Source organism: Pseudoxanthomonas sp. LARHCG66 (assembly GCF_052871755.1).
The window spans coordinates 1-115,343 of the sequence record NZ_JBIXJW010000005.1; the positions used below are offsets into that span (position 1 = coordinate 1).

A 115,343-nucleotide genomic window follows, 5' to 3' on the forward strand; every position below is an offset into this window, starting at 1 on the left:
CGACTTCGACAGCGCCACGGTGGCCGGCTTCCTGAAGGAGCACGGGCTGGAGAAGGACTTCAAGCTCAACATCGAAGCCAACCACGCCACGCTGTCGGGCCATACCTTCGAGCACGACCTGCAGGTGACCAGCGACCACGGCCTGCTGGGCAGCATCGATGCCAACCGTGGCAACGCGCAGAACGGCTGGGACACCGACCAGTTCCCCACTGACCTGTACGACACCGTCGGCGCCATGCTGGTGGTACTGCGCCAGGGCGGGCTGGAAGGTGGCCTGAATTTCGATGCCAAGGTGCGCCGCGAATCGACCGACCTGGAAGACCTGTTCATCGCCCACATCGGCGGCATGGACGCGTTCGCGCGCGGTCTTGAAGTCGCCCACGCGCTGCTGACCGACTCGCCGTGGGAGCAGTGGCGCAAGGAACGCTATGCCAGCTTCGACAGCGGCAAGGGCAAGGACTTCGAGAACGGCACGCTGGGCCTGGCCGATCTGGCCGCGCTGGCGGCCGGGCAGGGCGAACCCAAGCAAATCAGCGGCAAGCAGGAACGCTACGAGAACCTGCTCAACCAGTACCTGCTGCGCTGAGCGCGTGATGACGGCTTCCGCCCGCGGGGTTCGGGCGGAGGCATGGGCAGCAGGTCGATTCGAAGCCTGGAGGGGCGCAACGAATGAACAGCACCACGCTTGAGGGTGGCAACATCGCCAGTGGCGAAAACACCCGCTTCATCATCCTGATCAGCTGCGTGGCCACCATTGGTGGCTTCCTGTTCGGCTTCGATAGTGGTGTGATCAATGGCACCGTGGACGGGTTGCAGGCGGCGTTCGACTCCGACTCGGTCGGAACCGGATTCAACGTCGCCTCGATGTTGTTGGGCTGCGCGGTCGGCGCCTTTTTTGCCGGCCGTCTTGCGGACATGTACGGCCGGCGCAACGTGCTGGTCGTGGCCGCCATCTTCTTCATCGTCTCCGCGTGGGGGTCTGGCATTGCCATCGGGTCCCTGGAGTTCGTGATCTATCGCGTACTGGGCGGGTTCGCCGTGGGCGCCGCCAGCGTGATGTCGCCGGCATACATCAGCGAAGTCTCCTCGGCGCGCTATCGCGGGCGGTTGGCCACGGTGCAGCAGATCGCGATCATCGGCGGGCTGTTCGCCGCCTTCCTGAGCAATTATCTGCTCGCGAAGGTAGCAGGCGGGTCGGTGAGCCCGTACTGGCTGGGGTATGAAGCCTGGCGCTGGATGTTCTGGGTGGAGATCCTGCCGGCGGGCCTGTTCCTGGTGGCGTTGCTGTTCATTCCCGAGAGTCCGCGCTATCTGGTGGTGAAGGGCAGGCACGAGGAAGCGCTGGGTGTATTGCAGAAGCTCTACGGCAGCGACGAAGGGCGGCGGAAGCTCGCGGAAATCCAGGGCAGCCTGGCGTCGGACCACCATCGTCCACGCCTGTCGGATCTCATCAGCAAGGCGACGGGCAAGGTGCGTCCCATCGTGTGGGTGGGCATCGGCCTGGCCACGTTCCAGCAACTGGTGGGCATCAACGTGGTGTTCTACTACGGCGCGGTGCTGTGGCAGGCGGTGGGTTTCTCGGAGAACGACGCGCTGCTGATCAACGTGCTGTCCGGCGCACTGAGCATCGGCGCCTGCATCGTCACCGTGCTGCTGATCGACCGGATCGGCCGCAAGCCACTGCTGTGGACAGGCTCGGTCGGCATGGCGGTCTCACTGGCTGCAGTGGTGGTGGCGTTCGCCAGTGGCTCGCTGGATGCGGCTGGCAAGCTGCAGTTGTCCGGCAGCATGGGTGTGCTGGCGCTGGTGGCCGCGAACCTGTACGTGGTGTTCTTCAACATCTCCTGGGGCCCGGTGATGTGGGTGATGCTGGGCGAGATGTTCCCCAACCAGATCCGCGGTTCGGGACTGGCTGTCGCGGGCCTGTTCCAGTGGAGTGCGAACTTCCTCGTCACGATGACCTTCCCGATGCTTCTGGCCGGCATCGGGCTGGCGGCTACCTATGGCCTCTACACGCTGGCTGCCATCGTTTCCGTCTTCTTCGTACTCAGGTTCGTCCACGAGACGAAGGGCAGGGAACTCGAGCAGATGGAAGGCTAGGAACGGAGCATGCCTTCCGTGGTGCGCTACCCCGGTTGTCCTATCGCGCTATCCGCACGGCGGGCCCGTGGCGTTTCAGCGGCGTCTGACCTTGGGCGGAACCGAGACCGAATCGCGTACGACCAGGCGGTGTGCCGCCACGTGGTCGGCGAGCACGCGGGTCGTGCCTTCCTGGCGGCGGATGCTGCGCAGCAGGACGTCGATGGCATCGTTGGCCATCGACGCGATCGGCTGGTGGATGGTGGTGAGTTCCGGCCATACCGTCGTGGCGGCCGAGGTGTCATCGAATCCCACCACCGAAAGATCACGCGGCACATCCAGTCCGCGCCGGTGCGCTACCGAGATGACCGCGGCCGCCATGTCATCGTTGCTGGCGATGATGGCGCTGGGCATGCGGCGCAGCGACAGCAGCTTTTCCGCGGCCTTCAGCCCCGCGCGATACGTGTAGTCGCCGGGCTGCACCAGGCCGGGCTCCAGCGCCAGTCCCGCTTCATGCAGGGCCGCCTGGAAGCCTTCGAAGCGTCGCGCACTGGCGCTGAGGTCGGACCGGCCCTTGATGAATCCGATGTGGGTATGGCCGTGCTCGATGAGGTGCTCGGCCATCTCCTTGCCTGCGCGGAAGTCGTCGATGCGCACGCAAGAGATCTCGTCGCTGAATCGTCCCGACGCGATGGCGACCACCGGGACGCCGGCGCGTACCAGTTCGCTTACCGCCGCGCGGGATTCGCACAGGGGCGGCGGCAGGATGACGCCATCGACACGCTTGGCCAGTTCGCGCGCCGCCTTGCGCTCGGACTCGGCATCCAGGTCGTCCCAGTATTCGCTCACCAGCTGGATGGTCGTGCGCGAAGCCACGCGCAGCAGGCCGAGCAGCAACTCGCGAAGATAGGCGCCGGTGGGATTGGTATAGATCAGCGCGATGCGGGTGTGCTGCGCGGCCGCCAGCGAGCTGGCCGCCAGGTTGGGCGTGTAGCCGAGCTTGCGGACGGCGCGCATGACCCGTTCGCGCGTCGCATCCTTGACCTTGGACTTGCCGTTGATCACGCGCGACACGGTCATCGGAGAAACGCCCGCGAGTGCGGCCACTTCGTCGATGGTGATGCCGCGGCTCTTGCGTCGCACGGCTCTTGTCGGCTTTTCCAAAACGCGTTCCTTTCAGGGGACGGAAGGCGGTCGACCCATGGCCGCTCCCCCCGGCAGCAGCAGCCCACGCGGGGACGGTCATGAAATGCGCGCTCTGGCCCGCTTTCCTGTCGCGCCTCATGGTATCGCCAACCCGGCGGGGCGACGAGGGGCGCAGCTTCCTGCACAGCTTCCACATGCTGGTGCTGGGCGTTCTGATGTGCGTACAGGCAGCCGGCGTGCGGGCCGAGGACGGTTACGACCTCTGGTTGCGCTACGCCCCCGCCGCACCCGCAGCGGCGGAGCAATACCGGTCACGCACCACGCAGCTGGTGATGCCGGTGCGGTCCGCCACGCTAGCCGCCGCGCATGCGGAGCTGCTGCGCGGCCTGGCGGGCCTGACCGGGCGCGCACCGGAGGCCGTGGCGGCGATCACGCGCGAGGGGGCGGTGGTGGCCGGCACGGCCGCTTCTTCTCCGGTCGTGGCCGGCCTGCGGCTGGACACCCGCCCGCTAGGAAACGAGGGCTACCTGATCCGCAGCGTGCGCGTGGGTGGGCATGCGGCCACGGTGATCACGGCCAACACGGATGTCGGCGTGCTCTACGGAAGCTTCCATTTCCTTCGCTTGCTGCAGATGGGGCAGGTGATCGATGCGATGGACGTGCGCGAATCGCCGCGGGTGAAACTGCGCGTGCTGAACCATTGGGACAATCTCGACGGGTATGTGGAGCGCGGCTACGCCGGTGCATCGATCTGGGACTGGCATACGTTGCCTGACTACCTGGATCCGCGCTACACCGACTACGCCCGTGCCAATGCATCGCTGGGCATCAACGGCACGGTGCTCAACAACGTCAACTCTCATGCACTGAGCCTGACGCCCATGTACCTGGACAAGACCCGGGCGCTGGCATCCGTGTTGCGTCCGTACGGCATCCGCGTCTACCTGAGCGCCCGCTTCAGCGCGCCGATGGAGATCGGGGGACTGCAGACGGCCGACCCGTTGGACCCGGCCGTGCGGCGCTGGTGGAAGGACAAGGCCGACGAGATCTATCGCGCGATTCCGGATTTCGGCGGCTTCCTGGTGAAGGCGAACTCCGAAGGCCAGCCGGGTCCACAGGACTACGGAAGAACCCACGCCGATGGGGCGAACATGCTGGCGGAGGCGCTGGCGCCGCACGGCGGCACGGTGATGTGGCGTGCGTTCGTCTACTCGCATGAGGAACCCGATGATCGCGCGAAGCAGGCATATACGGAGTTCGTGCCCTACGACGGCAAGTTCCGCGACAACGTCCTGGTCCAGGTGAAAAACGGCCCCGTCGATTTCCAGCCGCGCGAGCCGTTCCATCCACTGTTCGGCGCCATGCCGCGTACGCCGTTGATGCTGGAACTGCAGATCACCAAGGAATACCTGGGTTTCGCCACCCATCTGGTCTACCTGGGGCCGATGTACGAAGAGGTACTCGCCGCGGATACGCATGCGCGCGGCACGGGTTCCACGGTCAGGAAAGTCATCGACGGCACGCTCGAGGGGCACGCGCTCACCGGCATGGCCGGCGTGGCGAACACCGGCGCGGACCGCAACTGGAGCGGGTCGCACTTCGACCAGGCCAACTGGTACGTGTACGGCCGGCTTGCCTGGAATCCGTCTCTGACCGCGCGGGGCATCGCCGACGAGTGGGTACGCATGACCTTCGCCAACGACGATGGCCTGGTGGCACCCGTCGTGGAGATGATGATGGGTTCGCGCCAGGCCGCCGTGGACTACATGACGCCGCTGGGCCTGCACCACCTGATGGGGCGCGGTCATCACTACGGCCCGGGGCCATGGGTGCAGGGCGGTCCGCGCGCCGACTGGACATCGGTGTACTACCACCGGGCCGACCAGGACGGCATCGGCTTCGACCGTTCCGCGACGGGGAGCAACGCCGTGGCCCAGTATTTCCCGCCGGTGGCACGGCAGTTCGGCGATGTCGCACGCGTGCCGGAGGAATTCCTCCTGTGGTTCCACCACGTGCCCTGGGATCATCCGATGGCGTCGGGCCGGCCGTTGTGGGATGAACTGGTGATGCGCTACGCCCGCGGCGTGGACTACGTGCGCGGCATGCGGTCCACGTGGGACGGGGTGTCGTCGCATGTCGATGCGCCGCGGCACGCGCAGGTGGCGGCCTTCCTGGGCATCCAGGAAAAGGAAGCGCAGTGGTGGCGTGACGCCAGCATCGCGTACTTCCAGACGTTCGCGCGTCGCCCGCTACCGGAGGGCCAGGCGGCGCCGCCGCACCCGTTGGCGTATTACGAAGCGCTGCAGTTCCCGTATGCCCCGGGGGACGGCCGATGAAGGCTCCCTGCATCACCGGGTTCGTGCTGTCAGTCGCCATGCTCGTGATGGGTGCACCCGTCGCCCATGCCGGGGAATCCGAAGGCGGACTGCTGCATGCGCTGTTCCAGGACCACATGGTGCTGCAGCGCGACGCGGCCATCCGCGTCTGGGGCCACGCCCGGCCGGCTGAAGACGTCAGCGTGATGCTGGACGGCACGAAGGCGCGTGCGCGTGCGGCGGCCGATGGCACCTGGGAAGCGACACTGCCGGCGCGCGCCGCCGGCGGACCCTACGATCTGGTGGTGCAAGCCGGCACGGGCGTGCAGACGGTGCGCGACGTGTACGTGGGCGACGTCTGGCTTTGCGCGGGGCAGTCGAACATGGAGTTGCCGGTCTGGCGGGCGCTGGATGCGAGCTCGGAGATCGCATCCGCGGCGCATCCACGGATCCGGCTGTTCACGGTGCCGCAGGCAGGTGCCGTCACGCCGCAGTCCCGCTTCCAGGGCGATGCCCGCTGGCAGGTGGCGTCGCCGGATTCGGCGCGGGATTTCTCCGCCGCCTGTTTCTACTTCGCACGGGAACTGCAGAAGACGGTCGATGTGCCGATGGGCCTGATCCAGGCGGCCTGGGGCGGCTCGCGGATCGAAGCCTGGACCAGCGCCACCGCACTGCGTGCCGGTGGGGAAAGCGATGAAGCGCTCGACGTGCTGGCGCTCTACGCCACGGATACACCTGCCGCGCTCGCGCGATGGGGACGTCACTGGGAGCGCTGGTGGACCACGCGCGAAGGTGCCACGGGCGACGCCCCCTGGCGTGCGGATGTGCGCGACACCGGCTGGCGCACGGCGCCCGCAACGCTGGGCGCATGGGAGCGCTGGGGCGTACCGGCGCTCGAGGACTACAACGGCATGGTGTGGTATCGCACGCAGGTGACGTTGACGGCGGCGCAGGCGGCCCGTGGCGCAACGCTGGAGCTCGGGCCCGCGGACGAGACCGACATGACCTGGGTGAACGGTACCGCCGTGGGCAGCCGCTACGGCGCCGGTGAGCCGCGTCGCTACCCGCTGCCGTCCGGACTGTTGAAGGCGGGCATCAACACGGTCGTGGTCAACGTGCTGGACACCTATCGCGACGGCGGGCTGGCCGGTCCGGCCAGTGCACACGCGCTGACCTTCGACGATGGCTCACGCGTCGTGCTGGACAACCGCTGGCGCTACCGGCCCGAGCCCGGCGCCGACGAGCCGCCGCGTGCGCCCTGGCAGGCGGCGGCCGGTCTGTCGACGTTGTACAACGGGATGATCGCGCCGCTCGGGCATCCCGGCCTGCGCGGCATGCTCTGGTACCAGGGCGAATCCAATACTGGCGACGGCGCTGCCTATGCCGCGCGGCTGCGTGTGCTGCGCGAGGACTGGCGGCAGCGTTTCGGCGCGCAGGTGCCGTGGCTGGTGGTGCAGCTGGCCGGCTATGGCATGCCGCCGTCGGCGCCGGTGGAAAGCGGCTGGGCGCAGGTGCGCGAGGCGCAGCGGCGTGTCGTCGCGGAAGATCCGCACTCCGGGCTGGTGGTCGCCATCGACATCGGTGACGCCTACGACATCCATCCGCCGAACAAGCAGGAACTCGGTCGCCGCCTCGCACGCGTGGCGCGCCACACCATCTACGGCGAGCGTGCGCTGCCACCGACCGGCCCGACGGCACGCGACGCAGCGCGCACGCCGGACGGCGTGAGGGTGGCGTTCGACGATGTCACCGGCGCCCTGCTGACGGCCGGCGCGAACGGCCCCATCGGCTTCGAGCTTTGCGATGCAGCGAAGCGCTGCGACTACGCGGATGCGGCCCTTGACGGCCGATACGTCGTGCTGCGCGGCCCGCGCGCCGCCAACGCCATGTACGTGCGCTACTGCTGGGCGGATGGCCCGGTCTGCACGCTTCGCGACACCGCCGGGTTGCCGGTCGGTCCCTTCGAACTTTCCCTCCCTGCCGTCGAGGTGCCCCGATGAAGCTGTTCTCCCTGCGTCGCCACCAGGACGACCGCCGACACGCCGATAGACGGGGGCCAACGCGCAACGCCGCACGTGGTGTGCTGGCCGCCGCGCTGCTGTTGCTGACGGCCACCGGCAACGCCCAGTCGAAGGAGCAGGCGCCGCCGGTCTACTTCGACTGGTTCGAATACACCGGTCGCGACGTGGCATTCGAACCGCCGCTGCCGTCCGGCCACTACCGCAATCCCATCCTGGCCGGTTTCCATGCCGACCCCAGCATCGTCAGCGCGAACGGCAAGTTCTACCTGGTCAATTCCAGCTTCACCTTCTTCCCGGGCATCCCGGTGTTCGAGAGCACGGACCTGGTGCACTGGAAGCAGATCGGCAACGTCATCGACCGGCCCTCGCAGCTGGACTTCGACGGCCTGAGCGTGTCGCGGGGCATCTTCGCGCCCGCCATCGAATTCCACGACGGCATGTTCTACCTGGTGACCACGGCCACGGACAGTGGTGGCAACTTCATCGCCACCGCCCGTGATCCGGCGGGCCCGTGGTCGGACCCGCACTGGCTGCCGACCATCGGGGGCATCGACCCGTCGCTGTTCTTCGACACCGATGGCAAGGTCTACCTGCTCAACAACGACGAGCCGCCCGGACCGGCGCGCTATGACGGCCACCGCGCCATCTGGATGCAACAGATCGACATCGCCCGCTTCCAGCCGATCGGCCCGCGCAAGGTGCTGATCGATGGTGGCATGGAACCCGAGAAGAATCCGATCTGGATCGAAGGGCCGCACATCTACAAGCGCGACGGCTGGTACTACCTGTCCGATGCCGAAGGCGGCACGGGGCCGCAGCATTCGCAGGTGGTGCTGCGCAGCCGCGATGTCTGGGGACCGTATGCGCCGTATGAAGGCAATCCGATCCTGACCCAGCGCGATCTGCCGCCGGATCGGCGCCTGCCGATCACCAATGCCGGCCACGCCGATCTGGTCGAAGGCCCCGACGGGACGTGGTGGGCGGTGTTCCTGGCCAGCCGCAACTACCAGCAGCGCCACTACAACACCGGGCGCGAAACCTATCTGTTGCCGGTGCAGTGGCGCGATGGCTGGCCGGTGATCCTGCCGGCGGGGCAGACCATCCCCTACATCGCCGCCGCGCCTGCATGGATGCGCGGGGAGGGCACGCAGGCGCCCTTCACCGGCAACTTCGTGCATCGCGACGAGTTCGACGGCACCACGCTGCGGCCCGAGTGGCTGCGTGTGCGCGTGCCCAAGCAGGCGTGGGCCGACCTGGCCGCGCGCCCCGGCGCGCTCGCCGTGCATCCACTGCCGGAAGGCCTGGAGACGCTGCGCAACCCGGCGTTCCTCGGCCGCCGCCAGCAGCATTTGCGCTTCGAGGCCAGCACGGCGATGACGCGGCCCGCGCCCGGTATCGCGGCGGGCCTGGCCGCCTTCCAGAGCGAGGCGTACTGGTATTTCCTCGGCGTGCGGCCCGCGGGCGATGGGCGCGTGGCCATCTTCCTCGAAGGCCGCGACGGTGGCGGCACCACGCGCACACTCGCCACGCGCGAGGTCGAGGGCAGCGACACGTTGCGGCTGAAGATCGAAGGCGATGAAGGTGCCTACGGCTTCGCGTTCGACACCGGCGATGGCCGGGGCTGGCAATCGCTGGCGCGCGATGTCGATGGCACCGTGTTGAGCACCGATCGCGCCGGCGGCTTCGTCGGCACGCTGCTGGGCCCGTTTGCACGCGATGAACGTCCCTTGAGGAGCGAATGATGAAGACCGTGAGCCGTCCCCTTCCTGCCTACCGGCGTGCCCGCCCCGGCCTGCGTGCGCTGGCGCTGTGTGTCTTCGCGCTGGTGGCGCGGCCCGGATGGGCGGCGGACGCGAAGCCCTGGCTCGATACGTCGAAGAGCTTCGAGGCACGCGCGGCTGCGCTGGTCGGGCAGATGACGCTGGAAGAAAAGGCGGCGCAGATGCAGAACGCCGCGCCTGCCATCGAGCGCCTGGGCGTGCCTGCCTACGACTGGTGGAACGAAGCGCTGCACGGCGTGGCGCGCGCGGGCCAGGCGACGGTGTTCCCGCAGGCCATCGGCCTGGCCGCGACGTTCGACGTGCCGCTGATGGGCGAAGTCGCCACCACCATCAGCGACGAGGCACGCGCCAAGCATCACCAGTTCGTGCGCGACGGCTCGCATGGCCGCTATCAGGGACTCACCTTCTGGTCGCCGAACATCAACATCTTCCGCGACCCGCGCTGGGGTCGCGGCCAGGAAACCTACGGCGAGGATCCGTACCTGACCGCGCGCATGGGGGTGGCGTTCGTACGCGGCCTGCAGGGCGACGACCCGACCTATCGCAAGCTGGATGCCACCGCCAAGCACTTCGCCGTGCACAGTGGCCCCGAGGCCGACCGCCATCACTTCGATGCCCGACCAAGCCAGCGCGATCTGCATGACACCTATCTGCCTGCCTTCGAGGCGCTGGTGAAGGAAGGCGACGTGGACGCGGTGATGGGCGCCTACAACCGCGTCTATGGCGAATCCGCCAGTGCCAGCCGTTTCCTGCTGCGCGACGTCCTGCGCCGCGACTGGGGCTTCAAGGGGTACGTGGTATCCGACTGCTGGGCCATCGTCGACATCTGGAAGCACCACAAGATCGTCGCCACGCGTGAAGAAGCGGCGGCGTTGGCCGTCAAGAACGGCACCGAGCTGGAGTGCGGCGAGGAATACGCCACGCTGCCCGCCGCCGTCCGTCAGGGCCTGATCAGCGAAGCCGAGATCGACGATGCGGTGACCCGGCTGTTCGCGGCGCGGATGCGGCTGGGCATGTTCGACCCGCCGGAGCGCGTGCGCTGGGCGCGCATTCCGTACTCGACCAACCAGGCCCCGGCGCATGATGCGCTGGCGCTGAAAGCGGCACAGGCGTCGCTGGTGCTGCTGAAGAACGACGGCACGCTGCCATTGCCGCGCACCCTCAAGCGCATCGCGGTGATCGGCCCGACCGCCGACGACACCATGGCGCTGCTCGGCAACTACTACGGTACGCCGGCCGCACCCGTGACCGTGCTGCAGGGCATCCGTGACGCGGCGAAGGGCATCGAGGTGACGTACGCGCGCGGCGTGGACCTGGTGGAAGGGCGCGACGATCCCGCGGCAACGCCGCTGATCGAAGCGGCCTTCCTGCGGCCCGCGGCCGGCTCCCCGGAACGCGGGCTGCGCGGCGAGTACTTCCGCACGCCGGATCTCTCCGGCGCGCCGGCCCTGGTGCGCACCGATGCGCAGATCGGTTTCCGTTGGGATCGTGGTTCGCCGACCGACAACCTGCTGGCGCGCGGCGAGGCGGCGCCGGGGCAGGGCATTCCGAACGATGGGTTCAGCATCCGCTGGAGTGGCCAGCTGTTGCCGCCGGTATCCGGCCGCTACCGGATCGAAGCGGCCGCGGACGACGGCTACCGCCTGTACGTGGACGGCAAGCGCGTGCTCGACCACTGGACGAACAGCGACCGCCTGCGCAGCGATGGTGTGGAACTGGACCTGCAGGCCGGCCGAGCCTACGACCTGCGCCTGGAGTATTACGACGCCGAGCGCGATGCGGGCGTGCGCCTGGCCTGGCGCATGCCGGGCGCGAGGCCGCCGTTCGAGGAAGCGCTGGACGTGGCACGCAAGGCGGACGTGGTGGTGTTCGTCGGTGGCCTGACCGGCGACGTGGAAGGCGAGGAAATGACGGTCAACTATCCCGGGTTCGCCGGGGGCGACCGTACCGACATGCGCCTGCCGTCGCCGCAACGCGCATTGCTGGAAGCGCTGCATGCCACCGGCAAGCCGGTGGTGCTGGTGCTGACCGGCGGCTCCGCGCTCGCCGTGGATTGGCCGCAGGCGAACCTGCCCGCGATCCTGATGAGCTGGTATCCCGGGCAGCGTGGCGGAACCGCCGTGGCGGACGCGCTGTTCGGCGACACGAACCCCGCGGGCCGCCTGCCGGTGACGTTCTACAAGGCGAACGAAACCATGCCGGCGTTCGACGACTATGCGATGGAGGGCCGGACGTACCGGTACTTCCGCGGCACGCCGCTGTACCCGTTCGGCCATGGCCTGTCCTACACGCGGTTCGACTACAGCGACCTGCAGCTGGACAAGCGTGTCGTGGCGCCTGATGGGAGCATGACCGTGCAGGTACAGGTGGCCAACACCGGCACCCGTGCCGGCGAGGAGGTCGTGCAGCTGTACGTGCGTCCATTGCAGAACACGCCGGGCGGCGCGCAGCAGGAACTGCGCGGTTTCCAGCGCATCCACCTGAAGCCGGGCGAGCGGCGCACGGTGTCGTTCGTGCTCGCGGCCGATGCCGCACTGCGGCGCTACGACGAAGCCCGCAAGGCCTATGCCGTGGCACCGGGGCGTTACGAGGTGCGGGTGGGCGCGTCCAGCGCCGACCTGCGCGTCAGCGACCAGTTCGACGTGCAGGCGGCTGGCCGATGACATTCCTTTCCCATCGTGCCCGCGCAGCCGCACGCGCACGCCATCGCGCATTCCTGGAAGAACCGCATGTCCACGCTTGAACAACCGTTGTCGGTCCGGGAGAAACTCGGGTACAGCCTGGGTGATCTGGCGGCGAACCTGATCTTCCAGACGCTCATCACCTACCTGGCGTTCTTCTACACCGACGTCTACCAGCTGCCCCCGGCCACCGCGGCCACCATCATCTTCGTGGTGGGCCTGCTGGGGGCGTTCGTGTTCACGCCGATCATCGGCATCGCCGCCGACCGCACCCGCACCCGCTGGGGCAAGTTCCGTCCGTGGATCCTGTGGACGGCGGTCCCGTTCGGCATCCTGGCCCTGCTCGCCTTCAGCACGCCTGATCTCGGCGAGCGCGGGAAGATCATCTATGCGCTGACGACCTACAGCCTGCTGGTACTTGTGTACGCGGCCAACAACCTGCCGTATTCCGCGCTGAGTGGCGTGCTGACCGGCAACATGGCCCAGCGCAACAGCCTGTCGGCGTACCGCTTCGTGGCGGTGATGGTGGCGCAGTTCGTCATCCAGGTACTGCTGCTGCCGCTGGTGCTGATCCTGGGCGACGGTGACAAGGTGAAGGGGTTCGAGAGCGTGATGACCCTGTTCGCGGTCGTCGGCACCGTGTTCTTCCTGATCACCTTCTTCACCACGCGCGAGCGCGTCGTTCCCATCGCCGCGCAATCCTCCGGCGTGATGCAGGACCTGGCGGACCTGGTACGCAACCGGCCGTGGCAGGTCATGCTGGCGCTCACCATCCTGGTGTTCATCAACCTGGCGCTGAAGGGCGGTACGTATGTCTATTACTTCCAGTATTACCTCAGCGGTCCGGCACTGGCGGCATTCCTGCAGGACATCGGGTTCAACGGCTTCATCGGCGCGCTCAACGCCACGCTGACCCGTGCGGGCCTGACGGAATTCCAGTGGCCCAAGGATGCGGCCACCTCGGCATTCAGCCTGTTCAACGCCAGCGGCATCATCTGCATGATCCTGGGCATCGGGCTGTCGCGGCCGCTGGCCGACCGCTTCGGCAAGCGCGATGTGTTCGGCGGTGCGCTGTTCGTGTCCACGCTGTTCCTGCTGGTGTTCTACGTCTACCCGCCGACGGCGATTCCTGCCGTGTTCGTGTCCTTCATGCTGCACGGATTCTGCTACGGCATCACCATTCCGCTGCTCTGGGCGATGATCGCCGACGTCGCCGATTACTCGGAGTGGAGGAACAACCGGCGCGCCACCGCCATCATCTTCTCCGCCATGCTGTGCGGCCTGAAGATCGGTTTGAGCATCGGCGGTGCACTGGTCGCCGGCATCCTGGCGCACTACGGCTACCAGGCGGGTATGGCCAGCCAGCCCGATGCAGTCGTCGACGGCATCCGGCTGACCGTCAGCGTCTATTGCTCGATTCCGTTCCTGGTCGCGGTGGCGCTGCTCTTCATCTACCAGATCGACAAGCGGATGGAGACACGCATCGAACACGACCTCGACCAGCGTCGCCGCGCAGCAGGCGCAGCCACGTGACCCACACCTCCCCGACCATGAACGACACCCCGATCCACGACGACACCATGGCGCGCGAAGGCGAGCTCGAGCAGCTGGCGGAACGCGCGATCTCCAAACCGCTGGTGACCCATATCTACACGGCCGATCCCTCCGCGCACGTGTTCGAGGGCCGTCTCTACATCTATCCCTCGCACGACATCGATGGCGGTGGTGCCTTCGACGACGAGGGAGGCCACTTCGGCATGGAGGACTACCACGTGCTGCGGATGGACGCGCCGGACGGCGAAGCCATCGACTGTGGCATGGCCTTGCACGTGCGCGATGTGCCGTGGGCCGACAAGCAGATGTGGGCGCCGGATGCCGCATGCCGCGATGGTCGCTACTACCTCTATTTTCCTGCCAAGGACGGCGGTGGTCTGTTCCGTATCGGCGTGGCGGTTGCCGAGAGACCGGAAGGCCCGTTCACTGCCGAGCCGAAGCCGATCGAGGGCGCATACTCGATCGATCCTGCCGTCTTCGAGGACGATGACGGAACGCACTACCTGTACTTCGGCGGCATCTGGGGCGGCCAGCTGCAGAAGTACCGCGACAACCTCTACGACGTCGCGCACGAGGAGCCGGTGGGCGACGCGCCCGCGCTGGGGCCGCGCGTCGGCCGGTTGGACACGGACATGACCTCGCTCGCCGAAGCCGCGCGTGAGATCGTGATCCTGGACGAGCACGGGCAGCCGCTGCGCGCCGACGACCACGCGCGCCGGTTCTTCGAAGGTCCCTGGTTACACAAGTACGAAGGCCGGTATTACCTGTCGTACTCCACCGGCAACACGCACCTGCTGTGCTATGCCGTCAGCGACAGTCCGTATGGCCCGTTCACTTACGGTGGCGTGATCCTGAAGCCGGTCGTCGGCTGGACCACCCACCATTCCATCTGTGCCTTCGGTGGGCAGTGGTACCTGTTCTACCACGATGCGTTGATGTCGGGCGGCGTGACGCACCTGCGTTCCGCCAAGTGCACCATGCTGCACCACGAAGCGGATGGGCGCATCCGCACCATCGATCCCTATGGCGGCTGATCGGCTGTCGCCTTGCGACGATGCGCTCGCACCGATGCCGGCCGGTCCGTTGCACTGGTTGCGCGCCGGTCGGCTGCAGGTCGCGCTGGCGCCGGACGCCGGCGGCCGCCTCGCGCAGATCCGTTTCGATGGAATGGACTGGCTGGTGGGACCGGACGACGGCTGGCCCGCGACCATCGCCTGGGGCTGCTATCCGATGGTGCCCTGGGCAGGACGTCTGCGCGGCGGACACTTCGATCTCGACGGCACGGCCCATGCCGTGCCGGTGAACTTCGGTGGTCATGCGATCCATGGCACCGGATTCTCGCGGCCCTGGCAGATGGATGTCCTCGATGCGGACCAGGCGGAGATGTCGCTCGCGCTTCCGGAAGACGACTACTGGCCCTTCGGTGGCACCGCGACGCAATCGGTGCACCTGGAAGGGGATCGGCTGTTCCTGCAACTCGCTGTGCAGGCGGGGAAGCAGGCGATGCCCGCCGTGCTGGGTTGGCACCCGTGGTTCCGCAAACCCGATCGGCTCGTCTTCGAACCCGACGCCATGTATCCGCGCGACGCCGACGGTATCGCCACGCTGCCGCGCATACCACCCGGCCCAGGCCCGTGGGACGACTGTTTCGTGGCGGGCGGCGAGATCGCCCTGCATCGGGCCGACCAGGTCGTGCAGCTGCGGGCCGACACCGATCACTGGGTGGTGTACGACGGTGCCGCGCATGCGACCTGCGTCGAACCCCAGACCGGCCCACCCGATGCATTCACGCTTGCCCCGCGCGTGTTGTTGCCCGGCCAGCGCCTGCGCCTGGCATTCGAACTCGCCTGGCGGGCGGGCGAGGGGAGGGCGGCATGACGCCGCGCCTGCGGTGGCTTTCTCGCATCAATCCGTTTGCATGCGGTGCTGGCACCGATGTCGTCCGCCGTGTCGCGCTCGCGTCATTGACGTGGATGCTGGCCACGCCTGCTCACGCGCAGATCGCAAGCCGACGACGAGCACGGGCTGGTTCGATGCGTTCGCGAGTTGGATGGCGATGCACGGCTGGTTGGCGCGGGTCGGACAGGGACGTGAACTTGGGACGAAAGAGGAAACGACGCGATGATGTTCCGTTGCTTGGCATGTGTATCGATGTTGGCGGTCCTGTTGCAGCTGCCGTTGGCATCGTGGGCGACCGGGGAGGGGACGCATGCCGCCACGCCGCGGTCGAACCCGCTGATCCGCGACAAGTTCACCGCCGATCCGGCGCCGCTCGTGGTCGGCGACCGTCTCTATCTGTACGTCGGGCACGACCAGGCGCAGCGCGACGAGATGTTCAACATGCGCGAGTGGCTGGTCTATTCGACCACGGACATGGCGACATGGGTCGATCACGGACCGATCATGAAGGTGGCCGATTTCGCCTGGGCCAAAGCGGATGCGTGGGCGTCGCAGGCCATCGAGAAGGATGGCCGCTTCTGGTTCTACGCAGCCGTCGAACATGACGAGTCGCATCCAGGCAAGGCCATCGCCGTAGCGGTGGCCGACAGCCCGACGGGCCCCTTCGTCGATGCGAAGGGCGAAGCGCTGATCACCAACCAGATGACGCCCAAGGGCACGCACAGCTGGGAGGACATCGATCCGACGGTCTTCACCGACGACGACGGCACCACCTGGATCGCATGGGGCAACCGGCAGTGCTACATCGCACGACTCAAGCCGAACATGATCGAGCTCGATGGCCCGATCACCGAGATCACGCCACCGCATTTCGAAGAGGGCCCGTGGCTGCACAAACGTGGCGACCTCTATTACCTCACGTACGCCTCGCTGGATCGTGCCACGCACCGCGACGAGAAGGTGTCCTATGCCACCGCGGCATCGCTGGCTGGCCCGTGGACGTACCGTGGCGAACTGACGGGCTCCGGCAAGTACAGCTTCACGATCCATCCGGGCATCGCCGAGTTCAAAGGCCGCTGGTATCTGTTCCTGCACAACGCCGCACTCGCCATCGGCGACCAGAATGGCGCGATCGGTCGGCGCGCGGTCACGGTCGAGTATCTGCAGTACAACCCGGACGGAACCTTGAAGCCGGTACGGCAGACGGAGGCCGGGATATCGGTGGGGCCTCCATAGTAAGCGGCTACGGGGTGGGCGGATCTGGAGAATCGCAGGTCGCGGCCATCGAGGCCTTGGGCTGCACGCCCACTGGGGCGAATTGTGGCGTCAAGCTGGTGGCTGGGGATCACGTCATCATCGCCACGCCGTGGCCTCGTGAGATTCGCGTCCGTGAGTCAGACCATACGCTGTACAACCTGAGCGGAAGCGGCGGCACTGCCGGCCTTGCGAGCGGCGCGAGTGAGGCGGGCAACGCCGACCGCGCAGGCGTAACGATCGACTACGCACCCGGTCAACACCCCGACGTGTTCCCACGCAGCCCCGGCTATACGCCCAGCCAGACCTACACCGGGCCGGTGTCGTCGCTCTAGGGCCGATTTGGCGCTATGCTCGGCCCCGGAAGCGTAGGGGTACGCCATGAAATGGATCTTTCTTGCCGCCGTGCTGGCCGTCGCGCCGGCATCGGCTCAGTCGATTTACAAATGCCGGGACGCCAAGGGTGGGGCGGTCTACCAGTCCCAGCCGTGCTCGGAAGCTGAGAAGCGCTGGGACACGCAGCCGCGCGACTATACCTGGGACGACCACTACAAGCGCCAAGCCGCCGAGGCCTCAATCCAGCGTGATCGGCGCACCGTCCAGCAGCGAAATGCCGCGCAGCAGCCGGTCGCGGTTGGAATTGGCGCTGGTGTTCGCAGAGCATCCGGCGCCTCGATTCCTAGCGTCACCACCTCATGCCAATCTGCACGCGACCGACGTGATGCCCACTACAAGCGGATTGGTAACAGCCGCACATTCGCCGGCTCGCGTGCCTTCGACCAATCGGTTTGGGACGCTTGTAAATAGGAGGACTTGTAATGCATTGGTTCGTAGAGAATCTTCTTTGGACAATCGCAGGTATTGCGATTGGACTCTCATTGAAGTTCTTCAATGCGTTAATCGCAAAGTATGCCGAGTCGGTAGTCCTCAACGTGGATGCCGCAGCCGCATCACGCCGCGCCTTCTCTGATTCGGCAGTTCGGGCTGCAGCTGCGAGGATAGATGCCTCAAGAGCCACCGAAGCCATCAGGCTCCTGACTGTCCTTGCCTTCGTCTCGTCCAAGATCTTAGAGTGGCAAATCTTTGCTTACTTTCGACGCCGAGAATTAGAGAATGGACAAGTTCTCGAAGACTTGGGTTTAGACGATGTTCGTCAAGTTCAAAAAAAGCTGGTTGAGCTTACGGAGAGTGTCGGTTCTGTTGGAGCCCTACTTGGCACTGAAGTACAGGCGGCCGTGTTTGACTGGTCCAAGTCGATCTATCCCGTCCTTTTCGATCTACGTATTGCCTACGAGACATCAAAGGAAGTTAATGCTGGCAAGCCAGCAGATTCTATCGACCGCTTCAATACCGTTAAGGACCTATTCGAACACAAGATAGCGGCTAAGTTGGACGAGCCTGCGTCCGCTGCCAGTCGCATCCGCCAGTTGGTCAACAAGCATGTCGGCTCAGATTTAGGCGGGTGAGGTGCGGCTCTTAGCCGCACGATGAAAGCGACTGGAAGGAGCGGGCTCTTACCCGGCGCGGCTTCCGAAGTGGCGGGCCTGCCAGTCGGCGAGCTCCACGACAACGACCTTGACGCATCCCTGCGAAACCTTCGCTTTGGCGTTCCGGGCCCGGGCAGTGTCCCGGCGGTCTTCGGCTTCCATTCGCCACATGATCCCGCGCATTCGCTCTGGGCTGATCCGCTGGCCGTCCGGCGCCACCAGGTATCGGCCGCGCTGCTTCCAGCCCAGCCAGTCCGCGCGCAGTTCGGTGTGGCCGTGCACAACACGGTTGTAGTGCGCTAAGGCGCAGGGATTCTGCTGCTGTCCGTCCTGCCAGCACGGGGGCTGATCCATCAACATGCAAATGCCTCCAAAGTGTCCTTTGGCGGGATCGGAACGGATGTAACATGTGACATCCATTCTCAATCAATTACTTAGCCTACGATTGCTCCGGAATGTAACAGTATTTCCGAATTTTCGGGTTCGGCAAACATGTTACTAACCGGGACGAATTCGGCATTTCTGTGACATTCCAGGCACGCTCCTAGCCCTGATTACTAGCCACGGGCAAGAAATCAGAGACCTGCCTTGACAACGCTTCATGGGCATCTTTAGCGCTCAGATACTCTTCGTGGAAGCGCCTCTCATCGAACATTGCCTCAAAGCCATACAGTGACGAATGCGCCTGCATTGCCCGCATGCAGCTTCGGCTAGCGTCTGTATCCGCCACCAGCACAATCTGGGTGGGGAAACGTGTGTTTCCCGCGGTGAAGTCTAGTTCTCGCTGTCCGTGCTTACACAAGTGCTGGACGGCGACCCTGACGCCGTTATGGAGATTGTGGGCGAGACCGGGTTGTCCCGGGTGAGATGCAACCCACTCCAGCGCACCGATTGACTTAGCAGCGCCAATACAGCTCTCAGCTAGCGTGTGGATCAAGGACGAGTTGGATAAGTCCGCACTTCTGGCGTGTGTAGAGAAGTGCCAGACCGTTTGGTGTAGTAGGGCGAGGAGTAGTAGCAGTGCCTCAGGTCGCGGCATTTCCACCAGCTTGTCAAGGGTCTGCTGCCCTGCTGCCGCCGCAGCAACCGGATCAAACTCTGTCCATGCATGCACGCATTCGGCTGACAGTAAGAGCCACCCTGATTCGCTTAATAACTCTCGCGTTAGCGCCAGGCTTTCTGCAACGTTGGCGGTCTCCTCGAAATAGCCAGATGCTTGCCGCAGTAGCCAATGACGAGATTCCGGTACGCGTTCCAGTACCCGTGAGAACAGATTGAACTTCTTCCCAGGCGAGTTCGGCTCTGTGAAATAGGCGCCATCGGGGTTGGTTCCCAACTCGTAGATGCGACCAAACATGTCAGGAATGGACTCGTCGGGAAAGGGCACGCGCGCCCATACAAACGCCTCACCGTCCTCGATCGGCTGAGCTAGCTGATAGCTCAATGCCTGATGTTCGCAATTGAACCGGTGCATGAGGTAGCAAACCCAAAGCATGGGTCCAAGGCTACTTGAGGTTGTTTGCTTCTTCTGGGCCATATCACAGGTGTTTGTTTCCAGCAAAAATGGATTGCCTTTCAATCCATGCCAGCAAGGTCCGCGCCGCTGACCTAGCATCATCTATCTCATGATGGAGCAATGATGATGCCCTAGCCACTGATCACCCCTCGGCAGGCAAAAAAATAGCCGGCTGGCCGGCCGGCTATTTTTCAAAACGAGTTGGGACCACTTCTGGTGAAATGAATCTAGCGCGCGGGTCTTCCTGTGTCAACGGGTAAGCTCGTGCCAAAGTGTTCCCCCGTCCCGCCTGCCTTTCCCACCGTCAGCGATAGGAAAGGTATGTCTAGACAAAAAAGCAGATCCCCTGCTCAGCAGGGGCGCAATCGCGTGGCTGACGCCGTTCGTAAGCGCGGGCAGAGCCCGTACAACTTGTGGCTACTGCAGCCGCCACTCCAATCCGACAGCATTCTGGTCAACTCCGACGCCAAGATGGAGTTGTTCTACTTCCTCGAAGGTGCTACTGAAGTCGAGGAAGTCGACTACACACCGCTGAAAGAAGACGAGAAATCGGGCAACTCCGTACCGGGCGGTTTCGAACACTTCGCCAACATCTTGAGCAGGGGCGTGCGGCGAAAAGTTCTGTGGACAGGTGCGTCGACCTCTGCGCTGGGTCGTCCTGAGGATCTGCAAATTGGATTCCCGGACCTGGATGCCAACAAGATGCGCATCGACAACTGGCGGCGCGTGATTCCTTGTATACGTCGCGTAAAGCTCCACGAAACGAATTCTGTAGAGCGGCAACTGAGTGAGTGGTTCCCGCGAAATGGCGCGAGTCTGCAGCAGCTGCTCGATGCGCACAGCAGCGTGCCGCAGGGAGTCCTGTTGGGGGTTGTCGGTTTGTTGGTACGCAAACGGCACTGGGTCTCAGACCTGGATTCATCGCCTTGGTCGTTGCATACCCGTCTACGAAAGAAGGAGAACGTATGAAGCGCATAACGCGCCGCAATACGCCCCTTCATGATCTGGACCTTGTGGCGTGGCCAGAGGTCTCAATCGATCATCTCGATACCGCAGCCAAGGAGAAGTTCATCGCGCTCAAGTCCGCCGTCACACGCTATGTCCAAGGGGAAAAAGTGCAGGACATCGAGGCAGACCAGGGTGTGGATCGGGAAAGCCTACTTCGCGCCTTGAACCGCTGCATGACACCCGGGCCACATCGCGGACATCTCGGTTGGGCTGGATTGCTGCCGGGAAAACGCGTGAAGGGCACGGGTCGTATCAAGCCCCTGGTTCCCAAGGGCAGGAACGGACGCGCTGGACTGACCGGCGCACTCGGATGGTTCTTCATGCGCCATCAGACGATCAAGTTGGCATTTGATGAGTACCTGCTGAGTACGGCCAAGGCAAAGGATGGGTATGAGAACAAGGTGCGTCACATCACTGCGCACGGAAAGTTCATCGGCCTTTGCAAAGACAATGGTGCAGATCCCACCCAATGGCCACTCAACATGGATAAACGGGGCAAGGGTGCAATCTACAAGTATGTCAACGAGTTTCTCGACCAGCATTTCGATGCCATCGTTGCTACCCAGTATGGGCAGAAAGCCAAGACAGCATCAGCGGCCGGAACTGGCACCTACTCCCGCTTGCGCGCAGAACGCTATCTCGATGTCGTCGAACTCGATGAGCACCTCTGCCACTTCCCCGGTGGCTGGATCGCATTTGATACGCCTGGCGGCGTGCGCTGGGTCAAAGGACCACGCCTGACACTGATCGCTCTCGTGGATCGGTTCACCGGGCTTGTGGTGGGCTTCACCGTCATCTTTCGTTCCCAAACCAATGCCGACGATGTATTGGACGCACTCTTTGATGCCAGCGAAGGCGCCAGCCTTTTGCCAGAAGCAGATCAAGCCGCAGAGCCTTGGTTGCCTCGTGATCTCGGAATTCCGTTCACATCCTGCGGGTTCAATCAACTGCTCGTAGACAACGCTCTCTCGCATCTGGCTACGCAGGTGCTAAAGCGGGTGAGCGAGCGTTTGGGCTGCGACATCAATTTTGGACCTGTTCGCAGGCCCGAGCGTCGCCCACACGTGGAAGGTCTATTCAGTCACTTGGAGCGATTCGGTTTTCATCGCTTGCGCGAAACGACCGGCTCCGGACCACAAGATCCCCTACGAGTCGAAGCACCCCCAAAATCCGAGCCTCAAATGACTGAGGCAGAGGCGATCTCACTGATTCGCCGTGCCATTCGTGCGTACAACCGACACAAGAGTAAAGGCGCATACGGGGTTCGACGGATCGAGCAGTTGCAGGGACTTATGCAGGACTCGGAGCGTGCGTGGGTGTTCCCGGTGTTGCCCCCTCGCTTGGACCTGCTTCCCGGTTTGGACATCAGCATCTTCCCCTTGAAGGTGCGGGGGAAGGAGGAGAGCGGCAAGCGACCGCACGTCTATTTCAATGAGGAAAGCTACTTCAGCCCTGAGCTTTCGGATCGATGGAAGCTGATCGGCAAATCCGTCATTGCGCACCTGGATCGACGGGATGCCAGATTCCTTCGCCTGTTCGAATCCGACGGCACTCCTCTCGGGGTGGCGCAGGTGCGCGGCCGCTGGCGTCATTCTCCACACACAGCCGACACACGTGTTCGCATCAACAAATGGATTCGCGATGGCCAGCTTCCGCTGGGACACGATGAGGACCCTATTGCGGCCCATCTGGAGCACGTCGGACAGGGCATCAGCCACGCCAAGAAGCCGACAAGAGAGCAGTCCAAGGCGATAGCCGAGCACGTTGAGAACGAGCACGCGCTGCAGAGTCGCGCTCAGAACACATCTCAGCAGGATCTCAATCGATTGCTCGATGAGGCTCGTCGCGCAGCAGCAGCGCATGAAACCAGGCCAGAAGAGGATGAGGATCTGCCGCTATATGCGTTGCCAGACCTCAAGTCCATCAATAGAGGAGGGCGCACATGAATGAGCTTATCGATGCGCGGGAGAAATGGTGGTCAGAGCACCCCATCATTCTGCGAAACGCGGTTCTTCCTACGAAGTCAATTCTGGAGTTCGTTGGCGCCGTGATGGCGGGAGCGCGCACGGCGCGCTACGCCAATGCGGCCTGGGCGGACCCTCAAACAGGAAAGTCCTCCTGTCTGGATGCAATTGATGCCCACATTGGACAAACGTTTCCTAATAGCGGCGTTATGCGCTATGAGGCCGTAGCGGACGAGCGCTCTGCGGAAGGACGTTTGCTGGAAGCTATCATTCTCGAACTTGGCTTAGGCAAAGCTTCGCATAGCCTGGCGGGAAAACGTGACCAGCTCAACAGGGCTCTGCTTGCGCTAGCTGGTCCAGACATGAGGCTGTTTCTGCTGTTCGACGAGGCGCAAGAAGTTGGAATCAATGAGTTGAGTTGGTTGAAAGCAGTCGTCAACAAGTTGGTTTCGCGCGGAGTGAAAGTGGCGACGGTCTTGATGGGTCAGCGCGAGCTTTTGGAGAAAGCGGAACTGGTCAAGCGCCTGGGTCGATCTGACCTGCACGTACGCTACTTCAAGCGAATAACCGAATTTCGTCGTTGTTCTGACTTGGAGGGATTCAACGTCATCTGCGAGGCCATGGATGAGAAGTCCGAGTTCCCGGAAGGCTCGGGGTACACCTACACACAGCTTCTATTTCCGCAGGCGTTTGCGAACAAATTTCGGTTTCAGCGACACTCAAAGATGTTATGGACGAAGCTGACGGGATCGCTGGGCGAGACTGACCTCAAGCGCGGCCTCGGGATGGACACGATCGCTGCGTATCTTGCCTACCTGTGTGAGCTGCATCGAGTACTCGATAGTCCCGAAATGCAGTTGCAAGACAAGCTTGTCGCCAGGGCCGCGCGCGAGGCCTTCAAATGACCCGCGTTCTCGTGCCATGGCGAGACGATTGCGTTCTCCCAGAAGAATCCCTTTACTCCCACGTCAGCAAGCTAGCTTGGTATCGGGCTCAGTCGCCGGTTGCATACCTTCAGCGATTCCATGAGATCGGCCAGCGTTCTCCAAAACTCAACCTTCTTGAGACTCGGTGGATCTCTGCATTGCGGCGTGTTGATACTGTGGCCCTCGTGCAAGGGAAGTCGGTTCGCGAGCACCTGGAGGATGTAGCCAGTGCTGAAGAGCAGGAGATCCCCCGTCTTGCTCGGAGTCCCTACTTGAGGGTGTGCAGCTCCTGTCTGCATGAAGGGATCCATTTGCGGGTACATCAGAACTTGTTTCTGCTACGTTGCCCTGTCCATGATGAGGCCCTGAGTCACTGGTGTCCCCACTGTGGTGGGGAGTTGAGCTTGACGATGGCCGGTAGAGCCCAGGCCTTCTCCTGTACGAAGTACCTTCTTCCACTGGCAGATAGCGATAAGTTCGGAGAGCCGAGAACCGTTGAGCAACGATCTAAGGCAAGCATCGAAACAGAGAGGATGCGAGGACCGCTGGAGTTTCTCTGCTCGTGGATGCAGCGCTCCTACTACCATCGGCTTTCAATTCATCACAGTCCTCAGGATATGGATTGGACAGATCTCTGGTTGGAAGCAGTTTGCCGCCATACCTCGGTTCCCTCAGAGGTGCGTCGGACCGAATGGCCACAGGCAAAGCTCCGGTTTCAACCCTTGTCGCCAGGGGACAAACGTGATGTGCGTGACATTTTTTCGGGAGATATGATCGACCCCCTAGTATCCTCAGTCTATCGCTGGTTTTTACGTCGCCGAGGCGATTCTCACGAGGCTTGTCTTGACGCACCTTTGCGCCTGTTCTCCGACCGATTCAACGATGATTCGCCGCATCCGGAAGACCTTCTGGCGTGCTGTCCCGTCGCAGTAGGATTCTGGATCTGGCGAAAATCAGTCCGTCAGATCTTCCCGTGGCGGATGCAAACTCGGCCCGGCGAAGGTCGACCGACATTGGCATTGCGGCGGACGGCCTACAAGGTCCTCAAGAGTCATCTTCAGTACTGTCTGTATAAGGCAAAGCATCTTCTTGCCGACGCTGGACCGCCTAGTGAGCGTGACAAGGTAATTGAGCAACTTCGAATGCTGCAGCTCCACCGTTCTGAGAATTTACTTGGTGACCGCCTGAATGACGTGGGGGCGCTGCTTGAGTTCGAGCTTAGCGAGGGCTTCTCTCGCTGGAAGTGTAAGGGTTACAAGGCCTATGAGAAGCGCTTGAAGGACAATTTGCGGTGGACGCTGGTCGTGTCCCGTCAAGGAAGCTGGTATCACGACTATTCAAGCGAGTACAAGCAGCGTCGTATCGCGCCCGGCGTTCCTTTTACTTGGATGAGAGGTGAAGGGCATCATGTGCGGGCCCTGCTACCCAATAGAGACGAGTGACTGATAACGCTTAAGTGACGGGGTAGGGCAAGCGGCTGACCTCTTGGCGGTGAGCTTGGCCCAGTCAGGATGGCAAGGTAGCCGGCGCCCGTTCAACGCGCTGGCCTACCTTCGGCACGATAGCGTGCGATACCGCGGCCTTTGCGCTTGTTGCGCGTTGGCAATGACCGATGGTGAACCTGGCGCATCGCTCACGCCGCGATGATGCGCGTGCCGGAGAGGCGCGCCCCTTGGCCGGTATCGGCACCGCGCCAGGAGTTGCGGTCAACCCATCACCGGTCCGATGCTGTGAGGGAAAGCTCATGGCGTGTGGCCAGGGCGGCCTGGAGCCCGCGCAGGACCGTGTCGGCCCGACGCGTGGACAGCGCTTGCAATTCCCCGGTGCACAACCAATGAGCAAACCCACCCTGGACTCCATCGCCACGGCTCGAGCCAAGCTTGAGGAAGAGTTGCGCAATCTGGAACGCCAAGAAGTCCAGCTGCGCCAGCAACAGGCGGCCGATGCCTATGCCGAGGTGATGAATCTGCTTGGCCAGTACAGCCCGTATTTCAGCACCAAGGAAAAGGCCGAGATCGTGGCCGCGGTGGGAGCCAGCAGCCCGGCGCGGGTCAAGAAGCCGGCCGGCAGTCAGGAGGTCGCCCCTAAGTACTGGCTGCCACACACGCAGGAGACCTGGAGCGGTCGCGGGCGTCCACTCCGGTCCTTTACTGCCTGGGAGGGCACGGCGGCCTACAAGGAGTGGAAGGCCAAGCATCCCAATGAGAAATTCCCCAAGTATCCAGGCGCCTAGCCCGAGGTCATCAGACCCGGCTGCAGGGCCTCGATGCTGGGCAAGGCGGTCCAGTAGGTCTGTCCTAGCGTGAACCACTGACACGCCAAGCCTTGCGCCAGCGCAGTGGGCGGCTGCACCGCCGCCGGAGTAAAACCACAGCGGCCATAGCGCCCGGCCGCCACCGCCGCGGCCCGTCGAAGGATCTCGCCGTACATGCCTTCGCGTACCCGGGAGGCGGGCAGGGCGCCTTGGCGGGCCAACGTGGCACCCTGGCGGACCGCCGCCCACGCGCAGTACCGCCATTGCGAAGCACTGAGCGACACACGCGACAGGCGCTGGGCAAAGGCCATGTCCTGCTGCCAGTGGGCATCGAACTGGCAACGGGCCAGTTGCTCGGCGTAGAACGCTTGGGCCTCATCGTGCACCAAGCGTTGCCACAAGGCCGCGCCCAAGGTCAGCAGCAGCTCATCGCAAGGCACTGAGGCCAAAAAATCTTCCACCGCCGGCAGGGCACTGTCGGCCTGATAGGCGCTCCAGGTCCACCGCCATGCGATGCCCTCGATGGGGGTGTGGCGCTGGCCGATCGTCCAGCCCGATCCAGCGCCCGGCAACGCCACGATCTGGTGCGAGGCCAGGACCTGCAGGGCTTCCATGGCCAGGTCTGCCGTGGGCGCCAGGGCAAGGCGATGCTGCTGGGCGTGGAGCAGGGCCCACAGGTACACGGCACCGGGCAACCCCAGGTCATCCAGCGTGTGAGGCGTCATTGGAGCCGGCCGCATTGCAGGGATACTAAGATTAACTTAGTATCCAGCGAAAGGCACTTCGGCCATCCTTTTCATCTGGATGTGACCCGGGGCCCGTGTGTCCGAATCAGCTGACAAGCGATCGAATTTCGCCAGGCGCCTCAAGCAGGCACGCTTGGGACGAGGCCTGACGCAGGCTCAGCTGGGTGTTTTGGCTGGTATGGAGCCCGACGTGGCGAGCACCCGCATCAACCAGTACGAGCGTGGTGTCCATGAGCCGCGCTCGGCCACGGCCAAGCAGCTGGCCGAGGCCTTGGGCGTTCCGGCAGCGTTTCTCTATACCGATGATGATCTACTGGCCAAGCTGCTGCTTCGGTGGGGATCACTGACCAAGCAGCAGAAGCGCGAGCTGGTCAAGCTGGTCGAGGCCACGCCCGGAAAGTAGAAGGACCATCGCATGGGCGATAGCCTTGGGGAGGTGCCCCGTCGGGCACTGACTCCGCCAGCGTGCCGCTCACTCTACCGAGCTCTGACGTCGGGTCGTCATCCGCTGATGGGGAGAAGACCAATTCGGAATAACCTCTGAGATTCTGGGCAATGAATCGGATTGAACGATTAGGGGTCGTTATCGGGGGTAGGGCGGACGGCGGCAGCCTACCCATTCAGTTAATACTTGGTGCTGTGTCGCGAGCACTAGCGATTGTCAACGGATGGACAGCATCAGCTGTCCTGTTGACCATGCGGGCAGGCCACGGCATCCACCTTGTTCATCGTCTACTCCATGTTTCCGGACAACTAGGTTTCCAGCTGCCTTTTGCTGACCGCGCCGGTGGAGCAGTGATTGAAGAAGAGATCACGCCCGAACTGATGCAGCACGTCTTCGCAACACCTTCACGCCAATCTAAACGCTGTACATATTGCACATTGCGTTCACGGGCCTGAGCGTTCTCTAGTAGCCAAGCCAACATACGGACAGGTTCCCATCCTGAAGGCTTTTCCGGTTCGGCCCTCACCCCACAAGCCGGAGTTGCATCATGAAAGCTCGCCACCTGTTCGTCCTCGCCGCCGTGTCCATCGGCGTGGTGTCCTTGTCCGCCTGTCGCGACAACCATAACGATGCTGACGTCATGGCCGAGACTTCAGACGCAGTCCCCGTCTTGAACACCGACCCCACCGATGAAACAGCCGAAGCCATGGCTGCCACCGGTCGACCCGACATCCAGCCATCCCTGGACGAGCGTAATGCTCTTGGCGTCTTGAACGCGATCAATGACCATGAAATTGCCGCCAGTAAACAGGCCCTCGCCAAAGGCGTAAAAGGACCTGTCGCAGCCTATGCGCAGATGATGATTGATCAGCATACCGAGAACCGAAAAAAGACATCCGCACTCAATCCGGAGAACGCGGCACCCGATGCAGATGGGCAACGCAAGAAGAGCGAGCGAGCGCTGGCCATGCTGAACGACAAGAGCGGCGATGTGTACTCCAAGGCTTATGTTGCTGCCATGGTGAAGGATCATACGGAAGCACTCGCGACGCTGGATGGAAAGCTGATACCCGCCGCCGGCCGTGCAGAGGTCAGGACACACTTGGCTGTGACGCGTGAGCATGTGGCCAATCACTTGGCGCAGGCCAAGCAACTGAATGGCGCGGCGAACTAGGCCAAAACTATTCAGGTCGTTCGCGTTGGCATCGTGAGTGCACGGTACCAACCGTCCACATGAGGAAGGATCAATCGGGCGTCTGCTGAAGGGATCCGACCACCAACGTCACTCCCCTGTGACGTTCCCTATGACACCCCGGTGCAAGGAACCCAGCTCAATGCAGGCAATCAAGGTCGGCTGTGCAGGCTGGTCCATTCCCCGCCAGAGCTTGGCACTGTTCGGCGAAGGCGAATCGATGCTCGCGCGCTACGCCACCCGTTTCGCAGTCGTGGAAGTGAACTCATCATTCTACCAACCCCACAAGCCGGCCACCTACGCGAGATGGGCCTCCTCGGTTCCGAGGGACTTCCGTTTCTCCGTCAAGATCCCCAAGTTGATTTCCCACGAACTCGCCCTTCGTCATTCCGCTCCGGCGTTGGACCGCTTTCTGGGCGAGACAGAAGCGCTTGGCAGCAAGCTGGGGGGCTTCCTTCTCCAGCTGCCGCCCAGCCATCTGCTCGACGCCCGTGTCGCGTCGACGTTCTTTCGCATGTTCCGCCATCGCTCGCAGGCACCGCTCGTCTGCGAACCTCGGCATGCCAGCTGGTTTTCCAGCAGCGCGGAGGCATTGCTGCAGCGGTACGGCGTCGGCCGCGTCGCCGCAGACCCGGCCCTGGTAGATGATGCCCGCCGCCCCGAAGCGGTGTCGCCTTGGCCATATTGGCGTTGGCACGGCTCGCCGCAGATGTACTACAGCGCATACACGGAGGACAGTCTGCAGCAGCTTGCCATTGCGGTCGTTTCCGCCAGATGGCCCGCCTGCCCGTGGATCATTTTCGACAATACCGCACACGGCCATGCGACTGGCAATGCGGCGCTCCTACAGGATCTGCTACGGACACTTTCATCGCCGCGGACGCCCGAAAATTCGCATGCCTGAAGGCCCATCCATCGTCATCCTGAAGGAGGCGGCCGCCCACTTCAGCGGCAAGACCGTCCGCAGGGCGTCGGGCAACAGCAAGCTCGACCTGAGCCGAATGGAAGGCGAGCGCGTTGTCGCGCTGCGCAGCTGGGGCAAACATTTCCTCATCGAGTTCCGTGATTTCAGCCTGCGTGTTCACATGCTGATGTTCGGTTCCTACCTGATCGATGAAGAAAAGCCGGCCAATCCTCGCATGTCCCTGTTGTTCGACAATGGCGTGCTGAACTTCTACGCATCTTCGCTCAAATACATCGAAGGGCTTCTGGACGATACCTATGACTGGCGCATCGACGTGATGAGCCCGGAATGGAAGCCACAGCTCGCCAGGACCAAACTTGAACTACAGCCTTCGGTACTGGTCTGCGATGCCTTGCTGGATCAAGACATCTTTGCAGGCGTTGGAAACATCATCAAGAACGAGGTGCTTTTCCGCGTCGGCGTCCATCCTGCCAGCGAGGTGGGGGCGCTCCCGCCGCGGAAGCTCGGCCAAGTGATAGTGCAGGCTCGCCAGTACAGCTTCGAGTTCCTTGAATGGAAGAAGCAGTTCGTCCTTCGCAAGCACTGGCTGGTGCATACCAAGTCCACATGCCCCCAATGCGGCCAGCGCATCACAAAAGAATACCTGGGCGTGCGCAAACGGCGATCATTTTTCTGCACGCGTTGCCAGACACTCTATTGATTGGAGGCGGGGAGAGCGCAGCTTTCGGCCTGCTAAAAAGGGCCATTTGGATGCTGCCGGTAGCCAATTGCTGAAGTGTCAGCCGTAGCTTCTAATGCAGCACTAGGCTCATCCTTTCCAGGAGATTCAAGAGCAAACTCTTTGCGTTAGCGCAGGACCGGGTCTAGACGACGATGGATGGCGGTAGCCGCGATGGCTGCATGGCCGAAGGCCACGGATATCTGGTTCAGATCCGTAGCCACATCGCCAATGGCGTAGAGATCCGGCCGCGACGTCTGCAGATGGGCATCCGTTAGGATCGCGCCGTCCTTTGCCATCGTCGCGCCGGCCATGGCTGCCAGATTGCTGCGCGCGGGCGCCCCCATAGCGGCATAAAGGGTATCAAACCGATGCGTGCCGCCCGCCACGTCGCTCGCTTCACAGGTGTCGTCCCTGCAGGAGAGATGGTGCAGTTCGGGGAGGACCTGGATGCGAAGTTCGGCCGCACGGCGCAACGCCTCTTCTCGAACCTCCGCCAGGACAGGCACGGAATCTGACAAGGGAACCACGCTGACGCGAGACGAGAAAGTGCGCAGAAAGCAGGCGTGCTGGATGCTTTGCACCAAGGGTCCCACAACCCCGATGTTCTGGTCCGTCGCCTCATATCCGTCGCAGATTGCGCACAAGCGGATCAGTCCGCGCGCTATCGCATCATCAATGGATCCGTCTTGCAGGTCAGGAACCCGATCCCGAACACCGGTGGCCAGTACGACACTTCCCGCATGCCAGGTCTGGTTTTCATCACGGACTTGCCAGCCATTGGGGCTAGCTGAGATTCCAACAACGCGTCGTTGCACGGGAGCAACGCCATAGGTAAGCGCCTGCTCTCGCAGTTTGTGGAGGAGTTTCTCACCAGAGACGCCCTGAGGGAAACCGGGACAATTGTGAGTCTCCGGGATCCAGCGGGCCCTGCTGAAACCATCATCGAAGAGCCGCACACTTCTATGGAATCGGCGCAGGTATGTGGCAGCCGTAAGTCCTGCAGGGCCGCCACCTACGATGATGCAATCAAGTCGGGCATGGCCGCCATGGTCCCCTCCCTCGGGGTCGTAGGTGGAGGCCGTCGTTTCTGCGCGTTTGAGTCTCATCCTGGCTGCCCTATATGTTGACGCGTCAAAGCGCTGTGGCCGAACCAGAGAGCGTGCTCCAAAGAGAACTGCATGGAAGCCCGTCCCGTTCCAAGCTAGCCGCGCAGTGCATTGGCTAGATGGTGCGATGTGGGGCCTTTCGAGCGCGAAACTTTCTCCGGGGTGCCTTCCGCCACGATCCGCCCCCCTTGTTCGCCGGCCCCGGGCCCGACATCGATCACCCAGTCGCTGTCGGCGACCACGCGCATGTCGTGCTCCACCAGGATGACGGTGTTGCCGGCGTCGACCAGGCTGTGCAGCTGCGTCATCAGCTTGTCCGTGTCGGCGGGATGCAGGCCCGTGGTGGGCTCGTCCAGCACGTACAGCGTGTGGCCGCGTTGGGCCCGCTGGAGTTCGCTGGCGAGCTTGATGCGCTGGGCCTCGCCGCCGGAGAGTTCGGTTGCCGGCTGGCCGAGCCGCAGATAGCCAAGCCCGATGTCCTGCAGCAGGTGCAGCGGTCGCCAGACCGAGGCTTCCTCCCGGAACAGGGCCGATGCTTCGTCGACGGTCATCGCCAGCACCTGCGCGATGTCCTTGCCGCGCCAACGGACCTGGAGCGTCTTCTCGTTGAAGCGGCTGCCATGGCAGGTAGGACATGGCGCGTAAACGCTGGGCATGAAGAGCAGCTCGACATGCACGGAGCCCTCGCCCTCGCACGTCGGGCATCGTCCCTGCGCCACATTGAAAGAGAAGCGGCCGGCACCGAACTTCCTGGCCCTGGCCGCGGGAGTGGCCGCAAACAACCGGCGGACGTGATCGAACAGGCCGGTGTACGTGGCCAGGTTGGAACGTGGTGTACGGCCGATGGGTTTCTGATCCACGTTCACCAGGCGATCGATCGCGGCCGCGCCCTCCACCAGCCTGCCGGACGCGCGGGCGGATTCCGGGGGCTGCCGCGGTTCGATGTCATGGTCTTCGGCAACGGGTTCATGGCCCAGATGGTCACTCACCAGTTCGACCAATGCCTGGCTCACCAGGCTCGACTTGCCGGAGCCCGAGATCCCCGTCACCGCGGTCAACGCGCCCAGCGGAAAACGGACGTGGATGCCATGCAGGTTGTTGCGATGGACCTCCGCAAGCCCCAACCATCCCGAAGCTTCGCGGCGGGTGCGCGGCGTCACCGCACCGGTGGGGAACAGGTAGCGTCGGGTATGGGACTCGGCCACCTGCTGCAAGCCGGCCGGCGGGCCGCTGTAGAGCACGCGTCCCCCATGTTGTCCCGCGCCCGGCCCCACGTCGACCAGCCAGTCCGCGCGACGCAGCATGTCCAGGTCGTGTTCGACCACGAACAGGGTATTTCCGGCCGCCTTCAACTGGTCGAGGGATTCATGGAGTGCATCGGCATCCGCCGGATGCAGGCCGGCGGTGGGTTCGTCCAGCACGTACACCACGCCGAAGAGCTGGGAGCGGATCTGGGTCGCCAGCCGCAGTCTCTGCAGTTCGCCGGCGGACAAGGTGGGCGTGGTGCGATCCAGCGACAGGTAGCCGAGGCCCAGGGCCTGCAATGCGGCGATCCGCCTGGTCAGGTCCTGTGCAATGCGTGCCGCCGCGATGCGCTTCTCTTCGGACAAGTCCGGCGTGCGGCGTACATCCGTGCTGCCGGCGTGGGCCAGGCCGCCTTTGGCCACGCGCTGGGCGGTATCGTGTCGGCTGGCTGCCTTGCTCCGCGTACCCGTGCGGGCGGGTCGGGAAAACTTCCCCAGCGCCGCGGGCGCCAGCGTCTGGGCGATGCGGTCCAGTGACAAGTGGGAGAGCGTTCCGATGTCCATGCCAGCGAAGGTCACCGACAAGGCTTCGCGCTTGATCCGCCGCCCCTTGCACACGGGACAGGGGGCACCGGTCATGAAGCGTGCCACGCGCTTTTTCATCTGCGCGCTCTGCGTGGTGGCAAAGGTATGCAGCACGTACTTCCGTGCGCCGATGAAGGTGCCCATGTAGCTGGGCTCGGTCTTGCGACGCAGTGCGGTGCGCGTCTCCGCCGGCGTGAAGCCGGGATAGACCGGCACGGTCGGCTGTTCGTCGGTGAACAGGATCCAGTTGCGATCCTTGCGAGGAAGCGTCCGCCAGGGCGCGTCGACGTCGTAGCCCAGGGTGACCAAGATGTCGCGCAGGTTCTGGCCATGCCAGGCGGGGGGCCACGCTGCGATCGCACGCTCGCGGATGCTCAACGAGGGGTCGGGCACCATCAGTTTCTCGGTGACATCGTAGACGTGGCCCAGGCCATGGCAATGCGGGCAGGCACCCTGCGGCGTATTGGGAGAGAAGTCCTCCGCATACAGCATCGGCTGGTTGGCGGGATAGGTGCCCGCGCGGGAGTACAGCATCCTCAGCGAACTGGAAATCGTGGTGACACTGCCCACCGTGGAACGCACGTTGGGGGTGCCGCGCTGCTGCTGCAGCGCTACCGCGGGCGGAAGTCCCTCGATGCTGTCCACGTCCGGCACGCCGGCCTGGTCGATCAGGCGGCGCGCATACGGCGACACCGATTCCAGATAGCGACGCTGCGCTTCCGCGTAGAGGGTGCCGAAGGCAAGCGATGATTTGCCGGACCCCGAAATGCCGGAGAACACGACCAGCGCATCGCGCGGCACATCGACATTGATGTCCTTGAGGTTGTGTTCGCGCGCGCCCCTGACACGGACGAAGCTGTCAGGCGGGCGACGGCCTGCTCGCTTGCGCGCAGTCATGCCGCGGCCCCTGCCAGCGTGCGGCGTGGCTTGCCGCTCCGTGCCGCTTTCGATGGCGACGGACCGAATGCTTCCAGCAGACGCGGCACCTGCGCTGGCAGTTCGCGCGCCAGGAAACCAAGGCTGCCCTGTGCTCTGGCAAGCGCCTCCCCGGCACGGCCATGCAGGTACACCCCCCAGACGGCGGCCTGTTCCGCGCTCGCGCCCCGGGCGGCCAGCCCGGTGATGATGCCGGCGAGGACGTCACCCGAACCCGATGTTCCCAGTCCGGGTCCGCCCCCGGTGTGCCGCCACAGGCGTCCATCCGGAGCGGCGATCAGCGTCTCCGGCGCCTTCAGCACGACGATCACCCGCGCATGCGCCGCGAATTCCCGTGCCAGTTCCGCAGGCCGCGCGTGCACGTCTTCGATCGGCGTGTCCAGCAAGGACGCCATCTCGCCGGCGTGCGGCGTGATGACCGGGGCAGACCGGAATCCATGCACGTGCTGAAATGCGGCGATGGCACCTGCATCGGCGACCACCACGCCCGCGGCATGCCGGGACAACCGGGCGACAAGGTTGCGCAGGGTCGGCGTGTCGTCCATGCCGGCGCCGATCAGGAGCGCGTCGGCGCCGGCGCATGCCTGCTCGAGCGCCGGCGACGAACGGCAACCGCCGCTGCGCGTCGTGGACAGCGGCGTTACCTTGGCCTCCGGAACGGCAAGTGCAAGGCCCGCTGCCACGCTGGCCGGTGTGCCGATCTGCAGCTTGCCCGCGCCGGCACGCAATGCCGCTTCGCCGGCCAGCAGCGCGGCACCCGGTACGTCCGGCGAGCCGGCAACCACCAGCACGCGGCCACGATCTTCCTTGCTGCGGATGGCGTCAGGCGCGGGAAGTGGCCAGGCACGCAGCAGCCTGGCATTGACGGGCACCGGTGCGTGGACACGCTTCATTTCGGGCCTGCGGGTGCATCTGCCGCGACCGTGACGGTGGCGTGGTCTTCCAGTTCCGGAGGCACGTAGTTTGCCCGCCGCAGGGCGAAGCGCTCGCCTTCGTGTCCCTGCACGAAGCCGTATTCGGTGATCGAGCAGTTGGGAACATCCGCCAGCCTGTCGATCTCCAGGATGGCCTTCTCGTCCATGCATTCGAGCAGGTAGCGGAAGCAGTTGACGATGACCTGGTGCGCCACGATCACGACACGGTCGCCGACGTGGTCGCGCCTGAGCACTTCCACCACGCTGCGCAGGCGCAGGATCACGTCGCACCAGCTCTCACCACCAGGGGGGCGGAAATAGAACTTGCCTACCAGTGCGCGTTGCTCGGCCAGCTCGGGAAAGGTCGCCCGGATACCCTGGCTGGTATAGCGGTCCAGGATGCCGAACTCCTTCTCGCGCAGACGCTCATCCAGCGAGATCTCATCGGCATCGATGCGCAGGCGCGTCGCGATCGCCGCACACGTCTGGTACGACCGCACGAAGGGCGAACTCATCAGGTGGGTGGGGCGCTCGTCAGCCGGCAGCGCGTCGAACCATGCGGCCAGCGCCTGCGACTGCTGTTCACCCAGTTCGGAAAGCGGTGTGTCGGCATCGCGGTGGGCGAGATCGATCAACGTGGCGCCGGCGAGTTCGGCCGCATCGCGCGCGACGTTGCCGGCACTCTGCCCGTGGCGGATCACCCAGAGGCGGGCGGGCCAATCCGTGTGCTGGAGCTTCGGCACTGCGCTTCCCTGATGCTGGATGGGAGGCTCAGCGTACCGGGAGCGGCGTGAAATCTTTGGCGACGCCCGTGCATACATCCCACAGATCCATCGTAACGATGATCCATGAGCCCTATGAGGTGACTTTCAGAGTACGCCTTGGCGATCAACAACCATCACCCGCGTCCAGAATCGCGCTTCAACGACCATGTTATGCAGCCTCATGGACCTGCATGTGCCTGAGCCGTCCGGCGGCGGGGTTGCCCACCGGTGGCGCCGTGCTCCGACTCGGGATCATTGCGCTCTTCATTCGTCCGCTTGCCCGGGTTCTCTCCTTGCACGGTAGGCGCGGTGGGCCGTCGCGGTTTCTCGAATACATTGGGCTGGTGTTGTGTGGGTCTAGAGTTCTTCATAACCATGTCTGGACTTCCGAAAGACAATCCCACGTTGCTCCCGTCGCCGTGTGCAGACCGTGAGGAAGATGACTCCGGAAACGAAAGCCGGAAACGAGTCAATGCACGATGGTGAGCGCGAGCTTGATCTTTGGGAATCCGTGGTAAACGTTGCGCGCTCGTGAGCAGAAAATTGGCTTATTTTCACGTGCACGCATAGCAGTTGCGTTCACTGTCACTCCACTGATGCCAAAGGCTTCAGTTTCCCCAATCGGTTCATTACGCTGGAGTGACATGCAATGAGCGACATCAAGAAAGACCACAACATTGGTGCGGGTACCGGCGCCGTCGGCGGTGCGATCGCGGGCGCCGTGGCGGGCACCGCCGTCGGAGGCCCCGTCGGTACGGTCGTTGGCGCAGTGGCGGGCGGTGTGCTGGGAGCGAAGGCAGGCGATTCGCTCGCAGAGTTGGTGAATCCGACCGAGTACATCGCCAACTTCGAAGGCCAGTATCGCCAGACGCCGTACTATACGGAGGGTCGAGAGTGGGATGACTACCGTCCAGCCTACAAGTACGGTTACGACACGTATGGCGAATACAGCGGCCAGAAGTTCGAAGATGTCGAAGGCGAGCTCGAACGTAAATGGGCAGCCACCCGCGATAGCTCGCGCCTGGACTGGCCACAGGCGAAAGGTGCCGTCAAGGACGGTTGGCACTATATCGAGCGCAAGCTTCCGGGCGATTTCGATCGGGACGGCCGCTGAGCTCCCTCGGTGAAAATCCGACGCGACGATGGATCAGTCGCGGACACAGGCACTTCATGCTATGGAGTGCACTCCACTGAAAGTGGCAGCCGCCACGGATGATTTCCCATGACTACTCCACGCGAACAACAGGGCAATCGCCAACTGCAACCCGGGCAGAATCCGAACGAACCGCATAAGGCACCCAGTCGCAAGGACAGGGAACCGGGCGAATAAGATGAGTGATCGAAGCCCCCGTACAACGGGGGCTTTCTCTTACACGGATTCTTCCCGTGCAAAGGAAGTCGGACAATCTCGCCGCAGGATGCCGTCTGTTCCTATTGCGGTCACCCACCCGACGAGGCAAGCAGTGGATAGGGATTGATGGCGGTTCCTTCCCACCAGCGACGCTCTGCCCCCAGCACGAAGATGGCGAAGTGCAGGTGCGGAGCGTCCGGGCTCGCATTGCCGGTGCTACCAACATATCCGATCATCTGTCCACGCTTGAGCGGCTGTTTTTCTGCAAGACCGGCCACGTACCCCTGCAAATGGGCGTAGTAGTAGGCGTACTTTCTCTGGGGATCAAACTGATAGATCGTCAAGCCGCCGCGTTCGCTGTAGAACAGCTTTTCCACATGCCCGTCCGAGACGGCGAGTACGGGGGTGCCCGCGCTCGCCATGATGTCGATGGCATCGTGCAAACGGCCCTCGCTGCGCGCATCGGTGAAAGTGTCGGCCAGGTCGGAAGCAACTTTGCCTTGCACGGGGATGAGCAATCCAGGTGACGTCTTCTCGCGCAGGGAGAACGGCGCGTTGGAGATCGGCAAGGCAGGGGGAGGCAGCATCTCGGGGACGACGGGATGCGTGGCTTCCAACGGCGTCGCGTTGACCGCCGACGAGGCATTGGCAGGCGGTACCGTGAGAGCTTGCGATGCTGCCGTCATTTCTCTATCGGGGGTGCGCGAGATGTCAATGCCGCGGTAGAGCGCCACACCCAGGATCACCGCCGCGATCAGCGCCAGCAGGTATCTCATGCCTCACTCCTGCATGACGACAACGACGTCGGGCCCGATCGCCGCCGCGACGCGTTCGACATCCCAGTTGGTGAGACGAACGCAGCCATGTGACTGGGTCTTGCCGATGCTGGCAGGCTCCGCTGTGCCATGCAGGCCGTAGTGTGGCTTGGATAGGTCGATCCAGCGCGTGCCGACCGGATTGTTCGGTCCGGCAGCCAATGTGGCTCTGGCATGTGTGGGGTCCGCATCCCAGAACAGGGCGGGATTATAGTGGAAGGTTGGATTGACCGCGGTGGCCACGATCTTCCACTCGCCTAGGGGCAGCGGATCGTGCTGGCTGCCCGAAGACACGGGGTACTGCGCGAAGGGGTTTCCTGCGGCATCAACCAGGGTAAGGGTCGAGTCGGACTTGTCCACCACCACCTTGGTTGCCTTCGCCGGAGCTGCGACCCCCACGACGTTGGGCACTTGAAGCTGCGTGCCGGCCTTGCTGAAGTCTGCCGTGGGATTGAGCTTGCGGAGTAGGGCCGGGCTGGCGTGGAAACGTTCACCCAGTGCTTCTTCGATGGATTCGAAGCCAAGAGATTTCAGCTTGCCTTGCTCCATCATGTCTTGGGGCAGCGAGGCGTAGTTCTGGCCCACGTCTTCGACCGTAAGGGCGTACGCCACCAGCACGGGGGCCATGTCCGCATTGAGTGCGGCCCAAGTGCCAGCGTCCAAGTCGCCGGTCACTGGAAGCGCCTTGGCCTGTTGGTAGCCACGAACGGCGCGCCGCTGGTTGGAGCCGGCAAACCCATCGATTTCGCCTGGCGAAAAGTGAGCGCGATCCAGCAGCACCTGGGCACGCAGCTGACCTGCGGCACCTACGGTGGTGTCGAGTTCATTGGCTGCCACGGCGAGTGGACTTTCCGCAGCGTAGGCGGTCATCGTGCTCAATAGAGCAATGACCAGCGGAAGCGACAGACAGCGGGGAATGCGCGTCATGAATGATCCAGAGGAAACAAGAGATGCTTTAAAGAATGCGCGAGAGGCATATTTGCTCCGTGAAGGCGGGTAGGGTGCGTGACACGAAGCCCGCCGAAACCTGAGGCCGCACTCAGCGCGGTACTGCGTCGTGTGCCCCCGGGTAGTCTTGTTCCGGATCGGGTTTTGGGCTGTCCCGATCCTGGAGTTGATCGTGGTCCTTCCAGCGTGCTTTCTCGTTCCTGTGCTTGTCGGGCGTGTCCGCCTTGGCGCTGTCGCTGTGAGCGTTATCGCGATGCGTGCGGGTCCGATTCATATGGGTGCCTGCATTCATTAGAGCCCGGAATGGGCGTATACGCATTGAGCATGCCCCAGCGGTTATCGCAACGTGATCATGCCGCGTGTTCGTTCACGACAAGCTCACTACCTCGGTCATAACAATCCGGAACAGCAACATTGAGGTTCGGCATGAGCAGTGAGACAGAATCGACTCCGCAGACCGGCCGGCTGGCAAGGCGCGCCACCATTCTGCAGTTCCTGTTCCGCTACCGGAAATCCGGGGTCTTCAACGGACTGGCACTGGACGCGGACCTCGAACAGGAGGACGTAGCCGAGGAAGGCAGCCCGGAACGTTTCGCCGACGAGCTGGAGGCGATGGGTCCGACCTTCGTGAAGCTTGGCCAGATGCTCTCCACGCGCCCCGACTTCGTGCCATCTGCGTACGCCGCCGCCCTGGAGAGGATGCAGGAAAACGTCGCGCCGATTCCTTACGATCTGGTGCGTGAACAAGTCGAGGATGCGCTGGGTGTGCGGATCAGCAAGGCTTTCGAAGCCTTCGATGAAACACCGTTGGGATGCGCGTCGCTAGCGCAGGTGCACCGCGCGACCTTGCGCGATGGAAGCGAGGTCGCGGTCAAGGTCCAGCGGCCGGGCGTGGCGCAGCAACTGCTTAGTGACCTGGAACTGCTGCGGGGCGTCACCGACGCCGCGGATCGCATGACCGAGCTGGGCAGGCACGTGCGCTTCTCCGAGTGGTTGGCGGAATTCTCACGTTCGCTGATGGCGGAACTGGACTACATTGCCGAGGCGGAGAACCTCGAGCGGTTCCGCCAGCACCTGCTGCCATTCAAACGGCTGTGGGTACCCGCGCCGATCTGGGACTACACGAGCAAGCGTGTGTTGACCATGGAGCTGGCCCAGGGCACGCGGGTCGACCAGATCACCGGTTTGCGCCGCACTGAGGAGTCGATGACACCCTTGGCAGAGGAGCTGCTGCGCGGCTATCTGGACCAGATCTTCGTGCATGGCGAGATCCATGCCGATCCCCATCCCGGCAACCTGCGCGTCACCGATGACGGACGCTTGGCGATCTTCGACCTGGGCATGGTGGCCAATGTCCCTCCGCGTCAGCGCGACCGCTTGTTGAAGCTGCTATTCGCCGCCGTGGACGGCAGGGGCGAGCAGGTCGCCGAAGAGAGTATCTCGCTGGGAGTCCGCCTTGATGACTACGACGAACCGCGCTACCTGCGCGAGGTAGGGCAGTTGATCTCGCGGTACAGCGCGCACCAGGCCTCGATGTCGGAGGGCCGTGTCGTCCTGGAACTGGTCCGCATCGCGACGCAGTGCGGTCTGCGTACGGCGCCGGAACTGAGCTTGCTGGGCAAGACGCTCTTGAATCTGGATACCGTGTGCCATGCATTGGCCCCCGGGCTGGACACACAGCGGCTGGTGGAAGATCAGTTGCAGCACGTGATGCGTGCGCGCCTGCGCAAGTCGCTGTCCTCGCCCAATCTGGCCAGCGAGATGATGGAGGTGCAGGCGCTGATGCGCGACGGACCGCGCAAAGTATCCGATATTCTGTCGCTCGTCGCTGAGAACCGCTTGCAGATGCGCGTCACCGGATTGGAAGAGTCGCGGTTGATGGAGAACCTGCAGAAGATCGCGAACCGCATTTCGATCGGGGTAATTACCGCAGCACTCATCATGGCCTCGTCGCTGATGATGCGTGTTTCGACCCCGCACACGGTGTGGGGATATCCCGTAGTGGCGTTGGCATTGTTCCTGGTCGGCGTAATGCTGGGCTGCGGGATCGTTATCAGCTCACTGCTGAGCGATCACCATGCGCGCAAGCGGGAAGAGGCCGGGCCACGGTAGCGCCGTCGCCATTACGATGGGCGAGGCAAGCATTTCATTCACTTCGCGGGTCAGGTAGGGGGTTCTGCGCAGGCCGGACAAAGGTCGGGGGAAAACCTGGGTGGCGTCGCGTGTCTGCGAATGGCTGCACGACCCGACCAGTGAGTCTTTCGGGATGGTGGGCTGCGGCGTCAGCGCCCTGCTGGCGTTTTCGTCGTACACAGACCCCCGGAAGATGGGGGAACTGAGGCTGCCGAGCATCTGGCCGGAGCGCGCGGACAGCCGCACCGTCCCGCTTCACATGGTCTTGCCTACGCACGCATGAAGATCAGGGCCTCAGCCGTAGCGCCCAAGGTGTTGCCATGCCACGTCCCATCTGGACCGGAACCCTGTCTTTTGGCCTGCTGAACATTCCGGTGTCGCTGATGTCGGGCGAACGGAAGGTGGACATCAGCTTCCGCATGCTGGACTCGCGCGACAGGAAGCCCATCCGGTTCGAGCGGGTGAACGCGGAGACCGGCGAGGAGGTGCCCTGGAAGGACATCGTCAAGGCCTTCGAATACGACAAGGGCAGTTACGTGGTTGTCGAGAAGGAAGACATCCAGTCTGCGGCCCCGGAGACGCACGAGTCCGTGGACGTGGAAGCCTTCGTCGATGCCGACAGCATTGGCATCCGCTTCTACGAAAAGCCCTACATCCTCGTTCCCGGCAAGAAGGCAGAGAAGGGTTACGTGCTGTTGCGGGAAACCCTGAAGAGCACGAAGAAGATCGGCGTGGCCCGCGTGGTCATCCGCACGCGCGAATACCTGTGTGCGGTCATCCCCGAAGGCGACGCGCTGGTGCTCATGATGCTCCGCTACCCGCAGGAGCTGGTGGATCCGGAAGAGTACAAGCTGCCCTCGGGCAAGGCCGCCGACTACCGCATTGCGGCCAAAGAAGTGGAAATGGCGAAGAGTCTCATCCAGTCTATGGAGGCGACCTGGGCGCCGGATTCCTACCATGACGAGTTCCGTAAGCGTCTTGAGGCGATCATCAAGAAGCGCATCAAGGCGAAGGGCGCGACCACGAAATTCATCGATGCTCCCGTCGAGCATGACGACGCGGCAACCAATGTCGTGGACTTCATGGCACTGTTGCAGAAGAGCCTGGACAGCAAGAGCAGGACGCCCGCGAAGAAGACCGCCGCACGCAAGACGCCGACAAGCAAGGCTACAAAGAAGAAGGCTCCCGCCAAGCGGACGACGAAGCGCGCGGCGGCGAAGTAGGCAGTAGTGATGCCCACAGGTGCGGAATCCGTGCGCTTTGCCCCGGCAACGATGGCCGGGAACGCCAGGTCATCGACTAGCCGTTGCCGGTTCTCGTCTCCATCACCGCTGGCGTTGCGTGGATTGTCCCGACGAATGGACGGATGCGAAAAGATCATGGCCAAGGAAACGAAGGACGGTTCGCATGAAGGTGCGTGATGTCATGAACCCGGATGCCTGCGTGGTATCCCTGGATGACACCGCGCAGCAGGCCGCCACCCTGATGGCCGAAAATGACATCGCCAGTCTGCCCGTAGTCGACGAAGGTCAGCTGGCCGGTGTGGTAAGTGATCGAGACATCGCCCTGAATGTCGTCGCTGAGGGTCGGAGTGCATCCACCTGCGTCCGTGACGTCATGACATCCAGGGCGATCTACTGCATCGACGACGAAGACGTTGATGACGTTCTCTCGCGAATGGCGATGCTGGCATCGAACCGGCTTCCCGTGGTGGACCACGGCGGAAAGCTGGTCGGCATCCTCATCCGCCGCTGACGTCGCATCATGGCTGGACGGACGATCGTCCCATTGGATGGCGTGGGCACGGGGGCGTCGGGCGGCGCGTTCCTCTACGTGTTCCCGTGCGCCTACGAGGACTACGCCAAGCTCGGCATCTCGAAGGAGCCGTTCGCTCGGCTGTCCGCCTTCGCACCCCGCTACTTTGAGTTCTTCGACCTGGAGCGTGGCTGGCTGGTGCGAGCGGACGCCGTACGCGAGGCGCGACAATGGGAAACCCGATTGCACCGGCACCTGCATGCGCACGCCGCACCCCCGCCGCTGCTCGTGCCACGTCGAGCGGCAGGCCATACCGAATGGCTGCGCGGGGCGCAGGCCGCGCTGGAAGCGGCGCGAGACGACTTCATCCGCCGAGGGTTCACCGTGCATGCGAGCCTGCGGACTTGGGCCCGGGAGCGTCTGTTCGCCGAGCGGTGGCGACTGGCGACGATGGAGCAGGCGGCGGTGGCAACATGGGGCGCGATCGAATTCTGGCCCTGGCAGGTGGAGCACACGCCATTGGCGGCCGTCCGCGACAGCCTTGATGCTTGTCGTGCGCTGGAGGTCGAGTTCTCCGGTGTCGTTTCCGCTGCGTTGCGCGATTGGCACCGGCGCAGCAGCCTGCTGCCTCCCTGAGCAGGAAGACGGCACAGGCACGCGCATGCACATCGCGTTGACGACCCGCGTCGCATAAAGGGGGCGTTGAAGGAGGCGGTGATGAGCCTGGTGGAGTATCGGCGCAAGCGCCGTTTTGACAGCACGCCCGAGCCTGCGCCGGGCAGCCGCTTGCCGCGCGGGCGCCGCCCCATCTTCGTCGTGCAGCTGCATCACGCCAGCCATCGTCATTACGATTTCCGGCTGCAGGTTGGGGACACGCTGAAGAGCTGGGCGGTCCCCAAGGGCCCCAGTCTGGATCCGGCGGTCAAGCGCCTGGCGGCGGAAGTGGAAGACCACCCCGTCGACTATGCCGATTTCCAAGGCGAAATACCGAAGGGCGAGTATGGCGGCGGTCATGTGGCGACATTCGACAAGGGTCTCTGGACCACCGAGGGAAATGCGGAGGAACAGCTTGCCAAGGGCCATCTGCGTTTCGAGATGTTCGGCGACAAGCTGAAAGGCGGTTGGCATCTCGTGCGGACGCAGAAGCCTGCACGCACGCCGCAATGGCTCCTCTTCAAGGAGCGTGACCGCTACGCCAGCAAACAGGAGGCCGACGACCTGCTGGAGGATGTCGCCCGCGCGCCGGCGAAGCCGGCGCGGCCCAAGACGGGAAAAGCAGCAAAGGTGGCAAAGACAGCAAAGGCGTCTTCGTCTTCGCGTGGGTCGCCGAAACGCTCCGACCCCTGGGGCGCACGCGCCGCCAAGCTGCAGGGTGCCAGGGCGACGAACGACCCGCCGTCATTCCGTTCGCCGCAGCTCGCCAAGCTGAGCGCCACCGTGCCCGCAGGCGACGAGTGGCTGCATGAGGCGAAATGGGATGGCTATCGCCTCATCGCGCAGATCAACCGCGGCAAGGTGCGCCTGTGGTCGCGCAACGAACTGGAGTGGACGAAGAAGGTGCCGGAGATTGTCGGCGCGCTGGAGGCGCTGGGGCTGCAGGACGCCGTGCTTGATGGCGAACTGGTGGCGGGGGCAGGGCGCCAGGAAGACTTCGGCCTGCTGCAGGCCGTGCTGTCCGGCGAGCGCAATGCCGTGCTGTCCTATCTGCTGTTCGACGTACTGCAGATCGACGGTGTGGATCTCTCGCGCAGTCCCCAGTATCAGCGCAAGGCGCTGCTGGCGGAAATCCTGAAGAAGCCGCCGCCGCACCTGATCTACAGCTCGCACATCATCGGCCGTGGCGAGCAGGCCCTGGCCATGGCCATCGAACGTGGCCTGGAAGGCATCATCTCCAAGCGCGCGGATGCGTCCTACCACGGCGGGCGTGGCGATGCCTGGCGCAAGATCAAGCAGCGCAACGCGGAGGAGTTCGCCATCGTCGGCTTCACCCCGCCCAAGGGAAGCCGCGCGGGCTTGGGCGCCCTGTTGCTTGCCACACCGGATCCCGACCATGGATGGCGCTACGTGGGTCGCGTGGGCACCGGCTTCAATGCGCAGCTGCTGGCCGACCTGCCGACCAGACTCGGCCGGGATGCGCGCGCAAAGCCCATGGTGCACGTCGCGGTGGATGATCCCGAGCTGCGCCACGCCCGGTGGGTGCGGCCGCGCCACGTGGCGGAAGTGTTCTTCCATGGCTGGGGCAGCCAGGGGCTGTTGCGGCAGTCGTCGCTCAAAGCGATCCGCGCGGACAAGACGGCAGACGATCTGCAGGAGGCTGGAATGCGCAACCCGACGGAAAAGCCGCAGCCCTCACCAACTGAAAAAAAGAAGAAGCACTCGGCTTCCGCGGTGACCTTGAGCAGTCCTGGTCGTGTGGTGTTCGCGGAAGGTGGCATCACCAAGGCGCAGGTGTTCGATTACTACCAGGCGATGCTGCCCTGGCTGCTGCCCGAGCTGGCGGGGCGGCCACTGTCGGTGGTGCGTTGCCCCCAGGGCGCGGACCGGCCGTGCTTCTTCCAGAAGCACCACACGGCCGGCATGGAGCACGTGGGCGCCGTCAGCATCGAGGAAGACAGCGGCGAGCGCGCGGACTACCTGGTGGTGGAAGAGGGAACCGGATTGCTCGAGATGGTCCAGTTCAATGCGCTGGAATTCCATCCGTGGGGTGCCACCGCGGTCTCGCCCGACAAGGCGGACTACATGGTCTTCGACCTGGACCCCGGGCCGGATGTCGCATGGCGGCAGGTGGTGGAAGCCGCGCGCCAGGTGCGCGGGCGGCTGGAAGCGATGGGACTGGATTCGTTCGTGCGGACATCAGGCGGTAAGGGCCTGCATGTGGTGGTGCCGCTGAAACCGGCGTGCCCATGGACGCAGGTGAAGCCGTTCGCGCATGCCTTCGCCGAATCGATGGCGGCATCGGAACCGCTGGCATACGTTGCGACGGCCAGCAAGAAAGTCCGCAAGGGCCGCATCTTCATCGACTACCTGCGCAACGGCCGCGGTGCCACCAGCGTCGCGTCGTTCTCGTTGCGTGCCAGACCGGGAGCGCCCGTAGCGATGCCGTTACGCTGGAGCGAACTGGGGCGGGTGAAGGCAGGCGATGCCTATGACCTGGTCTCGGCGCGTCGCCGCATGGAGCGCGTGAAGGCACATCCTTGGGAGGCTTGGACGAAGGTCAAACAAGACTTGGATGGCGCAATGCGCCTGATCGACACGATAGTCCCCAAGGCGCAAGGGAAGCAGCGCAAGAATTGATGACGCGAACATCCGGACGGGGAGGGGGATGGTCCTTACGTCAAACTGACTTTTGCAGATCGCTGGCGGTTCACGCATGTGGCCACTATCGGTCAATGACAGGTGCCAGTTGGGGCCATGCCCCGATCAATGACGAGGATCCACGTATCCCGAACAGTGCCTTGCTCTACTGTTGCCTTGCATGCCTTCTCCGAAGCACCGTCGAGCACGTGCCGCCTGCAGTGCGCTGGCAGCATCCATGAACAGGCCGGCACTCACAGCCGTGCACGCGGTGCTTACATTGTCCATTCCACTATCCGCGTGGCATGAGGCTGACAGGATGCGATGTGTCCATGCAGGAGCGGAGGAGCGCGCCGGCTGATCTCGCGCTGGTTGCCGTGTTGGTCGCGGCAGGCGCTTGGTTGTCCAACACCTGGGGCGGACGCCCAGGGGACCTGTCTGCTGTCTGGATTTCAGGAGGCATCCTCTGTGCATGGCTGTTGCTCCGGCCCAGCGCCTCATGGGTAGCGTATTGCGTGGTGGGCGGCATCGCCGATATCGCAGGCCAGTGGGCGGCCGGAACGGCACTTTCCGTGGCTATCGCCCTGTCGCTCTGCCAGGGAATCGAAGTGGTTGGCGTGGCATATTTCATCCGCCGTGAGATTCCCAACATCCGCGACCCCCGCCACTGGATACACTTGGGTGGCGTAGCGACGGTCAGTACACTGCTCGCCTGCGCGGTCTCGGGCCTCCTCGTTGCCGCACTGGCGCACCACGTCATGAAGGCAGACTTCGGCGTCGCGTTCGCCACCTGGTACGGCGCGCACGTGTTGGGCATGGTCATCGTGGGTACCGCCACCCTCGTGCTGCACGTCGAAGGCGTGCGCGCATTGGCTCCACGCGGCCGGCGCACCCGCTTTGCAGTCAGTATGGGATTGATTGCAAGCGTTGGACTGGCAGTGTTCACCCATCCGTATCCAGTGCTCTTTCTGACGTATCCGCCTTTGCTGCTGGGTGCGTTTCGTCACCGGTTTTCTGGTGTCGCCATCGGCGTGACGCTGCTTGCGGTAATCGGCATAGCGCTCACCACCACCGGCCATGGTCCCCTCGCCGGCATTTCTACCTCGCACCCCGCGGTGGGCATCGTACTGTTGCAGCTCTATCTGGCGGGTGGCTGCCTCCTGACCATCCCCGTGGTGCTGGCGATGGCGGAGCGCGATCGGTTGACCGCACGCGTGCGGGACAGCGAGCAGCGCTACCGACTGCTGGCGGATTTCTCAGGCGACCTCGTGGTGAGACTGAACCAATCGGGCGAGCGCACCTATGTGTCGCCTTCCGCAAGAGAAATGCTGGGTTGGTCCCCTGAAGAAATGCTGGGGTCCCGCTGGCACCTCATGCATCCTGATGATCGCGAAGGACAGCGGCGGGCAATGAAGGAAGTGGTTGCGTCCGGCCTTCCGCAGACGCATCGCTTCCGGATCCGGCACCGCGACGGCCAATATGTATGGGTGGAAGTGGTCATGCGATCCGTTCCCGGCGATGATCCCTCGGTGCCGGTAGACCTCATCCTCTCTGGGAGGGATATCAGCAAGCGAGTAGCCGCTGAGCGGGCCTTGGAAAAGAGCCGACTCGAACTGGAGCGCCTGAGCCTGGTGGATGCCCTGACCGGAGTGGCCAATCGACGCCAGCTGGAACGCCGGCTTGCACTGGCCATTGCACGCCTAGACAGGGGCAGTGGCGCCATCGCGCTGTTCTTCCTCGACCTGGATCACTTCAAGGAGGTGAACGATACGCACGGTCATGCGGCAGGAGACGGCGTGATCCGCTGCTTCGCGGATCGCCTGCAAGCGGTGGCGAACGAGGAGAAGGGCCTGGCGGTCCGTTTGGGTGGGGACGAGTTCGTGATCCTGCTCGATGGCAACATCACCGCAGCGGCCGTCGAGGAGGTCGCAAGACGCATATTGGCATCGGTCGATGCACCCATGTACTTCGGAGGAATTTCGCTGATGCTCACCACGAGTATCGGGATCGCATTCGCGCAATCGCCTGTAGAGGAAGATGACCTGCTGGCTACGGCGGACGAGGCGCTGTACAAAGCAAAGCAGCAGGGGCGCAATCGGTTCCATCTGACCATGGTGCGTGCATCGCGTCCGCAGCAGTCCGCCCCAAATGTGTCTGCGTAGGCACCCAACTGCCATTCCGCAGGCACCTGTGCGGCCGACCCATGGACGTGTCCGCTGGAACCGCTGTCGCGGCGCGTGCATGATCGGCGCGTCGAAGGGATGTCCAGTATGGCAGGGGTGACGACGCCATGAGAGCGGCGCTGACTCGGGTAACCGCGGCCTCCCCATCCACCGTGCGCTGGATCGGCACCTGCCTGGGCCTATTCATCAGCATTGGGCTGGTTCTGACGGTCGTGCAGGATAGGCTTGCACGCGTAGAAGCAGCGCGGCGCCAGAGCACGGCCGTGGCCATTGGTGTGGATCGCCTGCTCCATTACGAGCTCCGCAACCTCGAGCGTGCGTTGCGAGGCATGGCGGTCGAAGCGGATGGCTACGCAGAAGACTATCCCGAGCGCAGCCGGTGGGACCTGCCGGCAGCAATCCGCGGGGTAGTCTCGCGACATGTCGAACTTCAGGACATCGATCTGTACGACGCCGAGTGGCGCGCGATCCATCATGGCGTCGGTGCGCATGAACGCCCGGCTCACCCTGCATACACTCCCGGGCATGGCGGGGGGCTGGGCGTGGGGGGGCTGCAGCAGGAGGGCCATGGCGAGCCGATCATCCCCCTGGCGCTGCGCACGCCCGAAGGCAACTGGCTGGTGGCACGGCTGCGCACGTCGGAGCTGCAGCGCATGCTGGAGGGTCTGGATATAGGTAGGCGGGGCAGCGCAGGAATCCTGGACTGGAATGGCGTGGTGCTAGCGCGCCAAGGCATTAGTGGCGCCTACGTGGGCAGGCAGGTGCCGTTGCCTGCAAACCTCACGCCGGGCGCCACGGTGCAACTGGATATGGTGAGTCGACTGGATGGCATCGAGCGCTTCGCCAGTTTCACCTCGACCAGTGACTATCCTTTCGTTGTGGCAGTCGGTCTTTCGAAACAGGACGCGATGGCGCCTTGGTGGCGCTATGCGGTCATCGCAGGCTGCCTGTTGGTGCTCTATTGGCTGGGGATGTCTTACCTGATGCGGAGGATGTCGGTGTCCGAGGCTGCTCGCCGTAGAGTTCACGATGAACTACGGCGGCATGCCGACTGGCTCACGAAGGCCCAAGAAGCTTCGCATGCAGGTGTATGGGCGATGGAACTTGGCGATGACCACGTCCGCGCTTCCGCGCATGCCGCCAGCCTGTTCGGTTTCGCCCCTGTCGCGGGCATGTTGCCGCTGGCGGAGTTCTTCCAGCGCATGCATGTACTGGACAGGCAGAGGGTCGAACGCGAATTCGAACAGGCGCGGGCAAACGGGCAGCCATTCCGCTCCGAGTACCGCATTGTCATGCCGGATGGACAGTGCCGTTGGATCAGTGCGCAGGGCGCGTTGATCGAGGGTGAAGACCACAAGCCACGCATGACGGGCACGATCGTCGACATCACCGAGCGCATGGCGCGGCAGGAAGAGCTGAAGCGCGCGGAGATCCAGTTCCGCGAGTTGTTCGACCTGAATCCACTGCCATTCTGGGTATTCGATATCGAGTCTCTCCGGTTCCTGGCGGTCAATGCTGCCGCCATTTCCCGTTACGGATACTCGCGCGAAGAGTTCCTGGGGATGACTATCCTGCAGATCCGCCCGGCCGGAGAGGTCGAGGCGGTACTCGCGTCGGTCAATGACGGTGCCGAACCACGCGACGCCTCGCCTGTATGGAGTCATGTCCGCCGCGACGGAACGCCCATGCATGTCCGCGTGCACAGCAGCAGCATCATGTTCAATGGGCGTGCAGCGCGGTTGGTACTCGCCGAGGACGTGAGCGACCGGGTGGCCCACGAGAAGGATCTCGCATGGCGGGCTGCGCATGACGAGGGCACGGGCCTGCTCAATCTACGTACGTTCGTCGAACAGCTGGATGACCCGCCGGAACCGGCCGGAAACAGCGGGATCTACGCTGTCGCCTACGTGCAATTGCGCGATCTCGCATTCGTTTCGCCCACCTTCGGGCACCGTACGCGCGACGAGATGATCCGTAGCATCGCGCAACGTCTCGCCGCCGTCGCGGGTCGGCACGGGCCGCTGGCCTACGTGCCTGCCGATGCCTTCGTCGCCGTGACGCGCCATGCGGCCGACTGGAACGAACTGGTGGACGAGCTGTTGGCTGCATTCTCCGAGCCCGTCGAGTCGGGAAGTGGAAGCCAGCGCATGGAAGCATGGATAGGAATCGCCTTCCGGCAAGCTCCCGATCAGGGGGCGGAAGAGGTCGTGGCACATGCGTCGCTTGCCGCACTGCAGGCCCGCGCCGAGAACAGCAGGACGATGCACTACACCGACAGCATGGCGGACGACGCCAGTCAACGACTCGCTATGATCGATCGCCTGCGACGGGCGCTGCCGGGTGATGAGTTCGAGCTCTTCTTCCAGCCCATCCAGCGCCTGAAAGACGGTACGGTCTTTGCAGTCGAAGCGCTGTTGCGGTGGCGTACCCCCAGTGGCTACGTTGCACCGGACAGGTTCATCCCCTTGAGCGAGGAATCGGGCCTCATCGTGCCCATCGGCGATTGGGTGATCGACAAGGCGGCACAGGCATATCAGGCGGTGGCGGCGGTGGGGTTCCCGGGAATGGCCATCGCGGTGAATGTTTCCGCTGTGCAATTCATGTCCGGGACCGTTCCCCGTCTCCTCCGGAGTGTCCACGAGCGCTACGGCCTTCCGCCCGGCAGCCTGCATGTCGAGTTGACGGAGAGTGTCATGCTTCGCCGCCCGGATATGGCACGGGCGGCGATGGAGGAATTGCAACGCGATGGCGTGTTCATCTCAATCGATGACTTCGGCACCGGCTTTTCAAGCATGACGTACCTGCGCGACCTGCCGGTGGATTGTCTGAAGATCGATCGCAGTTTCATCCGTCACGTGCACCGCGATGCGAGGAACGCATCGATATGCCAGGCATTGATAGCACTTGGGCGCGGCCTCGGCCTCGGCATCGTGGCCGAGGGCGTAGAAGCCGAGGAGGAGCTGGCCTGGCTGAAGCGGCATGGCGTCGACAGTGTCCAGGGTTTCCTGATCGCACGACCCGCTCCGCTAGAAGAACTGCTCGCCTGGCTCGCGGCGCCTAAATGAGTGCTGGCATCACTAATTCACATATGTTCGGCATGCATTCATTAATGTCTGAAAGCCGGAATCTCAGTCTGATGGTGTAGTAGCGGCAGTATCGACATATCTTCTCGGGTTTTATGGCCACCTTGCTGTGGCCTAAGATCCGAGCACTTTCAGCACGGCCCGTTCTAGAAGGCGCGCTGCTCCCAAGCGGGGTAGCTGGCCAGCATGGTTTCGGCTACGTGTTCATCCATGAGCCACGCGCCGTTCGTACGCATGTGGTCTTCGATGAAGTGGTGTCTTGCGATGCCGCGCGATACAAAGGTGTAGTCGCACGGATAGGATCTCTATGGTGCGAGCCGAATGGGGCCGTGAGTTGCAGCTGCGAACTGGACGTCAGCATGGCGAGATCTAGCCTGTCTTAACCATTTAGCTCATGCTCCATCCGTTCCTGCGGGCTAGTGCGATAGCAGCGCTTTCGGCCCTATCGCGGCTAGCGTGGCGCTCAGTGGTGACCACGTCGACGCGTGCACGCCCCTCTGCAATGCGGAACATTGCGCGGCCCTGCCAATAGACCATTCCCAGCGGATCAATCTTCTCGATCGTCTGTACAGTCAGTTGGTGTCCGTTGTCCGTGATCGTCATTACGGTCATAGCTTGCCCCTCGCCATGTGGAAATCTACTTCAAGGACCTCCGACACGGCAAAGGATGCACCGGACTGCGAATCTTTGCGGCCTTCAGTGCGCTCCCTTTGGATCTTGCCCTGCACCGTGAAGTGGGCTCGTGGGAGGATGAGTTTGAGGCGAGGGAGCTGAGAGATCTGCTGCCCGCTAGCTGCGACCGGCAAGAACAGGTGATAGACTGATGTTCTTGATAATCATTCGCATTGAAAGTCCTCATGTCCCCCCAACGGTTTACGCGTGGCCTCTTGGCCACCGCCCTGTCCTTGGCCATTTTTCAGGCTCATGCCCAGGCTTCCCCCGACGCCGCACCTGCCAACCCTGATGTAACCGAACTGGATGCGGTCCAAGTCTTGGGTCGGGCCCAAACTCTGTACAAGGCCGACGATGCCGCGGTCGGTACCCGTACGGATACGCCCTTGGCTCTGGTGCCGCAGTCGGTACAGGTCATGCCCCGCGAACTGATCGATGACCAGGCCGCACGCCAGGTCACCGACCTTTATCGGAGCATCAGCGGCATCAGCTTCTTCAGCTATGCCGGCGTGACCTTGCGTGGATTCCGCCAGGAGAACGTGCTGTACGACGGGCTGCGTGGCGATCCCTATGCAGGCTTCTCCGTCCCACAATTGTTCAACATAGAACGGGTCGAAGTACTCAAAGGTCCGGCCGGCGCGCTGTATGGCGGCGGCGATGCCGGCGGTGTCATCAATTACGTTACGCGCAAGCCGCAAGCCAAGGTGCAGCGCCGGGCCGAAATCCAATTCGGCAACGAGGATTTTGTTGCCGGTTCGGTCGAGGCGACCGGTCCGCTCACCCCGTCCGGAAGGGTGCGTTATCGCCTGGGAGCCTACGGCGATGGCGAGGAGGGCGTTCGCTGGAATGCGGACAGCCAGAGCGTGATCGGTGATGCCTCGATCGCCATGGACATCGGCGAGACCGGCGAACTGACGGTGCAGTACACCGACATCACCCAGAATCTGGGGGGCAACCGGCTCCGCGGGGTGCCAGTGAACGACAACGGCGAATTCCTCACGAACCGTCGCTGGAATCACAACGAAGCCACCGACTTCCTCGACATGAATGCCAAGGTGCTGCTCGCGCAGTATCGTTTCTCGCCGGCGCAAGCATGGGACGTCGACTTTGCTGCGCGATGGTTCGAGAACAGCGAGCATCAGATCTACCACGAGCCGATGGGCTTGATCGACCGGGACGGCGATGGCACCGCGGAATGGATGACGCGCCAGCTGCGCAACCAGTACCGGGACAACGACGCCATTGCAGTGAACGGCAATGCCGTCTGGCGCTTCAGCACCGGGACTGTGGAACACAAGTTGCTGTTCGGCGCCGACTACTACCACGTGGATTCGGATTTCACGGCACAGACAGCCAATAGCGCGGACCTGGTTCGCAACGCAGGACCCGTGCCCGGCATCGACCTGTTCAATCCCGTATACGGGGTCACCTCCTACCGCGATTACAACCTCGCCGCCCTTCCGTGGCGTGACACCAGCACCCGCGGCATTCGCTACGGCGGTTACATCCAGGACGAGCTGACCCTGACACCGCGCTGGTATCTGCTGGCCGGCTTGCGCTGGGACGGCTTTGAGGATGAGGATCTGATCGGTGGAACCCGCGTGGACGGTCACGACCTCAGCTGGCGCCTGGGCAGTACCTTCGTGCTGCGTGATGGACTGAATGCGTATGCCAGCGTGGCCAGCGGCTTCGTGCCGCAAACGACCGGCAACCAGAACCCCGCGGCAGGGGGCCCTTTCGATGCCGAGCAGAGCAAGCAATGGGAAGTGGGCTTGAAGACGCTGCTGGCCGATGGCCGCCTCACGCTCAACACCGCGCTCTACCGGATCGAGCGCAGCAACATCGTGCAAGCCACGGGTGAAGTCGTGGACGGCACCAACCAGCTGGCGGCACTTGGCCTGGTACGCAGCGAAGGCTTGGAAGTCGACCTGCTGTCAGACGTGACCGACCGTTGGGTCATCAACATCGCATATGCCTACAACGATGCCCGCGTGATCGATGCCGGCAGCAACGGCATCACCAATGCATCAGGCGATCGCTTCGCCAACGCCCCGCGCAACAAGCTGGGCCTGTGGACCCGCTATGACATCCCGGCCATCGCATCCGCCATCGGTTTCGGAGCGGACTACACGGATGAGCGCATCAGCCTGGAGGGGCAGCGGGTCAAGCCGTACACGATTTTCGACCTGAGCTGGCAGACGCAATGGCGGGACTGGAAGTTCCAGGCCAACATCAAGAACCTGTTCGACAAGGTCTATGCGGTCAGCGGTTTCATCGAACGCAACGGTCATTTCCCCGGTGAACCGCGACGGCTCTACCTGCAGGCGGCCTATACGTTCTGACTGTCATGCGCCAGCCACCGCCAGCGATCTCATCTTCTTCCGTGCCGACCCAGCCCCACAGAGGGGGCGGAAGGCGCCGTTGGTTCGATCTGCACAGTTGGATCGGACTCAAGCTGTGCCTGTTCATGGGCTTTATCTGCCTGACCGGCACTCTGGCGGTGTTTGCGCAGGAAATCGATTGGCTGCTGCACGCGGAAATGCGCGTGACTCCCGGCGAGCAACGCGTCAGTTGGGGGCAGATGGTCGATGCGGTGCAGCGAGCCCATCCTGACTGGTCGCTTCAGGGCCTGGCTGCACCGCATGCATCGCGCTTCGCCGCCAAGGCCCAGGTGCGTACGGCAGATGGAAGGCTGCGGTTTGTCTGGGTCGACCCGTACACCGGCAAGGTGACGGGGGATACCCATTGGTTCAATGTCCACCGTTTCCTGCGCAACACGCATCGCCACCTCATGCTGCCCGTCAGGTACGGCGTACCGCTGGTGGCGGCGCTGTCGATCCCCTTGCTGCTGTCACTTGTCAGCAGCCTCTTCATCTACAAGCGCTGGTGGCGTGGATTCTTCAGTTGGCCACGCGGCGACCGGCCACGCCGCCTTTGGGGTGACATCCATCGGTTGCTCGGTGTCTGGAGCCTGTGGTTCGTGGCGCTGATTGCGGTTACCGGCGGGTGGTATCTGGTCGAATCACTGGGCGGCAAGGCCACGCCTCCACCGAAGATCTCGCTGCCAGGTGACGGCAAGGGCGAGAAGGCGGCACCTGCCGATCCTGTGGCCATCGACCGCGCCGTCGCGGAGTTGGCGAAGCGCTGGCCTGAGCTGAGTGTGGCAGGAGTGCTACCCAGTGCGGCTGGCCAGGGCATCCTCATCGACGGACAAGCGCAGGCATGGCTCGTACGTGATCGAGCCAATGTCGCCGGCTTCGATCTGCGCGATGGTCGTCTGCTTGAGCTTCAGGATGGGCGTGAGATGAGCGTCCATCAGCGCATCGCCGAGATGGCCGATCCGCTGCACTTTGGCTCATTCGGTGGATGGCCGGTGCGGCTGCTGTGGTTCCTGTTCGGCGCTGCGCTCACGGCGCTCAGCTTCACGGGCGTGTACCTGTATGGCCTGCGAGTGGCCGACACACTGCGCTCGGCCCGCAAGCGGGGGCGTCATGAGTCGACCTGACCCCGGCCCTTGGAGACTGGCCTGGCGCAGCATGGGACGATGGCGCTGGCTTTGGCTGGTGCTGCTGATTCTCTGGCTCGCGCTGATTCCATTGGAAGCCATGAAGTAGAGCTTGTCGCTGGCGAAGCAAAGGCGGCTTCCGACCTTGGACCAACCGCTAGCTCCCTGGCTTCTGGAAATCTCAGCTCCTGCGCATCAGGATCATCTTTTCCTGAGTCATGTCGCGCATGGTGTAGGGAATGCCGCCGGTGCCATACCCGGATTCCTTGCGACCAGCGAAAGGCATCCAGTCGGTGCGAAAGGCGGTGGGGTCGTTGATCATCACCGCCGAGGCATCCAGACGGTTGGCCGCGCGCAGGGCGATATCAATGTCTTGGGCGAAGATGCTGGCCTGGAAGGCGGTGGGCAGGGCGTTGGCGCGCGCAATCGCCTCGTCGAGATCGCTATAGCGGTAGACCGCGACCACCGGGCCGAAGATCTCTTGCAGGGATACCCGTGCGTCGACAGGGGGATCGAGCAGCACCGCAGGTTGCAGCGTCGTCTCAGAGAGGCGTGTTCCGCCGGTAGCGAGCTTGGCGCCGCCCTTGACCGCCTCCTCGATCCATTCCGCGACCCGGTCTGCCTCTCGTGGCAGAATCAGTGGGCCAACCTCGGTCTCCTTCAACGTGGGATTACCGGTACGCAATCTTTCGACTCGAGCGATAAGCCTGTGCGTGAAGTCGTCGGCAATGTCATGGTGGACGTAGATGCGCTGCGTCGATACGCAAACCTGGCCTGCATGGTAAAACCCGCCCTTCACGATCGGCTCGATGATCTTGTCGAGGTCGGCGCTGCGATCGACGATGGCCGGCGCAAGACCCCCATGCTCGAGCGCCGAGCGCGCCCCATGGGCGAGCTTGGCATGCAGCGACCAACCGACCCTGGCCGAGCCGATGAAACTCAGGAACGCGACCCGCTTGTCGGTCGCGAGCTTTTCGGCCAGTTCATTGCCTTCCGGTACGAAGCTCTGGCACCAGGGCTCGGGTAGGCCGGCTTCATGTGCCATCGCAACGAACTCGATGCAGGAGAGGGGGGTCGTGCCCGCGGGTTTGACGATGACGGGGCAGCCGACCGCGATGGCCGGCGCGACCTGGTGGACGATCAGGTTCAGCGGATGATTGAACGCCGAGATCGCCGCCACGATGCCGACGGGCTCTTTGGTGGTAAACGCCCAGCGATTCTCCGCAGCAGCCGACAGGCCCATCGGGATCTCCCGGCCAGCGAAGTTCCGCAGTTCGTCGGCGGCGTTGTGGACGCCGTCAATGGCGCGCGTTGTCTCGACGATAGCGTCAGGTAGCGGCTTGCCACCCTCGCGCGCGATCTGCATGGCGAGCTGGTCGCGCTTACCTTCCATCAGAAGGGCCAGCCTGCGCAGGATGGCAATGCGCTGATGCGGCTTGAGCCAGCCGTCACGATCCTTGAACACGCGCTCGGCGGCTTGCAGTTTGCGCTCCAGTGCCATGGCATCGTCGGTTTCTATTTCCGCGATCGGTGCACGGTCAAAGGCCTGAACGACGTTCAGCATGGTGGATTTCCTCACACGTCAGATGCTCGAGGGAGAAGCGGGGCGCCATTCTCTGCGCGGCTTTGCAAGCCGTCATTGACGACCGATGGCGTCGCGACAGATCCGCTCACGCGCACTCCAGGCCGGGTTTCCGATTGCGCAATTCGTCGACGAGCACATGCGTGTTCTCGGAATAGTCGATCGGCACGTCAATCAGATGAACCCCGCCACCGGCGAAGGCGGCTTCGAGCGTCGGCACGAGATCCTGGACTGCGGTCACCCGCGAACCCTTCGCGCCATAAGCTTGGGCATAACGCACGAAGTCGGGATTGCCGAAGCGCATGCCGAAATCCGCGAAGCCATCGACTGCCTGCTTCCAGCGGATCATGCCGTACGCACTGTCGTTCAGGATGACCACGACCAAGTTAAGTCCGAGCCGCACGGCCGTTTCCATCTCCTGCGAGTTCATCATGAAGCCGCCATCGCCGCAGACCGCCATGACGCGACGATGTGGATAGAGCATCGCCGCCATCATCGCGGAAGGCAGGCCCGCACCCATCGTGGCGAGCGCGTTGTCGAGCAGCAGCGTATTGGCGACATGGGTGCGGTAGTTGCGGGCGAACCAGATCTTGTACATGCCATTGTCGAGACAGACGATGCCATCGTCCGGCATGACTTCGCGCACATCGTGGACGAGGCGTTGGGGCGTGACCGGGAAGCGATCCTCTTCGGCGCGGTCGTTGAGGCGGGCAAGGATCTTCTGGCGCAGCGCGATCATCCCTTCGTCGGGAGACAGGCGGCCTTCGAGCCGCTCGGCGAGCGCTTCGACGGAGGCTCCAACATCGCCGATCACCTCGATATCCGGATGGTAGACCTGCTCGACCGTGGCAGATTGGTAGCCGACATGGATGACCTGCGGTCCGCCGCTGTTCTTCATGAGGAAGGGAGGTTTCTCGACCGTGTCATGGCCGATGGCGACGATCAGGTCGGCACGCTCGACGGCTTCGTGGACATAGTCGCCCTCCGAGAGCGCGGCGGTGCCCATGTAGAGGTTGGAGCCGCCAGTGACCGCACCCTTGCCCATTTGCGTGTTGAAGAAGGGGAGCCGGGTACGCATCACGAAGGTCGATAACGCCTCGGTCAGCCACGGCCGGCTGCCGGCCGCGCCGATCATCACCAGCGGGCGCTTGGCGGCGAGGATGGCCTCCACCGCCCGGTCGAGCGCGGCAGGAGGGGCGAGGGGACGCTCGATCGGGTGCACCGAAATGACGGGGGCGCTTTCGACCTCTTCGGCGGCGACGTCCTCCGGCAGCTCGAGATGCACCGGCCCCGGCCTCTCCTCCGTGGCAACGCGGAACGCATCACGCACGGTAGCGGGAATGGACGCCGCGCTGACGATCTGGCGCGTCATCTTGGTCAGTGGCTTCATCGACGCGACGATATCCACGATCTGGAAACGAGCCTGCTTGGCGCTCATCACGGCTTTCTGGCCGGTAAGAAGGATCATCGGCATGGCCCCGAGATGGGCATAGGCTGCACCGGTCGAGAAATTCAGTGCGCCCGGGCCCAACGTGGCGAGGCAGACGCCTGGCTTACCCGTGAGCCGCCCATGCGTCGCCGCCATGAAGGCGGCTGCTTGTTCATGACGCGTCAGGACGAGTTCGATGCGTGAGGTCCGGAGCGACTCCAGGAAGTCGAGATTCTCCTCCCCCGGTACGCCAAAGATACGGTCCACGCCTTCGTTCTCAAGCGCATCGACCAGCAAGGCAGAGCCCTTGCGCATAGTTCGGATCCTTATGGCAGTGAATCGGACAGAACTGGGCGGACGTAGTGCATGGGCGAGTCTAGCAAGCGATACGTTAACTGCGCGGAGCGTGGCGGGACTCGGGTACTGTGAACCGGCGAGGAAAAAAACACGCAGAAGATGATGGTTCACGACGCACCGGCGACACCCTGCGTGGCCGCCGCACGGGCGAAGGAAATCGGGCCGGCACTCGTCCTTGCCGGACGTGACGAAGAGCCGCTGCAGGCTCGCATGTTCACTCTCGATGACCTGGCCGATGTCAGGCGCGGGCTGCAGGACATCGACGTGCCGCTCAACTGCGCCGGTCCGTTCGTGCACACGGTGGAGCCGCTGATGACCGCCTGCCAGCACACTGTTTGTCATGAGTCATGCGTATGGCAAAGAGGGGCATGGCGCTGCAAACGCGCTTGCCGGCAATCGTGCTGTCGAGCTCATGCAAGGTTCGAATTGTTGTGCTCTGCAGCATGGGAATTCGTGCGTGGCGTCTTGCATCGGAGTGTTCGGCTGCTTTATGGTGCAATCGATTGCATTGAGGCGAATCTTTGAAGCTTCGCGCCGGTTGGGAGGCCGGGATATCGATGTATGTCTATTCGATCAGAACGGCATGCTGCATCTCGTCCGGTGCATGCCTCGCGATGGCAGCGATGTCTCGAACGATAGTTTCGAGCGTCCGCCGGCCGTGGCTGGATCCATGAGCGCGCAAGGCGGGGGATTCACGCGCCGGGATGCGCTGCGCGCCGCCATGTTGGGCAGCGCTGGGCTGGTCGGTGCCGGCCTGGTGTCCGGCACCGGTGCAGCGGCGCCGCTCAAAGGCACGCTGAAACATTCCGTCGCCCGCTGGACATTCCCGAAGTTGTCGATTGCCCAGTTGTGCGAGACGGTGAAGGGCATAGGTTTTGCCGCCATCGACTTGGTCGGCCCGCAGGACTGGCTGACGCTGAAAGCGCATGGCGTGTTCAGCTCGATGTGCAACGGCGCAGAGCTTGGTCTGGATAAAGGCTTCGCCGCCACCCAGTTCCACGATCAACTGGTCGAGCGCTATACCCGCCACATCGATTTGGTGGCGGACGCCGGTTATCGCAACCTCATCTGCTTCTCCGGCAATCGCAACGGCATGGATCCTGAGGAGGGCCTGGTCAACGCCGAAGCCGGCCTGAAACGGATCCTGGGCCATGCGGAGAAGCGCGGCGTCATGCTGGTCATGGAGTTGCTGAACTCGAAGGTGGATCACCCCGACTATCTGTGCGACCGCTCCGGCTGGGGCGTGGCGCTGTGCGAGCGGCTGGGCTCCGATCATTTCGGCCTGCTCTACGACATCTACCACATGCAGATCATGGAAGGCGACGTGATCGCCACGATCCGCAAGCACCACGCGTTCTTCAGGCATTACCACACCGCGGGCGTGCCTGGCCGGCACGAGATCGGCGAGGACCAGGAACTCAACTATCCAGCCATCTGCCGCGCCATCCGCGATACGGGCTTCGACGGTTACGTGGCGCAGGAGTTCATGCCCACCGCCGCCGATCCCATCGCCTCGCTGCGCGAGGCCGTGCGCCTCTGCGACATCTGAATCCGATATCCACCAGGGAAATCCCATGGCAGACAATCACTACGACGCCATCGTCGTCGGCTCGGGAATCAGCGGCGGTTGGGCTGCCAAGGAACTGACCGAGAAAGGCCTCAAAGTCCTGATGCTGGAGCGCGGCCGTAACATCGAACACGTCAAAGGCTACGTGAACGCGATGAAGGAGTCATGGGATTACCCGCATCGCAATCATCCCACCCAGGAGATGCGGGCCAGGTTCCCGGTCCGCGTGCGCGACGGCGGCCTGGGCGAGAACACGCTGGACATGTGGGCGAACGAGCAGGATTGCCCCTACACGGAAACCAAGCGCTTCGACTGGTACCGCGGCTACCACGTCGGCGGCCGATCACTGATGTGGGGCCGGCAGAGCTATCGCCTGTCGGATCTGGATTTCGAGGCAAACCTGAAAGAGGGCATCGCCACCGACTGGCCGATCCGCTATGCCGATATCGCGCCCTGGTACGACCACGTCGAGAAGTTCGCCGGCATCGCCGGTACCCGAGAAGGCCTGGACGTCCTGCCCGACGGGGAATTCCTGCCGCCCATTCCTTTGAACATCGTCGAGAAGGACGTAGCCGCGCGGATCAATCAGGCCTTCGGCGGCACGCGCCACCTCATCCACTCGCGCACCGCCAACATCACCCAGCCCAAGCCCGAACAGGGCCGGGTGAACTGCCAATACCGCAACAAGTGCGTTTTAGGTTGTCCGTTCGGCGCGTACTTTTCCACCCAGTCGGCCACGCTTCCGGCGGCGATGAAGACGGGCAATTTGACGCTGCGGCCGTTCTCGATCGTCAAGGAGGTGCTCTACGACAAGGACCGCAAGCGCGCGCGAGGGGTGGAAATCATCGACGCCGAGAACGGCCAGACCTACGCGTACACGGCCAAAGTGGTTTTCCTCAATGCGTCCTCGTTCAACTCCACCTGGCTACTGATGAATTCGGCCACCGATGTCTGGGAAGGCGGCCTGGGTTCCTCCTCGGGCGAGCTGGGACACAATGTCATGGACCATCATTTCCGTGTCGGTGCCTCGGGTCGTGTCGATGGTTACGAGGACAAGTACTACTCGGGTCGCCGTCCGTGCGGTTTCTACATCCCACGCTTCCGCAACGTCGGCAGCGACAAGCGCGCCTACATGCGAGGCTTCGGCTATCAGGGCGGCGCCAGCCGCACCGGATGGTCGCGCGAGATCGCCGAGCTCAGTATCGGTGCGGAACTGAAGGAGGCGCTGACCCAGCCGGGCGAGTGGCGCATCGGCATGACCGGGTTCGGCGAGATGCTGCCGTATCACGACAACCGGATCACCCTGGACCCCGAACGCAAGGACAAGTGGGGTTTGCCGGTGCTGGCGATGGACGTGTCCATGCGCGAGAACGAGCTCGCGATGCGCAAGGACATGGGCGCCGATGCCGCGGAGATGCTGGAAGCCGCAGGCATCAAGGACGTCCGGGTGCATGACGATGACTACGCGCCGGGCATGGGTATCCACGAAATGGGTACCGCGCGGATGGGACGGGACCGGAAAACGTCGGTACTGAACATGCACAACCAGGTATGGGATGCGCCGAACGTCTACGTCACCGATGGCGCCTGCATGACCTCAGGCGCCTGCGTGAATCCGTCGCTGACCTACATGGCGTTGACGGCGCGTGCGGCGGACCACGCCGTGCAAGAACTCAAGGCGGGGAATCTGTGATGGAACGCCGGGAACTCCTGAAGATGATCGCCGCCGCCACCGGCGCGGCCATGATCGGCATACCGGCGTTCTCCTACGCGCAGGCGCCGGTTGCCGGCGCTGCGAGCGCCTTTTCCGAAGTCGATGTGGCGCTGCTGGACGAGGTGGCCGATACCATCCTGCCGCGGACCAGGACGCCGGGGGCCAAAGATGCGGGCGCGGGCGCGTTCATGGCCCGGTACGTGGCCGACTGCTACACGCCGCAGAACCAGGCAATCTTCCGCGACGGTCTGGCCGATCTGGATCGGCGTGGCGGGCAAGGGTTCCTCTCACTGTCGCGGGACGCGCGCGCCACACTGCTGCGTGCGCTGGATGCCGAGGCCAGGGCGGGGCTGGGTACCACCGCGAAGGAGGGCGGTGTGAACCCGGGGCCGCTGACGCCGCACTACTTCACGATGCTCAAGCAGCTGGTGATCTTCAGTTTCTTCACCTCGCGCCCGGGCGCGACTGAGGCGCTGCGGTACGTGCCCGTGCCGGGCCGCTACGACGGCGAACTGGGCTACACGCCGGGCACGCCGGCATGGGCCACCGAATGAGCGGCCTGTACCGTCCGTCCACGCCCCGCGCGTTCACGAGAACCTCCATGACCCCGATGACAAGACCCATGCTGATGGCGACCTGCCTGCTGGCCCCTTGCGTGTTGGCCGCAGCGCCCGCCATCGCGCAGGCTGCCGGTGATCCGCAGCGCGACCCTGCCAAGACCGAAGTCTGGAAGCCGATCCCGGCGATGGTCGCCACGCCCCGCGATGCCGCCCCGTCCGATGCCGTGGTGCTATTCGACGGCAAGGATCTGTCGGCGTGGGAGGGCGAGCAGGGCGGCGAGGCGCGCTGGGTGGTGGCCGACGGCGCGTTCACGGTGGTGCCGGGCAGCAAGGGCATCCGCACGAAGCAGCGCTTCTGCGATATCCAGCTGCATGTGGAATGGCGCACGCCTGTCGAGACCCGGGGGCTCGATGGACAGCAGCGCGGCAACAGCGGCATTTTCCTGCAAGAGGTCTACGAACTGCAGGTGCTGGACAGCTACGAGAACCCCACGTATCCCAACGGGCAGGCCGCATCGATCTACAAGCAGGCCATTCCGCTGGTGAACGCCTCGCGCGCACCGGGCCAATGGCAGGTCTACGACATCATCTGGAAGGCGCCGCGCTTCTCCGCTGGCGGCGGTCTGGTCTCACCGGCGCGCATCACCGTGCTGCACAACGGTGTGCTGGTGCAGAACGATACGGTCGTGTCGGGCAAGACCGAATACATCGGCGCGCCCTCGTATCCGCCCCACAGCTGCGCCCCGATCTACCTGCAGGATCACGATGCCAGGGTCAGCTTCCGCAACATCTGGATGCGCGAACTCTGAGCTGCGCGCTGGACGCTCATCCGTCTTCGCTTATTGCTTGAGGAAGGCGACCAGGTCGTCGATTTCCTTTTCCGAGAGCTGGCTGAAGGGCGGCATCAGCCCGCCGCCATTCACGATCTTCTCCCTGATCTGCTTTTCGTCCAGCCGCTTGCCCACGTCAGTGAGGGCAGGGAAGGTGCCCGGAATGCCGGCACGTTCCGCGCCGTGGCAGGCCGAACACTGGGTGGCGTAGAGCCGGGCACCGGCCGCCGCATCCTGCGGGCCTCCCGAGATCGCCGGGACCGCGACGGAGGCGGCCACCACGACAGACAGGCTGGCCAACTTGACGAATTTCCCCATGGGGATCACTCCGGTATTCAGCGCGCTGCGTCCGCAGGCAGGTGCTTGTAGAGATAGTCTGCGCCGGCTTTCACCACCGCGGAAGGATCGCGCGGCTGATCGTGCTCGACGATGAACCACTGCACGCCCGCCGCCTTGGCGGCAGGAAGGATCGATCCCCAGTCCAGCACGCCCTGGCCGACGGGGGCGAACCCTCCTTCATCCTGCGCCTGGCCCGTGGCTGCGTTGTCCTTGGCATGGACCGCGAACAGGCGCCCGCGGAACTTGCCAAGCGTCGCCGCTGGATCGAGCCCGGCGCGCGCCACCCAGGCCAGATCCAGCTCCGTTTTCAATCCTGGGCCCGCCGCTTCGAATAGCAGATCCAGTCCCGTCTTGCCGGCGAAATCCACCAGTTCGAAGTCGTGATTGTGGTACGCCAGGGTCATGCCCCTGGCTTGCAGCCGTTTCGAGATGCCCGCCAGTTCCTCGCCCAGGGCCGTCCAGCCGGCCGCGTCGGTCGGCCGCTCCTGTTCGCCCAGATAGGGCACCACCAGCACGGTGTTGCCGATCGCCTGGTTGAAGGCGACCACGCCATCCAGGTCCGTGCGCAGGTCCGCCAGCTGCACATGGCTGGAGATGACCCTGATCGAATACCTGTCCAGCAACCGCTTCAGTTCGTTGGCACTGACGTTCTGCGTGCCGACGGTTTCCACCGCCCGCACGCCCGCGTCGTGCACGATCTTCAGTTGCTCATCGAGCGAGGCCACATGACGCAGTGTGTACATCTGCACGGCGATGGGCTTGGGCGGCATGGCGGCGTCCTTGGCGAAGGCGGACAGGGCGGACAGGCACAGCAGCGTGGTGGCGGCGATTTTGCGCAAGGGCGTGATGGTCATGATGCACTCCAGGTTCGAAGACCTGCAGACAGGAAGAAGCGGCGCTCGTGTCCCAGGTCGATCAAGGTATGGACGTCCAGGCGCGCGTCCTGGCCGAGGCGATGACGCGGTCGACGATCAGTGCCGAGCGCAGTCCGTCTTCGAATGTCGGCAGCCCTTCAGGTCGCTCAGCGACGATGGCGCGGTAGGTGTCGGCGACGAAGGCGTCGAAGCAGTTGCCATAGCCCTGCGCGTGACCGGGTGGCAGCACCGACAGCCGGCGTTGTTCGGCGCTTCCCGCTCCCGGACCGCGCACGAAGATCTCCTCGCGCTGGTCGGGCAGTCCGATCCAGAGCCGTTCGCTGTCTTCCTGATCGAAGGCCACGCTGGCTTGCGCACCGTCGATTTCGAACCACAGGCGGTTCCGGCGTCCGGCCGACACCTGGCTGACGGTCAACGAGGCCAGCGTGCCGTTGCCGGTCTTGAACAGCGCCGCGGCCACGTCTTCGCTGGATACCGGCTGCATCGCGCCGCCCGCCGCGGGCGTTGAGAAACTCAGCCCGGTGGCGGCGGCGCGCTGCGCGATCACCGTTTCGAAGGCGGCGCTGACGTCCACGAACCGTTCGCCACTGACCCATTCCACCAGGTCGCACCAGTGCGAGCCGATGTCGGCGAAAACGCGCGACACGCCGCCCAGCGCCGGATCCACGCGCCAGTTGTTGCTGGCCGGGTCCAGCAGCCAGTCCTGCAGGTAGCTGCCATGGATGAGCCGTAGCGGCCCCAGGTCACCGTGAGCTATCCGCGCGCGCGCTTCGCGAACGACCGGGTGATAGCGGTAGACGAACGGCACCGTCGCCACTAGGCCGGTGGAGGCCGCCAACGCGGAGAGCGCTTCGGCATCCTGCAGGGTGGTGGCGAGGGGCTTCTCGCAGATCACATGCTTGCCGGCTTCCAGCGCGGCCTGCGCCATCGCGCGGTGCAGGTGATTAGGGGTGCATACATGCACCACTTGCACCTCCGGGTCGGCGAGGGCGTCACTAATGTCGCGATAGGCGCGCGGCACGTCCCATGCTTCCGCCACTTCGGCACCACGTTCCGGAGATGACGCACTGACGCCACGCACGACCGCGCCGGCCAGCAAGGCCGCGCGACGATGCACGGCGCCGATCATTCCGGTGCCGACGATGGCGACCCCGAGCTTGCCCATGCGACGGCTCCTCAGCTGGCGGACGACGTGGAAGGCGCACCGGCGGAAACCGGCCGCTCGCGGAACAGCAGCAGGAAGGCCACCAGCACGACGAAGGCCACAGCCGCGGGAAACAGCCAGATCTTCTGCCAGTCCGGGCCCGCCGCCGTGGTGTAGTACTCAACGACCGCACCGGACAGGAAGGTGCCGATCAACATGCCCACACCATAGGTGGCCAGCGTGATGAACCCTTGCGCGCTGCTGCGCACCGACGGGCCCGCGTGGGCGTCGGTGTAGATCTGGCCGGTGACGAAGAAGAAGTCGTAGCAAATGCCGTGCAGCACGATGCCGATGACAAGCAGCGCGAACCCGCCGCCGGCGTCGCCATAGGCGAACATCCCGTAGCGCAACACCCACGCCGCCATGCCGATCGCCAGCATGGTCTTGACGCCCAGCCGCGCGAACAGGAAGGGCATGGCCAGCATCAGCAGCACCTCGGACACCTGACCCAGGGACTGCAGGCCGGCCGCACCGCGCACACCCAGGTCGTTGAGGTACGGATTGGTGAAGTTGTAGTAGAACGACAGCGGCACGCAGATGGCGATCGAGGCCAGGAAGAACACCAGGTACGAGCGCGACTTCAGCAGGCGCAGCGCGTCCAGGCCGAGGATCTGGCCCAGCGAAGCGTTGCGCTGCTGGGCGAGCGGCGGCGTGTGGGGCAGGGTGAAGGCGTACAGTCCCAGCATCAGCGAGGCAGCCGCGGCCATGCGGAAGGTGAGCTCCAGGCGGTGTGCCTGTTCCCACCCCAGCCAGCCGATCAGCACGCCGGCGACGATCCAGCCGATGCTGCCCGCGACCCGCACGGGCGGGAACTGTTTTTCGGGCGACTGCATGTGCCGCATCGCCACGCTGTTCGCCAGGGCCAGCGTCGGCATGAACAACAGCATGTAGGCCATCACATACGCGGCGAACGCGTCGAAGCTCGTAGCCGTGGACGCGAACCACATCAGCACCGCCCCGGCCAAGTGCAGCACCGCCAGGATGCGTTGCGCGGCGAAGTAGCGGTCGGCGATCAATCCGACCAGGAACGGCGCGACGATGGCGCCGATGGACTGGCTGAGGAAGGCGGTGGCGACCTGGCTTGCGCTGGCCTTCAGCGGGCCCTGCACCAGATACGTGCCCAGGGTGACGAACCACGCCCCCCAGATGAAGAACTGCAGGAACATCATCGCGCTCAGGCGCGACATGGCGAACGTCATGACTTCCCCTCCCAGGTCGGTGTTCGGTCAGAGCCCCAGCATGCCGCGCAGTGTTTCCCGACTCGCACCGCTGTCGGCGAAATCGTCGAAGGCGCGCTCGGTCACCCGGATCAGATGGTCGCGGATGAAGGCGGCGCCTTCGCGCGCGCCGTCTTCCGGATGTTTCAGACAGCACTCCCATTCCAGTACGGCCCAGCCGGGGAAATCGTACTGCGCCATCTTCGAGAAGATGGCCTTGAAATCGATCTGGCCATCGCCCAGCGAGCGGAAGCGGCCGGGACGGTCGATCCAGTTCTCGTAGCCGCCATAGACGCCGCTGCGCGCACTGGCGCGGTACTCGGCGTCCTTGACGTGGAAGATGCCGATGCGTTCGTGGTAGCGGTCGATGAAGCCAAGATAGTCCATCTGCTGCAGCAGCAGGTGGCTGGGGTCGTAGAGGATTTTGGCGCGCGGATGATGGTCCACTGCGTCGAGGAACCGTTCGAAGGTCGCACCGTCGTGCAGGTCTTCGCCGGGATGGATCTCATAGCAGAGGTCGACGCCATGGGCATCGAAGGTGTCCAGGATGGGACGCCAGCGGCGTCCGAGTTCGACGAAGGCCTCTTCCACCAGGCCCGGTGGCCGCTGCGGCCAGGGGTAGAAATAGGGCCAGGCCAATGCACCCGAGAACGTGGCATGCGCGGTCAGTCCGAGTCGCTGGCTGGCCTGCGCGGCCATTACCATCTGTCCGACCGCCCACGCCTGTCGGGCGGAAGGATCGCCGCGCCTCTCCGGCGGGGCGAAACCGTCGAACAGGCTGTCGTACGCGGGATGTACGGCGACCAGCTGGCCCTGCAGGTGGGTGGACAGTTCGGTGATGCGGATGCCATGCCGGTCCAGCATGCCGGCGATATCGTCGCAATACGCTTGGCTCTGTGCTGCCTGCGTCAGGTCGAAGATATGGGGCGCGCTGGTGGGCACTTGTACGCCAGAATAGCCGAGCCCGGCCGCCCATTCGGCCAAGGTATCCAACCGATCGAAAGGAGACTTGTCACCGATGAATTGCGCCAGGAAGAGCGCGGGACCCTTGAGTGTCTTCACGGCGATCGGCCCTGATGCAATCGATTGCATGATCCTAGCATGGGGTCCGACGCAAATGCGTTGTGCAGCGCATCGGAGACGGGGCTGACATGGCGACGATCTACGACATCGCCAGACACGTGGGCGTCTCGGCAGGGACGGTGTCTCGCGCGCTCTCGCGCCCGGAGAAGGTGCTGCCGGCGACGCGCGAGCGCATCGAGCAGGCGGCGGCCGCGCTTGGCTATGTCCCGAATACGATTGCCCGGACGCTCAAGACGCAGCGCAGCGGCAAGATTCTGGTCACCGTGCCGGACATTGCGAATCCGTTCTTCGCGCAGATACTTCAAGGCGCGGAAGAAACCGCACAGGCGGCCGATTACGCGGTGCTTCTGGGAGATACCCAGCACCAGCCGGATCGCGAAGAGCGCTATGCGCAGATGCTTCGCCGCAACGAGGCCGACGGCCTGATCGTCCTGGGGCATCGGCTGCCGCCGACGGCACGCGAGATCGTCAAACAGTTGGGTCCGCACGCGCCGGTGGTCAATGGCTGCGAATTCGATCCGGCGTTGGGCATTCCCAGCGTCCATATCGACAACGCGGCCGCCGCTCGCGCCGCGATGGAACACCTGTACGCATTGGGGCACGAGCGCATCGCGGTGGTCGGTGGCCCACCCGAGAATCCCCTGCATCAACAACGACTGGAAGGGGCGAGAACCGCAGCCAGGGCGCGCGGCCGCCTGCGCCAGCTGATACTCGTGCCGGGCGATTTCTCCGTGCAGTCCGGCTACGCGGCGGCCAGACAACTGCTGGGGCAGGGTTCCAGCACACCGACCGCAGCCTTCTGCTTCAGCGACCAGATGGCGTTGGGGGTACTGGCCGCCTGCAGGGACCTCGGCCTCAGCGTGCCACAAGACTTCTCGATCGTCGGCTTCGACGACCTGGTCTCATCCCGATACCTCAACCCGCCCCTGACCACCATCAGCCAACCCATGCGCGAAATCGGTATTCGCGCCGTGAAGATCTTGCTTGCCATTATTGATGGCGTGGACGTGCAGCACCGGCTGACGTTGGACTTTGCTTTGATGCTGCGTGGGTCTACTGCCGAACGCGTGGGGTAGGCGAGGGCTACTCCTTCTGTGCCGGAAATGGCGGTTCCATGTGGCGGAGCGCTGCTCAGATCTCTCCTACCGTCGCCAACGTGATGCCTGTCCTTCGCGGATGATCAGGGATGTTTATCGAGGGTAGGGAGCACGGCAGCTCCCGCGACCCAAAGCGGACATCAATCGGATACCAGTGAGTTCGGATATCCGGGCGCCCCGTTCAGCATCAGCAAGTGGCGGCACATGTCATCACTCAAATTGAAGACCAGCTTCTGACGGGTATGGGGTGCCTGCGTCGCGAGCAGGCACCTCAACTTTGGCTCTCAAGTATCTGCTTATCGGCGTAGGTATTCGGCTGCCTAGAGCGCTGCGTTGGCGGGACTGCATTTGTTGTCGGTGGGGCAGAACCAGTCGCGCAGCATGGCGGCCACGCCGGGCTTTCCGGGACCCACGTACTGCGCGCGCCGCACCTTGTAGGCGCTGAGGATTGCGCTCGCTCGCTCCTTGAGCCGGAGATCAGCCTCTGTAACGTCCGTCCCCTTTGGCACCGCGTACGTAAACTGTCCGGTCTCGCGCTGGAACGTAGGGATCGCACGGAAGTCACGCGTCACGAAATCGCCCGTCATGTCCTGATGGATGGAGGAGTCCACGAAGAAGCCGACGGCTTCGTCGGGGTAGCCGAACAGATACCCGTAGCCGGCGAATCGCGACGCATCGCGCGCGTACTCGACGGCCATGAGCGCCTCGATGGGATTAGAGTGCGGCGTGATCGACCAGCGGGAGAAGAATTTCTCCTTTCGCTGGATCATGTCGGTCAGGGCGGGTCGAGAGAAAATAACGCCTTCCACATGCCGGTTGCCCGCATGGGGCGTGGCGAAGTGCACGATATCCGCATGGATCTCATCGCCGCATGTCCAGGTCGAGACGATCCGCCGCAGATCATCGACCTCTCGAAGGGCAGTGAAGCGATCTGCTGCAGACTTGGCTTCGGCGAGTCGGGCCTTCTGCTCATCCGTCATCTTCGACGCGCGGCGCGATCCGAGCTCGGCCATCACTGACGTCGCTTCTTCCTCACTCATGCGGGGAATGGAGGTGGATACCCTTCGGTCGTAGAAGCCGGAACTCATGGGCTTGAGACCACCCACCAGCGTGAAGAGTGCTTCGGTGTCCAGTGCTTCGAGGAGATACTTCTCCGACTTCTGTTGGAGCTCCGCAGGGAGTCCTTCGTTGCTGAAGCATTGGTGCTTCGTGTTCGTCTGGGCCAGCGACGTCGTGCTCGCGGTGATGCCGGCGATCGCCAGAAGAACAAGAGGAGCGATCCTCAGGCGTGTCTTCGCGTAGTTCATGATCTTCCTGTCTCAGGGTGGAAAGGGTGGGACGACGGTGGCCGCGGAGCGGAATCCGGACAACGTTCAACGTCTTCGGACGTAGAACTCAACGGGCACCATCACATCGACGGGGTAGGGCGCCAGCTCGGTCGGTGGCGGCGGAACAGGGCTGGCCCGCTGAACGGTGTCGAGCGTTGCTTCGTCCAGCAGCGCGTTGCCACTGCTTCGCTCGATCCTGGCGTTGGCGACATGACCTCGTTGGTCCACTGAGAAGCGCACATGGGCCGTGCCCTCCTGGCGCAGGCGTTCGGCCTGACGGGGATAACGGCGATGCTGCTCGAGATGTCCCAGCAGGATCCCCTGCCATGTCGCGGCCATCTCTGTCCGAGCGCCTGACACCGTATGTCGCGCTGCAAGCCGCGTGCTGGGTGTGGCATCGGCGCTGGGGGGAGCCTGTGCCTGCATCGGCTCCTCAGAGGGAGGCCCTTCGGGCTCATCGAGTGCCTGGTCGGGATTCTGGACGTCAGGACTGTCGAACGTCGGCAATTCGACGCGGGGTTGCAGGCGCGGTTGCTCCGCCCGAAGCGGGCGCTCGTTCCGCGGTTGTAAGGGACTTGACGGCATGTCGGTGGGTGGCGCGGGCGGCGCCTCGGGCGTCGCGGCCAGGTCAAGCATGATGGCGTCCGCAGCAAGATCCGCTGTCGAAGGGGACGCAGCTCGCCACCACAGCACTACCGCGATGGCCGCAAGATGGACGAGGACCGCCACGGCAAAACTGGTACTCCACACGAGCGCGTGCCTGGACGCCGTCATTCCTCGGCCCGCTCCAATCCCACCAACGCGACCTTCAGGTAGCCGGCATCGCGCAGTGCATTCATTGCGCCCATCAGATCGGCGTAGGACACTGATTGATCGGCGCGAAGAAAGACGCGCGTGTCGCGATCGCCTTGCGTGGTGGCGTCGAGCGTGCTGCGCAGGCTGGTCGCCGTGACGGGTTGCTCGTTGAGGCTCCAGCTCAGGTCGGCTTGAACCGTAAGGAAGACAGGATCAGCCTCACGAGGCGTGGGCTCTGCAGCGTTGGCCGGCAGTTCCACGGGAATGTCCACCGTAGCCAGCGGCGCAGCAATCATGAAGATGATCAACAGCACCAGCATGACGTCGATGAAGGGGGTGACATTGATCTCGTGGTTCTCCGCGAGATCCTCGTCATCGCACCCGCCAGCACCCGATTTCATGACGCTTCCCTCTGCATCCTTCGATCCAGGTCCCGAGAAACCACCTGCTGGATGCCCGCGGAGAGATCGCCCAGAACGCCTCTGACGCCCGCGAGCGTTCGCGCGAAGTGGTTGTAGATGACGACGGCAGGGATGGCGGCCACCAGACCAAGCGCGGTGGCCAACAAGGCTTCGGCAATGCCGGGGGCAACCACCGCCAGATTGGTGGTGTTGGATTCGGCGATGCCAACGAAGCTGTTCATGATGCCCCAGACCGTCCCGAAGAGCCCCACGAAGGGCGCCGTCGCGCCGATGGTGGCCAGGACGCTGGCGCCTTTGCGAAGCTCGCGCAGGTGACGGGCTTCCAGTCGGTCAAGCCGGGAGGCGACACGCTCGCTGACGCCCGTCTTGTCTTCCACATCGTGCGACAGCCGAAGTTCCAGCATCGCCGCATCGAGCAGCGACCGGGGGATGTCGTGCTGCAGGGCATCTGCGCCTTCGATGTCGCTCAGCCGAGCGGCGGCGAGCACCTGGTCGCGCGCTTCGCCCAATCGGCGGCGCACACGGGAGAACTCCCAGGACTTGGCGAGCAGCACGGTCCAAGTGACCAGTGAGGCCAGCGCCAGCCCCACCATGACTGTCTGCACGATGATGTCCGCATGGACAAACATCCCCCACGCGGTCAGTGTGTCGGGAGCGCGGGCAGCCCCGGCAGTGGCGGTAAACGGCAACATGGAGGGCGTCCTGAGCAATGGTTTGGACGAAGCAGGCGACAGGGGCCGCCTGCCCGGTTCGTCGCTTAGAAGCGATAGCCAAGTTCCAGCTGGAAGTGGCGACCCAGCTCGTATTCCTCGTAGCCCCCGGCAAAATCGTCGATATGGCTGGCCACGTTGCGCCGGTTGAGCACATTGGTCACATCGAGATTGGCGAATACCGTCTCCTGCTTCACGCCCAGACGCTTTGCCCAAGCGAGACGCAGATCCCATGTCATCGCCGTGCCGAAGTCGCGCGGCTCGTAGACATCGATCTGGTCACCTTCATACTCCGCGCTTTCGCCCGTGTACCACGCAGCCTTGTAAGGGCCGCGCCAGCTCAAGAAACTTCCGACCGTCAGGTCCAGTGCCGGTATCTCGGTCTGCGTCATGATGCGCACCGTCCACGGGCGGGCGAAGTTCTCCACTGGGCGCTCGTTGTAGCGGAAGACCTGACCCCGGTACTGGATGAAGTAGTTGTAGCCATATCGGGCGCCATCCGGATCGTTGTGAGAACGCTCGATGTCGGTCCAGTTGGCGATCAGTTGCGCATGGGTGCTCGTCCCACCCCACTCGAACTCGCGCTGGGGCTGCACGGTGAGCGACACGCTGTCCGTATCGCTGTAGCCGATGTTCTCGTAGGCGTAGTGGAAGGTCTGCCGAACCGTGGGGTCAGGTACGGGCCCATCGACCCGGACCGTGATGATCTGGTCGCGCCCTTTGCGCTTGACGTACTTGAGGTCGAAGGCGGTATTCCATGCGATTTTCTGGAATCCGAGCGTCCACTCATCGTCGTACGGTACGTCCAGATCGCCCAGCACGGTGGTGTTGAGCGCCGTGGACACCGGCGTCGACCACACAAGATTCGACCCGCGTGACATGGTGAACTCCAGCGACTCGCGCCCCACGCGAAGGGCACGGTCGAAGATGTTGCGCCCGTAATAGCGGTTGATGCCCGCGATCAGGCGGCTGCTGCCGTCGGCGGCAAAGTCGTACTCAAACGCCAATCGGGGAGCGACGGTGGTCTTGTCGGTATAGTCGTCGCTGTCGATGCGCACGCCCGGGCGGAAACGAGCATTGCCGACGCGCATGTCGTCCTCTGCCCACACCGTCCAGGTGTTCTGCTCGACATCGAATCGGCCCGCCTTGTAGAGAAAGACCTGGTTGGCGTATTGACCATCACCGGGTCGGAAGCCTGAAGATGCCGGCATTCCCTCCGGGAACGTAAGCGGCGATGTCGAGCAGTGACGGTCATCGAGCACGCCGTTGGCATCGACGCAGGTCCGCGTCGGGCGAAGCGCCCCCACACCATGGTCGGTGTACTGCTGTTTGCGCTCGTACAGCGCCTCGGTGCGGGACAGCCCCACGCCGGCCGCGAAGCGATGGTCACCGCCGAACAGTTGGACCGGCGACCATTCGAACTTAGCCTGGTAGCCCACGCTCTCCTGTTCCTGGTGCAGATTGCCGAAGGTGCCGTACAAGGCCAGGCCGGTGGGGCGGCGCTCGCCCCAATTGATCTCGGGCGAATGCCGCCAACGGGCGAACCACCCCGGACCACCAGTGCGCGAATGCTCCAGCAAGGAACCACTGAGCTTATGGGTTTGCACGACACGATCCCCTTCGTAGATCAGCGTCATGCCCACATTGGCGCCGCCACCATCGATGATGAAATCGCCGTTCATCGCATTGCGGTTGAAGTGTTCACTCTGGCGCGGTTCGTAGTTGACCACTGTCTCCAGCATCACGCGGTCGGTCGGGGTCCATACCCCTTTCAGGAAGTAGTTGTCGATCTGCCGGAAGACGTTGGTGAAGGTAGGAAGGCTTGCTCCGCCCTGTTCCATAGACTCGTTGAGCATGCGCTGGTTGTAGATATCCGAACGCTTGCGGGTGAAGCTGCCGAGCAGCCCGAAGGTATCGGTAAGATGACCTTCCAGGTTCAGGCGCCACGTCGTAGTAGCGAACTCGGGCTGGTTGCGCACGTAGCCATCTGCAATGGCGGGCGTGTCATAGACCTCGTCCTTCTTCCAATCATCCAGGTGGTACTTCGCCCACGAACTCCGCGTGTGGGTGGCCGACACGCTGCCGTGGTAGTCCTTGCTCGGCATGCGCGTGACCGCATCGATCACGCCACCGTTGAAGCCACCATACTCGGCGGGAACGTTGCTGTCGTAGACGACGACGCGGTCGACCAAGCCGGTATCCAGCGCGATGCCCTGGCTGGTGTTACCGTGCAGTTCGGTCGCCGACGCATTGACGTAGGCATACTCGCGATTGGACGGATTGATGTCGTTGTTCACCGACATGCCGTCGACCATGAACAGGTTCTGCCAGAACGCCGCACCGTGGATGCTGATGTCCGCCGGCTCGAGATCGCCGGGCCGGTTGCTGCTGTTGGCACCGCCATCCAGTTGAACGGCAGGATTCATGCGCAGCAGGCTGGTGATCTGGCCATGACTGGCCGGAATCGCATTGAGTGATCGCTCGTCATACTCACTCTTTCCTTGATAGGCGCCGTCTGCGTCCCCGCTTCCCTGTACCGAAAGCGGCGCGGTGACCAGGGTCCCGGACGCATCGCCATCGGGGGAAGGCACCAGCGCATACGCTCCTCCAGGGCGGACCACCGCTTGCCATGGCGTTCCCGCCAGCAACTGTCGCAGGGCGGCGTCCGGCGTCAACGAACCCTGCACGGCCGATCCGGGCCCTGTCAGTCCTGGCGGCAGCTGCAGCGTGGCGCCCGACTGGGTCTGGAACTGCGCCAACGCCGCGTCCAGCGGTTGGGCAGGAATGTCGAACACGCGGACGTTGTATGCGCTTCCGTCGGCGGCGTGGACCTCAACTGCGACCGAGGACAGCGCCACGGAAATGGCGCTGGCAAGTACGAGGGAGGGAAACAGCCGACGACGGGCGCGAGGATGGCGCGACATAGATCAAGATTCCTGGAGAGGGGGTGGCCCGCCTGGACGGGAAAGAGAGTTAGAAGGTCAGACAAGCAAGAGGGGCGCAGTGGTCGGATCGCGCATTGACCTCAGAAGGCGTAGCGAACTCCCAAGACCGTTCTGCTGATCAGGCTGCATCTCGGTCGACCTCGTCGAGTGCGATGCGGCACACCGGTCGCATCACACAAGGGGGGCAGGGAGTTCTGGAGAATCCAGTGCCTGAAAGGAGCACTCTCAGAACCTGAAGTTCACTCCGAGCTCGAGGCTTCTACCCTCGCCGAGAAATACCTGGGTATCCCGACGTGCGGTCGTGGCATACAACTCATCGGTCAGGTTTCTGAGAAGAAGCGAGAAAGTAGTGTTTCTGCCATACGCGTAGGCGAGCGTCAGGTCAACCGTGGTGTAGGCGGGCAGCGTCACCGAGTTGGAGAACCCGATGTTGTCCGTACGGATGGACGCGACATGCCTGAACCAGGCCCCGAGACTCAGGCTTCGGTTCGGCGCATAGCTGACGCCAAAATTGGCCACGTAGTCGGGAATGGAGCTTGGCGTTACTCCAGAGTAGTCAACGCCGTTGTGGACAAAATCATCGTACTTTGAGTCGACGTAGGAAAGGTTCGCATCGATCTGCCACTCGTCGACCGGCCGTAGCCACAACGAGAGTTCAAGACCCTTCGCAGTCTGTTTTCCCACGCTCAGCAGTCCTGCTCCCGGCGTCGGGTTGCTCACCAACATGTTCTTCTTCGAGATGCGGTATGCGCTGGCCGTGAACTCCGCTGCCCCATCGAGGATAGACGTCCGCCAGCCCAATTCCTGCTGCTCCGCTTTCGTTAGATCAAGCTTCGTTTGCGCGGCGCTCACCGTAAGAAAGCTGGCGCTGGCGTCACCAGGCTCGAACGATGATGCGTAAGATGCGTAGAAGGTCGACTCCGGTGTGACATCTAACACCAGGCCCGCTCTGTACGAGAGCTTGTTGTGCTTCCTGTTGATGAACTGACTGATCGGGCTGCTTAGGCCTTGCTTGAAGTCATAATCGATGTCGTAAGCATCATGCCGCAGGCCGCCTACCAGCTTGAGGTCGTCCGTCAGACTCAGTTGATTCTCGACATAGACACCAACCTGGTTCATCTCGATGTCGACGTCGGGCTTCTTGTAGTCGTCAGTGGTCGAGGTAAAGAAATCGCTGTAGTAGAGCTTGGCCGGGTTGTAGATGGGCGTCGGGATGATCAGTCCCGCATATGTCGATTGTTGCCGGTGCAACTCCAGCCTGCTCGCATCGACGCCGACAACGAACTTGTTTTCCAGCCCCAGCAGGCTGCCAGAGCCAACGAGGTCAAGCCTGTTGCCGATGAGCGTCTGGTCCTGGCTGGAGTCATACCCCCTTCGATTGATCATGCTCGGATCGGCCGGATTCTGCACCGCTAGGTACAGCCTCCTTATGTCTGAGCTGGCCGTCTGGTAGTAGAGCTGATTCTTCAACTCCAAATTCCTGGCCAGCCGCCACTCAAGACCGCTTCGCAGCCAAAGGCTCTCCCCGGAGTCAATCCCATCTTCAAGGTTGTTGTAGTTGATCCTTCTGACACTTCTGTCCAGCACTCCATTGATCAGCGGCGTCCCTTGATAGTCATGCGTTCCGTCATCCGTGGATTTTTCCACGGACAATGATGCGAGCAGTCCGTCACTCACGTTGTAGATCATCGACGCGCTCAGAGAGTCAAGCGTTCTCTTTTCTCCGTCGTAGTCGGTTCCGATGCGCCTCGTCACGCCGTCAAGCCGATAGGCAAGCGTATCTTCGACGGCTACACCGGCGTGCCCGAAGTTGAACCTGTAGCTGTCATGGCTTCCCACCCTGAGACCAAGTTCCGTGCTCTCCTCACTGAATGTCGGCTTCTTCGTGACCAGGTTGACCGTCGCGCCAATGCTGCCTCCTCCATTCAGTACTGATGAAGCGCCTCTTATGATCTCGATCCGATCCAAGTTGGACACGTCCAGCGTTCGTTTCGAGAAAATGGTTCCGTTGAGTTTCACTCCATCCTGCAGGAGATCGATCCCCGGATAGCCTGAGAATCCCCGGACCGAGTAGTTGCCCGTCGTTCCATGCCCCGATGATCCGCCCACGATGCCCGCAGTCTTGGTGACAGCCCTGAGAATAGTGCTGTCTCCCCGTTTCTCGATGGTAGCTGCATCGATCACCTCCACGCTGGCGGGCGTTTCCCTGATGGTCAGTCCAAGCTTCGAGCCAGCCGTCGTCGTTTGATCCAGCTGACTTGTTGCCTCGCCAAGAACGGTCACTTTGTCCAATAAGACAGCGTCGCTCGCCCGCGCAGGGAAGCTCGCACATGCGAGCCCGGCAACCAATAAGAATCGTGTAGCCATATCGTGATCCTTGTTCCTCTATACAACCCAATGTGTCGGACGTTTAGCCGCAAAGACGAGCCGGCGTTTCGCTTTTTCCATGCAGTTCGAGCATCAGATGTCGCAGGCGCTTCTGTTGCGCAGCGCTATCTCGGTTTGCGCTACGACGCTGCACCCTCTCCGCGGTAGGACAACGTCGACCCGCTCTCCTGCGGGTGAGGTCAGAGTTTCAGCGTGACGCCAATGAACACTGTCCGACCCGACGACGGCGAGAACATCGGCTGCGCCTGTTCCCAGAAGAAGCTGTCGTACCAGGCGTAGACGTATTCGCGCCCGGTCGCGTTCTTTACCTGCATGTCCAGGCTCAGTCGTGGATTGATCTGGTACTTCGCGCTCAGGTCGACCACCGCGAAGCCGCCGAACTTGCCGGCCACGTTCTGCTCCTCCAGGTAGTAGTCGCCTTGCGCGCGCCCCTGCAGTCCGAAGGTCAATGCATCGGTAGCACGGAAGTCGATACCAAGATTGCTGATGTAGCGAGGCGTGGCGGCCACCTCGCGCCCTTCGAGGGAAAGGCCGGCCGCGCGACCGTCCCGTTCGATCTTCGCTTCCTGGTAGGCGTGCGAGGCCCAGACCGTCCAGCGCTCCCCTAGACGTGCATCGACCTGCATGTCGACGCCTCGGCGACGGGTCTTGCCCAGCACCACGGTGGTGCCGGTCGCGGGCATGTTGGAGACCTCGTTCTCCGCATCCTGCTGCCACAGCGCGACGCGCGCCTGGACACCATCGAACGGGCTGAACTTGATGCCTGCTTCGACGCCCGTGTTGGTCGACGGCCGCATCGAGGCTTGGCCTGGCGTCATGTAGGCCGGCGCCGTCGCGCCCGTGAGCACCTGGAACGTGCGGCCCCAGTTGGCGTACGCGTTCGTGTGGGGCGTCAATGCGTACACCACGCTGAGCTTGGGCTGTCCGATCGTGCCGTAATCCTGCAGCGGGGCACGAATGCCGCCGAGCAAGCGGGTATTGCCGTCAAACCTGTCCACGCGATACGCGGGCACGATCTTCAGCGCATCGAGGGGCTGGTAGATCGCCTGTACGTAGGCGCCCCAGTTGTCGAACGTGTGGGTATCGTCGTTCTGGATGCGCGCCGGAACGCCATCGAAGTCGGTCGGCTCGGCATAGTTGAAGCGCTCGCGCCGGTAGTGATTGTCCTGCTGCTCGTAGTTGACGCCGCCTTCCAGCGTCAGCATGTCGCTGGCGGCCCAGGTCAGCGTGGCGAGCAGGCCGGCGTGCTTCTCGTCCCACATGCGGCGCTGCCGGGGCGCATTGCCGGTGGGCAGGTCACTGAAGGTAACGCGGCGATCGTCTTCGTAACGGTTGTAGTAGAGCTTGCTGCCCAGCACCAGCCCTTCACCCAGACCAAGATCCATGTGGAGGGCGGCCTGCTGCATGTCGCGGTCGTCGCCGTCGTTACGATTGCGCAGATCCGAATTGCGGCGCTCGGCAAGCAGTTCCTCGGCCGTCATGAAGCCGGGTTCGTCGGCCTCATGGTGGTAGGCGCGGGCAGTCAGTCCGATCCGCATGCCGTCTTCCAGGCTGCCGTAGAACCATTTGCCGCCGATCGAGTACTTCTCTGAACTGCCGTGGTCGCGGTAGCCGTCCGAGGCGAGCACACCGACGAAGTAGTTCTGCGAGAAGTCCCCGTGCTCGCGCCCCATCGCCACTTGGGCCCCGCGCGTATCGAAGCTGCCATAGTTCAGCCGGATGTCGGTGTATTCGCCGCCCTGCCGCGTGCCGAAATTGATATTGCCTCCGATGTTGTGCAGTCCATAGCGGGGATCGTTGGTGCCGCGCACGACTTCGATGTAGTCGATCTCCAGCGGGAACAGCATGTCGATGAAGCGCTGGTTGCCGCTGTTGACGTTGCTCGGCACGCCGTCGATCAGCGTCTTGATGGCGTTGAGATAGCCCTCGCCATTGAACGCACGGAAGCTGACCTTGCCGGACTCGGCGCCTTGCCGCGTCTCGGTCAATTGCATGCCGGGCATCAGCCCCAGCAGTTCCCAGCTCTGGGAGACGTTCTTGTCCTCGATGTCTTCGGCGCCAAGAACGTCGACCGACGTCAGTACCTCATTCGCGGTGAGTTGACCGCGACTCGAGCGGACTTCCACCGTGCCCATGGAGGTGGTGCCGGTGGATTGGGCGTAAGCCGAGTTGGCTGCCAATGCGGACAGGAGGGAGACACTCAGGATGTGCAATTTCATGGAGACAGAGGCCTGGCAGGTCCCGCGGGGCGGTACCGGATGTGGGAGGAGGATGGAAGGCCGCGATGCGGCTTAGTCGGGCTCGAACACAGGTGCGCGGGAGTAGTCCGCCTGCCGGAACGGCTCATCCCGAAAGAGGAAGCGGTAGTAATAGACACGCAGGTCGGCGTGATAGGCGCGGATCCGGTCCTGATAGGCGAGATGCGCCTGCATGTCGGTATCCGCCAAGCGTGTGAGCGCCGCCTGCATGCCTACCGGCGGCAACAGCCAGCCCAGGTTGGAAGCCGCGACCGAGCGGTGCTCGATACCCGCACGATAGTCAGCGGCCATCTGCGCGACATCGTCGTCGCCGTTCTGGTGGAACGCGAGGTACCACTTGTAGTGGAACGCGGTCCCCAAGGGGGGTGAGTCGCTCCATTCCGGATAGCGCGCATAGAAGCGCTTCATGGTGTCTTCGCGCGGGATGTCCCATGCCCGGTTGACCGCCTCGCGCTGGGCGCGCGCAATCTCGGCTCCCTGATCCACCGGAATGGCACGCTCGATCGCCACGTGCGCCAAGGCGGGCAGTACGAGCGCGATCGCGACCCAGGACGCCGCAAGGGTCGCGGCATTGGTCGCCGAACTCCACCCGTGCCGTGTCACCAGCAAGGACAATCCGGCCCAGAACACCAGGTACGCCGTGGCCAGTCCCAGTACGCCGGCGATCTTAGACAGCGTTACGCCTTGCTGGAGCGCGACCACCATGAACGGTACGCCCACGCAGGCCAGCAACGCCAACGCACGGACCATGGCCTTGCGCAGGTACAAGCGGCCAAGGCCCATGGGCAAACTGCGCAGCATCCGCTCCCGGCCGGACTCCGTTTCGTTGGAGCGCAGGTCGTGGAAGAGCACGATCACGAAGACGGGAAGCAGAAACGTCAGCAGGAACGCGAAGTCGAAACGACCCGCCAGGGCGAGTTCCGGATTGAAGACATCGCCGTCGTGGATCTGTGCTTCCAGTCCCAGTGCTCGCACGCGCAGCATGAAGGGCGCCACGTCACGCATGCCGACAGCCGCGAAGGACAGCGCCGACGGTGGATTCCAGGTGGAATGGAAGGAGTAGTAGGCCGCCTGACCCGCGTCGGTCGACTTACCGTGGGCCGCCGCCACCGCGGCGCTGTCGGCGGCCTGCAGGGTTGCGATACGGGCGATCGCCTCGCGCTGGCTGTCGATACGCTGTACGCCGGACACGAGACTGGCGACGGTAAGCGCCGTCAGCACCAGCAGACCGATAGCCGGGATGCGTGAACGCAGTAGAAGACGCCATTCGTAACGCCAGAGGTTCATCGGGTTACCTCCAGCCGGCGTGTGCGCCAGTCCAGCGCAAACAAGGCCACCGTCAGCCAGGCCAGCAGAACCAACATGCCCGGCAACATCGCCCTCAGCAGTGCATTGGGTGGTTGAGGCGTGAATGCGAAGCGCGGAATCTCCAGCCAGTGGCTGTGGTTGACGCGCTTGCGCTGGTCGGCCCCGGCGTCGCGTGCGGTGTCGTCCGCGTAGGAGACGCCATCGACTTGCAACTGGTTGAGCTGCTGCACCATGCGGTAGCGATGGGCCTCGGCCTGCTCCAGGAAACGCAGATGCGCCGACAGATCCGTGGCGGCAGCGGCCATCGAGACTTCGCGTAGTGCGATGGACGGACTGAGGATGGAGAACCAGGAGACCAATCGGTTCTGGTCATGCTGGATGCCGGCGCTGCGCGCTGCATACTCGTCGAAGAGGCGGGACGTCAGGCGCTCGCCTTCGACTGCCAACAGCCCTTTGTAGTTGACAGGTAGGTCCTCGACGCGCGTGACGCCGTAGCGATCGAGGACGCTCTGTCGGAACTTGTTGAAGTAAGGATCGTTGGGGTCATGACTGTCGCCCATGGCCCGCAGGTCTCGCGCGATACCCACCTCGGTCTGCAGTCGGTCCGGCAGCGGCTGCACTGCGTAGGCGACGTCGGGCGCGATGCGCGGGATCAGCAACGTGGAGAGCGCCCACAGCGCCACCAGCGCAAGCAGGGCGTCGCGACGCCGCTTCATGGCGGCCGACACGAACGCGATGAGGACTGACCACAGGCCCAGGTACAGCACGTACCCCAGCATGACGGCAGACACGACTGCCGTGGATGCAGCAGGGGTGGCAGTCATGATCGCCAGGCCAACGAAGGCAGGCAGCATGAACACGCCGGCCACGACGAGCAGTGCCAGGAGCTTGCCGCCGACGATGCTTCGGGAAGACGCACCCTGCAGCATCAGTTGCCGCAAGGTCCCGCGCTCGCGCTCCTGCGACAGCACGCCGTGACCGAGAAACACCAACACCAGCGGCGCGAGCACCTGCAACACGAACGCCGGCGTGAGCTGGCCGAAGCGCGTCAGGATGGAGCCCTGCATGACATCGCCGAAGTTCGCCGTATTCTGGCGATGCCCTTCCAGGAACATGCTGCTGCCGGTGAACGGATCCACGCCGGCATCGAAGGCGGCCAGTGCGGAAGGCAGCCGGTAGACGAAGTGGCCGTAGTGGACCACGCGATGGGGATGGCGATCCGGCTGGGCCTCGAAGGCGGCCTGCGCCGCGGCCTGTTGGCGGCTGCGGTATTCAGCCGCACTGCTCATGTGGTGCAGGGAGACCACGGTTGCGACAACAGCGAGCATTGCCAGCAGCGCGATCCCGGCCAGCGCCGTGCGGTTGCGGATCATCGCGCGCAGTTCGTTGCGCATAACAGGAACGAGCGCACTCATGCGGCGTGCGCTCGTCCGGCGAAGTGCGCGTGCAGCGCCTTCAGGTCGAAGTCCGCTCGATCCGCTTCGTGCACGATCCGGCCATGTTCGAGCACGCCGATACGGTCGGCGACGTCGACCGCGCCCATCAGGTCGTGGGTGACCATCAGGACCGACGCACCGCGTGCCCTCACCGATTCCAGCAGGCCATGGAAGTCCGCGCTCGCGCCCGGATCGAGACCGGAGGTGGGCTCATCGAGCAACAGCAGCGGCACTTCGCGCATCAGCGCCGTGGCGATGGCCACCTTCTGGCGCATGCCCTTGGAGAACCCGCCCAAGCGCTGCCGCCAGGCCGACTCCTGCAGTCCCGCAGCGCGCAGGGCATCCTCGATGGCCGATGCATCGTGCCGGCGACCGGCGAGCGAGAGCAGATAGTCGACGTTCTCGATGGCGGTGAGGTGTTCGTAGAGCGCGACGTTCTCTGGCAGGTAGGCCAGCTGCGAGCGCGCCTGGTCCGGCGTCTGCCATGGGGTGAACCCACCCACACGGACCTCGCCGGAGGTCGGCTTCAAGAAGCCTAGAAGCACCGATAGCGTGGTCGACTTGCCCGTGCCATTGCCGCCGAGAAGCGCATAGATGCTGCCTCTTTCCACCTTCAGGTCGAGGCCGGATAGGACGGTCTTACCGGGAAAGGACACGGTCAAGGATTGGATGTCGACGACAGGATTAGGCGCGTTCAAGGCTGGTAGGGCTCACTGCGGGGCAGCCATTTACCATAATGTAATAACATTACATTCACAAGGGAAGGCAAGATCCCGCGGCTCTCCATCTCGACTTGTAGGCCGAAGTTGACCGGCCGCATCTCATGTAACAATATGTGTTACATGAGAAGAGACAGTCGACTTTCTGCCGTCCTCCACGCCTTGCTGCACATGGCGGAGCGCACCGATCCGATGACCTCCGAGGAACTGGCGCTGTGCCTGAGCACCAACCCGGTCGTCGTACGTCGAACGATGGGCTTGCTTCGCGAGGCAGGGCTTGTCGCCTCTGCACGAGGGCATTCGGGTGGTTGGCACATCAAAGCCGATCTATCCCATGTCAGCCTGCGCCAACTGCATGAGGCACTGGGCGAGCCGGCATTGTTCGCGATGGGGAACCGGCACGAGAACCCTGCCTGTCTGGTTGAGCAGGCCGTCAACGCCGCCCTGAATGACGCCTTCGACGAAGCCGAGGCATTACTCCTTGAGCGCTTCGCTTCGGTGTCGCTGGCCGATCTAGCGGCTGACTTTGCACGCCGGCACAAGGCACACCTTGAGAAGGAAATCCTATGAACAACTACGATGTCATCGTGGTAGGTGGCAGCTATGCGGGCATGGCGGCTGCACTACAGCTCGTGCGCGCGCGACGCAACGTGCTGGTCATTGATGCAGGCAAGCGGCGCAACAGGGCCGCCTCGCACTCACACGGATTTCTCTCCCAGGACGGCGCAGATCCTGATGTCATTGCCAGCACGGCGCGCGCACAGTTGGAGGCCTATCCAACGTTGTCATGGGTGGACGATCTTGTAGTGAAGGCATCTGGCTCACGTGATGCCTTCGTGGTCGAAAGGGCGGGAGGCGAGACTTACGGTGCTCGCCGATTGGTTCTGGCGCCAGGGGTCTCTGACACACTGCCGGACGTGAAGGGGTTGGCCGAGCGGTGGGGAATCAGTGTCTTTCACTGCCCCTACTGTCATGGGTATGAGCTGGATCAGGGACAGATCGGCGTGATCGCGGCCAACACCATGTCCATCCACCAAGCACAGCTGCTGCCGGAGTGGGGATCGGTGACTTTCCTCACCAATGACGCGGTGGAACTGGATGAGCCCACGCTGCAGGATCTCTTCGCGCGTGGCGTGATCGTGGAGACAACCCCTATCGATAGGATCGAGGGACATGCCGATGTAGTGCTCGCGGGCGGAAGGCGTCTCGGATTCGCGGGTCTGTTTACTGCCTCAAAGAACGCACCTTCGACACCCATAGCAGAGGAACTCGGTTGCGCTCTCGCTGAAACCCCGATGGGTACACAGATTCAGACCAGCGAGACAAAGGAAACAAGCGTCGCCGGGGTTTTCGCATGTGGTGATGCTGCTCGCGTACCACACTCGGTTTCTTTGGCTGTTGCGGATGGTGCATGGGCGGGAGCACAGATTCATCGCTCCCTCGTGTGGCCGGAAGGTTAGTACACGCCTTTCAAGATAGCCGTAGTTTCTCGATGCCCACTTCTGGCTGAAATCCATTAGCGGCGGGCTAGGGGATTAGGAAGATTTACCGGGGGTAGGGTAAGTCTATAGGCTCATCATCCACCCGGTGAGCGATGTCGTCGCTTCCTGGGGCGAAAATAGCTTGAGGCATTGACGGTTCTTTTATCGAGATCCAGTGTGATACTTCTAGCCTCGGAAGTGTTTAACTCAAGCATGCGCTCGAAGATGTAAGCGCCAAGCTCTTGGTGCGGCGCCGACATCTCCTGCAGTCGAAGAGAAACGGTGAGCAGGTGCTCTGTCAGGAAGTAGTGCGACGAGGTGTCGTTAAGGAAATCGTCGTCTACTGCGTCCAAAAGGGATCGCACGACGTTGGCAACGATCAGAGGTGCGGCTTCCAGCATCGAGACCAGGCACTCCCCAAAATTGTTGTCGGCAACTTGCTTGAGCAGGCTGGGGCGAGCCGCTATGTGTTCGAGCAACTGGCGGCTGGCCGCGTCCGGCTTCAGAAGTCGCCGGGCGAACACCCAAGCCGCTGCTGCCACTACCTTGTCGTCGCCCGAATCCAGCAGACGCAGCAAGTAGGGCTGGATCCGAGCGCGGAAGTCTGCCTCCTGCCACAACTCGGCGGCGGCATAGGCGATGCCGGTGCGGCATTGGACCAGGAGGGGCTCATCATCCGTGTCCTTCAAGTGTTGCCCCAGCAGTTCCTGCACGTCTGGTTCGTCGTCGCCCTTCAGAGCGAACCGCAGCATGAGGATCTCACCCACGGCCTGGGCCGCAAAAGCTGTCTGCGTTGCGTACAGTGCGTCCAGTAATGTGTTGGCAGTTGCCGCCGAGATCCAATGCTGGCTGTTTGCGAGGAGCACTATGCCGGTCTTGAAGTTGCAGAGCCCGGGATAGGATTGAAACAGCTCCAGCAAGAAGCACTGTGCGCGGTCATGATCGGCGCATACCAGCCATCTCAGGTCGTGGGCCAGGGTTCCCCAGACCTTCAGCTGTTCTTCGCGGCCGAGATGTGTCTCGAGCAGGGACAACCACGCATCCGTAAGCGGGGGTTCCTGTGAAAGACAGGCGTGGGTCAACGCCGAGAGAATGGGATAGTTGCCGCTAGGCATGATGACGAAGCCGCCCTGGCTCCACAGGATGCTGCCGGATGCATCCTTGTCTTCGGCATCGTCTTCGGTCTGGGTGCCGTCGTCGGGGTCGTCCTGCAGCCATGAGGCCAAGAGATCGAACAGGTCCTGCGGCAGTGGCGTATCGGCACTCACGATCGCGCCGGCGGCATACGCCGCATCCTTGCGGAACTCCACACCGTCAAAGCCCTTGTGGTTCAACTCCAATATGAGCGAATGCAGTGTGGTAGCGCCGTGCTTGCTTTCTCCGAGCGCTCGCAGCACGGCGCCGACCGCGATTTCGTTGTTGTCCGGATGCATTTGGCGGATGAGGCGGATGGCCTTGTCGGGTACGGCCTGGGCGAGCTCAGCCAGTTCACGGCTCGCCTGTATCACGCCGCCTCGCATGGGGTGCCTGGGATGGTCCCACTGTGTCTGATCGGTGAGTTCGGCAAACAGGCTGAGGATGTCTTCCTCCGACGCCCGTTGCATGCGCGCGGCGTCCATGGGGCTGTCGATCCTGCTGAATCCGGAAATGCGGATATCAGCGTCTTCCAGGCTCGGGAATGCCCGCTCCTCCTCGGCGACATGGCGGCGGCAGGCTGCGCTCATGCGTTCCGGCGGGATGGCCCGCAGCAGGCGCAAACGATGCTGGCGCGTCCATTGCAGGCGGTGAAGGCGCGTCTTTGCATCGTCATCGGGAAGGTAGATGTATCGGTTCCAGCCACGGATGGCCCGTTCCAGTTGCTGGATCTGCTCTTCATCGAGGTGCGGCGAGACCGCACGGATGAGGCGTTTCGTGTCGCCATGTGCATCGCGGTAGCTACCGATCACCATACGCCTGGGATCCTCTAGAAGGAACTCGAGCGCTTCGGAAGGGTACTGCGGGGCCACCCGCTGCAGGCCAAGCGCAAGCAACCGCTGGACGGGCATCAGGTCGGACTGTCGATTGAACCGCAGGAGATCAAGGAAGTCTTCGGGATGACGTTCTGCCAACAGTTTGATTCCGGCGATCACTGCGGAGATGAAAGGTTTCTCGCGACGCAGCTCTTCATCGTCGAGATCGGGAAATCTCATGTCGGCGCTTCTGTAGCCGACAACGAAATCATGCGCATCCTGCGCCAGGAGCCGGATCGACTTCAGCACCCAAGGCCAGACCGTCGCCATGAACTCTCGCGGTGCGGCTTCGGCGACAGCCCGCAGGTCGTGCAGTTCCTGCCCGTTCAATATCTCCGCCAGGCGCACCGCCTCTTCAGCGGGCTGTTGCACGTCGGCGGTCTTCTGCCGCAGCCAGGCATCGAGCAACAGTGGCGCCCGGCTCGGATCCGCGCCGCTGACGACGCTGAGCATGTGGTTGGCCTGCCAGCCCGATATCTCCGTCCTGGCAAGAATCTGCCCGCAGATGGCAATGCAGTCCGCGTCCCAGGCCGGCAGTTGCTCCAGCACGAACCAGGTCAGCGGATCCTTCTCCGAGCTGGCTTGCCAATGGTTCCGGATCAAGTCCAGTACACGGGCTTGCCGGGAAGGCAACGCCCGCCACAGCACCGGCAGCGCGACGCGGGCGTCCTCGACCGGCAGTCGCATGATCTCCACCAGGTGGTCGTTCGCCAGCCAGTCGAACCATCCCGGGCTTCCGGGAACCGTGGTGAGGATGCGGCGCCGGTACCAGCCGTCGTCCCACCTCTCCGCGACCAGGGCCGTCTCGTTGGAGTCGGGGTCCTGCAGTTGGCCGAGGAACTCGATCAGCAGCATTTTCAGGTGGGGGCGAAGATTGGCGTGCCAGAGCCGTTCGATCTCCCGAGAATAGGTGGGGCGGTCGACTGCACGCATGTAGGCGACCGAGTGCCACAGCAGCGGTCTGATCCGCAGGCTGTGCTGGCGCGCCACCACGGTATCGGTGAGCTGCCCGGGCGCGTCGACGAAGCTCCGTGCGCGGATGTACTCGTAGAGCGTTTGATGCCGGAAGCCGACGCGGCCACCCTCGCAGAGCAGGATGCCGGACCTCGAGAGTCGTTGTAGTTCGGGGTGGAAGGCATCGAACAGCGCCTCCGGCAACCAGAGGACTTCCCGCTCTGCCATGCCCGCAGTGATCTCGTACAGCGCCGTGCGCGAGCGCCCGCTCACGTCGGACAGGACCTCCTGTTTCCACAGCTCCCCGAGCATGTGCTGGTACCCGAGCAGCAGCTCTTCCTCGTCGGTAGTGTTGATCAGCTGCAGGAACAGGTTCAGGGTCTGGGGCGATCGCAGGTCTTCGCGGATCGAGGCATTCCATCCTTTGGCGTGAATGCCATATTTCCCGAGTGTCGCCTCGACGTTGTCCCACGTGGGCAGGTCGAGCGTCATCGTCTCTGCGTCGAGATTCCGCAACCGTGTGTCGTGCCGATGCTCGAATACCCGGCAGGAGGCCACGATGTGAACGTTCTGCACGCCCGAAAGCCCGCGAATCAGGTCCATGGGCGCACGCAGGCGCGTGGAGTGCTGGACGACCATATCCGCAAGCGCATCCAACTGGTCGATAAGGACGAGCACTTTCGTGGACTTGGCCAGCGCGACCACGCAATCGATCGGATCGGCGGGCAGGTTCAGATGATCGCCCAGCGAAGGCGTGTCGACGACGTCCTCGGACAGGTAATCCGCCTTGATCGCGAGGACAGGGATGCCGAGCGCGGCCTGCTCCCGCGCCAGTCTGGCGAGCAGCGCCGATTTGCCGCAGCCAGGCTCGCCGAGTACGAGCGTTAACGAGGCCGGCTCTTCGGCGATTCGTTCGCAAAGCGCGTCTAGCTCGGGCCGCTCCAGCCAGTCGTCGTTGGGCAGCGTCGTCTTCCAGTCGGCCAGGTCGGCCGACGCTGCGGCAAAGCGGTTGGACACTTGGGCCGGATCCAGCGAAATGGCGTTGCGAATGAAGCCGACACCACGCTCATCCAGCGCCTGCACGATCTGGTCGCGGTCCAGCGGTCCGGGTGGAGCCCGCAGCCCGCTCTGGTTGCCACGCGCCATTGCGGTGAGCACGTCGGCTGCGGTTTCGGGGTCATCGACCTGAAACTGTAGCGCTGAGAGGTTGACGGCTTCCCAGCCTTCGAAGTTGTGCGCGCTGCCGATTTGGGTGTGCCTGACCAGATCGAAGGCGCTATCAACGGGACAGTCCAAGACACCTTGGAGCTTGGCAAGAGCTACTTTGAGTCGGGAGCTGGCTTGCGCTTCGAATACCTCGTGGCTTGCGTAATCTCGGGCGCTCTCGACCAGAGCTGCCAAGTCGCCGAACGGCGTTTGCGAGCAGAACTCGATAATTACATCCGGCGTCTTCTGCAGTTGTCGGCGCGCCTTGACCAATTCTTCCTTCAGATCCGAATCCGATATCTGCCAGTTACGGTGATTCGGGTGATTCTTCTTTGCCTGTATGTGTCGGGTCGTGCCGCTGCTATAGGTAACGACGATGTCGTCCACATCGACGGTCTCGGACTCCCCCGGAAGAGCCACGGCGTCCACTTGTACGGAGGCGATGCTCGGGTCGGACAGCAGCCTGATTAGCCAGTGCACGGCGACAGCCAACTGGTACTCGTCTCCACGGTGGGATCTTCTGGCGGCGATGCTCATGCGTTAGACCGATAGGTAAGGCAAGGACTGTGTTCTCAACTGTCAGCCAGGTGGGAGTAGATGACAAGGATCTATTGAAGGAGTCATCACGGTTAAATTGGATCGCGCGCGTGTAGAGGCGACATGTAAGTTGAATCGCGTGGATCGCTCCGAGTCGGGTCCTCGTTGAACGAAGTAGCGTTGGAATGGTCCCTCAAACACGATGACCTCGTCGAACTCTTTTCCTTTGGCCTTGTGTATTGTCATCACCGATACGCCTTGGTGGGAGCGTCCTGTGGCCGAAAACTGATCCTCTACGACGGCTGCTCGCAGGAGCGACCTCGCGTCGACATAGGCACCGCGTGCCCGCCAGGCGTCGGCGAGGACTGCCTCAATCTGGGCGCCTCGGCGCAGCAATCGCATGTGCCGCGCTTCTTTCGCTGCGGATTGAAGTTCGGTTCTGTGGCTCGCTGCGATAGCAGCTCGCACTGCGCGCCAATCTGAGACTGGGTCGCCAGTAAGTTGGAGTTGTGCCACGTCCACTAATAGCTGGCGGACTCCTGGTCCAACGCCTGCTGCTCCGTAGCCCCTGTCGCCTAGTGTCCTGACTGCGGTCGCTAGGGTGCGCATCCGCCGGGACCTGGTGATCGCAGTAGTCGAAGCATTCTCACTGCGCCCGACCTCAAATGCCGCAAGTGCTTCCAGAACAGCGGCACCAAGTTCGATGTCGGAGGTTCTGGGTTCAAGTAGCAGCGCAATCAGCATACCGGCCAGCATCGGGCCCTCGGCCGAGACAACAATGTCGACGGGATACCTCGGAAGCCCGTGCTCTGCACCGTGCATGTAATCAAACACGGCTGCGGCTAGGGGATTCGACGGCACCAGAACGGCCAACGACCAGGTTTCCCTTCGCCTTAGTCGGTTTGCAGTTTCAAGCACCTTCTGCTTCAGAGGTCTGAGGCTGCGACCTGCGTAGCGAACCACAGAGACACCTGTGTAGGGCTGTTGGCGGAATGCCCCTTCGAGAATCCCATCCGCGAATGCAGTGATGTCCGTGCCAGCACTGCGATTGTTCTCGCTGAGGAAGTCGAACTCGGTCGGAGCAAATGCTTCAATGAAATCATTGAAGCGCCGAGGGCTCGCACCCTTGAAGTCGTAGATGCGCTGCTTTGGATCGCCCAGTGCAATAAGACGGCTGTGCTGGCCCAAGCGGGAGATCATTGCCCACTCTTGATCATTCGTGTCTTGGAATTCATCCACGATGATCGTCGGATAGGCATTGCCGAAGGCCTGAGCCAAAACGAGCGATTGTTCCAGCAACTCTGCTAGCAGAATGGGGAAAAGATCGAATGCAACCAATCCTTCCTCATCAAATAGCTGCCTCTGGCGCGCGGTGCGTGCATCGCCGGCGAGTCCCACAAGGCGTTCTCGTGCCTGGGCGGGAAGTAAAAGGGAAACTCCGGGTCTTGTGCCGAGCAAATACGCATGACTCTTCAGGACCGACCACGCGAAGCCATGGTAGGTGTTGATTTCGATGCGGCGCAGCTGATCTTTGGGAAGCGTCGCCGTAGCCTGCTCCGTGACGCGGGCAATCGTGGCACGAGCGAAGCTCAGGAATAGCGCCTTCCCCGAATTTCCTATGCGTCCGGTTGCGAGGTCTTCGCAGGCTTTGGCAAGTGCGATTGTTGTCTTGCCTGACCCAGCGCCGCCTCGAACTACGATGTGGCCATCCGTTCTAAGTAGGCGTTGTCGTTGTTCGCAGAGCACCAAAGGCATGGCGCTATGTCCCCTACTTAGATGATTGGAATAGGAAGAGGAGGCAATTGGGGCGGCGGGGGGGGAGCAGGGGGTGCCGGAGGCGGTTCAACCATCAGTCTTAGTTCGCCGAGAATTCTCATGATGGTTGCGGGAAGATGCCCAATCTCACATTGATCGAAGAAAAGAGTGAGGTAGTCATTGCCTTTCTTGTGTCGAAGAACCTCAAAGAAGGGGGCGGCATAGGCATCATCTGCTGAATTTGGCGGGGGCAGCACGTTGAACAGTGCTTGTGGCCACTCGCCCTGATCTACAAGCCATTGGACGAACTGTCTTTGCCTCGCGATTGGAACTTCTGCCCAGAGAAGATGCTCGAATCCTGGGTAAGGCTGTTCAAATGCTCGATCACTTGCGGCCTCGATAGCGGCCTTCGCCACGGGCTCTTGCTGGTCAAAGATCGTTGCCACGGTCTTGCCCAGACCGCGGAAGAATGTGGCAAACGGGGCAACGGCAGTATCCCCAACCGCGTCGAATGGAACCCAGCCAAGCGAGTCAAGACGCTTGTGCGCAGCGGGCGCGATTTCAGCGGCACGACGTGATACTGCACTGTATGCAACGAACTCAGTCTTTCCTTCGACCACAAGAACTCTTCGTGCGAGAAGCGCTTCACAGAAGCGCGTGCGGAAGCCATCTCGGAAGATTTTGAGTTTGAGATTAGGCGGCAGCAACACGGGCGTGGCGGACATGTGCCCAGCAGCGTCCCTACGTACAACCGTCATTTGTTCGGGCTTGAACTGCTCGATGACATATGGGGAGTGGGACGTGAACAAAGCTTGAGACGCGAGGCCTCGCACTTTGTCGACCACTCGCTGCTGGACGTGCGGTGGAAGCGAAAGCTCAGGCTCTTCCATTGCGAAGATCACGCGACCTGCTCGACGTTGAGCAATCAATCCCAACATGGCCAGCACCAGCGCGTTGATCGTTCCCGAACCTTGGTGCTGAAAGGGTGCCGCGTAGCCGGGCACACCTGTGGCAAGGAAGGATTTCAAGACGCGTCGGAGGTCCTCGCGTGTGAGTTCCGAAACCCGGAGATGCGGAGCATCCGCCCACTCGCCCGGAACGATCTCCCGCATTGCATCCCGAATGGCGGTCAGGATCTGGCCAAACTCGGGGTCCTGTTCCCCGACCACATCAAGCACGCGCAAGCGATCCAGGAGTCCTTCCCACATCCGCGTCCTAACCTCGTAGGTCCGCAGGATTACATCGAGCAAAGAACCCCGTTCCATCGACAGCGCACGGCTTCCAGTGCGAAGCGCGCGAAGATGGAGGAACCCAAACTCCCTCTTGTCCGAGGACCGGCATTCGCTTGTAGGAACATCGTCAACATTTCGAGGAACGGCAAACCATGTCTTGGCGGTGAATTCGTCGGCTTCCTGGTCGTATTCGCCTTCGAACCTGATCCGGACCGCTGGCTCCACCCCGGGCTGTGCTGCCTGAGCTGCACCGCCAGGTCCGATCAGCACGCCATCGCTTTCGCGCCAAAACTCCAGATTGTTCCGGAAACGCCCGCAATGCTGTGCGTCGAGCCCTGCGATGACTACTTCGACAACAATCTTCGGTGCTGGGTGCTCCTCGTCACCCCGGTAGGCACCGCCGAAGAAATCGTGTTCATCAATGACCTGGCTTCTGGCTAGCCTGTCTGCGCCGATGGCGAGCTCAATGGCTTCGAAGACCGTCGACTTTCCGGTGTTGTTGTCGCCAAGCAGGACCGTGGTCCCGGCAAAGCGTAGGTCGGCCAGTCGAATGCCACGGAAGTTTTCAATGTGAACGCGAGCAACGCGCATGGCTTCTCCCAAACCGAGACGCTGAACGAAACTTAGGGCACTTTCCTCGAACAGCGGAGGATAGGGCGTAAGGTCGCATCTTTCGTCTCCACAGCAAAATGACGGCAAGTAACGCACAGCGCTTTGCGCACTGGCGATTCTTAGTCTTCGAGAAGGCGAGCGGCTGGATTTGCCGTAGCTCCGCCTGTTTGAAAATACCCGATCACGCTCGACACCGCCCGGTGCTCGGTCAACTGCATGATTGCTGGCAGCGACACGCCTTGGCGACTGGCCTCGGTAACGAATCCCGAACGCAGGCTATGGCCGCCAAAATCCCCTTCCAGCCCCGCCAAGCACGCACGGCGTTGCACGATCTCGCCGACGGCGGCAGGGGACAGGGCAGGGCCCACGCGATGCTTCCATAGCCGCCGGAAGATGGCCCCATCGGTGATGCCCGACGCTTCCAGCCAGTCCTGTAGCGCCAACGCAGCCCGATCGAGCACGGGCTTGTCGGGCGTCGAAGTGGCCGTAACGCCCGCCTGCTGGGTCTTGCTGTGCTCGAGCCGGTAGATATAGCCCTGGTCGCCGATCCGGCGCAGATCGCGCATGTCCGCCGCGGCGATTTCGCTGCGGCGACGGCCGCCACTGGCGAACCCAAAGCAGAGCAGGGCACGGTCACGCACGCCTTCCAGGCTGTCGTCACACGTGGCCAGCATGGCTTCCAGCTCGGGTAGGGTGATGGCGGTCTTCTTGCGCGGTCGTTCGCCGCGTTTGACGGCCGCTCGGGCGGCGCGGCTGAGCACGGTGCGGATCGCCGGTTGCTCGCAGGGGTTAGTGACCTGCTTGAGCCGGTGCGCCGTGGACAGCACCGCGACCCGATGCCGCACGGTCGATAAGGTCCAAGGGCCAAGCTTGGCTTTCAGGCCAGCTGCGACCAGCGCCTGGTCGACCGCCGGCGGCAGCTCCCACGCCAACTCGCCCTCGGTCGAACGGCGCTGCACGTGGTCGACCACAAACTGCAGCACCACGGCCTCCGGAACCGGCAGCGTCAATTCGACGCCATAGCGTGCCACGTGCCAGCCGGCCCAATAGCGCAGGGCGCTGGTGTAGCTACGGGTGGTGTTTTCGGCGGCCGCCTCGGCGAGGAGTTCGCGCACCGCATCCGCTGCCTGCTGCGCCAGTTGGGCAGGTAGGGCCATGCCGGAGGCAGTCTGGGCGAGGGTCGGAATTGTGGAATTATATTTCATAGTATGTATGATTTACTACGAATCGGACACGATAGCCACGATAATCATCACTTATCGTTAGTACAACACGAAACCTCACCGATTCGAAGTAGGAGACTCACGATGGCCCGCGGCATCACCGAAACCGACGTGCACACCGCTGCCGATGAATTGGTCGTCGCCGGAGAACGGCCCACCGTTGATCGCATCCGCGCGCACCTGGGCACCGGCTCGCCCAACACGGTCACGCGTTGGCTGGAGACGTGGTGGCGAGGGCTGGCGCCGCGTCTGCTTGCTCATAGCGCCCAGCAGGCGATACCGGAGTTGCCAGCACCGGTCAGTCGGCTGGCGCAGCAGCTCTGGGAGCAGGCGGTGGGCATTGCCCGAAACGACGCCGAACAGGCCGTGGTGCAGGACCGGCTTCAGTTGGATGCGCAGCGCCGTGACCTAGAGAGCCGGGAAGGGGAGCGGCAGGCGCAGCTACGCGACGCGGCAGCCGCCGCAGACCAAGCGAGCCAGGCACTGGCGGCCACCGAGCAGCGTCTGGCTGACCTGCAGCGGGCGAACGATCTGCAGCAGGAGCAGATCCGCGACCTGAGCGGGCAACGCGCGAGCCTGGAGGCACGCAGTGCGCGTTTGGAGGCTGACCTCCACGCCGCCCAACAGCGCGCAACACAGCGCGAGGAAAGTCTGATCGCCGAACGCGATGCCCAAGCCCAGCACCTGCGGGCGCTGGAGGACCGGGCGCATGGCGAGATAGATCGCGCTCGCCAGGAAACCAAGGAAGTGCGCAGCCAGCTGGCAGCCCTGCAACGCAGTAGCGAGGCCCTTCGACAGGAGCGAGAGGACGCCCAGGCCGCCACGGCGGCCGCGCAACGCGAGGCCGGGGTGCAGCGCGGCCGGGCCGACACGCTAGAGCAGCAGTTGGCAGGGCTTGGCGAGTTGCCTGCGGCTTTGCAGGCCACGTTGGCGCAGCTGCAGGCGCCCAAGCCGCGTCTACGCAAAGCGAACGCACCGCCCACGGCCAAAGCAGGCCATGGGCGACGCAAAAGCTCGTCTTAGCATTGCTCGAGGCTAATGGCGGCCTTCCAATTGCTGTCGCTTAGCCATACTGGCGGAGCTGACCTACACGCATTTACTAGCGGATTATCGGACCGGTCTTGTCTGGGCCCGTAGGACTTGAATTGGCCTGATCAGCGGCGCAGCATGCATCTAGGGGCACACGGGGGTGGGGCCATGGATAGCATCGAGCTTGAACTCGACGCGCTGTTTTTCGATGAGGACGTTATTGCGCGGACGGCATACCGGTACTCCGGCGACTTCTACGTGCTCGTAAAGAGCGCCGGCGCGAATCACGTGGTTACATTAAGACCGCGCACGTCTGACGTTGATATGGCCGACTTGGCAGCACGGTTCCAGACCGACGCCTGTGATGACCGTTTGCGCGCCCAAGTGGCACTGCAGACCGGCGATCTGCAGCGCCTGCTTATGCGCGCTGCGCTGGAAAGTGCCGAACCCAAAGGTGATGGCCGACTGTGAAGTTCCAGCCAGCCTCTGCATTCGTTGGCGTACCTGCGTCCTACCAGTTGCTGCCGCTGCGCTTTCGTCGGCTCCCTTGGGATTCAGCACGCGTTCTTGTTAGCTCGGCGGCCGGCGACTGGTTGACTTGTCGCCATGAGGAACTGGCCTCGTTGTTGAAAGGCGAGCTACCCGTCGATTCGGCCTTGATGCAGGACCTGCAGGCGCGCCACATCGTGGCCGGGCCGCTGGATTCCCTTACCTTGGCGCCCTTGCTCTCGCAACTGCGCACGCGCAAGGGTTACCTAGACGGCGGCCCCGCATTGCATATCGTGGTGGTGTCGTTGCGATGCCATCATTCATGTAGCTACTGCCAGGTCTCACGCCAAGACACGCAGCAGCGTCAGTTCGATATGCGTGAGGCGCACAACGAAAAACTGGTGGAGCGCCTGTTCCAGTGGCCCTCGCCGACATTAACGATCGAGTTCCAAGGCGGCGAGCCCTTACTACACTTTGAGCAAGTCAAAGCGCTGACCGAATTGATCCAAGCACGTAATCGAACGGAAGGAAGGGCACTTCGCTTCGTCATTGCCTCTACGCTTCATGGCGTCACTGACACGCAGCTGGACTTCTTCGGACTGCATCATTTCGAGCTCTCAACCTCACTCGACGGCCCCGCCTGGCTGCATAACGCTAATCGTCCGATACCTTCGCGCGATAGCTATGAGCGCACGGTTGCCGGCATTGGACGCGCGCGCCAGGTCCTCGGCCACGACAGCGTGTCCGCGCTGACCACATTGACCGCAAAAAGCCTGACCGCCCCAGAGGCCATCGTTGAAGAGTATCGCCTCCAGGGATTTCACAGCATTTCGCTGCGCCCCCTGAGTCCCTATGGCTTTGCGAGAAAGACCGCCCATCGCATCGGATACACCATGCGTGACTTCCTGGTGTTCTACCGCAAAGCACTGGACGCGATTATCCAGCTGAACGCAGACGGCTATGCGCTTGAAGAAACGCACGCCAGCCTGCTGCTGACCCAGCTACTGACTCCCTTCAGCCATGGCTACGTAGATCTTCGCTCACCGATGGGCGCGGGCGTGGGTGCGGTGGTCTATGACTACGATGGACGGGTCTACCCTTCGGATGAGGCCCGCATGCTCGCTGCCCAAGGGGAAGACAGGTTCTGCCTGGGTACCCTGGATCAATCCGTGCATGAGTGGTTGAGCTCACCGGCCATGCAAGAACTGCAGGCCGGGGGCGTGGCCGAGGCGCTGCCAGGCTGCTCCGATTGTGCGTACGTCCCGCTGTGCGGCGCCGATCCGGTAGACCACTTCGCGCGCCAAGGTGATGTCATCGGACATCGGCCTAGCTCAGATTTCTGCACCAAGCAGATGGGCTTGTTCGACCTGTTGCTGGAACGCATGGAGAAGGCAAGTTCTACCGAGCGGCGCATCCTGGAAGGCTGGGCGATCGGGGCCAGACAGATCGCCCCTGTTCTTGAGCCCGTGCACTGATGCGCCCCCAGCACGCCAAGGCGGAGTTCCATGGCATGGAACACGGTCACTTCAAAGTGGCCGACCTGAAGGAGTTTGCGGGCGCAGCCTATCCGCTGGAGCACATGTTGCTGGATGTGCGCAGGTTGAGCCTGCGTGAGACGGATACGCTATTCAGTCTGCCCTGGGCGGGCTTTCTGGTGGACCGCGCCGACCAAGCGCCCGCGGGTCGACCTTGGTTGCGCTACGAGGCGGAAGAAAACTGGGCATCGCCAGGCGATGTGCTAGAACTCCAGCCTTCGTCCGGGCGTGTCGCACTGCGCTATCGCCGCGGCGACAACGGAAACGTGCTGTTTGCGACCGAACAGTGCAACAGCTATTGCTTGATGTGCTCTCAGCCACCGCGCGCAGTGGATGACTTTTGGAGGGTCGAACAACTCCATGCCTTGATTGAACTGATCGACAAAGATGAGGCATCGATCGCCATTAGTGGAGGCGAGCCTATGCTTCTGGGAGAAGGGCTGGTTGATGTGATTGCGCATTGCCACGCCGCGCTGCCCCAGACACACGTCCATGTCCTGTCGAACGGGCGATTAGCGGGGGAGGGCACGTATGCCGCACGATTCACCGGCTTGCACGAATCGCTGACCTGGGGCATTCCTCTCTACGGAGATACTTCGACGCTGCATGACTACATCGTCCAGCGCCAGGGGGCTCTCGCTCAAACACTGCGTGGGTTGTACGCCCTTGAGCAGGCCAAGCAGCGGATCGAGATACGTGTTGTGCTCGTCAAGGACGTGGTGCATCGCCTTGAGGCGATCGCGCGCTACATCTATCGCAACCTGCCATTTGTGGAACATGTTGCACTCATGGGTATGGAGCCCATCGGCTTTGCCAAGGCTCATCGGGAAGCGCTCTGGATGGATCCCATGGACATGACCGATGCGTTGGACGGAGCCGTAGACTTTCTGAGCTCGCGCAACATTGCCGTCTCGCTCTACAACTTGCCGCTTTGTACACTGCCGCCACGCCTATGGCCCTTCTCGCGACAAAGCATTTCGCATTGGAAACAGGACTACCGCCCTGAATGCGCGCCTTGTCAGGTTCGTGATCGATGCGGTGGGTTCTTTTCTTGGGTGACGCCGGACTGGTTGAGCCGCGGCGTCGCACCGATTGATCAACGGGAGCTAGCCTGATGAGCAAGACCCTTGCAGTCGCAACCGCTATTATCAATGGCGCAAGCCCCCTAGGCGGCTTGGCTGATCAGGGCTGGCAGGCCAGTGGCCTTACGGAGTTGGCCCTCAACGAGAGCAGGTTCACGACGACGCTGACCGCGCCGCTGAATCACGAGCAGTTCAATATGTACGCGCGTCACCGCTCACATAGCTCACACCGCTCGCATAGCTCTCACCGGTCACACAGTTCACACTACTCGGGCAGTGGCGGGTCATACCGAGCGCCAACCTACACACCGCCGCCTCCACCGCCACCGGTTACGTATCAACCGGCTCCACGGTCTTCGTACAACGACGGCAGCACCACGTCCTCGGCATCAAGCTCCGGCTCGAACTCACAACCTCTGACGCTCGAGCCGGTCCAGCGATCCAAGCAGAATCTCACTCCTCGCCCCAGCTCCGACCAGCTGCAGCTCATGATCATGCGCGTGCAAGCCGCCCTCTACGCGCGTGGTTATGACCCGGGCGCCATAGATGGGGTGATGGGGATGCAGACAAAGGCCGCCTTAGCTTCTTTTCAAGCAGCCCACGGCCTGCCGGCAACGGGGACCATGACCACGCCCACGTTGAACGCCTTGGGAGTCGCCCTTTCGCCATGATTCGAGCTTCGTACGTCGAAGTTCTTCTGGTGGCAGTGCTGACAGCCACGCTGGCTGCATGTGGCGGATCGGGAGGGGGAGGGCGCTACTCGGAACCGCGCGACGATACTGAGTTGTACTCGGAAGACGCTGGCGACGCTGCTCGGCAATCTGTCTATGACGACTACGGCGCAGACAGTGATGGAACCTCTGCCGATGCGACGCGGGTAGATGCCTATGACGTAGAAGACAGCGGGAACTATGTTTGCACTCAAGACTGCTCTGGCCACGAGGCAGGATTCGCCTGGGCCCAGGAGAACGACTTGAGTGATGGCTCCGACTGTGGCGGCAACTCCCAATCATTTATAGAAGGATGCGAAGCGTTCGTAGAGGATCGTCAGCAATTGGCCGATGAAACTGCCCAAGCTGAGGCTGAGCGTGCCGCTGAAGATGCGCAGTACGCTGACGAACCGGACTGGGAAGAGGAATGAACACAATCGAAGATCTCACGATTGATGTCGATAGGGCGCATGAGTTGTTCGAAATACTTGAGCGGATGATCGATCACCCTTTCTATGATGATTCCGAAAGACTCGGATTGAGCGTCGTATTGGCCGACGCGTCCCTTGATTTCGCCTTCTCCGTCAGATTGCTATGCGTCAGTGGTCAGTTGCTCGGGGCAAGCACCTGCCTGCGTTCCCAGTTCGAAGCACTGACAAGAAGTGTGTGGGCCTTCCATTGCGCCACCGACAATCAAGTGGCACGGCTCAACCAAGCCGATCTGTCGATGGAGACGCAACAGGGAGCAAAGAATGTCCCACAGGCCAGTGAGATGCTGAGCGAATTGGAAAATCGACCCCACCTTTTGGGTGTGACTTCGGCACTGAGAGAATTCAGAGACTGCGCTTGGCAGCCACTCAATTCTTTTGTGCACTCCGGGATTCACGCCATACATCGAACCCGATTCGGGTCTCCGCCCAAACTGATCGAGCAGACGTTTAGGATTTCAAATGGCTTCTGCTATCTGGCCTACAACCACTTGGGGATACTGACCGGTGTACCTGGCATCCAGAAAGAGATTATGGCCGCTAGCGCCTGCTTCTCAAGCGTGCTTCCCGACCCCGTTTAGATTAGGAGACAACCTCACGCAGCACTTCTGGGCCCGCCCCACGCGTGACATTCCGACGAACGTGGAAAAGAAGCTATCCGTGTTGACAGTCGCAGCTATGAGAAGGAGATTTCTTGGTGAGTGCAATGAAGTTCGCTGTAATGGTCGGCGCCTTGTCAATGTCTTTCACTTGTGTAGCCCAAGATAAAGCGCAATTGAGAGAGCAAGCGAAGACTTTGGCGGAACAACTTCGTCGAGTGGGAGAGCCGATGGATAGGTGCTCTCTCGGTGTCCGATTGGTAGATGGCGCCATCATCACTCACGTTTCCAACGGAGCACAGCTGAAGCTGGGAGATCGCCTACTGGCGATTAACCATTCCGATGTATCCGGGCAGCCCGCGGATTTCGTTGTCGGCGTACTCAGGAGTATTCAGCCTGGCGCATCTGTTGAGATAAAGGTAGCACGCCAATCTGCTCAGGAATCGGTCACGGCGATCTGCGAAAACTCGAGGCCGGTGATCGAAACCATACTCGCTGGGCTGGACGCAGCCACACGTGGCAAGTTCGATGAGTGTGCGAGCGCATTCGGACGACGTAACGACTTGGGTGCGTTTGGAGCAGGTATGCGTGTCCAATGTGCAGCGCTAACCAAGAATCCGAATCAGCTTAGTCTCGCCAACATGGGCTACGACGCGCTCAAGGAGGCTATTGCCGAGGCTCATTGGGCACCTAGCGCGCGTCCGGGAGTAGTAGCAGGACTTCGACAAGCCGAGGGTATGATTTCTGGTCAGCTTGGAGAGAAACGCTTCCGGGAGCTCGTTGATGCGACCAAACAGTGGCCGGAAGGAGAGCAGATGTATGACCACTCCGAGCCTGACATGGGCTTGTTTCGCCAAGCGGCTGAACAAGCTGTTCGTTCAAGGCTGATAGACCCCGATTCGGCTCGTATCGAATGGCCATTCGGCTTTCTGAGCGGAAGCTGGAAGCCACCGTTCCAGAAGAGAATTGATGGCTACTGGACGTGTGGATTGGTGAATGCAAAGAATCGGATGGGGGGCTACACGGGAAGGACGTCTTTCGTCGCAGTCGTGAGTCCCAGCGGAATCGTGCAGTATGTTGAGTTAGGTACTGGTCGCGATTTTGACTTGCTATCGTCCCAGTGCGCCAACTCGATCAAGCTTCTACCGCCGGCACCACCAAATTTAACTGCAAGCCCGCGAAGTGCGAGCGGCGGCAGCTCCATTGCCGATGATCTGAAGAAGTTGGTGGAACTGAAGGAAAGTGGTGCGCTGACCGAAGCCGAATTCCAGGCGGCTAAGCAACGGTTGTTGACCGCACCGAGCCAGCCTTAATCGCCAAGCACAGTCCGCGCAAAGATACGGCGTGCCGGCTCAACGCCGCGGGCTGCGAGTTCCGTGCAGAGATTTTGAATGCCAGACAGGGAAGGAGGAGTGGGGAAGGGTATGACTGACGAGCGAACTCCGATTTCACTAAGCTCTTTGGCGAAATTCATCGCCATGTTGTCCGCGCCGTATGGTTTTTCCATCGCGGCGTTCTACTTGTTCGCCTTTTGGAGCAAGGTCGGCATCAATCCCTATCAACATGCCAGTGCAGCTGAGCTGTTAGGTACGGCGATAGGAAGCCTGACATTGCTTGGCGCCTTCTCAGTGATTGGCGTCATCATTGGGCTATGGCTTGGCCAGCAGACACCCGACTTGGGAGAGAAATCGCTTAAGTACTTACCGTATCTATTTGGTGCGAGCTTGATTGTGGCCATTGGGTTCTGGATCTGTCTGCTGCTGAAAGGCAATCCATTGCACTGGATTCTGCTCGGCTTGGGCCTGAACTTTTTAACGGTCTTCGTCCTTGCCCAGAGTGCATGGCTTAAACAGTGGCTACCAGAGCCAAGCTTGGTCCTTGTGTTCGCACTGCTGCTGGCCTACATACCGTGCGCTGTCACTTACTACGGCAAGAGCGAAGTCAGCACGCTCACCAGCTTGGAAAAAGGGCTGCACGTCGATCTCTCACTGAGCGAGATCGGTGCTGACGTTCCAGCGCCCGCACTGTATGTGGGGCAGTTAGGAAGCACGAACGTTCTTTACAGCCCTCAAGCTCGGCTCACCACACTGGTACCCAAAGATCGGCGAATCGCATACCGCATTCCGGAGACTGCGCAGGTCGAGCAGGCAACATCTTCGAAGCCGGCGACACCCTAGCGCCGGCTCTCTACATAAGGAATGTTATGCGAAGTAAGATATTGATTTTACTACATATTTATACCGAAAGCAACTGACCCAAGCCCTTACATCCACAGCGCCAGCGGAAATCTGTAAGCTAAGTATTCCTTAGTACAAATCCAGGCATCCGCGTGACCATGCCCGCCGAACGCACACGCAACGTGCTGCAGGCCGGTGCGTTCCTGAGAGAACTCGCCGCCAGCAAGGCCGTGCCCAAATCGATTCGGGAAGAGGCGTATCGACTGCTGCGGCACTATCCGACGGTCAGCGATATCGAGGCCATTGCCCAGCACGAAGAACGGCTGCGGGAGCTGACCCAGTCAGCGTTCGTACGCCCCTACCTGAGCAGCCAGATTGAGCCGGACTGGTTCCGCGGCTACCCACTCGGCCCCCATCGGATCTGACCATGAAGCAACCGATCAGGCTGCGCGGAAGAGGGGCCATGGCTGCGGAAGCAGCCCTGGAGGCTTCGTTTGAACGGGCCCGTGACAGTGCGCCCGAGGAACTGGCATTCTTCAAGAGGCTGATGGATGCGATCGTGTACGTGCATGCACCCGTCTCGGACGACGCGCGGACACCGCGGCTGGTCCAGTTCCGCCATCCTGACGGTTTCGATGCGATCCCGTTCTTTACCTCGCTCGGGAAGGCGGAGGCGGCCAGCTCGGCTGCCGTCAAGATTCTGGGCGTGTCAGGCCGTGAGCTGCTGAGCGGTACGCGCGGTGCGACCTTGATGCTCAATCCCAACGACGGTGGCGTTGTCCTGTATCCGGAGGAGATCGCGACATGGTTGGATAGGGGCTTTCTGGCCAGGGTGGAACGGCTGGCGGCGGTAGAGTTCGCGGTGAGACCTGCCCAGGGCGCGCCGGATTGGCTCGCGCCGGCCATCAGCCGCAGCCTCGAGCACGCCAACTTTGTCTCGTCGGCCTATCTCCTGGAAACTCACGCGGGTGCCGAACAGCCGCCGGGGTTGTTGATCTGGCTGGTGGTCGACCTGGCTTTCGCCGAGCGGGCCGCTCGTCTGGTGACCACCGCTGTACAGCCCTTATGCTCCGATTTGGACGTCATCATCGACGTGGCGGTCCACGACGTATCGCAGCCCTTGCCGGCGGGCCTGGATGATCCGCGGATCTTGCCAATTTTCACGAGAATCAAGCCAACCTGAGCGCAATTCATCGGTCCCATGACCCCCGAAGAAAAGCTACTAGCATTGCTTCCGGAATTGACCGAGGAAGAGAAGGATCGGCGAACCCGCGAGGGTTTGGCCGATGTCGATGCCGGTCGGACGATCCCGCACGCGGAACTGCTGCAATGGGTCAAGCGGCTGTCACAGCCTTCTTGAGGGTTCCCGTTGGCCGAGCAGCGTGGAAACTGGGGCACGCAAAGCGCGTTAGCGTGATTTCTGGGGAAACACGACTGCGGCCGTTGAAACTGGGGACATCAGAGTGCGGCTAATGGGGAGGGTTGGCGCGGGCGTTGGGGACAATCAGGTGCGCTCAACACCAGCCCAGCAGGCGCATCCACCAGCCCAACTCGGCCCATAGGCTATTTCGCATAATGCCTATTATGTCAAAGACAACGCGCAGAGCCCATCAGATATCCGAGCGGTTCTGCCTATACCAAGCCACAGCCCCAAGCAGCCCCAGCTGCCCATGCTCCACCCGCCATACCGGCACCCGTTCCAGCTGCTCGGTCATCACGCCCTTGTTGAGGTACCGCTGCAGGAAGCGCCCGTCGTGCAGGAACTGCGGAATGTGCGCGGTCACGCCGCCTGCCAGATACACGACCCGGGCACCGAAGATGATCGCCAGATCGCCGACCACGCTGCCCAGCCACCCACAGAACGTCTCCAGCGTTTCCCTTGCCAACGCATCCGATTCCGCGGCCGCGACCAGCGCGCCGGCATCCGCATGCACCGGCGTCGCGTCGCGGAGTTCGCACAGGCACCGGTACAGATTCATCAGGCCAGGCCCAGACAGCACGTGCTCGTTGTGCAGGTACGGACGGTCCCTTAACAGCCTGCGCACGATGTCCAGCTCCAGCGCGTTGCCGGCCGCCAGCGACGCCTGGCCGACTTCCGTCGGCAACACCCGTGGCGGCTGGCCTTCGATCCAGACCGCAGCCCCCAGCCCGGTGCCCGGGCCGATCACCAGCGCCGGCGACGACGTTCCAGATGCCATCAGCGGTGTCAGCGGCGACAGCGTGTCCGGCGCGAGCGTCGGCACCGCATTGGCCACGGCTTCGAAATCGTTGATCAGCTGCACCCAGGCCAGGCCGGCACCCACGCGCGTCTGTTCCACCGACACCGCCCACGGCAGGTTCGAATTGATCAGACGGTCGCCCTCCAGCACACCGGCGATGGCCACGACCGCGCCATGGCACGGCGTGCCGGCCGCATAGTCGTGCAGGATGGAGGCGAGATCCGGATGCTCAGCGCAGGCGTAGCGACGGTAATCGTGGATGTCGTTGCTGCCGTCGGCGTCGATCCAGCCGAGGCGGGCATACGTGCCGCCCACGTCGGCGACGATGATGCGTGCACGCGAAACATCCTGCGGTTGTGCTGCGGGAACGCCTGTCGGCACCTTGTCCATCGTTACCGTGCCTGCCATGCGGATGCCACGCTGCCCAATGCCTGAATTGCGCGACAAGGATAACGTGTCGTTGCCCGATCGTGGCGCGGGCCGACCGGGGACGGCGCGCAGCTCACCCTACGGAAAGGTACGTGCACGGGTCATGACGTATCATGCGGGTATGTCCCGGTTCGCCCCCCTGCTCCGTGCCCTGCTCTGCCTGGCGTTGCTGCTCAACGGCACGGCGTACGCGCATGCCGCCACGCGCATGGCGATGGGCGACGTGCCGGCCGCCGTCCAGGCTGCCGAGGACAAGGACACGCCACCGTGCCACGAGGGCATGGACATGGCGATGCCGGTGGACGGCGACGCTTCTTCCGGTCACCACGACGCCGACGCCGGCCTGCCCGAATGCTGCAAGGCAGGGAGCTGCGACGGCTTCTGTGCCCAGCACGCGCCTGCACTGACCTGGCTGACCCCGCTCGGGGCACTCCCGTATCCGCAGGCAGAAGCTCCCGCCTACCGTGCCGATGCCCACGCATCCGTACGCCTGTCGCACCGTCACCGACCTCCCATCCTGGCGGCCTGACGCCGCATTCCCGCGGCTTTCCGCAGGGCCGGTGGCGCGTGTCGCGCGCCGGATCCACGACCACGACGGACGCCACCGCCACAGCGGTCGGTCGCGCCGACGATGCACAGGATGCTTGCAATGAATCACGATGAATCCACACCGGGACGCCTGGGCGCGTTCCGACCCACACGCCGCCAGTTCGTCACCGGCCTGGCGACCGGCAGCGTCGCGCTGGGCCTCGGCCTGGCGCGCATGCCCGCCTCGGCCGGCACGCCCGCACGTCGCGGCGGTGCGGCGCTCGTCACCGGTACCGACTTCGCGCTGAGCATCGGCGCGATGCCGGTCGACATCACCGGCCGCATGCGGCCCGCGATCACCGTCAACAACAGCCTGCCCGCCCCCACGCTGCGCTGGCGCGAAGGCGACACGGTCACCGTGCGCGTCAGCAACCGCCTGCGCGACATGACCTCGATCCACTGGCACGGCATCCTGCTGCCGTCGAACATGGACGGCGTGCCGGGCCTGAGCTTCAACGGCATCGCGCCGGGCGAAACGTTCCAGTACCGCTTCCAGCTGAAGCAGTCCGGCACCTACTGGTACCACAGCCATTCGCTGTTCCAGGAACAGGCCGGCCTGTACGGCGCGTTGATCATCGACCCGCGCGATCCGCCGCCCTACCACCACGACCGCGAACACGTCGTGCTGCTCTCGGACTGGACGGACCTGGATCCGGCTGCCCTGTACCGGCGCATGAAGAAGATGCCGGAGCACGACAACTACTACCAGCGCACGCTGGTGGACTTCGTGCGCGACGCGAAGCGCGACGGACTGGCGGAGACGGTCGAGGATCGCGGCATGTGGGGGCGCATGCGGATGACGCCCACCGACATCTCCGACATCAACGCGCACACCTATACCTATCTGTTGAATGGTGCGGCGCCTGCCGGCAACTGGACCGGCCTGTTCAAGCCGGGCGAGAAGGTACTGCTGCGCTTCATCAACGGCAGCGCGATGACCTACTTCGATATCCGCATCCCGGGCCTGAAGATGACCGTCGTCGCTGCCGACGGCCAGTACATCCATCCGGTGAGCGTGGACGAGTTCCGCATCGCGGTGGCGGAAACGTTCGATGTGATCGTCGAACCGACGGGCCAGGACGCCTTCACCATCTTCGCGCAGGACATGGGCCGCACCGGCCATGCACGCGGCACGCTGGCCGTCCGCGACGGGCTGGAGGCGCCGATTCCGTCCCGCGATCCGCGCCCCCTGCTGACCATGGCCGACATGGGCCACGACATGGGCGGCCATGGCACGCAGAAAGGCATGGAAGGCGGATGCGGCGCGATGATGGGAGAAGGCGGCTGCGGCGCGAACATGGGCGCGATGGACCACAGCGCACACGGCGCAACGTCGAACGCGCCGAATCATCCCGCCAGCGAAGCGGGCAACCCGCTGGTCGACATGCAGTCCTCCGCAAGCGAACCGAAACTCGACGATCCCGGCATCGGCCTGCGCGACAACGGACGCCAGGTGCTGATCTACGGCGCGATGCGCAGCCTCTTCGACGATCCGGATGGCCGTGACCCGGGCCGCACCGTGGAACTGCATCTCACCGGCCACATGGAGAAGTTCGCCTGGTCGTTCGACGGCATCCCGTTCGCCAGCGCCGACCCGTTGCGACTCAAGTACGGCGAGCGCATGCGCATCGTGCTGGTCAACGACACGATGATGCAGCACCCCATCCACCTGCACGGCGTCTGGAGCGACCTGGAGGATGCGGACGGCGCATTCCAGCTGCGCAAGCACACCATCGACATGCCGCCCGGCACGCGGCGCAGCTATCGCGTCCGCGCCGATGCGCTGGGACGGTGGGCCTTCCACTGCCACCTGCTGTACCACATGGAAGCCGGGATGATGCGCGAAGTGAGGATCGAGGCATGAAGACCTTCCTCATCCCTGCCCCGCTCCGCCTCGCCTCCTTCGTTGCCGTCATGCTGGGCGTGGCGGCGCCTGCCATGGCGCAGCATCACGACCATTCACAGCCTGCGACGCAGGAGACACCGAAGCAGGACGACCACGCGCATCACGATCACGGCGCCATGTCCCAGGCAGCATCGGCGGCGATCACCGCTGCGCCGCGCGAACCGATTCCCGCGATCACTGCGGACGACATGGCCGCAGCGTTTCCGGCCATCGACCACCACGCCATGCAGCATGCGCCGGCGTTCAACCACAAGGTGACCTTCAACCGGCTGGAAGCCTGGGATGCGGACGAAGGCACCGGCCAGGCCTGGGAAGGCAGCGCGTGGTTCGGCACCGATACCGACCGCCTGTGGCTGCGCAGCGAGGGCGAGCGCATGGGAGGCCACACCGAGAGTGCCGATCTGGAAGTGCTGTACGGCCGCAGCGTCTCGCCGTGGTGGGACGTGGTGGCCGGCGTGAAGCACGACTTCAAGCCCGGCGATGCACGCAGCTGGGCAGCGTTCGGCGTGCAGGGCATGGCACCGTACCGTTTCGAGGTGTCGGCCACGGCCTATGTCGGTGAGGGCGGCCAGGTCGCCGCAAACCTCGAGGCCGAATACACGCTGCGCATCACCAACCGCCTGATCCTGCAGCCGCTGGTGGAAGTGGACATCGCAGCGAAGGATGATCCCGATTACGGCGTCGGACGCGGCATCTCCGGCATCGAAGCGGGTCTGCGCCTGCGCTACGAAGTGACGCGCCGTTTCGCGCCCTACATCGGCGTGGTGCACGAACGCGCCGTGGGCGACACCGCCGATCTGCGCCGCGCCGAGGACGAAGCCACGCGCGATACCCGCGTCGTCGCGGGCGTCCGGGTCTGGTTCTGATGGAGGACTTCATGAATTACCGCACGCCCCTGCCCCGCCTCGCCTCCATCCTGCTGCTCGCCACCACCCTCGCCGCCTGCACGCAGGCGGTGCCGGCGCCGGTGGACAGCGCCCTCGCGGCGACGGCTGCGCCAGCAACGCAGCAGAAGACCGCGGTGGCCGCGATGCCGAAGATCATCGTCCATCGCGATGCCTACTGCGGCTGCTGCCATCTGTGGGTCGAACACCTGCGCAAGGAACGCTTCGACGTGGACGACCGTGTGGAGGACGCCATGAGTCCGGTGAAGGAACGACTGGGCATCGTGCCAGAGCATGCGTCCTGCCACACCGCCGACATCGAGGGCTATGTGGTCGAGGGCCATGTGCCGGCATCGGACGTCCGGCGCCTGCTGCGCGAGAAGCCGGCCATCCGTGGCCTCGTGCTGCCCGGCATGCCGATGGGCTCGCCGGGGATGGAGGTGGAAGGCGTCGACGCACCGGCCTACACCGTGCTGGCACTGCACCGCGACGGCAGCACCACGCCCTACGCCACGCATTCGCCATGAACCGAGGGGGACGGCATGGACGCCGCCCCACCCCTTGACTCTGGAGCGTACTCCAGGGTGCAGACTGCAGGCACTTCGAGGAGTTCCCGCATGAACATCGGACAATTGTCCCGCCGCACCGGCGTCCCCATCGACACCGTGCGCTACTACGAAAAGCAGTGCTTGCTGCCCCCTCCCACGCGCAGTGCCAGCGGCTACCGGCATTACGAAGCGGACGATGTGCTGCGGCTGAATTTCATCCGCCGCGCGAAGGCGCTCGGCTTCACGCTCGAGGAGATCCGCGAACTGCTGGCCCTCAGCAGCGCCCACGACGGCGACATGGCGGCCATCCGTTCCGCCGCCACCGACAAGCTGGTCGAAGTGGAACAACGTCTGGCGGAGCTGACGCGCGTGCGTGACGGGTTGCGCCAGTTGGTCGATGCATGTCCGGGGCATGGCGCGCTGGACCAGTGCCCGATCCTCACGGCGCTGGGAGGCGAGGCATGAGCCCCGCACCGCACACGCATGACCACCCTCCGGCGGAACACGCGGCGAAACACGCGTGCTGCAGCGGCCATACCACGGCGCGCGCCAACGACGACACGCACGCCACCGATCCGGTCTGCGGCATGAAGGTCGATCCGCTCACCACCTCGCACCATGCGGAGCATGCAGGCCAGGCCTACCATTTCTGTTCCGCGGGTTGCCGCACGAAGTTCGTCGCCGATCCCGAACGCTATCTGCATCCGGCCACTGATGCCGCGCCGGTACCTGCGGGCACGCAGTACACCTGCCCCATGCATCCGGAGATCGTGCAGGACGGCCCGGGCACGTGTCCGCTCTGTGGCATGGCGCTGGAACCCATGCTGCCCTCGCTGGACGAGGAAGAGAATCCGGAGTTGACCGATTTCCGGCGGCGCTTCTGGTGGACGCTGCCCTTCAGCACGGCCACGCTGCTGCTGGCCATGGGCGGCATGTACCTGGACGTCATCCCGCCCACCGTGCGCACCTGGCTGGAATTCGCGCTCAGCACGCCGGTCGTGCTGTGGGCCGCCTGGCCGTTCTTCCAGCGCTGGGCGCAATCGATCCGGCATCGCAGCCCCAACATGTGGACGCTGATCGGTACCGGCGTGGCCGCAGCCTACGGTTACAGCGTGGTCGCCGTGCTGGCGCCGCAGCTGTTCCCGCCCTCGTTCCGCGACCATGGCCACGTCGGTGTCTACTTCGAAGCGGCGGCGGTGATCGTGTCGCTCACCCTGCTCGGCCAGTTGCTGGAACTGAAGGCGCGTTCGCAGACCTCCGCCGCAATACGCGCCCTGCTGGGCCTCGCGCCGAAGACCGCACGCCGCCTGCGCGACGATGGCGATGAGGAAGACATCGACCTCTCGCACGTGCACGTCGGTGACCGGCTGCGCGTGCGGCCGGGCGAGAAGGTCCCGGTGGATGGCGTGGTGCTGGAAGGCCGCACGCACATCGACGAATCCATGCTGACCGGCGAACCGATGCCGGTGGAGCGTGTGCCGGGCGACCGCGTGATCGGCGCCACCCTCAACGGTGCGGGCAGCCTGGTGATACGTGCCGAAAAGGTCGGCAGCGACAGCGTGCTTGCCCAGATCGTGCAGCTGGTCGCGCAGGCGCAGCGCACCCGCGCACCCATGCAGCGGCTGGCAGACCGGGTGTCGTTCTGGTTCGTGCTCGCCGTGCTCGCTGCCGCACTGGCGACGTTGCTGGGCTGGGGTCTGTTCGGCCCGGATCCGTCATGGACGTACGGTGTCCTCAACGCCGTATCGGTGCTGATCATCGCCTGCCCCTGTGCATTGGGGCTGGCCACGCCGATGTCGGTGATGGTGGCCAGCGGGCGTGCGGCACAGGCCGGCGTGCTGTTCCGCGACGCGGAGGCCATCGAAACCCTGCGCAAGGTCGACACCCTGATCGTGGACAAGACCGGCACCCTGACGGAAGGCCGTCCCGCCTTCCAGGCAGTGCATGCGCTGGCCCCGTTCGACGAGAACGCGGCGCTGCGGCTGGCTGCCAGCCTGGATGCCGGCAGCGAGCATCCGTTGGCGCAGGCCGTGGTGCAGGAAGCGCGCCAGCGTGGGCTGGCGCTCGCGTCCGCGCAGGATTTCGAATCCAGCAGCGGCATCGGTGTCCGCGGCATGGTCGACGGCCATCGCGTCGCTTTCGGCAATGCCGTGCTGATGCAGGAAGAAGGCGTATCCCTCGATGCCCTGCGGGAACATGCCGATCGCCTCCGCGAGGAAGGCGGCAGCGTGATGTTCCTCGCGGTCGATGGCGCGCCCGCCGGCAGCATCGCGGTGGCCGATCCCATCAAGGCCAGTACGCCGGACGCCCTGCGCGCCTTGCGTGACGGCGGGCTCCGCATCGTCATGGCCACCGGCGATGGCGAGCGCACCGCGCGGGCGGTCGCCGCGCGCCTCGGTATCGACGAAGTCCACGGTGACGTGCGTCCTGCCGACAAGGCCGCACTGGTGGCGCGTCTGAAGCAGGAGGGCCGCCACGTGGCGATGGCCGGGGATGGCATCAACGATGCGCCTGCCCTCGCGGCAGCGGATGTCGGCATCGCGATGGGCACGGGCACGGACGTGGCGATGTCCAGCGCGCAGGTGACGCTGGTGAAGGGCGACCTGCGCGGCATCGCACGCGCCAAGGCGCTGTCGGAAGCGACGGTACGCAACATGCGGCAGAACCTGGCCTTCGCTTTCGCCTACAACGCATTGGGCGTACCGGTCGCCGCCGGCCTGCTGGGCCTGTTCGGCGGCCCGCTGCTGTCGCCGATGCTGGCGGCACTGGCGATGAGCCTGAGCTCGGCGTCGGTGGTCGGCAATGCACTGCGGCTGCGCCGTGTCCGGCTTCCCGTCGACTGAAACGCACACGGCCACCTGCGGGTGGCCGTGCCGTCACCGGTACCGCGCGTTTACTTGACGGTGACGTAGGTGCCCTTCAAGGCAACGCCGCTCATGATGTTGCCCGCGTAGCACTCGTAGTTGGTAGCGCTGCGGAACTCGTTCTTCTTGAAATAGCTGGTGATGTTGATCACGGCATTCGCCCCGCGATCCTTGGCGCCTTCCTGCAGCGCCTTGAGTGCGGACAGCGCCACCCAGTTGCAGGACTCCACGTCCGATTTGCCCACGCCGTTGGTCTTCTTGTTGGTGACGTCCTCGCCCATCCGCGTCACCACCGCCGGTGTCTTCTCGCCGGCCAGGAAGAAACGCACGCTGCCGTCGATGCCCGCCGCCTTCGCCTGTGGCGAGTCGATCAGTTCGCGCAACGGAAGCTCGAGGCGGGTGTCGGCAGCGAATGCCTGCGGCACGGCCAGCAAGGTCAGCAGGGATGCAGTCAGAAGTCGTTTCATGGTCAGGCTCCTTCGGGGGAAAGGGTGGCGGGGCCACCGTGATGGTCAAGCATGCCGAGGCGGGCGTGGGGAGGCCGTGCAGGCCTGCCGAACGCAGCACCGCCAGTCGTGGCGCATCTCGTCACTGGATCGGTGGCACCTCTTCCTCGGGCCCGGTCTCGATCCCGGCCTGCTCGTCTGCGAACAGGATCCGGAAATCGCCGCGGCGCAGCCATGCCGCCGTGTCGGCCGCCAGCGCATCGCTGATCTTGCTCAACGACGAGCAGCCACCCCGGAACAGCGTCATCGTCTGCCGGTAGGGCTGGTACTGCCCTATCAGCTTGCCGTCCTGGAACAGTTCCGCTCGGATCATCGCCCACTTGGGACCGGAGAACCCGCCACCGTCGGCACTGCGCATGTTCATGATGCGGATGCGCAGGGTGCGGCCCGGTAGCGCCTCGATATCCTGGTCTGTCAGTTCCACCAGGCCACGCGAGTAATCGACCAGATGCGCGGGAAGCTCGGCCGTCCAGTCGCATTGCTTCATGAACTCCGGATACCCGGCATAGCCATCGCGCAGTGCGATCCTGGGACTGGTGCGGATCACGTCGTCGGCCACCGCGGATAGTGCGGGCATGGCCAGGCACAGTGCGAAGAGCAGGCGCCATGGACTGCGGATCACGGCGTGGCCACCGGCGCGGCGTCCGCGGCAGCGTCCACCCCATCCTGCTGGTGGAATACCGGGGAGTTCTGGATGTCGAGCGCAAGGTTGCGGATCCAGCGGTTGTAGTTTCCATGGATCCGCGGCGCACCGCGCTTGATCTCGTAGTTCATCTCCCTGCTGGAGACGTACTCGATCTTGAAGCCGTTGGCGTCGTAGCGCACCGCCACCACGACCTCATGCGTGCGTGGCGCGTAACGCAACGTCACCCGGCCGGGTTCACTGTCCACGACGGCCCAGCCACGTGTCTTGCCCGCGTGGATGATGGCCGCCTTGATGCGTGCCGCACTCGGCGGAATGCCGGTGGTGGACTCCACCCGCTCGTACGCCGGCACGACCATCGGATCCTGCTTGCCGGCCATCGCCGGCAGGCTGACGGCTGACAGCACGAGCGCCAACAGCAACGAAACGGAACGCTTCTTCATCTATCCCCCTGTGGATGTCTGACGTCAGTCTTTCCAACGCTTGAAGATCAGCGACGTGTTGATGCCGCCGAAAGCGAAGTTGTTGTTCATCACGTAGTCGGTCTGCAGTTCGCGGCCTTCGCCGATGATGTAGTCCAGATCCGCGCAGCGGGGATCGCGCTCCTCCAGGTTGAGCGTGGGGGCGAACCAGCCCTCGCGCATCATCTCCAGCGTGATCCAGGCCTCGTAGGCGCCGCATGCCCCGAGCGTGTGGCCGACGTAGCTCTTCAGCGAACTGATCGGCATGCGGCTGCCGAACACTGCCGCCGTGGCCGTGGTCTCGGCGATGTCGCCATGGTCGGTGGCCGTACCGTGCGCGTTGACGTAACCGATCGCGTCCGGCTCCAGCCCTGCATCTTCCAGCGCCAGGCACATGGCCTGCGCCATCGTGTCCGCGCTGGGCTGGGTGACATGCTGGCCGTCGCTGTTGGTGCCATAGCCGACGACTTCGGCCAGGATGGTCGCGCCGCGCGCCTGCGCGTGCTCCAGCTCCTCCAGCACCAGCGTGCAGGCGCCCTCGCCCAGCACCAGGCCATCGCGGTTGGCATCGAACGGACGTGGCGTCCGCTCGGGCTCATGGTTGCGCACGCTGGTGGCGAACAACGTATCGAACACCGCCGCCGCCGTGGCATCCAGTTGCTCCGCGCCACCGCCGATCATCGCGACCTGTTTGCCGCTGCGCACGGCTTCGTAGGCACAGCCCACGCCCTGGCTGCCGGACGTGCAGGCGCTGGACGTGGTGTAGACGCGGCCGGTCAATCCGAAGAACACCCCGATGTTCACCGGCGCGGTGTGGCTCATCATCTTCAGGTAGGTCGTCGCGTTGATGCCTTCGGTGGTGTACGCATTGAGCATGCGGCCGAAGTCGCCGATGGCTTCGTGGCTTCCCGCGGAGGAGCCGTACGAGACGCCCACCTTCCCGCTTTTCAGGACGGGGTGGCCGAGCAGACCCGCCTGCTCCAGCGCCATCTCGGTGGCGCGCACGGCCATCACGGCCACCCGGCCCATGCTGCGCGTGGTCTTTCGGTTGTAGTGCGCCGGCAACTCGAACGGTTCGGCGGGCGCGGCCAGTCGCGTGTTGAGGCCTTCGTACTTGTCCCAGTCCTGCATGTGGCGCACGGCGTTGCGGCATTCGCGCAGGCGCAGGTGCACGCTGGCCCAATCGTGGCCGAGCGGGCTGATCGTGCCCGCGCCGGTGACCACCACGCGTCGATCGCTGCGACTCATCCGACCAGCCCTCCATTGACCGAGATCACCTGCCGGGTGACGTACGACGCCTGTGGCGACATCAGGAACGCGACCACGGCGGCGACTTCCTCCGGCCGCCCGACGCGCTTCATGGGGATCATCTTCAACGCTTCATCCACCACCTCGCCACTCACCATCTCGGTGTCGATCAGGCCCGGCGCCACGCAGTTGACGGTGATCTCGCGGCTGGCCAGCTCCAGTGCCAACGCCTTGGTGGCGCCGATGATGCCGGCCTTGGCCGCGCTGTAGTTGACCTGGCCACGATTGCCGACCAGGCCGGACACCGACGACAGCGTCACGATGCGCCCCGGCTTGCGCCGGCGCACCATCGGCATGACCAGCGGGTTGAGCACGTTGTAGAAACCATCGAGGTTGGTGCGCAACACGGCATCCCAGTCGTCGCCACTCATCGCCGGGAACGCGGTGTCGCGTGCGATGCCGGCGTTGCAGACGACGCCATGGTAAGCGCCGTGCCCTCCGATGTCGGCCTCCAGTGCCTCCGCGGCGGCACTGCGGTCGGCCACGTCGAATGCCAGCACGCGG

Annotated in this window: 91 protein-coding genes and 2 pseudogenes (1 of these 93 running past the window's edge); 56 read left to right on the top strand and 37 right to left on the bottom strand. The window is 63.3% G+C overall.

From position 1 onward, the window contains the following. A pseudogene (locus ACIPRS_RS14965) lies at positions 1-586 on the top strand (xylose isomerase); the annotation flags it as partial. Between the two features lie 83 nt (positions 587-669). After that, positions 670-2,100 carry a sugar porter family MFS transporter gene (locus ACIPRS_RS14970; protein ID WP_446539115.1) on the top strand — a complete coding sequence of 477 codons (1,431 nt, stop codon included), beginning with the start codon at positions 670-672 and terminating at the stop codon, positions 2,098-2,100. Between the two features lie 75 nt (positions 2,101-2,175). Here the strand turns inward: ACIPRS_RS14970 and ACIPRS_RS14975 are convergent, their stop codons facing one another. Continuing rightward, entirely contained in the window at positions 2,176-3,243 is a 1,068-nt protein-coding gene (locus ACIPRS_RS14975; RefSeq protein ID WP_446539116.1) for a LacI family DNA-binding transcriptional regulator, read from the bottom strand. 176 nt (positions 3,244-3,419) lie between these two features. Here ACIPRS_RS14975 and ACIPRS_RS14980 point away from each other — a divergent pair, with 176 nt between their 5' ends. The 10 genes from ACIPRS_RS14980 (at position 3,420) to ACIPRS_RS15025 (ending at position 18,196) form a co-directional block, all read left to right on the top strand. Next, positions 3,420-5,561 carry an alpha-glucuronidase family glycosyl hydrolase gene (locus ACIPRS_RS14980; protein WP_446539279.1) on the top strand — a complete coding sequence of 714 codons (2,142 nt, stop codon included), beginning with the start codon at positions 3,420-3,422 and terminating at the stop codon, positions 5,559-5,561. 38 nt (positions 5,562-5,599) lie between these two features. Continuing rightward, positions 5,600-7,540 carry a sialate O-acetylesterase gene (locus ACIPRS_RS14985; protein ID WP_446539280.1) on the top strand — a complete coding sequence of 647 codons (1,941 nt, stop codon included), beginning with the start codon at positions 5,600-5,602 and terminating at the stop codon, positions 7,538-7,540. Further along, on the top strand, positions 7,537-9,303 hold the full coding sequence (locus ACIPRS_RS14990) for a glycoside hydrolase family 43 protein (protein ID WP_446539117.1): 1,767 nt from the start codon (positions 7,537-7,539) through the stop codon (positions 9,301-9,303). The genes ACIPRS_RS14985 and ACIPRS_RS14990 overlap by 4 nt, the downstream gene beginning before the upstream one ends. Then, entirely contained in the window at positions 9,303-12,005 is a 2,703-nt protein-coding gene (locus tag ACIPRS_RS14995; RefSeq protein ID WP_446539118.1) for a glycoside hydrolase family 3 C-terminal domain-containing protein, read from the top strand. Before ACIPRS_RS14990 ends, ACIPRS_RS14995 begins: the two co-directional genes overlap by 1 nt. 66 nt (positions 12,006-12,071) lie before the next feature. Next, positions 12,072-13,556: an MFS transporter gene (locus ACIPRS_RS15000; protein ID WP_446539119.1), complete on the top strand. Its 1,485-nt coding sequence runs from the start codon at positions 12,072-12,074 to the stop codon at positions 13,554-13,556. Positions 13,557-13,573: 17 nt separating this feature from the next. Then, positions 13,574-14,611: a glycoside hydrolase family 43 protein gene (locus ACIPRS_RS15005; protein WP_446539281.1), complete on the top strand. Its 1,038-nt coding sequence runs from the start codon at positions 13,574-13,576 to the stop codon at positions 14,609-14,611. Continuing rightward, on the top strand, positions 14,601-15,455 hold the full coding sequence (locus tag ACIPRS_RS15010; protein ID WP_446539120.1) for an aldose epimerase family protein: 855 nt from the start codon (positions 14,601-14,603) through the stop codon (positions 15,453-15,455). The genes ACIPRS_RS15005 and ACIPRS_RS15010 overlap by 11 nt, the downstream gene beginning before the upstream one ends. 243 nt (positions 15,456-15,698) lie before the next feature. Beyond that, positions 15,699-16,712, top strand: a complete 1,014-nt coding sequence (locus ACIPRS_RS15015; RefSeq protein ID WP_446539121.1) for a glycoside hydrolase family 43 protein — start codon at positions 15,699-15,701, stop codon at positions 16,710-16,712. A 399-nt stretch (positions 16,713-17,111) separates the two neighbouring features. Next, positions 17,112-17,537, top strand: coding sequence for a DUF4124 domain-containing protein (locus ACIPRS_RS15020; protein WP_446539122.1), 426 nt, complete (start codon positions 17,112-17,114; stop codon positions 17,535-17,537). Positions 17,538-17,548: 11 nt separating this feature from the next. After that, a complete protein-coding gene (locus ACIPRS_RS15025; protein ID WP_446539123.1) occupies positions 17,549-18,196 on the top strand; it encodes a hypothetical protein in 648 nt (215 codons plus the stop codon). A gap of 48 nt (positions 18,197-18,244) precedes the next feature. Here the strand turns inward: ACIPRS_RS15025 and ACIPRS_RS15030 are convergent, their stop codons facing one another. After that, complete coding sequence (locus tag ACIPRS_RS15030; protein ID WP_446539124.1) at positions 18,245-18,577, bottom strand: DUF3653 domain-containing protein; 333 nt, start codon at positions 18,575-18,577, stop codon at positions 18,245-18,247. A gap of 184 nt (positions 18,578-18,761) precedes the next feature. Beyond that, positions 18,762-19,835, bottom strand: coding sequence for a hypothetical protein (locus ACIPRS_RS15035; protein ID WP_446539125.1), 1,074 nt, complete (start codon positions 19,833-19,835; stop codon positions 18,762-18,764). A gap of 267 nt (positions 19,836-20,102) precedes the next feature. Here ACIPRS_RS15035 and ACIPRS_RS15040 point away from each other — a divergent pair, with 267 nt between their 5' ends. From ACIPRS_RS15040 to ACIPRS_RS15060, 5 genes are all read left to right on the top strand, one after another. Then, positions 20,103-20,702, top strand: coding sequence for a hypothetical protein (locus ACIPRS_RS15040; protein WP_446539126.1), 600 nt, complete (start codon positions 20,103-20,105; stop codon positions 20,700-20,702). After that, positions 20,699-22,687, top strand: a complete 1,989-nt coding sequence (locus tag ACIPRS_RS15045; RefSeq protein ID WP_446539127.1) for a hypothetical protein — start codon at positions 20,699-20,701, stop codon at positions 22,685-22,687. Before ACIPRS_RS15040 ends, ACIPRS_RS15045 begins: the two co-directional genes overlap by 4 nt. After that, a complete protein-coding gene (locus ACIPRS_RS15050; protein WP_446539128.1) occupies positions 22,684-23,610 on the top strand; it encodes an AAA family ATPase in 927 nt (308 codons plus the stop codon). Before ACIPRS_RS15045 ends, ACIPRS_RS15050 begins: the two co-directional genes overlap by 4 nt. Positions 23,611-24,035: 425 nt before the next feature. After that, positions 24,036-25,073: a hypothetical protein gene (locus ACIPRS_RS15055; protein ID WP_446539129.1), complete on the top strand. Its 1,038-nt coding sequence runs from the start codon at positions 24,036-24,038 to the stop codon at positions 25,071-25,073. A gap of 392 nt (positions 25,074-25,465) precedes the next feature. After that, a complete protein-coding gene (locus tag ACIPRS_RS15060) occupies positions 25,466-25,864 on the top strand; it encodes an H-NS histone family protein (RefSeq protein WP_446539130.1) in 399 nt (132 codons plus the stop codon). Here ACIPRS_RS15060 and ACIPRS_RS15065 read toward each other — a convergent pair. Continuing rightward, complete coding sequence (locus ACIPRS_RS15065) at positions 25,861-26,610, bottom strand: hypothetical protein (protein ID WP_446539131.1); 750 nt, start codon at positions 26,608-26,610, stop codon at positions 25,861-25,863. The two genes, ACIPRS_RS15060 and ACIPRS_RS15065, sit on opposite strands and share 4 nt — an antisense overlap. 97 nt (positions 26,611-26,707) lie before the next feature. Between ACIPRS_RS15065 and ACIPRS_RS15070 the strand changes: the two genes are divergently transcribed. The 4 genes from ACIPRS_RS15070 (at position 26,708) to ACIPRS_RS15085 (ending at position 29,893) form a co-directional block, all read left to right on the top strand. After that, positions 26,708-27,034 (top strand): helix-turn-helix domain-containing protein, encoded by a 327-nt coding sequence (locus ACIPRS_RS15070; protein ID WP_446539132.1) that lies wholly within the window; start codon positions 26,708-26,710, stop codon positions 27,032-27,034. A gap of 589 nt (positions 27,035-27,623) precedes the next feature. Continuing rightward, positions 27,624-28,250 (top strand): DUF4142 domain-containing protein, encoded by a 627-nt coding sequence (locus tag ACIPRS_RS15075; RefSeq protein WP_446539133.1) that lies wholly within the window; start codon positions 27,624-27,626, stop codon positions 28,248-28,250. Between the two features lie 160 nt (positions 28,251-28,410). Further along, positions 28,411-29,172 carry a DUF72 domain-containing protein gene (locus ACIPRS_RS15080; RefSeq protein ID WP_446539134.1) on the top strand — a complete coding sequence of 254 codons (762 nt, stop codon included), beginning with the start codon at positions 28,411-28,413 and terminating at the stop codon, positions 29,170-29,172. Then, positions 29,165-29,893 carry a DNA-formamidopyrimidine glycosylase family protein gene (locus ACIPRS_RS15085; protein WP_446539135.1) on the top strand — a complete coding sequence of 243 codons (729 nt, stop codon included), beginning with the start codon at positions 29,165-29,167 and terminating at the stop codon, positions 29,891-29,893. Before ACIPRS_RS15080 ends, ACIPRS_RS15085 begins: the two co-directional genes overlap by 8 nt. Positions 29,894-30,039: 146 nt before the next feature. Here the strand turns inward: ACIPRS_RS15085 and ACIPRS_RS15090 are convergent, their stop codons facing one another. The 4 genes and pseudogenes from ACIPRS_RS15090 to ACIPRS_RS15105 form a co-directional block, all read right to left on the bottom strand. Then, positions 30,040-31,020 (bottom strand): NAD(P)/FAD-dependent oxidoreductase, encoded by a 981-nt coding sequence (locus tag ACIPRS_RS15090; protein WP_446539136.1) that lies wholly within the window; start codon positions 31,018-31,020, stop codon positions 30,040-30,042. Between the two features lie 95 nt (positions 31,021-31,115). Continuing rightward, a complete protein-coding gene (locus ACIPRS_RS15095; RefSeq protein ID WP_446539137.1) occupies positions 31,116-33,746 on the bottom strand; it encodes an excinuclease ABC subunit A in 2,631 nt (876 codons plus the stop codon). A 71-nt stretch (positions 33,747-33,817) separates the two neighbouring features. Further along, positions 33,818-34,678 (bottom strand): annotated as a pseudogene (locus ACIPRS_RS15100) (NAD(P)H-hydrate dehydratase); the annotation flags it as partial. Then, on the bottom strand, positions 34,675-35,442 hold the full coding sequence (locus ACIPRS_RS15105) for a histidine phosphatase family protein (RefSeq protein ID WP_337731980.1): 768 nt from the start codon (positions 35,440-35,442) through the stop codon (positions 34,675-34,677). The gene ACIPRS_RS15105 and the pseudogene ACIPRS_RS15100, both read right to left, overlap by 4 nt. A 670-nt stretch (positions 35,443-36,112) precedes the next feature. On the opposite strand from ACIPRS_RS15105, the gene ACIPRS_RS15110 reads away from it, so the two are divergent. After that, positions 36,113-36,577, top strand: a complete 465-nt coding sequence (locus ACIPRS_RS15110; RefSeq protein ID WP_337731979.1) for a hypothetical protein — start codon at positions 36,113-36,115, stop codon at positions 36,575-36,577. Between the two features lie 326 nt (positions 36,578-36,903). On the opposite strand, the gene ACIPRS_RS15115 is transcribed toward ACIPRS_RS15110, so the two are convergent. Both ACIPRS_RS15115 and ACIPRS_RS15120 read right to left on the bottom strand, forming a co-directional pair. Continuing rightward, complete coding sequence (locus ACIPRS_RS15115; protein WP_446539138.1) at positions 36,904-37,590, bottom strand: M23 family metallopeptidase; 687 nt, start codon at positions 37,588-37,590, stop codon at positions 36,904-36,906. A 3-nt stretch (positions 37,591-37,593) separates the two neighbouring features. Beyond that, entirely contained in the window at positions 37,594-38,499 is a 906-nt protein-coding gene (locus ACIPRS_RS15120; protein WP_446539282.1) for a L,D-transpeptidase family protein, read from the bottom strand. 504 nt (positions 38,500-39,003) lie between these two features. Here ACIPRS_RS15120 and ACIPRS_RS15125 point away from each other — a divergent pair. From ACIPRS_RS15125 to ACIPRS_RS15165, 9 genes are all read left to right on the top strand, one after another. Then, complete coding sequence (locus ACIPRS_RS15125) at positions 39,004-40,689, top strand: ABC1 kinase family protein (protein ID WP_446539139.1); 1,686 nt, start codon at positions 39,004-39,006, stop codon at positions 40,687-40,689. Between the two features lie 341 nt (positions 40,690-41,030). Further along, positions 41,031-41,933, top strand: coding sequence for a non-homologous end joining protein Ku (gene ku / locus ACIPRS_RS15130; protein WP_298123681.1), 903 nt, complete (start codon positions 41,031-41,033; stop codon positions 41,931-41,933). Between the two features lie 184 nt (positions 41,934-42,117). Then, positions 42,118-42,465: a CBS domain-containing protein gene (locus ACIPRS_RS15135; RefSeq protein ID WP_337731975.1), complete on the top strand. Its 348-nt coding sequence runs from the start codon at positions 42,118-42,120 to the stop codon at positions 42,463-42,465. Positions 42,466-42,474: 9 nt separating this feature from the next. Beyond that, on the top strand, positions 42,475-43,101 hold the full coding sequence (locus ACIPRS_RS15140; protein WP_337731974.1) for a GIY-YIG nuclease family protein: 627 nt from the start codon (positions 42,475-42,477) through the stop codon (positions 43,099-43,101). 81 nt (positions 43,102-43,182) lie between these two features. Then, complete coding sequence (ligD, locus tag ACIPRS_RS15145; protein ID WP_446539140.1) at positions 43,183-45,759, top strand: DNA ligase D; 2,577 nt, start codon at positions 43,183-43,185, stop codon at positions 45,757-45,759. A 332-nt stretch (positions 45,760-46,091) separates the two neighbouring features. Beyond that, positions 46,092-47,921, top strand: a complete 1,830-nt coding sequence (locus ACIPRS_RS15150) for a diguanylate cyclase domain-containing protein (protein WP_446539283.1) — start codon at positions 46,092-46,094, stop codon at positions 47,919-47,921. A 128-nt stretch (positions 47,922-48,049) separates the two neighbouring features. Continuing rightward, entirely contained in the window at positions 48,050-51,007 is a 2,958-nt protein-coding gene (locus ACIPRS_RS15155) for a bifunctional diguanylate cyclase/phosphodiesterase (protein ID WP_446539141.1), read from the top strand. 875 nt (positions 51,008-51,882) lie between these two features. Beyond that, positions 51,883-54,039: a TonB-dependent siderophore receptor gene (locus tag ACIPRS_RS15160; protein WP_446539142.1), complete on the top strand. Its 2,157-nt coding sequence runs from the start codon at positions 51,883-51,885 to the stop codon at positions 54,037-54,039. 5 nt (positions 54,040-54,044) lie between these two features. After that, positions 54,045-55,202: a PepSY-associated TM helix domain-containing protein gene (locus tag ACIPRS_RS15165; protein WP_446539143.1), complete on the top strand. Its 1,158-nt coding sequence runs from the start codon at positions 54,045-54,047 to the stop codon at positions 55,200-55,202. Between the two features lie 181 nt (positions 55,203-55,383). Here ACIPRS_RS15165 and ACIPRS_RS15170 read toward each other — a convergent pair whose 3' ends face one another. Together ACIPRS_RS15170 and ACIPRS_RS15175 are read right to left on the bottom strand one after the other, a co-directional pair. Next, on the bottom strand, positions 55,384-56,766 hold the full coding sequence (locus tag ACIPRS_RS15170) for an aldehyde dehydrogenase family protein (RefSeq protein ID WP_446539144.1): 1,383 nt from the start codon (positions 56,764-56,766) through the stop codon (positions 55,384-55,386). Between the two features lie 106 nt (positions 56,767-56,872). Further along, complete coding sequence (locus ACIPRS_RS15175) at positions 56,873-58,528, bottom strand: acetolactate synthase large subunit (protein ID WP_446539145.1); 1,656 nt, start codon at positions 58,526-58,528, stop codon at positions 56,873-56,875. A gap of 763 nt (positions 58,529-59,291) precedes the next feature. Here ACIPRS_RS15175 and ACIPRS_RS15180 point away from each other — a divergent pair. Genes ACIPRS_RS15180 through ACIPRS_RS15195 form a run of 4 tightly spaced genes read left to right on the top strand, consistent with a single transcriptional unit; the run spans position 59,292 to position 63,220 of the window. Continuing rightward, on the top strand, positions 59,292-60,119 hold the full coding sequence (locus ACIPRS_RS15180; protein ID WP_446539284.1) for a hydroxypyruvate isomerase family protein: 828 nt from the start codon (positions 59,292-59,294) through the stop codon (positions 60,117-60,119). 25 nt (positions 60,120-60,144) lie between these two features. Continuing rightward, positions 60,145-61,830, top strand: coding sequence for a GMC family oxidoreductase (locus tag ACIPRS_RS15185; protein ID WP_337732245.1), 1,686 nt, complete (start codon positions 60,145-60,147; stop codon positions 61,828-61,830). Beyond that, on the top strand, positions 61,830-62,405 hold the full coding sequence (locus ACIPRS_RS15190) for a gluconate 2-dehydrogenase subunit 3 family protein (protein ID WP_337732244.1): 576 nt from the start codon (positions 61,830-61,832) through the stop codon (positions 62,403-62,405). The genes ACIPRS_RS15185 and ACIPRS_RS15190 overlap by 1 nt, the downstream gene beginning before the upstream one ends. A gap of 56 nt (positions 62,406-62,461) precedes the next feature. Continuing rightward, positions 62,462-63,220, top strand: a complete 759-nt coding sequence (locus ACIPRS_RS15195) for a 3-keto-disaccharide hydrolase (protein ID WP_446539285.1) — start codon at positions 62,462-62,464, stop codon at positions 63,218-63,220. A 30-nt stretch (positions 63,221-63,250) separates the two neighbouring features. Here the strand turns inward: ACIPRS_RS15195 and ACIPRS_RS15200 are convergent, their stop codons facing one another. From ACIPRS_RS15200 to ACIPRS_RS15220, 5 genes are all read right to left on the bottom strand, one after another. Then, complete coding sequence (locus ACIPRS_RS15200; RefSeq protein WP_446539146.1) at positions 63,251-63,559, bottom strand: c-type cytochrome; 309 nt, start codon at positions 63,557-63,559, stop codon at positions 63,251-63,253. Between the two features lie 17 nt (positions 63,560-63,576). Next, complete coding sequence (locus tag ACIPRS_RS15205) at positions 63,577-64,434, bottom strand: sugar phosphate isomerase/epimerase family protein (protein WP_446539147.1); 858 nt, start codon at positions 64,432-64,434, stop codon at positions 63,577-63,579. A gap of 61 nt (positions 64,435-64,495) precedes the next feature. Beyond that, positions 64,496-65,620 (bottom strand): Gfo/Idh/MocA family protein, encoded by a 1,125-nt coding sequence (locus tag ACIPRS_RS15210; protein WP_446539148.1) that lies wholly within the window; start codon positions 65,618-65,620, stop codon positions 64,496-64,498. 11 nt (positions 65,621-65,631) lie between these two features. After that, the gene (locus ACIPRS_RS15215) at positions 65,632-66,858 is read right to left on the bottom strand and encodes a nucleoside permease (protein WP_446539149.1); all 1,227 of its coding nucleotides are present in this window, start codon (positions 66,856-66,858) and stop codon (positions 65,632-65,634) included. Positions 66,859-66,885: 27 nt separating this feature from the next. Next, positions 66,886-67,938 (bottom strand): sugar phosphate isomerase/epimerase family protein, encoded by a 1,053-nt coding sequence (locus ACIPRS_RS15220; protein WP_446539150.1) that lies wholly within the window; start codon positions 67,936-67,938, stop codon positions 66,886-66,888. 89 nt (positions 67,939-68,027) lie between these two features. On the opposite strand from ACIPRS_RS15220, the gene ACIPRS_RS15225 reads away from it, so the two are divergent. After that, complete coding sequence (locus ACIPRS_RS15225; protein WP_446539151.1) at positions 68,028-69,035, top strand: LacI family DNA-binding transcriptional regulator; 1,008 nt, start codon at positions 68,028-68,030, stop codon at positions 69,033-69,035. A gap of 341 nt (positions 69,036-69,376) precedes the next feature. Here the strand turns inward: ACIPRS_RS15225 and ACIPRS_RS15230 are convergent, their stop codons facing one another. The 10 genes from ACIPRS_RS15230 to ACIPRS_RS15275 all read right to left on the bottom strand — a co-directional run bounded on the left by ACIPRS_RS15230 (position 69,377) and on the right by ACIPRS_RS15275 (position 83,302). Continuing rightward, entirely contained in the window at positions 69,377-70,363 is a 987-nt protein-coding gene (locus ACIPRS_RS15230; RefSeq protein WP_446539152.1) for a hypothetical protein, read from the bottom strand. Between the two features lie 66 nt (positions 70,364-70,429). Further along, positions 70,430-71,020 carry an energy transducer TonB family protein gene (locus ACIPRS_RS15235; protein WP_446539153.1) on the bottom strand — a complete coding sequence of 197 codons (591 nt, stop codon included), beginning with the start codon at positions 71,018-71,020 and terminating at the stop codon, positions 70,430-70,432. A 134-nt stretch (positions 71,021-71,154) separates the two neighbouring features. Then, a complete protein-coding gene (gene exbD / locus ACIPRS_RS15240; protein ID WP_446539154.1) occupies positions 71,155-71,580 on the bottom strand; it encodes a TonB system transport protein ExbD in 426 nt (141 codons plus the stop codon). Continuing rightward, a complete protein-coding gene (gene exbB, locus ACIPRS_RS15245; RefSeq protein ID WP_446539155.1) occupies positions 71,577-72,293 on the bottom strand; it encodes a tonB-system energizer ExbB in 717 nt (238 codons plus the stop codon). Before exbB ends, exbD begins: the two co-directional genes overlap by 4 nt. A gap of 65 nt (positions 72,294-72,358) precedes the next feature. Continuing rightward, on the bottom strand, positions 72,359-74,986 hold the full coding sequence (locus tag ACIPRS_RS15250; RefSeq protein ID WP_446539156.1) for a hypothetical protein: 2,628 nt from the start codon (positions 74,984-74,986) through the stop codon (positions 72,359-72,361). A gap of 495 nt (positions 74,987-75,481) precedes the next feature. Continuing rightward, positions 75,482-77,623 (bottom strand): TonB-dependent receptor, encoded by a 2,142-nt coding sequence (locus ACIPRS_RS15255; protein WP_446539157.1) that lies wholly within the window; start codon positions 77,621-77,623, stop codon positions 75,482-75,484. A 200-nt stretch (positions 77,624-77,823) separates the two neighbouring features. Beyond that, entirely contained in the window at positions 77,824-79,863 is a 2,040-nt protein-coding gene (locus tag ACIPRS_RS15260) for a TonB-dependent receptor (protein ID WP_446539158.1), read from the bottom strand. 72 nt (positions 79,864-79,935) lie between these two features. Continuing rightward, positions 79,936-81,189 carry an ABC transporter permease gene (locus tag ACIPRS_RS15265; protein ID WP_446539159.1) on the bottom strand — a complete coding sequence of 418 codons (1,254 nt, stop codon included), beginning with the start codon at positions 81,187-81,189 and terminating at the stop codon, positions 79,936-79,938. After that, a complete protein-coding gene (locus ACIPRS_RS15270) occupies positions 81,186-82,625 on the bottom strand; it encodes an ABC transporter permease (protein ID WP_446539160.1) in 1,440 nt (479 codons plus the stop codon). The genes ACIPRS_RS15265 and ACIPRS_RS15270 overlap by 4 nt, the downstream gene beginning before the upstream one ends. Next, positions 82,622-83,302 carry an ABC transporter ATP-binding protein gene (locus ACIPRS_RS15275; RefSeq protein WP_446539161.1) on the bottom strand — a complete coding sequence of 227 codons (681 nt, stop codon included), beginning with the start codon at positions 83,300-83,302 and terminating at the stop codon, positions 82,622-82,624. The genes ACIPRS_RS15270 and ACIPRS_RS15275 overlap by 4 nt, the downstream gene beginning before the upstream one ends. Before the next feature lie 186 nt (positions 83,303-83,488). Between ACIPRS_RS15275 and ACIPRS_RS15280 the strand changes: the two genes are divergently transcribed. Together ACIPRS_RS15280 and ACIPRS_RS15285 are read left to right on the top strand one after the other, a co-directional pair. Continuing rightward, positions 83,489-83,935, top strand: coding sequence for an RrF2 family transcriptional regulator (locus tag ACIPRS_RS15280; RefSeq protein ID WP_446539162.1), 447 nt, complete (start codon positions 83,489-83,491; stop codon positions 83,933-83,935). Next, complete coding sequence (locus tag ACIPRS_RS15285) at positions 83,932-84,825, top strand: NAD(P)/FAD-dependent oxidoreductase (protein ID WP_446539163.1); 894 nt, start codon at positions 83,932-83,934, stop codon at positions 84,823-84,825. Before ACIPRS_RS15280 ends, ACIPRS_RS15285 begins: the two co-directional genes overlap by 4 nt. A gap of 116 nt (positions 84,826-84,941) precedes the next feature. On the opposite strand, the gene ACIPRS_RS15290 is transcribed toward ACIPRS_RS15285, so the two are convergent. From ACIPRS_RS15290 to ACIPRS_RS15305, 4 genes are all read right to left on the bottom strand, one after another. Then, complete coding sequence (locus tag ACIPRS_RS15290) at positions 84,942-89,552, bottom strand: AAA family ATPase (RefSeq protein ID WP_446539164.1); 4,611 nt, start codon at positions 89,550-89,552, stop codon at positions 84,942-84,944. Positions 89,553-89,594: 42 nt separating this feature from the next. Beyond that, a complete protein-coding gene (locus tag ACIPRS_RS15295; RefSeq protein WP_446539165.1) occupies positions 89,595-91,307 on the bottom strand; it encodes a UvrD-helicase domain-containing protein in 1,713 nt (570 codons plus the stop codon). A 17-nt stretch (positions 91,308-91,324) separates the two neighbouring features. Beyond that, entirely contained in the window at positions 91,325-93,130 is a 1,806-nt protein-coding gene (locus ACIPRS_RS15300; RefSeq protein ID WP_446539166.1) for an ATP-dependent nuclease, read from the bottom strand. A 140-nt stretch (positions 93,131-93,270) separates the two neighbouring features. Next, positions 93,271-94,356 (bottom strand): site-specific integrase, encoded by a 1,086-nt coding sequence (locus tag ACIPRS_RS15305; protein WP_446539167.1) that lies wholly within the window; start codon positions 94,354-94,356, stop codon positions 93,271-93,273. A 102-nt stretch (positions 94,357-94,458) separates the two neighbouring features. Between ACIPRS_RS15305 and ACIPRS_RS15310 the strand changes: the two genes are divergently transcribed. The 12 genes from ACIPRS_RS15310 (at position 94,459) to ACIPRS_RS15365 (ending at position 103,843) form a co-directional block, all read left to right on the top strand. Continuing rightward, a complete protein-coding gene (locus ACIPRS_RS15310) occupies positions 94,459-95,397 on the top strand; it encodes a DNA-binding protein (protein ID WP_446539168.1) in 939 nt (312 codons plus the stop codon). A gap of 174 nt (positions 95,398-95,571) precedes the next feature. Then, a complete protein-coding gene (gene hxsD / locus ACIPRS_RS15315) occupies positions 95,572-95,874 on the top strand; it encodes a His-Xaa-Ser system protein HxsD (protein ID WP_446539169.1) in 303 nt (100 codons plus the stop codon). After that, positions 95,871-97,367 (top strand): His-Xaa-Ser system radical SAM maturase HxsB, encoded by a 1,497-nt coding sequence (gene hxsB / locus ACIPRS_RS15320; protein ID WP_446539170.1) that lies wholly within the window; start codon positions 95,871-95,873, stop codon positions 97,365-97,367. Before hxsD ends, hxsB begins: the two co-directional genes overlap by 4 nt. A 35-nt stretch (positions 97,368-97,402) precedes the next feature. Next, on the top strand, positions 97,403-98,542 hold the full coding sequence (gene hxsC / locus ACIPRS_RS15325; protein ID WP_446539171.1) for a His-Xaa-Ser system radical SAM maturase HxsC: 1,140 nt from the start codon (positions 97,403-97,405) through the stop codon (positions 98,540-98,542). Further along, entirely contained in the window at positions 98,542-99,180 is a 639-nt protein-coding gene (gene hxsA, locus ACIPRS_RS15330; RefSeq protein ID WP_446539172.1) for a His-Xaa-Ser repeat protein HxsA, read from the top strand. Before hxsC ends, hxsA begins: the two co-directional genes overlap by 1 nt. Beyond that, entirely contained in the window at positions 99,177-99,650 is a 474-nt protein-coding gene (locus ACIPRS_RS15335; protein WP_446539173.1) for a hypothetical protein, read from the top strand. The genes hxsA and ACIPRS_RS15335 overlap by 4 nt, the downstream gene beginning before the upstream one ends. Beyond that, positions 99,647-100,288: a DUF6988 family protein gene (locus ACIPRS_RS15340; protein ID WP_446539174.1), complete on the top strand. Its 642-nt coding sequence runs from the start codon at positions 99,647-99,649 to the stop codon at positions 100,286-100,288. Before ACIPRS_RS15335 ends, ACIPRS_RS15340 begins: the two co-directional genes overlap by 4 nt. A 125-nt stretch (positions 100,289-100,413) precedes the next feature. Continuing rightward, complete coding sequence (locus ACIPRS_RS15345; RefSeq protein WP_446539286.1) at positions 100,414-101,619, top strand: SHOCT domain-containing protein; 1,206 nt, start codon at positions 100,414-100,416, stop codon at positions 101,617-101,619. A gap of 111 nt (positions 101,620-101,730) precedes the next feature. Next, positions 101,731-102,483: a hypothetical protein gene (locus ACIPRS_RS15350; RefSeq protein WP_446539175.1), complete on the top strand. Its 753-nt coding sequence runs from the start codon at positions 101,731-101,733 to the stop codon at positions 102,481-102,483. A gap of 158 nt (positions 102,484-102,641) precedes the next feature. Continuing rightward, complete coding sequence (locus ACIPRS_RS15355) at positions 102,642-102,908, top strand: BPSL0761 family protein (protein ID WP_446539287.1); 267 nt, start codon at positions 102,642-102,644, stop codon at positions 102,906-102,908. Between the two features lie 2 nt (positions 102,909-102,910). Next, positions 102,911-103,666, top strand: a complete 756-nt coding sequence (locus ACIPRS_RS15360) for an SseB family protein (RefSeq protein ID WP_446539176.1) — start codon at positions 102,911-102,913, stop codon at positions 103,664-103,666. 18 nt (positions 103,667-103,684) lie between these two features. Next, on the top strand, positions 103,685-103,843 hold the full coding sequence (locus ACIPRS_RS15365; protein ID WP_446539177.1) for a hypothetical protein: 159 nt from the start codon (positions 103,685-103,687) through the stop codon (positions 103,841-103,843). Positions 103,844-104,093: 250 nt separating this feature from the next. On the opposite strand, the gene ACIPRS_RS15370 is transcribed toward ACIPRS_RS15365, so the two are convergent. Further along, positions 104,094-105,110, bottom strand: coding sequence for a glucokinase (locus tag ACIPRS_RS15370; protein ID WP_446539178.1), 1,017 nt, complete (start codon positions 105,108-105,110; stop codon positions 104,094-104,096). 142 nt (positions 105,111-105,252) lie between these two features. On the opposite strand from ACIPRS_RS15370, the gene ACIPRS_RS15375 reads away from it, so the two are divergent. The 6 genes from ACIPRS_RS15375 (at position 105,253) to ACIPRS_RS15400 (ending at position 111,900) form a co-directional block, all read left to right on the top strand. Beyond that, on the top strand, positions 105,253-105,660 hold the full coding sequence (locus ACIPRS_RS15375; protein ID WP_446539179.1) for a CopL family metal-binding regulatory protein: 408 nt from the start codon (positions 105,253-105,255) through the stop codon (positions 105,658-105,660). A 120-nt stretch (positions 105,661-105,780) separates the two neighbouring features. Beyond that, positions 105,781-107,583: a copper resistance system multicopper oxidase gene (locus tag ACIPRS_RS15380; RefSeq protein ID WP_446539180.1), complete on the top strand. Its 1,803-nt coding sequence runs from the start codon at positions 105,781-105,783 to the stop codon at positions 107,581-107,583. Further along, a complete protein-coding gene (locus ACIPRS_RS15385; protein WP_446539181.1) occupies positions 107,511-108,491 on the top strand; it encodes a copper resistance protein B in 981 nt (326 codons plus the stop codon). The genes ACIPRS_RS15380 and ACIPRS_RS15385 overlap by 73 nt, the downstream gene beginning before the upstream one ends. Before the next feature lie 11 nt (positions 108,492-108,502). Next, positions 108,503-109,036, top strand: coding sequence for a DUF411 domain-containing protein (locus ACIPRS_RS15390; protein WP_446539182.1), 534 nt, complete (start codon positions 108,503-108,505; stop codon positions 109,034-109,036). Positions 109,037-109,126: 90 nt separating this feature from the next. Beyond that, positions 109,127-109,522, top strand: a complete 396-nt coding sequence (locus ACIPRS_RS15395) for a heavy metal-responsive transcriptional regulator (protein ID WP_446539183.1) — start codon at positions 109,127-109,129, stop codon at positions 109,520-109,522. Further along, a complete protein-coding gene (locus tag ACIPRS_RS15400; RefSeq protein WP_446539184.1) occupies positions 109,519-111,900 on the top strand; it encodes a heavy metal translocating P-type ATPase in 2,382 nt (793 codons plus the stop codon). The genes ACIPRS_RS15395 and ACIPRS_RS15400 overlap by 4 nt, the downstream gene beginning before the upstream one ends. Positions 111,901-111,950: 50 nt before the next feature. On the opposite strand, the gene ACIPRS_RS15405 is transcribed toward ACIPRS_RS15400, so the two are convergent. From ACIPRS_RS15405 to fabG, 5 genes are all read right to left on the bottom strand, one after another. After that, complete coding sequence (locus tag ACIPRS_RS15405; protein ID WP_337731996.1) at positions 111,951-112,388, bottom strand: excinuclease ATPase subunit; 438 nt, start codon at positions 112,386-112,388, stop codon at positions 111,951-111,953. 121 nt (positions 112,389-112,509) lie between these two features. Then, complete coding sequence (locus ACIPRS_RS15410) at positions 112,510-113,004, bottom strand: hypothetical protein (RefSeq protein ID WP_446539185.1); 495 nt, start codon at positions 113,002-113,004, stop codon at positions 112,510-112,512. Between the two features lie 41 nt (positions 113,005-113,045). After that, positions 113,046-113,513 carry a hypothetical protein gene (locus tag ACIPRS_RS15415; RefSeq protein ID WP_446539186.1) on the bottom strand — a complete coding sequence of 156 codons (468 nt, stop codon included), beginning with the start codon at positions 113,511-113,513 and terminating at the stop codon, positions 113,046-113,048. A gap of 24 nt (positions 113,514-113,537) precedes the next feature. Continuing rightward, on the bottom strand, positions 113,538-114,779 hold the full coding sequence (locus ACIPRS_RS15420; RefSeq protein ID WP_446539187.1) for a beta-ketoacyl-ACP synthase: 1,242 nt from the start codon (positions 114,777-114,779) through the stop codon (positions 113,538-113,540). Further along, positions 114,776-115,343, bottom strand: partial view of a 3-oxoacyl-ACP reductase FabG gene (gene fabG / locus ACIPRS_RS15425; RefSeq protein ID WP_446539188.1) — the 3' portion only. 197 nt of this gene lie beyond the right edge of the window; only the last 568 of its 765 coding nucleotides appear in the window; its start codon lies off the right edge, out of view; its stop codon occupies positions 114,776-114,778. The genes ACIPRS_RS15420 and fabG overlap by 4 nt, the downstream gene beginning before the upstream one ends.

Excerpts from the sequence above, each read along its gene's own strand:
- ACIPRS_RS14970 (WP_446539115.1), top strand. The coding sequence starts at position 670 with ATGAACAGCACCACGCTTGAGGGTGGCAACATCGCCAGTGGCGAAAAC.
- ACIPRS_RS14980 (WP_446539279.1), top strand. The coding sequence starts at position 3,420 with ATGCTGGTGCTGGGCGTTCTGATGTGCGTACAGGCAGCCGGCGTGCGG.
- ACIPRS_RS14985 (WP_446539280.1), top strand. The coding sequence starts at position 5,600 with ATGCTCGTGATGGGTGCACCCGTCGCCCATGCCGGGGAATCCGAAGGC.
- ACIPRS_RS14990 (WP_446539117.1), top strand. The coding sequence starts at position 7,537 with ATGAAGCTGTTCTCCCTGCGTCGCCACCAGGACGACCGCCGACACGCC.
- ACIPRS_RS14995 (WP_446539118.1), top strand. The coding sequence starts at position 9,303 with ATGAAGACCGTGAGCCGTCCCCTTCCTGCCTACCGGCGTGCCCGCCCC.
- ACIPRS_RS15000 (WP_446539119.1), top strand. The coding sequence starts at position 12,072 with ATGTCCACGCTTGAACAACCGTTGTCGGTCCGGGAGAAACTCGGGTAC.
- ACIPRS_RS15005 (WP_446539281.1), top strand. The coding sequence starts at position 13,574 with ATGAACGACACCCCGATCCACGACGACACCATGGCGCGCGAAGGCGAG.
- ACIPRS_RS15010 (WP_446539120.1), top strand. The coding sequence starts at position 14,601 with ATGGCGGCTGATCGGCTGTCGCCTTGCGACGATGCGCTCGCACCGATG.
- ACIPRS_RS15015 (WP_446539121.1), top strand. The coding sequence starts at position 15,699 with ATGATGTTCCGTTGCTTGGCATGTGTATCGATGTTGGCGGTCCTGTTG.
- ACIPRS_RS15020 (WP_446539122.1), top strand. The coding sequence starts at position 17,112 with ATGAAATGGATCTTTCTTGCCGCCGTGCTGGCCGTCGCGCCGGCATCG.
- ACIPRS_RS15025 (WP_446539123.1), top strand. The coding sequence starts at position 17,549 with ATGCATTGGTTCGTAGAGAATCTTCTTTGGACAATCGCAGGTATTGCG.
- ACIPRS_RS15030 (WP_446539124.1), bottom strand. The coding sequence starts at position 18,577 with ATGTTGATGGATCAGCCCCCGTGCTGGCAGGACGGACAGCAGCAGAAT.
- ACIPRS_RS15035 (WP_446539125.1), bottom strand. The coding sequence starts at position 19,835 with ATGATGCTAGGTCAGCGGCGCGGACCTTGCTGGCATGGATTGAAAGGC.
- ACIPRS_RS15045 (WP_446539127.1), top strand. The coding sequence starts at position 20,699 with ATGAAGCGCATAACGCGCCGCAATACGCCCCTTCATGATCTGGACCTT.
- ACIPRS_RS15050 (WP_446539128.1), top strand. The coding sequence starts at position 22,684 with ATGAATGAGCTTATCGATGCGCGGGAGAAATGGTGGTCAGAGCACCCC.
- ACIPRS_RS15060 (WP_446539130.1), top strand. The coding sequence starts at position 25,466 with ATGAGCAAACCCACCCTGGACTCCATCGCCACGGCTCGAGCCAAGCTT.
- ACIPRS_RS15065 (WP_446539131.1), bottom strand. The coding sequence starts at position 26,610 with ATGACGCCTCACACGCTGGATGACCTGGGGTTGCCCGGTGCCGTGTAC.
- ACIPRS_RS15075 (WP_446539133.1), top strand. The coding sequence starts at position 27,624 with ATGAAAGCTCGCCACCTGTTCGTCCTCGCCGCCGTGTCCATCGGCGTG.
- ACIPRS_RS15080 (WP_446539134.1), top strand. The coding sequence starts at position 28,411 with ATGCAGGCAATCAAGGTCGGCTGTGCAGGCTGGTCCATTCCCCGCCAG.
- ACIPRS_RS15085 (WP_446539135.1), top strand. The coding sequence starts at position 29,165 with ATGCCTGAAGGCCCATCCATCGTCATCCTGAAGGAGGCGGCCGCCCAC.
- ACIPRS_RS15090 (WP_446539136.1), bottom strand. The coding sequence starts at position 31,020 with ATGAGACTCAAACGCGCAGAAACGACGGCCTCCACCTACGACCCCGAG.
- ACIPRS_RS15095 (WP_446539137.1), bottom strand. The coding sequence starts at position 33,746 with ATGACTGCGCGCAAGCGAGCAGGCCGTCGCCCGCCTGACAGCTTCGTC.
- ACIPRS_RS15110 (WP_337731979.1), top strand. The coding sequence starts at position 36,113 with ATGAGCGACATCAAGAAAGACCACAACATTGGTGCGGGTACCGGCGCC.
- ACIPRS_RS15115 (WP_446539138.1), bottom strand. The coding sequence starts at position 37,590 with ATGAGATACCTGCTGGCGCTGATCGCGGCGGTGATCCTGGGTGTGGCG.
- ACIPRS_RS15120 (WP_446539282.1), bottom strand. The coding sequence starts at position 38,499 with ATGACCGCCTACGCTGCGGAAAGTCCACTCGCCGTGGCAGCCAATGAA.
- ACIPRS_RS15125 (WP_446539139.1), top strand. The coding sequence starts at position 39,004 with ATGAGCAGTGAGACAGAATCGACTCCGCAGACCGGCCGGCTGGCAAGG.
- ku (WP_298123681.1), top strand. The coding sequence starts at position 41,031 with ATGCCACGTCCCATCTGGACCGGAACCCTGTCTTTTGGCCTGCTGAAC.
- ACIPRS_RS15135 (WP_337731975.1), top strand. The coding sequence starts at position 42,118 with ATGAAGGTGCGTGATGTCATGAACCCGGATGCCTGCGTGGTATCCCTG.
- ACIPRS_RS15140 (WP_337731974.1), top strand. The coding sequence starts at position 42,475 with ATGGCTGGACGGACGATCGTCCCATTGGATGGCGTGGGCACGGGGGCG.
- ligD (WP_446539140.1), top strand. The coding sequence starts at position 43,183 with ATGAGCCTGGTGGAGTATCGGCGCAAGCGCCGTTTTGACAGCACGCCC.
- ACIPRS_RS15150 (WP_446539283.1), top strand. The coding sequence starts at position 46,092 with ATGCAGGAGCGGAGGAGCGCGCCGGCTGATCTCGCGCTGGTTGCCGTG.
- ACIPRS_RS15155 (WP_446539141.1), top strand. The coding sequence starts at position 48,050 with ATGAGAGCGGCGCTGACTCGGGTAACCGCGGCCTCCCCATCCACCGTG.
- ACIPRS_RS15160 (WP_446539142.1), top strand. The coding sequence starts at position 51,883 with ATGTCCCCCCAACGGTTTACGCGTGGCCTCTTGGCCACCGCCCTGTCC.
- ACIPRS_RS15165 (WP_446539143.1), top strand. The coding sequence starts at position 54,045 with ATGCGCCAGCCACCGCCAGCGATCTCATCTTCTTCCGTGCCGACCCAG.
- ACIPRS_RS15170 (WP_446539144.1), bottom strand. The coding sequence starts at position 56,766 with ATGCTGAACGTCGTTCAGGCCTTTGACCGTGCACCGATCGCGGAAATA.
- ACIPRS_RS15175 (WP_446539145.1), bottom strand. The coding sequence starts at position 58,528 with ATGCGCAAGGGCTCTGCCTTGCTGGTCGATGCGCTTGAGAACGAAGGC.
- ACIPRS_RS15180 (WP_446539284.1), top strand. The coding sequence starts at position 59,292 with ATGTTGGGCAGCGCTGGGCTGGTCGGTGCCGGCCTGGTGTCCGGCACC.
- ACIPRS_RS15185 (WP_337732245.1), top strand. The coding sequence starts at position 60,145 with ATGGCAGACAATCACTACGACGCCATCGTCGTCGGCTCGGGAATCAGC.
- ACIPRS_RS15190 (WP_337732244.1), top strand. The coding sequence starts at position 61,830 with ATGGAACGCCGGGAACTCCTGAAGATGATCGCCGCCGCCACCGGCGCG.
- ACIPRS_RS15195 (WP_446539285.1), top strand. The coding sequence starts at position 62,462 with ATGACAAGACCCATGCTGATGGCGACCTGCCTGCTGGCCCCTTGCGTG.
- ACIPRS_RS15200 (WP_446539146.1), bottom strand. The coding sequence starts at position 63,559 with ATGGGGAAATTCGTCAAGTTGGCCAGCCTGTCTGTCGTGGTGGCCGCC.
- ACIPRS_RS15205 (WP_446539147.1), bottom strand. The coding sequence starts at position 64,434 with ATGACCATCACGCCCTTGCGCAAAATCGCCGCCACCACGCTGCTGTGC.
- ACIPRS_RS15210 (WP_446539148.1), bottom strand. The coding sequence starts at position 65,620 with ATGGGCAAGCTCGGGGTCGCCATCGTCGGCACCGGAATGATCGGCGCC.
- ACIPRS_RS15215 (WP_446539149.1), bottom strand. The coding sequence starts at position 66,858 with ATGACGTTCGCCATGTCGCGCCTGAGCGCGATGATGTTCCTGCAGTTC.
- ACIPRS_RS15225 (WP_446539151.1), top strand. The coding sequence starts at position 68,028 with ATGGCGACGATCTACGACATCGCCAGACACGTGGGCGTCTCGGCAGGG.
- ACIPRS_RS15230 (WP_446539152.1), bottom strand. The coding sequence starts at position 70,363 with ATGAACTACGCGAAGACACGCCTGAGGATCGCTCCTCTTGTTCTTCTG.
- ACIPRS_RS15235 (WP_446539153.1), bottom strand. The coding sequence starts at position 71,020 with ATGCTTGACCTGGCCGCGACGCCCGAGGCGCCGCCCGCGCCACCCACC.
- exbD (WP_446539154.1), bottom strand. The coding sequence starts at position 71,580 with ATGAAATCGGGTGCTGGCGGGTGCGATGACGAGGATCTCGCGGAGAAC.
- exbB (WP_446539155.1), bottom strand. The coding sequence starts at position 72,293 with ATGTTGCCGTTTACCGCCACTGCCGGGGCTGCCCGCGCTCCCGACACA.
- ACIPRS_RS15255 (WP_446539157.1), bottom strand. The coding sequence starts at position 77,623 with ATGGCTACACGATTCTTATTGGTTGCCGGGCTCGCATGTGCGAGCTTC.
- ACIPRS_RS15260 (WP_446539158.1), bottom strand. The coding sequence starts at position 79,863 with ATGAAATTGCACATCCTGAGTGTCTCCCTCCTGTCCGCATTGGCAGCC.
- ACIPRS_RS15265 (WP_446539159.1), bottom strand. The coding sequence starts at position 81,189 with ATGAACCTCTGGCGTTACGAATGGCGTCTTCTACTGCGTTCACGCATC.
- ACIPRS_RS15270 (WP_446539160.1), bottom strand. The coding sequence starts at position 82,625 with ATGAGTGCGCTCGTTCCTGTTATGCGCAACGAACTGCGCGCGATGATC.
- ACIPRS_RS15280 (WP_446539162.1), top strand. The coding sequence starts at position 83,489 with ATGAGAAGAGACAGTCGACTTTCTGCCGTCCTCCACGCCTTGCTGCAC.
- ACIPRS_RS15285 (WP_446539163.1), top strand. The coding sequence starts at position 83,932 with ATGAACAACTACGATGTCATCGTGGTAGGTGGCAGCTATGCGGGCATG.
- ACIPRS_RS15290 (WP_446539164.1), bottom strand. The coding sequence starts at position 89,552 with ATGAGCATCGCCGCCAGAAGATCCCACCGTGGAGACGAGTACCAGTTG.
- ACIPRS_RS15295 (WP_446539165.1), bottom strand. The coding sequence starts at position 91,307 with ATGCCTTTGGTGCTCTGCGAACAACGACAACGCCTACTTAGAACGGAT.
- ACIPRS_RS15300 (WP_446539166.1), bottom strand. The coding sequence starts at position 93,130 with ATGCGCGTTGCTCGCGTTCACATTGAAAACTTCCGTGGCATTCGACTG.
- ACIPRS_RS15305 (WP_446539167.1), bottom strand. The coding sequence starts at position 94,356 with ATGAAATATAATTCCACAATTCCGACCCTCGCCCAGACTGCCTCCGGC.
- ACIPRS_RS15310 (WP_446539168.1), top strand. The coding sequence starts at position 94,459 with ATGGCCCGCGGCATCACCGAAACCGACGTGCACACCGCTGCCGATGAA.
- hxsD (WP_446539169.1), top strand. The coding sequence starts at position 95,572 with ATGGATAGCATCGAGCTTGAACTCGACGCGCTGTTTTTCGATGAGGAC.
- hxsC (WP_446539171.1), top strand. The coding sequence starts at position 97,403 with ATGGAACACGGTCACTTCAAAGTGGCCGACCTGAAGGAGTTTGCGGGC.
- hxsA (WP_446539172.1), top strand. The coding sequence starts at position 98,542 with ATGAGCAAGACCCTTGCAGTCGCAACCGCTATTATCAATGGCGCAAGC.
- ACIPRS_RS15335 (WP_446539173.1), top strand. The coding sequence starts at position 99,177 with ATGATTCGAGCTTCGTACGTCGAAGTTCTTCTGGTGGCAGTGCTGACA.
- ACIPRS_RS15340 (WP_446539174.1), top strand. The coding sequence starts at position 99,647 with ATGAACACAATCGAAGATCTCACGATTGATGTCGATAGGGCGCATGAG.
- ACIPRS_RS15345 (WP_446539286.1), top strand. The coding sequence starts at position 100,414 with ATGAAGTTCGCTGTAATGGTCGGCGCCTTGTCAATGTCTTTCACTTGT.
- ACIPRS_RS15350 (WP_446539175.1), top strand. The coding sequence starts at position 101,731 with ATGACTGACGAGCGAACTCCGATTTCACTAAGCTCTTTGGCGAAATTC.
- ACIPRS_RS15355 (WP_446539287.1), top strand. The coding sequence starts at position 102,642 with ATGCCCGCCGAACGCACACGCAACGTGCTGCAGGCCGGTGCGTTCCTG.
- ACIPRS_RS15360 (WP_446539176.1), top strand. The coding sequence starts at position 102,911 with ATGAAGCAACCGATCAGGCTGCGCGGAAGAGGGGCCATGGCTGCGGAA.
- ACIPRS_RS15365 (WP_446539177.1), top strand. The coding sequence starts at position 103,685 with ATGACCCCCGAAGAAAAGCTACTAGCATTGCTTCCGGAATTGACCGAG.
- ACIPRS_RS15370 (WP_446539178.1), bottom strand. The coding sequence starts at position 105,110 with ATGGCAGGCACGGTAACGATGGACAAGGTGCCGACAGGCGTTCCCGCA.
- ACIPRS_RS15375 (WP_446539179.1), top strand. The coding sequence starts at position 105,253 with ATGTCCCGGTTCGCCCCCCTGCTCCGTGCCCTGCTCTGCCTGGCGTTG.
- ACIPRS_RS15380 (WP_446539180.1), top strand. The coding sequence starts at position 105,781 with ATGAATCACGATGAATCCACACCGGGACGCCTGGGCGCGTTCCGACCC.
- ACIPRS_RS15390 (WP_446539182.1), top strand. The coding sequence starts at position 108,503 with ATGAATTACCGCACGCCCCTGCCCCGCCTCGCCTCCATCCTGCTGCTC.
- ACIPRS_RS15395 (WP_446539183.1), top strand. The coding sequence starts at position 109,127 with ATGAACATCGGACAATTGTCCCGCCGCACCGGCGTCCCCATCGACACC.
- ACIPRS_RS15400 (WP_446539184.1), top strand. The coding sequence starts at position 109,519 with ATGAGCCCCGCACCGCACACGCATGACCACCCTCCGGCGGAACACGCG.
- ACIPRS_RS15405 (WP_337731996.1), bottom strand. The coding sequence starts at position 112,388 with ATGAAACGACTTCTGACTGCATCCCTGCTGACCTTGCTGGCCGTGCCG.
- ACIPRS_RS15410 (WP_446539185.1), bottom strand. The coding sequence starts at position 113,004 with ATGCCCGCACTATCCGCGGTGGCCGACGACGTGATCCGCACCAGTCCC.
- ACIPRS_RS15415 (WP_446539186.1), bottom strand. The coding sequence starts at position 113,513 with ATGAAGAAGCGTTCCGTTTCGTTGCTGTTGGCGCTCGTGCTGTCAGCC.
- ACIPRS_RS15420 (WP_446539187.1), bottom strand. The coding sequence starts at position 114,779 with ATGAGTCGCAGCGATCGACGCGTGGTGGTCACCGGCGCGGGCACGATC.